The sequence below is a fragment of the Streptomyces sp. NPDC026301 genome (assembly GCF_055567935.1).
Window position 1 is genome coordinate 1 of the sequence record NZ_JBVHPN010000012.1, and the last position, 112,152, is coordinate 112,152.

Annotated in this window: 103 protein-coding genes (1 of these 103 only partly in view); 47 read left to right on the forward strand and 56 right to left on the reverse strand. The window is 73.2% G+C overall.

Going from position 1 to position 112,152, the window contains the following annotated elements; translation table 11 throughout:
- Positions 1-217: 217 nt before the first annotated feature.
- The 3 genes from ACZ4MH_RS21545 to ACZ4MH_RS21555 all read right to left on the reverse strand — a co-directional run bounded on the left by ACZ4MH_RS21545 (position 218) and on the right by ACZ4MH_RS21555 (position 2,979).
- Complete coding sequence (locus ACZ4MH_RS21545) at positions 218-1,084, reverse strand: AraC family transcriptional regulator (RefSeq protein WP_351592506.1); 867 nt, start codon at positions 1,082-1,084, stop codon at positions 218-220.
- A gap of 105 nt (positions 1,085-1,189) precedes the next feature.
- Positions 1,190-2,317 carry a sensor histidine kinase gene (locus tag ACZ4MH_RS21550; protein ID WP_351592492.1) on the reverse strand — a complete coding sequence of 376 codons (1,128 nt, stop codon included), beginning with the start codon at positions 2,315-2,317 and terminating at the stop codon, positions 1,190-1,192.
- The gene (locus ACZ4MH_RS21555; protein WP_351592503.1) at positions 2,314-2,979 is read right to left on the reverse strand and encodes a response regulator transcription factor; all 666 of its coding nucleotides are present in this window, start codon (positions 2,977-2,979) and stop codon (positions 2,314-2,316) included. Before ACZ4MH_RS21555 ends, ACZ4MH_RS21550 begins: the two co-directional genes overlap by 4 nt.
- A gap of 269 nt (positions 2,980-3,248) precedes the next feature.
- On the opposite strand from ACZ4MH_RS21555, the gene ACZ4MH_RS21560 reads away from it, so the two are divergent.
- On the forward strand, positions 3,249-5,762 hold the full coding sequence (locus ACZ4MH_RS21560; protein WP_351592489.1) for a Pls/PosA family non-ribosomal peptide synthetase: 2,514 nt from the start codon (positions 3,249-3,251) through the stop codon (positions 5,760-5,762).
- A 30-nt stretch (positions 5,763-5,792) separates the two neighbouring features.
- Here ACZ4MH_RS21560 and ACZ4MH_RS21565 read toward each other — a convergent pair whose 3' ends face one another.
- Complete coding sequence (locus ACZ4MH_RS21565) at positions 5,793-6,734, reverse strand: LysR family transcriptional regulator (RefSeq protein ID WP_351592486.1); 942 nt, start codon at positions 6,732-6,734, stop codon at positions 5,793-5,795.
- A gap of 67 nt (positions 6,735-6,801) precedes the next feature.
- Here ACZ4MH_RS21565 and ACZ4MH_RS21570 point away from each other — a divergent pair, with 67 nt between their 5' ends.
- Positions 6,802-8,079, forward strand: coding sequence for an MFS transporter (locus tag ACZ4MH_RS21570; RefSeq protein WP_351592483.1), 1,278 nt, complete (start codon positions 6,802-6,804; stop codon positions 8,077-8,079).
- Positions 8,080-8,082: 3 nt separating this feature from the next.
- Here ACZ4MH_RS21570 and ACZ4MH_RS21575 read toward each other — a convergent pair whose 3' ends face one another.
- The 4 genes from ACZ4MH_RS21575 to ACZ4MH_RS21590 all read right to left on the reverse strand — a co-directional run bounded on the left by ACZ4MH_RS21575 (position 8,083) and on the right by ACZ4MH_RS21590 (position 13,498).
- The gene (locus ACZ4MH_RS21575; protein ID WP_351592500.1) at positions 8,083-9,282 is read right to left on the reverse strand and encodes a serine hydrolase domain-containing protein; all 1,200 of its coding nucleotides are present in this window, start codon (positions 9,280-9,282) and stop codon (positions 8,083-8,085) included.
- 202 nt (positions 9,283-9,484) lie between these two features.
- Positions 9,485-11,893 (reverse strand): DHA2 family efflux MFS transporter permease subunit, encoded by a 2,409-nt coding sequence (locus ACZ4MH_RS21580; protein WP_351592480.1) that lies wholly within the window; start codon positions 11,891-11,893, stop codon positions 9,485-9,487.
- 116 nt (positions 11,894-12,009) lie between these two features.
- Positions 12,010-12,636 carry a TetR/AcrR family transcriptional regulator gene (locus ACZ4MH_RS21585; protein ID WP_351592477.1) on the reverse strand — a complete coding sequence of 209 codons (627 nt, stop codon included), beginning with the start codon at positions 12,634-12,636 and terminating at the stop codon, positions 12,010-12,012.
- 202 nt (positions 12,637-12,838) lie between these two features.
- Positions 12,839-13,498, reverse strand: coding sequence for a 4'-phosphopantetheinyl transferase family protein (locus ACZ4MH_RS21590; RefSeq protein WP_351592497.1), 660 nt, complete (start codon positions 13,496-13,498; stop codon positions 12,839-12,841).
- Positions 13,499-13,700: 202 nt separating this feature from the next.
- Between ACZ4MH_RS21590 and ACZ4MH_RS21595 the strand changes: the two genes are divergently transcribed.
- The gene (locus tag ACZ4MH_RS21595; protein ID WP_351592474.1) at positions 13,701-14,216 is read left to right on the forward strand and encodes a DoxX family protein; all 516 of its coding nucleotides are present in this window, start codon (positions 13,701-13,703) and stop codon (positions 14,214-14,216) included.
- Positions 14,217-14,276: 60 nt separating this feature from the next.
- On the opposite strand, the gene ACZ4MH_RS21600 is transcribed toward ACZ4MH_RS21595, so the two are convergent.
- Together ACZ4MH_RS21600 and ACZ4MH_RS21605 are read right to left on the reverse strand one after the other, a co-directional pair.
- Positions 14,277-15,488: a cytochrome P450 gene (locus ACZ4MH_RS21600; RefSeq protein ID WP_351592471.1), complete on the reverse strand. Its 1,212-nt coding sequence runs from the start codon at positions 15,486-15,488 to the stop codon at positions 14,277-14,279.
- A 102-nt stretch (positions 15,489-15,590) separates the two neighbouring features.
- Positions 15,591-15,782, reverse strand: coding sequence for a ferredoxin (locus ACZ4MH_RS21605; protein WP_351592468.1), 192 nt, complete (start codon positions 15,780-15,782; stop codon positions 15,591-15,593).
- A 255-nt stretch (positions 15,783-16,037) separates the two neighbouring features.
- On the opposite strand from ACZ4MH_RS21605, the gene ACZ4MH_RS21610 reads away from it, so the two are divergent.
- From ACZ4MH_RS21610 to ACZ4MH_RS21630, 5 genes are all read left to right on the forward strand, one after another.
- The gene (locus ACZ4MH_RS21610; protein WP_351592465.1) at positions 16,038-16,499 is read left to right on the forward strand and encodes a MarR family winged helix-turn-helix transcriptional regulator; all 462 of its coding nucleotides are present in this window, start codon (positions 16,038-16,040) and stop codon (positions 16,497-16,499) included.
- A 78-nt stretch (positions 16,500-16,577) separates the two neighbouring features.
- Positions 16,578-17,201 (forward strand): hypothetical protein, encoded by a 624-nt coding sequence (locus ACZ4MH_RS21615; protein WP_351592462.1) that lies wholly within the window; start codon positions 16,578-16,580, stop codon positions 17,199-17,201.
- On the forward strand, positions 17,198-17,704 hold the full coding sequence (locus ACZ4MH_RS21620; protein WP_351592459.1) for an RDD family protein: 507 nt from the start codon (positions 17,198-17,200) through the stop codon (positions 17,702-17,704). The genes ACZ4MH_RS21615 and ACZ4MH_RS21620 overlap by 4 nt, the downstream gene beginning before the upstream one ends.
- A gap of 107 nt (positions 17,705-17,811) precedes the next feature.
- Positions 17,812-18,297: a DUF1269 domain-containing protein gene (locus ACZ4MH_RS21625; protein WP_351592456.1), complete on the forward strand. Its 486-nt coding sequence runs from the start codon at positions 17,812-17,814 to the stop codon at positions 18,295-18,297.
- 171 nt (positions 18,298-18,468) lie between these two features.
- Entirely contained in the window at positions 18,469-20,598 is a 2,130-nt protein-coding gene (locus ACZ4MH_RS21630; protein ID WP_351592453.1) for a winged helix-turn-helix domain-containing protein, read from the forward strand.
- Positions 20,599-20,676: 78 nt separating this feature from the next.
- Here the strand turns inward: ACZ4MH_RS21630 and ACZ4MH_RS21635 are convergent, their stop codons facing one another.
- Entirely contained in the window at positions 20,677-20,946 is a 270-nt protein-coding gene (locus ACZ4MH_RS21635) for a hypothetical protein (protein WP_351592450.1), read from the reverse strand.
- A gap of 433 nt (positions 20,947-21,379) precedes the next feature.
- Here ACZ4MH_RS21635 and ACZ4MH_RS21640 point away from each other — a divergent pair, with 433 nt between their 5' ends.
- A complete protein-coding gene (locus ACZ4MH_RS21640) occupies positions 21,380-22,681 on the forward strand; it encodes an MFS transporter (RefSeq protein WP_351592447.1) in 1,302 nt (433 codons plus the stop codon).
- Here the strand turns inward: ACZ4MH_RS21640 and ACZ4MH_RS21645 are convergent.
- The gene (locus ACZ4MH_RS21645; protein WP_351592444.1) at positions 22,668-24,083 is read right to left on the reverse strand and encodes a sugar porter family MFS transporter; all 1,416 of its coding nucleotides are present in this window, start codon (positions 24,081-24,083) and stop codon (positions 22,668-22,670) included. The genes ACZ4MH_RS21640 and ACZ4MH_RS21645 overlap by 14 nt on opposite strands.
- A gap of 149 nt (positions 24,084-24,232) precedes the next feature.
- On the opposite strand from ACZ4MH_RS21645, the gene ACZ4MH_RS21650 reads away from it, so the two are divergent.
- Genes ACZ4MH_RS21650 through ACZ4MH_RS21660 form a run of 3 tightly spaced genes read left to right on the forward strand, consistent with a single transcriptional unit; the run spans position 24,233 to position 26,681 of the window.
- A complete protein-coding gene (locus tag ACZ4MH_RS21650; RefSeq protein ID WP_351592441.1) occupies positions 24,233-24,943 on the forward strand; it encodes a GntR family transcriptional regulator in 711 nt (236 codons plus the stop codon).
- A complete protein-coding gene (locus tag ACZ4MH_RS21655; RefSeq protein ID WP_351592438.1) occupies positions 24,940-25,956 on the forward strand; it encodes an ROK family protein in 1,017 nt (338 codons plus the stop codon). The genes ACZ4MH_RS21650 and ACZ4MH_RS21655 overlap by 4 nt, the downstream gene beginning before the upstream one ends.
- Entirely contained in the window at positions 25,953-26,681 is a 729-nt protein-coding gene (locus ACZ4MH_RS21660) for an N-acetylmannosamine-6-phosphate 2-epimerase (RefSeq protein ID WP_351592435.1), read from the forward strand. Before ACZ4MH_RS21655 ends, ACZ4MH_RS21660 begins: the two co-directional genes overlap by 4 nt.
- A gap of 38 nt (positions 26,682-26,719) precedes the next feature.
- Here ACZ4MH_RS21660 and ACZ4MH_RS21665 read toward each other — a convergent pair whose 3' ends face one another.
- From ACZ4MH_RS21665 to ACZ4MH_RS21695, 7 genes are all read right to left on the reverse strand, one after another.
- Entirely contained in the window at positions 26,720-28,816 is a 2,097-nt protein-coding gene (locus tag ACZ4MH_RS21665; RefSeq protein ID WP_351592432.1) for a xanthine dehydrogenase family protein molybdopterin-binding subunit, read from the reverse strand.
- Positions 28,813-29,814 carry an FAD binding domain-containing protein gene (locus ACZ4MH_RS21670; RefSeq protein ID WP_467754642.1) on the reverse strand — a complete coding sequence of 334 codons (1,002 nt, stop codon included), beginning with the start codon at positions 29,812-29,814 and terminating at the stop codon, positions 28,813-28,815. Before ACZ4MH_RS21670 ends, ACZ4MH_RS21665 begins: the two co-directional genes overlap by 4 nt.
- Positions 29,811-30,353, reverse strand: a complete 543-nt coding sequence (locus ACZ4MH_RS21675; RefSeq protein WP_351592430.1) for a 2Fe-2S iron-sulfur cluster-binding protein — start codon at positions 30,351-30,353, stop codon at positions 29,811-29,813. The genes ACZ4MH_RS21670 and ACZ4MH_RS21675 overlap by 4 nt, the downstream gene beginning before the upstream one ends.
- 80 nt (positions 30,354-30,433) lie before the next feature.
- Positions 30,434-31,900, reverse strand: a complete 1,467-nt coding sequence (locus ACZ4MH_RS21680; RefSeq protein WP_351592428.1) for a rhamnulokinase — start codon at positions 31,898-31,900, stop codon at positions 30,434-30,436.
- 12 nt (positions 31,901-31,912) lie between these two features.
- Positions 31,913-33,952, reverse strand: a complete 2,040-nt coding sequence (locus ACZ4MH_RS21685; RefSeq protein ID WP_351592426.1) for a bifunctional aldolase/short-chain dehydrogenase — start codon at positions 33,950-33,952, stop codon at positions 31,913-31,915.
- Positions 33,953-34,069: 117 nt separating this feature from the next.
- A complete protein-coding gene (gene rhaI / locus ACZ4MH_RS21690) occupies positions 34,070-35,242 on the reverse strand; it encodes an L-rhamnose isomerase (protein ID WP_351592423.1) in 1,173 nt (390 codons plus the stop codon).
- Positions 35,243-35,424: 182 nt separating this feature from the next.
- Positions 35,425-35,961, reverse strand: a complete 537-nt coding sequence (locus tag ACZ4MH_RS21695; protein WP_051831244.1) for a Dps family protein — start codon at positions 35,959-35,961, stop codon at positions 35,425-35,427.
- A gap of 255 nt (positions 35,962-36,216) precedes the next feature.
- On the opposite strand from ACZ4MH_RS21695, the gene ACZ4MH_RS21700 reads away from it, so the two are divergent.
- The 3 genes from ACZ4MH_RS21700 (at position 36,217) to rph (ending at position 42,716) form a co-directional block, all read left to right on the forward strand.
- The gene (locus ACZ4MH_RS21700) at positions 36,217-38,631 is read left to right on the forward strand and encodes a hypothetical protein (RefSeq protein WP_351592420.1); all 2,415 of its coding nucleotides are present in this window, start codon (positions 36,217-36,219) and stop codon (positions 38,629-38,631) included.
- Positions 38,632-38,643: 12 nt separating this feature from the next.
- Positions 38,644-39,918, forward strand: a complete 1,275-nt coding sequence (locus ACZ4MH_RS21705; protein ID WP_351592419.1) for a hypothetical protein — start codon at positions 38,644-38,646, stop codon at positions 39,916-39,918.
- 131 nt (positions 39,919-40,049) lie between these two features.
- A complete protein-coding gene (rph, locus tag ACZ4MH_RS21710; RefSeq protein ID WP_351592417.1) occupies positions 40,050-42,716 on the forward strand; it encodes a rifamycin-inactivating phosphotransferase in 2,667 nt (888 codons plus the stop codon).
- Positions 42,717-42,806: 90 nt separating this feature from the next.
- On the opposite strand, the gene ACZ4MH_RS21715 is transcribed toward rph, so the two are convergent.
- The 4 genes from ACZ4MH_RS21715 to ACZ4MH_RS21730 form a co-directional block, all read right to left on the reverse strand.
- Positions 42,807-43,082: a chaplin gene (locus ACZ4MH_RS21715; RefSeq protein ID WP_351592414.1), complete on the reverse strand. Its 276-nt coding sequence runs from the start codon at positions 43,080-43,082 to the stop codon at positions 42,807-42,809.
- Between the two features lie 129 nt (positions 43,083-43,211).
- Positions 43,212-44,723 carry an NAD-dependent succinate-semialdehyde dehydrogenase gene (locus ACZ4MH_RS21720; protein ID WP_351592411.1) on the reverse strand — a complete coding sequence of 504 codons (1,512 nt, stop codon included), beginning with the start codon at positions 44,721-44,723 and terminating at the stop codon, positions 43,212-43,214.
- Between the two features lie 88 nt (positions 44,724-44,811).
- On the reverse strand, positions 44,812-46,083 hold the full coding sequence (locus ACZ4MH_RS21725) for an aspartate aminotransferase family protein (RefSeq protein WP_351592408.1): 1,272 nt from the start codon (positions 46,081-46,083) through the stop codon (positions 44,812-44,814).
- 115 nt (positions 46,084-46,198) lie between these two features.
- Entirely contained in the window at positions 46,199-47,596 is a 1,398-nt protein-coding gene (locus ACZ4MH_RS21730) for a sugar porter family MFS transporter (protein WP_467754643.1), read from the reverse strand.
- Between the two features lie 346 nt (positions 47,597-47,942).
- Here ACZ4MH_RS21730 and ACZ4MH_RS21735 point away from each other — a divergent pair, with 346 nt between their 5' ends.
- The gene (locus ACZ4MH_RS21735) at positions 47,943-48,956 is read left to right on the forward strand and encodes a LacI family DNA-binding transcriptional regulator (protein WP_351592402.1); all 1,014 of its coding nucleotides are present in this window, start codon (positions 47,943-47,945) and stop codon (positions 48,954-48,956) included.
- 223 nt (positions 48,957-49,179) lie between these two features.
- Entirely contained in the window at positions 49,180-50,751 is a 1,572-nt protein-coding gene (locus ACZ4MH_RS21740; RefSeq protein WP_351592399.1) for a glycoside hydrolase family 32 protein, read from the forward strand.
- A gap of 26 nt (positions 50,752-50,777) precedes the next feature.
- On the opposite strand, the gene ACZ4MH_RS21745 is transcribed toward ACZ4MH_RS21740, so the two are convergent.
- Complete coding sequence (locus ACZ4MH_RS21745) at positions 50,778-51,053, reverse strand: hypothetical protein (protein ID WP_351598820.1); 276 nt, start codon at positions 51,051-51,053, stop codon at positions 50,778-50,780.
- Positions 51,054-51,252: 199 nt separating this feature from the next.
- Here ACZ4MH_RS21745 and ACZ4MH_RS21750 point away from each other — a divergent pair, with 199 nt between their 5' ends.
- Complete coding sequence (locus ACZ4MH_RS21750; protein WP_351598822.1) at positions 51,253-52,215, forward strand: threonine/serine dehydratase; 963 nt, start codon at positions 51,253-51,255, stop codon at positions 52,213-52,215.
- A gap of 36 nt (positions 52,216-52,251) precedes the next feature.
- Here ACZ4MH_RS21750 and ACZ4MH_RS21755 read toward each other — a convergent pair whose 3' ends face one another.
- The 14 genes from ACZ4MH_RS21755 to ACZ4MH_RS21820 all read right to left on the reverse strand — a co-directional run bounded on the left by ACZ4MH_RS21755 (position 52,252) and on the right by ACZ4MH_RS21820 (position 66,879).
- Complete coding sequence (locus ACZ4MH_RS21755; protein ID WP_351598824.1) at positions 52,252-53,436, reverse strand: zinc-dependent alcohol dehydrogenase; 1,185 nt, start codon at positions 53,434-53,436, stop codon at positions 52,252-52,254.
- Between the two features lie 45 nt (positions 53,437-53,481).
- Entirely contained in the window at positions 53,482-54,030 is a 549-nt protein-coding gene (locus ACZ4MH_RS21760; RefSeq protein ID WP_351598826.1) for a type 1 glutamine amidotransferase domain-containing protein, read from the reverse strand.
- A 136-nt stretch (positions 54,031-54,166) separates the two neighbouring features.
- A complete protein-coding gene (locus tag ACZ4MH_RS21765; RefSeq protein WP_351598828.1) occupies positions 54,167-55,126 on the reverse strand; it encodes a glycosyltransferase family 2 protein in 960 nt (319 codons plus the stop codon).
- Entirely contained in the window at positions 55,123-56,076 is a 954-nt protein-coding gene (locus tag ACZ4MH_RS21770) for a glycosyltransferase family 2 protein (protein ID WP_351598830.1), read from the reverse strand. Before ACZ4MH_RS21770 ends, ACZ4MH_RS21765 begins: the two co-directional genes overlap by 4 nt.
- Positions 56,073-57,200: a glycosyltransferase family 9 protein gene (locus ACZ4MH_RS21775; RefSeq protein WP_351598832.1), complete on the reverse strand. Its 1,128-nt coding sequence runs from the start codon at positions 57,198-57,200 to the stop codon at positions 56,073-56,075. Before ACZ4MH_RS21775 ends, ACZ4MH_RS21770 begins: the two co-directional genes overlap by 4 nt.
- Positions 57,200-58,690, reverse strand: coding sequence for a D-glycero-beta-D-manno-heptose 1-phosphate adenylyltransferase (gene rfaE2, locus ACZ4MH_RS21780; protein ID WP_351598834.1), 1,491 nt, complete (start codon positions 58,688-58,690; stop codon positions 57,200-57,202). The genes ACZ4MH_RS21775 and rfaE2 overlap by 1 nt, the downstream gene beginning before the upstream one ends.
- A complete protein-coding gene (locus ACZ4MH_RS21785) occupies positions 58,687-59,313 on the reverse strand; it encodes a D-sedoheptulose-7-phosphate isomerase (RefSeq protein ID WP_351598836.1) in 627 nt (208 codons plus the stop codon). Before ACZ4MH_RS21785 ends, rfaE2 begins: the two co-directional genes overlap by 4 nt.
- Positions 59,310-60,539: a glycosyltransferase gene (locus ACZ4MH_RS21790; RefSeq protein ID WP_351598838.1), complete on the reverse strand. Its 1,230-nt coding sequence runs from the start codon at positions 60,537-60,539 to the stop codon at positions 59,310-59,312. The genes ACZ4MH_RS21785 and ACZ4MH_RS21790 overlap by 4 nt, the downstream gene beginning before the upstream one ends.
- Positions 60,536-61,498 carry a glycosyltransferase gene (locus ACZ4MH_RS21795; protein ID WP_351598840.1) on the reverse strand — a complete coding sequence of 321 codons (963 nt, stop codon included), beginning with the start codon at positions 61,496-61,498 and terminating at the stop codon, positions 60,536-60,538. Before ACZ4MH_RS21795 ends, ACZ4MH_RS21790 begins: the two co-directional genes overlap by 4 nt.
- A complete protein-coding gene (locus ACZ4MH_RS21800) occupies positions 61,495-62,502 on the reverse strand; it encodes a glycosyltransferase family 9 protein (protein WP_351598842.1) in 1,008 nt (335 codons plus the stop codon). The genes ACZ4MH_RS21795 and ACZ4MH_RS21800 overlap by 4 nt, the downstream gene beginning before the upstream one ends.
- Positions 62,499-63,125: a D-glycero-alpha-D-manno-heptose-1,7-bisphosphate 7-phosphatase gene (locus ACZ4MH_RS21805; RefSeq protein WP_351598844.1), complete on the reverse strand. Its 627-nt coding sequence runs from the start codon at positions 63,123-63,125 to the stop codon at positions 62,499-62,501. Before ACZ4MH_RS21805 ends, ACZ4MH_RS21800 begins: the two co-directional genes overlap by 4 nt.
- Positions 63,122-64,180, reverse strand: coding sequence for a glycosyltransferase family 2 protein (locus tag ACZ4MH_RS21810; RefSeq protein WP_351598846.1), 1,059 nt, complete (start codon positions 64,178-64,180; stop codon positions 63,122-63,124). Before ACZ4MH_RS21810 ends, ACZ4MH_RS21805 begins: the two co-directional genes overlap by 4 nt.
- A complete protein-coding gene (locus ACZ4MH_RS21815; RefSeq protein ID WP_351598848.1) occupies positions 64,177-65,820 on the reverse strand; it encodes a carbamoyltransferase family protein in 1,644 nt (547 codons plus the stop codon). The genes ACZ4MH_RS21810 and ACZ4MH_RS21815 overlap by 4 nt, the downstream gene beginning before the upstream one ends.
- 12 nt (positions 65,821-65,832) lie before the next feature.
- Complete coding sequence (locus tag ACZ4MH_RS21820) at positions 65,833-66,879, reverse strand: NAD-dependent epimerase/dehydratase family protein (RefSeq protein WP_351598850.1); 1,047 nt, start codon at positions 66,877-66,879, stop codon at positions 65,833-65,835.
- 146 nt (positions 66,880-67,025) lie between these two features.
- Here ACZ4MH_RS21820 and ACZ4MH_RS21825 point away from each other — a divergent pair, with 146 nt between their 5' ends.
- The 3 genes from ACZ4MH_RS21825 to ACZ4MH_RS21835 all read left to right on the forward strand — a co-directional run bounded on the left by ACZ4MH_RS21825 (position 67,026) and on the right by ACZ4MH_RS21835 (position 68,817).
- Entirely contained in the window at positions 67,026-67,946 is a 921-nt protein-coding gene (locus ACZ4MH_RS21825) for a polysaccharide pyruvyl transferase family protein (protein WP_351598852.1), read from the forward strand.
- A gap of 63 nt (positions 67,947-68,009) precedes the next feature.
- Positions 68,010-68,129: an LPFR motif small protein gene (locus tag ACZ4MH_RS21830; protein WP_281179349.1), complete on the forward strand. Its 120-nt coding sequence runs from the start codon at positions 68,010-68,012 to the stop codon at positions 68,127-68,129.
- 37 nt (positions 68,130-68,166) lie between these two features.
- Positions 68,167-68,817: an HhH-GDP family DNA glycosylase gene (locus ACZ4MH_RS21835; protein ID WP_351598854.1), complete on the forward strand. Its 651-nt coding sequence runs from the start codon at positions 68,167-68,169 to the stop codon at positions 68,815-68,817.
- 93 nt (positions 68,818-68,910) lie between these two features.
- Here ACZ4MH_RS21835 and ACZ4MH_RS21840 read toward each other — a convergent pair whose 3' ends face one another.
- On the reverse strand, positions 68,911-70,275 hold the full coding sequence (locus ACZ4MH_RS21840; protein WP_467754655.1) for an MFS transporter: 1,365 nt from the start codon (positions 70,273-70,275) through the stop codon (positions 68,911-68,913).
- Between the two features lie 627 nt (positions 70,276-70,902).
- Here ACZ4MH_RS21840 and ACZ4MH_RS21845 point away from each other — a divergent pair.
- The gene (locus tag ACZ4MH_RS21845) at positions 70,903-71,397 is read left to right on the forward strand and encodes a DUF5709 domain-containing protein (protein WP_351598856.1); all 495 of its coding nucleotides are present in this window, start codon (positions 70,903-70,905) and stop codon (positions 71,395-71,397) included.
- Positions 71,398-71,414: 17 nt separating this feature from the next.
- Entirely contained in the window at positions 71,415-72,770 is a 1,356-nt protein-coding gene (guaD, locus tag ACZ4MH_RS21850; protein WP_351598858.1) for a guanine deaminase, read from the forward strand.
- Positions 72,771-72,795: 25 nt separating this feature from the next.
- On the opposite strand, the gene ACZ4MH_RS21855 is transcribed toward guaD, so the two are convergent.
- The 8 genes from ACZ4MH_RS21855 to ACZ4MH_RS21890 all read right to left on the reverse strand — a co-directional run bounded on the left by ACZ4MH_RS21855 (position 72,796) and on the right by ACZ4MH_RS21890 (position 83,067).
- The gene (locus tag ACZ4MH_RS21855) at positions 72,796-73,128 is read right to left on the reverse strand and encodes a plasmid stabilization protein (protein ID WP_351598860.1); all 333 of its coding nucleotides are present in this window, start codon (positions 73,126-73,128) and stop codon (positions 72,796-72,798) included.
- Positions 73,129-73,197: 69 nt separating this feature from the next.
- Positions 73,198-75,084, reverse strand: coding sequence for a glycoside hydrolase family 15 protein (locus ACZ4MH_RS21860; protein ID WP_351598862.1), 1,887 nt, complete (start codon positions 75,082-75,084; stop codon positions 73,198-73,200).
- A gap of 46 nt (positions 75,085-75,130) precedes the next feature.
- Entirely contained in the window at positions 75,131-76,258 is a 1,128-nt protein-coding gene (locus ACZ4MH_RS21865) for an enolase C-terminal domain-like protein (protein WP_467754644.1), read from the reverse strand.
- Positions 76,258-78,081: a thiamine pyrophosphate-requiring protein gene (locus ACZ4MH_RS21870; RefSeq protein WP_351600514.1), complete on the reverse strand. Its 1,824-nt coding sequence runs from the start codon at positions 78,079-78,081 to the stop codon at positions 76,258-76,260. Before ACZ4MH_RS21870 ends, ACZ4MH_RS21865 begins: the two co-directional genes overlap by 1 nt.
- Before the next feature lie 11 nt (positions 78,082-78,092).
- A complete protein-coding gene (locus tag ACZ4MH_RS21875) occupies positions 78,093-81,218 on the reverse strand; it encodes an FAD-binding and (Fe-S)-binding domain-containing protein (protein WP_351600499.1) in 3,126 nt (1,041 codons plus the stop codon).
- A gap of 126 nt (positions 81,219-81,344) precedes the next feature.
- Positions 81,345-81,761, reverse strand: coding sequence for a CBS domain-containing protein (locus tag ACZ4MH_RS21880; RefSeq protein ID WP_351600500.1), 417 nt, complete (start codon positions 81,759-81,761; stop codon positions 81,345-81,347).
- 60 nt (positions 81,762-81,821) lie between these two features.
- The gene (locus ACZ4MH_RS21885) at positions 81,822-82,382 is read right to left on the reverse strand and encodes a hemerythrin domain-containing protein (RefSeq protein WP_351600501.1); all 561 of its coding nucleotides are present in this window, start codon (positions 82,380-82,382) and stop codon (positions 81,822-81,824) included.
- Positions 82,383-82,671: 289 nt separating this feature from the next.
- Positions 82,672-83,067 (reverse strand): DUF2267 domain-containing protein, encoded by a 396-nt coding sequence (locus ACZ4MH_RS21890; protein WP_351600502.1) that lies wholly within the window; start codon positions 83,065-83,067, stop codon positions 82,672-82,674.
- 175 nt (positions 83,068-83,242) lie between these two features.
- On the opposite strand from ACZ4MH_RS21890, the gene ACZ4MH_RS21895 reads away from it, so the two are divergent.
- The 4 genes from ACZ4MH_RS21895 (at position 83,243) to ku (ending at position 87,630) form a co-directional block, all read left to right on the forward strand.
- Positions 83,243-84,787 (forward strand): FAD-dependent oxidoreductase, encoded by a 1,545-nt coding sequence (locus ACZ4MH_RS21895; protein ID WP_351600503.1) that lies wholly within the window; start codon positions 83,243-83,245, stop codon positions 84,785-84,787.
- Positions 84,788-84,867: 80 nt separating this feature from the next.
- Positions 84,868-85,908 (forward strand): NAD-dependent epimerase/dehydratase family protein, encoded by a 1,041-nt coding sequence (locus ACZ4MH_RS21900; RefSeq protein ID WP_351600505.1) that lies wholly within the window; start codon positions 84,868-84,870, stop codon positions 85,906-85,908.
- Positions 85,909-86,096: 188 nt separating this feature from the next.
- Positions 86,097-86,510, forward strand: coding sequence for a DUF2795 domain-containing protein (locus ACZ4MH_RS21905; protein WP_351600507.1), 414 nt, complete (start codon positions 86,097-86,099; stop codon positions 86,508-86,510).
- Between the two features lie 244 nt (positions 86,511-86,754).
- Positions 86,755-87,630: a non-homologous end joining protein Ku gene (gene ku, locus ACZ4MH_RS21910; RefSeq protein WP_351600509.1), complete on the forward strand. Its 876-nt coding sequence runs from the start codon at positions 86,755-86,757 to the stop codon at positions 87,628-87,630.
- A gap of 22 nt (positions 87,631-87,652) precedes the next feature.
- Here the strand turns inward: ku and ACZ4MH_RS21915 are convergent, their stop codons facing one another.
- Positions 87,653-88,810, reverse strand: coding sequence for an FUSC family protein (locus ACZ4MH_RS21915; protein ID WP_467754645.1), 1,158 nt, complete (start codon positions 88,808-88,810; stop codon positions 87,653-87,655).
- Positions 88,810-89,739, reverse strand: coding sequence for an SDR family oxidoreductase (locus ACZ4MH_RS21920; protein ID WP_351601746.1), 930 nt, complete (start codon positions 89,737-89,739; stop codon positions 88,810-88,812). Before ACZ4MH_RS21920 ends, ACZ4MH_RS21915 begins: the two co-directional genes overlap by 1 nt.
- Before the next feature lie 256 nt (positions 89,740-89,995).
- Between ACZ4MH_RS21920 and ACZ4MH_RS21925 the strand changes: the two genes are divergently transcribed.
- Genes ACZ4MH_RS21925 through ACZ4MH_RS21970 form a run of 10 tightly spaced genes read left to right on the forward strand, consistent with a single transcriptional unit; the run spans position 89,996 to position 95,219 of the window.
- Positions 89,996-90,304 carry a gas vesicle protein GvpO gene (locus ACZ4MH_RS21925; protein ID WP_351601749.1) on the forward strand — a complete coding sequence of 103 codons (309 nt, stop codon included), beginning with the start codon at positions 89,996-89,998 and terminating at the stop codon, positions 90,302-90,304.
- A 2-nt stretch (positions 90,305-90,306) separates the two neighbouring features.
- Complete coding sequence (locus ACZ4MH_RS21930; RefSeq protein WP_351601752.1) at positions 90,307-90,756, forward strand: gas vesicle structural protein GvpA; 450 nt, start codon at positions 90,307-90,309, stop codon at positions 90,754-90,756.
- Complete coding sequence (locus tag ACZ4MH_RS21935) at positions 90,756-91,508, forward strand: GvpL/GvpF family gas vesicle protein (protein WP_351601755.1); 753 nt, start codon at positions 90,756-90,758, stop codon at positions 91,506-91,508. Before ACZ4MH_RS21930 ends, ACZ4MH_RS21935 begins: the two co-directional genes overlap by 1 nt.
- A complete protein-coding gene (locus tag ACZ4MH_RS21940; RefSeq protein WP_351601758.1) occupies positions 91,508-91,756 on the forward strand; it encodes a gas vesicle protein GvpG in 249 nt (82 codons plus the stop codon). The genes ACZ4MH_RS21935 and ACZ4MH_RS21940 overlap by 1 nt, the downstream gene beginning before the upstream one ends.
- Positions 91,757-91,778: 22 nt before the next feature.
- Positions 91,779-92,411, forward strand: coding sequence for a DNA primase (locus ACZ4MH_RS21945; RefSeq protein ID WP_351601761.1), 633 nt, complete (start codon positions 91,779-91,781; stop codon positions 92,409-92,411).
- The gene (locus ACZ4MH_RS21950) at positions 92,404-93,393 is read left to right on the forward strand and encodes an SRPBCC family protein (protein WP_351601764.1); all 990 of its coding nucleotides are present in this window, start codon (positions 92,404-92,406) and stop codon (positions 93,391-93,393) included. The genes ACZ4MH_RS21945 and ACZ4MH_RS21950 overlap by 8 nt, the downstream gene beginning before the upstream one ends.
- Before the next feature lie 11 nt (positions 93,394-93,404).
- Positions 93,405-93,737, forward strand: a complete 333-nt coding sequence (locus tag ACZ4MH_RS21955) for a gas vesicle protein (RefSeq protein WP_351601766.1) — start codon at positions 93,405-93,407, stop codon at positions 93,735-93,737.
- Positions 93,734-94,660: a GvpL/GvpF family gas vesicle protein gene (locus tag ACZ4MH_RS21960; protein WP_467754646.1), complete on the forward strand. Its 927-nt coding sequence runs from the start codon at positions 93,734-93,736 to the stop codon at positions 94,658-94,660. The genes ACZ4MH_RS21955 and ACZ4MH_RS21960 overlap by 4 nt, the downstream gene beginning before the upstream one ends.
- Positions 94,657-94,938 (forward strand): gas vesicle protein, encoded by a 282-nt coding sequence (locus ACZ4MH_RS21965; RefSeq protein WP_351596758.1) that lies wholly within the window; start codon positions 94,657-94,659, stop codon positions 94,936-94,938. The genes ACZ4MH_RS21960 and ACZ4MH_RS21965 overlap by 4 nt, the downstream gene beginning before the upstream one ends.
- On the forward strand, positions 94,935-95,219 hold the full coding sequence (locus tag ACZ4MH_RS21970; RefSeq protein WP_351596761.1) for a gas vesicle protein K: 285 nt from the start codon (positions 94,935-94,937) through the stop codon (positions 95,217-95,219). Before ACZ4MH_RS21965 ends, ACZ4MH_RS21970 begins: the two co-directional genes overlap by 4 nt.
- A gap of 78 nt (positions 95,220-95,297) precedes the next feature.
- Here ACZ4MH_RS21970 and ACZ4MH_RS21975 read toward each other — a convergent pair whose 3' ends face one another.
- A complete protein-coding gene (locus ACZ4MH_RS21975) occupies positions 95,298-95,855 on the reverse strand; it encodes a hemerythrin domain-containing protein (RefSeq protein WP_351596764.1) in 558 nt (185 codons plus the stop codon).
- Between the two features lie 112 nt (positions 95,856-95,967).
- Positions 95,968-97,773, reverse strand: coding sequence for a glycoside hydrolase family 15 protein (locus tag ACZ4MH_RS21980; RefSeq protein ID WP_351596767.1), 1,806 nt, complete (start codon positions 97,771-97,773; stop codon positions 95,968-95,970).
- Between the two features lie 156 nt (positions 97,774-97,929).
- Between ACZ4MH_RS21980 and ACZ4MH_RS21985 the strand changes: the two genes are divergently transcribed.
- The 9 genes from ACZ4MH_RS21985 (at position 97,930) to ligD (ending at position 106,142) form a co-directional block, all read left to right on the forward strand.
- The gene (locus tag ACZ4MH_RS21985; RefSeq protein ID WP_351596770.1) at positions 97,930-98,751 is read left to right on the forward strand and encodes an SAM-dependent methyltransferase; all 822 of its coding nucleotides are present in this window, start codon (positions 97,930-97,932) and stop codon (positions 98,749-98,751) included.
- Positions 98,748-100,883 carry a putative bifunctional diguanylate cyclase/phosphodiesterase gene (locus ACZ4MH_RS21990; RefSeq protein ID WP_351596773.1) on the forward strand — a complete coding sequence of 712 codons (2,136 nt, stop codon included), beginning with the start codon at positions 98,748-98,750 and terminating at the stop codon, positions 100,881-100,883. The genes ACZ4MH_RS21985 and ACZ4MH_RS21990 overlap by 4 nt, the downstream gene beginning before the upstream one ends.
- Positions 100,884-101,238: 355 nt before the next feature.
- Entirely contained in the window at positions 101,239-102,039 is an 801-nt protein-coding gene (locus ACZ4MH_RS21995; RefSeq protein ID WP_351596776.1) for a glycosyltransferase family 2 protein, read from the forward strand.
- Positions 102,039-102,389 (forward strand): hypothetical protein, encoded by a 351-nt coding sequence (locus ACZ4MH_RS22000; RefSeq protein WP_351596779.1) that lies wholly within the window; start codon positions 102,039-102,041, stop codon positions 102,387-102,389. The genes ACZ4MH_RS21995 and ACZ4MH_RS22000 overlap by 1 nt, the downstream gene beginning before the upstream one ends.
- Positions 102,386-103,222 carry a polysaccharide deacetylase family protein gene (locus tag ACZ4MH_RS22005; protein WP_351596782.1) on the forward strand — a complete coding sequence of 279 codons (837 nt, stop codon included), beginning with the start codon at positions 102,386-102,388 and terminating at the stop codon, positions 103,220-103,222. The genes ACZ4MH_RS22000 and ACZ4MH_RS22005 overlap by 4 nt, the downstream gene beginning before the upstream one ends.
- A gap of 113 nt (positions 103,223-103,335) precedes the next feature.
- Positions 103,336-103,776 carry an SPW repeat protein gene (locus ACZ4MH_RS22010; RefSeq protein ID WP_351596785.1) on the forward strand — a complete coding sequence of 147 codons (441 nt, stop codon included), beginning with the start codon at positions 103,336-103,338 and terminating at the stop codon, positions 103,774-103,776.
- Between the two features lie 197 nt (positions 103,777-103,973).
- Positions 103,974-104,378: a VOC family protein gene (locus ACZ4MH_RS22015; RefSeq protein ID WP_351596788.1), complete on the forward strand. Its 405-nt coding sequence runs from the start codon at positions 103,974-103,976 to the stop codon at positions 104,376-104,378.
- Positions 104,379-104,478: 100 nt separating this feature from the next.
- Entirely contained in the window at positions 104,479-105,123 is a 645-nt protein-coding gene (locus ACZ4MH_RS22020) for a DNA polymerase ligase N-terminal domain-containing protein (RefSeq protein ID WP_351596791.1), read from the forward strand.
- A 2-nt stretch (positions 105,124-105,125) separates the two neighbouring features.
- The gene (ligD, locus tag ACZ4MH_RS22025) at positions 105,126-106,142 is read left to right on the forward strand and encodes a non-homologous end-joining DNA ligase (protein ID WP_351596794.1); all 1,017 of its coding nucleotides are present in this window, start codon (positions 105,126-105,128) and stop codon (positions 106,140-106,142) included.
- Positions 106,143-106,205: 63 nt separating this feature from the next.
- On the opposite strand, the gene ACZ4MH_RS22030 is transcribed toward ligD, so the two are convergent.
- The 5 genes from ACZ4MH_RS22030 to ACZ4MH_RS22050 all read right to left on the reverse strand — a co-directional run bounded on the left by ACZ4MH_RS22030 (position 106,206) and on the right by ACZ4MH_RS22050 (position 110,563).
- The gene (locus tag ACZ4MH_RS22030) at positions 106,206-106,868 is read right to left on the reverse strand and encodes a chemotaxis protein CheB (protein ID WP_351596797.1); all 663 of its coding nucleotides are present in this window, start codon (positions 106,866-106,868) and stop codon (positions 106,206-106,208) included.
- Between the two features lie 26 nt (positions 106,869-106,894).
- The gene (locus ACZ4MH_RS22035) at positions 106,895-108,127 is read right to left on the reverse strand and encodes a cytochrome P450 (protein ID WP_351596838.1); all 1,233 of its coding nucleotides are present in this window, start codon (positions 108,125-108,127) and stop codon (positions 106,895-106,897) included.
- A gap of 26 nt (positions 108,128-108,153) precedes the next feature.
- Positions 108,154-108,477 carry a hypothetical protein gene (locus ACZ4MH_RS22040; protein WP_351596799.1) on the reverse strand — a complete coding sequence of 108 codons (324 nt, stop codon included), beginning with the start codon at positions 108,475-108,477 and terminating at the stop codon, positions 108,154-108,156.
- 123 nt (positions 108,478-108,600) lie between these two features.
- Positions 108,601-109,275, reverse strand: a complete 675-nt coding sequence (locus tag ACZ4MH_RS22045; protein ID WP_351596802.1) for an HAD family hydrolase — start codon at positions 109,273-109,275, stop codon at positions 108,601-108,603.
- Positions 109,276-109,366: 91 nt separating this feature from the next.
- The gene (locus tag ACZ4MH_RS22050) at positions 109,367-110,563 is read right to left on the reverse strand and encodes a 4-hydroxybenzoate 3-monooxygenase (RefSeq protein WP_351596805.1); all 1,197 of its coding nucleotides are present in this window, start codon (positions 110,561-110,563) and stop codon (positions 109,367-109,369) included.
- Positions 110,564-110,748: 185 nt separating this feature from the next.
- On the opposite strand from ACZ4MH_RS22050, the gene ACZ4MH_RS22055 reads away from it, so the two are divergent.
- Positions 110,749-112,152: the 5' portion of an IclR family transcriptional regulator domain-containing protein gene (locus ACZ4MH_RS22055; protein ID WP_351596840.1), read on the forward strand. 288 nt of this gene lie beyond the right edge of the window; the window shows 1,404 of its 1,692 coding nt (coding positions 1-1,404); it begins with the start codon at positions 110,749-110,751; the stop codon falls past the right edge of the window.

Consider the following 112,152-nt stretch of genomic DNA (forward strand, 5'->3'; position numbering starts at 1 on the left):
CTTCTCCCCTCCGCACCCCCCACCCCCACATAAACTGTCTCGCCTCCGCCCTCCGTACCCCCCCCACCCTCCCCCCCCCCCCTCCCCCCCCTCCCCCCCCCCCCCCCCCCCCCCCCCCCCCCGCGCCCTGGTCGACCGCGCCCGCGCCATGCTGCGCTCCGGCGCCCGGCCGCCCGCCTCATAGCCGACGGCGGGTTCACCTCACGACGCCGCCCACTCAGACCTCCGTGCGCTCCACGGGGATCCACAGTTCCGCGTCCGCCTGCGCCCGGTCCGGCGACAGCCGGGTGCGCAGGATCTCCGGTCCCGGTCGGCTCCGGTACGGATTGGACGGGAACCACTGCGTGAACACGTCCCGCCACAGGTACTGGAGCGCCTGCGGGAACGGGCCGGAGTTCTCGAAGACGGCCCACGTCCCCGCCGGAACGGTGAGCGCGTCCAGGTCCTCGGGCACTTCGGATCGGGTCACCACGCCGTGGTAGTAGTCCAGTTCGGTGCCCTCGGCCCGGCTCGGGTCGAGGTCGTCGCTCACGGCGACGATCCCCTCCGGCTGCTGGTCGGACAGTGCGGTGATCCGCCGTATCGTCTCCTGGTCGATGCTCCGGATGAAGTCGGCGATCGACGGATTCATCCCTTCATGGACGAGCGGGACTCGGGCTTTCTTGCCGGCCACCCGGAACTGCTCCCTGTCCACGACCCGGTATCGCATGCTGCTGTTCCCTTCGATGATGAGGCGGAAGGACATCCGTGGCTGGGAGTGCAGCGCCGCACCGGTCCGTCTGGCCTCGCCGGGCCCCACGCCGTGCACGGCGCGGAACGCACGCGCGAACGCCTCGCCCGAGGTGTAGCCGTAGCGCACCGCGATCTCCAGCAGTGTCCGCTGCCCGGCGAGTACCTCGGCACCCGCGACGGTCAGCCGCCTGCGCCGGATGTACTCCGAGAGCGAGACCCCGGCCAGCGCGGAGAACATCCGACGGAAGTGATATTCGGACGTCATCGAGATCCGTGCCAGCTCGGACACCTCGATCCGCTGATCGAGATGCGCCTCGATGTGTTCCAGGGACTGGTTCAGCCGCTCCAGCACTCCTGCCTCCTTCCCTTCGACCACCACGTTAGGAAGGGACCACTGTGCCGGACCCGACATCCTGTGCCCGTTGCGGTCGGGTGCGGCGCCCCCGGCCGCGTACCCCTACGGCCCGACCGGGAGGGTCAGATGCAGCCGGAAGCCGCCGGCGGCCGTGGGGGCCGCGGTGACGGTGCCGCCGAGGAGTTCCGCGCGCTGGCGCAGGCCGATCAGGCCGTGGGAGGCGCTGGGCAGCGGCAGGGCCGGGCGGGTGGGCGCGGTGTTGGTGACGGTGGCGTGCAGGGTGCCGTCGTCGTGGTGGATGCGGACCGTCGCGGTGGCGCCCGGGGCGTGCTTGCGTACGTTGGTGAGGGCTTCCTGGACGGTGCGGTAGACGGCGCGCTGGACGGGCGGCGGGAGGCCGTCGGGCAGGTCGGTCCTCAGCTCGGCCTCGATGCCGCTGCAGCCCACCAGGCGTTGCAGATCGGCGAGGGAGGGCTGGGGAGTCAGCTCCGTGGGGCGGCTTCCGGAGGCACGCAGCACGCTGACCATGTGCCGCAACTCGTCCAGGGTCTGCACGCTGAGCCGCCGGATCGTGGCCGCCGCTTCCTTCACGGCGGGGTCGCGGGTGCCGACCTGGAGCGCCCCGGCCCGAACGGCGATCAGGCTGACCTGGTGGGAGACCACGTCGTGCATCTCCCGGGCGAGCTGGGCGCGTTCCTTCGCCAGCACGGTCTGCGCGATCAGCAGCCGCTCGTGGTCGCGCGCCTCGGAGATCTCGGCGAGCCGCAGCGACAGGTCGCGGCGGGCCTGGACGAGCTGGCCGAGGAAGACGGGCGCTGCGGCCATCGCCAGCTTGTAGCCGACGTGGATCAGGGTGGAGGTGTCCTGGTAGTCGTCGTACTCCGGGTACGGCCACGGCACGACGTGGCCCGCCACGACCGTCAGGGCGCAGGCGGCCAGGAGCAGGCGGCGGTGGGTGAGCGAGGCGAAGGTGTACAGCGCCGCCAGCGAGGCGTACTTCGCGTCGGCGATCACGAGGGCCGGCAGGGTGAGCACGAAGGTCGTGAGCGGCAGGCGGTGGCGCAGGGCGAGCGAGAAGGCGGCGAGCAGGGAGAACGCGGCGCCCCACGGCTCGTCCGGCTCGTAGTGGGCCCAGGCGTCCAGCAGGATGGCGGCGATGAGGGCGATGTCCAGCAACAGCACCGGCGGGCGGCGGGACTTCAGCGATGCCGGCAGGCGGCAGGCGTTCATGCGCCCTCCCCGCTCCGCGGCGGCCGCAGCAGCCCCGCGCGCTCGGCGAGCAGCGCCGCCTGGACGCGGCTGCTCACCCCCAGCTTGGTGAGGATGGCGCTCACGTGGTCCTTGACCGTGCCGGTGCTCAGGTGCATCTGCGTACCGATCTCGACATTGGAGAGCCCTTCGGCGATGAGGAGGAGTACGGCGCGCTCGCGGGCGGTCAGCCGGGCCACGCCGCGCACGGCGGGCGCGTCGGGGCCGCTGTCCAGGTAGCCGTTGACGACCGTCCGGGTGACCGTGGCGGACAGCACGACACCACCGGCGGCCAACGTGCGGACGAGGTGCGGGAGTTGTTCGGGGTCGGTGTCCTTCAGCAGGAAGCCGTCGGCTCCGGAGCGCAGCGCCGCCGCCACGTACTCGTCGGTGTCGAACGTGGTGAGCATGGCCACCACCGGCGGCTGCCGCAGCCGGCGCAGCTCGGTCAGGACGGTGAGCCCGTCCACGTCCGGCATGCGGATGTCGAGCAGTACGACGTCCGGCCGTAACTCCCGTACGGTCCGCACCGCTTGGCCGCCGGGGACCGCCGCCACGACCTCGATGTCGTCCGCCGCGCCCAGGATGTGCTGGAAGCCCGTACGGATCAGGGCCTCGTCGTCCACCACCAGTACCCGGATCACGCGTGCTCCGCTCACCCTCAGGCCACCGCCCGATGTGTACCACGCCGACTGCCTGCTTCCGGGTGCCCGCGGCCGGTTCCCGCCATGCGGCGGGGGCACTCCGGCCGGTCGGCGGGCTGCGCTCAGCCGGTCGGCGGGGCGGCACCGGCCGGTCGGCGGGGCGGCTCCGGAAACCTGGGGGATCGGTTCTGTCCCGTTTTCTCCGAAGACTGCGGAAGGCGCCACCTCGCCCTGCCCGCCCGCTCGATCGTCACTCTCAAGGAGTTCCAGTGGTGGGAAAGAATGTCCAGGTCTCGACAGCCGACCTGGACGCACCCGCAACCGTCCCACGCGTGTACGCCGCGCCGTCGGCCGGCACCGAGGGCCAGCTGGCCGAGGTGCTGGCGGGCGTCGTACACGTCGATCACGTGCCGCTCGACAGCCACTTCTTCGACGACCTCAGCGCCGACTCGCTGCTGATGGCCCAGTTCTGCGCCCGGGTCAGGAAGCGTCCCGACCTGCCGTCGGTGTCGATGAAGGACATCTACCGGTACCCGACGATCCGCAGCCTGGCGTCGGCGCTCGCGGAGCCCGCACCCGCGCCGGTGACCGGCGGGCCACCAGTGCCCTCACCGACGCCCCCGTCCGAGGCCGTGGCACCGGCCCGGGCCGGCACGCCGCAGTACGTCCTGTGCGGGGCGCTCCAGCTGCTGATCTTCCTCGGCTACACCTACCTCACCGCACTCGTCATCGCCCGCGGCTACGACTGGATCGCCGCCGGAGCGGGCCTGCTCGACGGGTACCTGCGGGCGGTCGCGTTCGGCGGCGCGGTCTTCGTCGCCGTGTGCGTCCTGCCGATCCTGGCCAAGTGGCTGCTCATCGGCCGGTGGACGGCACAGCGGATCCGCATCTGGAGCCCGGCGTACCTCCGGTTCTGGCTCGTCAGGACGCTGGTCCAGACGAACCCGCTGGTCCTGTTCGCCGGTTCGCCGCTCTACGTGCTCTACCTGAAGGCGCTGGGCGCGAAGATCGGGCGCGACGTCACGGTGCTCTCCAAGCACGTGCCCGTCTGCACCGACCTGCTCTCCGTCGGCGACGGCACGGTCATCCGCAAGGACGCGTACCTCAGCTGCTACCGGGCCGAGGCGGGCTGGATCCGGACCGGCCCCGTCACCCTCGGCAAGGACGTGTACATCAGCGAGGCCACGGTGCTCGACATCGAGACCTCGCTCGGCGACGGGGCGCAGCTCGGCCATGCCTCGTCGCTGCACGCCGGGCAGGCGGTGCCCGCCGGCGAGCGGTGGCACGGGACGCCCGGGCAGCCCACCGGGACGGACTTCCGCACCGTCGGCCCCGCCGACCTCCCCACGCGGCGCAAGGTGGTCTACAGCGTCACACAGCTGCTGACCGTGCTGATCGTGTACGTGCCGCTGGTGATCGGCGGCGTCGACCTGCTGCTCGCCGAGGCACCGCAGCTCACCGCGTTCCTGTCCGAACAGCCGCCGCCCGTCACGAGCTGGGCGTTCTACCGTGACGCGCTGGCCGCGTCGTTCGTGCTGTTCTTCGGCTCGCTGCTGCTCGGCCTGCTCCTCGTGTGCACCGTGCCCCGCCTGCTCCACCTTCTGGTGAAGCCGGACCGGGTCTATCCGCTGTACGGGTTCCACTACTCCGTCCACCGGGCGATCGCGCGGCTGAGCAACAACAAGTTCTTCCTGCGCCTCTTCGGGGACAGCTCGTACATCGTCCACTACCTGCGCGGCCTCTCGTACGACCTGTCCGAGGTCGAGCAGACGGGGTCGAACTTCGGCACGGACGTGAAGCACGAGAGCCCGTACCTGAGTTCCATCGGCACCGGCACCATGGTCGCCGACGGCCTCTCGCTCATGAACGCGGACTACTCCAGCACGTCCTTCCGCGTGACCCGGGTGACGATCGGTCCGCACAACTTCCTCGGCAATCAAGTCACTTACCCCTCGCGGGGGCGGACGGGGGACAACTGCCTGCTCGCCACGAAGGTGATGGTCCCCGTCGACGGGCCCGTCCGGGAGGGCGTCGGGCTGCTGGGCTCGCCCAGCTTCGAGATCCCGCGGACCGTCGAGCGCGACACGTCCTTCGACCACCTCAGGGACGGTGACGCGTTCCGCCGCCGGCTGCGGGCCAAGAACCGGCACAACCTCGTCACCCTCGGCTCGTTCCTGCTCGCGCGGTGGATCTACACCTTCGGCGTGCTCGCGGTCGGCTGGAGCGCCGTCGAGCTGTACTCCTCGTGGGGCGCGGCGGCGATCGCGCTGGCCACCCTGCTGACCCTGGTGTTCAGCGTCCTGTACACCGGGCTCCTGGAGCGCGCCAGTACCCGGTTCCGGCGGCAGGTCCCGCGCCTCTGCTCGATCTACCACCCGCACTTCTGGCAGCACGAACGCTTCTGGAAGCACCAGGCGATGGAGCTGCGGCTGCTCAACGGCACGCCGTTCAAGGGCCTGTTCTGGCGGCTGCTGGGCGTCCGCCTGGGGCGGCGGCTCTTCGATGACGGCGCCCGGATGCCGGAGCGGACGCTCGTCACGATCGGCGACGACTGCACGCTCAACGTGAGCAGCGTCATCCAGTGCCACTCCCAGGAGGACGGCACCTTCAAGTCCGACCACAGCACGCTCGGGAACGGCTGCACCCTGGGGACCGGCACCCTGGTCCATTACGGCGTGACGCTGGGCGACGGTGCGACGCTCGCCCCCGACTCCTTCCTCATGAAGGGCGAGGAGGTGCCCGCGCACGCACGCTGGGGCGGGAACCCGGCCCACGAGATGTGAGGGCGCCCGGCGGCGGACACCGCACTCGGCTCAGTCGTCGAACGTCGTGCCGAAGGCTTCCTGGGCGCGGCCGGTCACCAGGTCGGTGAAGGCCGTGACGAGCGGGGTGCGGGGGCGGTCGGTGATCCAGGTGAGGCCGACCGTCCGGTACGCGTCCGCGTCCGTGAGCGGCAGTTGGACCACGCCGGGGAGCACCGCGGGCGAGGACGGCAGGACGGAGACGCCGAGGCCGGCGGCCACCAGGCCGCGGATGGTCGCCACCTCGGCTCCCTCGAACGCCACCCGTGGGGTGAAACCGGCGGCGCCGCAGAGGTCGTTGACGAGCCGGCGCAGCCCGTACCCGTACGCCGCCATCACGAAGTCCTCCCCCGCCGCCTCCGCGATGTCCACCCGCCGCCGGGTCGCGAGGCGGTGGCCCGCCGGGACGACCAGCCGCAGCGGTTCGTGGGTGACGGCCCGGTGGCTGACGCCCGGCTCCTCGATCAGTGGTGAGGTCAGGCACAGGTCGACCTCGCCGGCCCGCAGCCGCTCCAGCAGGCCCTCGGGGTGGTCCTGGACCAGCCGGAAGCGGACGCCCGGATGGAGCGCGCGGAACCAGCGGACCAGCAGCGGCACCGGGGCCGTGCCGAGCGCGGGCAGGAAGCCGAGCGCCACCATGCCGGGCGCGTCCGTGTCGGCGCGCAGCTCTTCGTAGCCCGCGCCGATCTCCTCCAGGCCGCGCTCGACGCGGGCCAGGAAGGCGCGGCCCTGGCGGGTCAGCCGCATGCCGCGGCCCTCGCGGCCGAAGAGCCGGACGCCGACGGCCTCCTCGACCCGTACGACGCTGCGGCTGACGGTCGACTGCGGGGTGCGCAGCTCGTCGGCCGCCGCCGAGAGGTGTTCCAGCCGGCCGACGGCCGCGAAGCGCGTCAGGTCGGGGCAGAGCTGCGCGAGAGGGTCGCCCGGGGCACCGTGTTCCACGCTTCGTTCCATATGTGGATCGTATTCTCCACTCCGATGCATTTGATGCAACAGAACTCCGGTACCTACGGTCGAAGGCGTGATCGAACGCAGTACCGTCTCCGAAGCCTCCGCCACTCCCCCGCACGGTGATCCTCCGGCCGCCGCCCATTCCCGCGGCACCCCCGGTTTCCGGCGGGCCACCCTGGCGCTCTTCGCCGCCGGGCTGACCACCTTCATGACGCTGTACTGCGTCCAGGCGCTGCTGCCGGCGCTCTCCGCCGACCTGCACCTCTCCCCCGCCGCCTCGTCGCTGACCGTCTCGGTGTCCACCGCCGCGATGGCGATCGCGGTGGTCCCGCTGACCGCCCTGTCCGACGCCTGGAGCCGGACGGGCATGATGACGCTCTCGCTCACCGCGGCCGCCGTGCTCGGCATCGCCGCCGCGTTCGCGCCCGGCTTCGGCGTACTGCTGGCGATCCGCGTCCTGGAGGGGCTGGCGCTGGCCGGACTGCAGGCCACGGCGATGTCGTACCTCTCGGAGGAGGTGCACCCCGAGTCGCTGGGCCAGGCCATGGGCCTGTACGTGGCGGGCAACGGCATCGGCGGCATGATCGGCCGGCTGCTCGCCGACGGCGTGCTGGAGGTGACGGGCAGCTGGCGCTGGGCCATCGGCGCGGTGGGCGTCGCCGCCGCCCTGTGCACGCTCGTCTTCCGCCGGACGATCCCGGCCTCGGTCCGCTTCGTGCCCCGTGAGCCGCGCGTCCGCGCGCTGGCGTCGGGCATCGGCCGCGCGTTCCCGGACAGCGGCCTGCTGCGCCTCTACCTGATCGGCTTCCTGGCCATGGCCGGCTTCGTCACGGTCTACAACTACCTGGGCTTCCGGCTGGTCGCGCCGCCCTTCAGCCTGTCCCAGGGCACCGCGGGGCTGCTCTTCATCGCGTACATCGCGGGCTCGTTCTCCTCCGCCGCAGCCGGCCGTCTCGTGGACCGGCGCGGCCGGCCGGTGGTGCTGTGCGCCGCCCTCGTGGTGACGCTGGCCGGGCTGGCCCTGATGCTCGTGCCGAGCCTCGGCGCGATCTTCCCCGGCCTGGTGGTCTTCACCGCGGGATTCTTCGCCGCGCACGCGGTGGCCAGCGGCTGGGTGGGCAGCCGGTCCACCGTGCTGGGCGCCCAGGGCGCCGCGGTGTACCTGTTCTTCTACTACATCGGCAGCGCCATCGGCGGCTCGGCGGGCGGCCTCGCGTACTCCTCCGGGGCGTGGGGCGGCGTGACCGGGTACTGCGCCTGCCTGGTGGCGGTCGCCCTGATCGCCGGTGTCACGCTGCGCGGCCTGCGGGCGTCGCGCCGCGCCGCGCCGCAGACCCGTCGGCCGTAGGGGTCACTCCCCGCGCTCGCCGAGCGCCGGGGCCGCGTACACCGCTTCGACCAGCTTGAGGTTGCGGACATCGCCGCCGGTCGTGCTGCCGCCGAACTTGTTCATCGTGTACGCGTAGGACAGCCGGTTCTCGGGGTCGGCGAAGGCCAGCGAGCCGCCCGCGCCGCCGTGGCCGAACGTGCCGGGGTTGGGGCCGAGGAAGCCGAAGCCGTTGAGCATGTACCCGGCCGCCCAGGCGAACGGCAGCCGCTCCGGGGCCGCCGCGCTGAGCACCAGGTCGATCTCGTCGCCGCGGCTCTGCCGCGCGCGCATCGCCGCCAGCGTGCCGGCGCCGACCAGCTCGCCGTTGGCGAGGGCGCGGTAGACCGTGGCCAGGCCGCGCGCGGTGGCGTTGCCGTTGGCCGCGGGGATCTCGGCACTGCGGCACGGGGCGCTGTTCACGTCCCCGAGGGGCAGATGCCCCATGGCCACGGCCAGGCCCGCCAGAGGATGCGCGTCCAGCGACCGGATCGGCCCCTCGGGCATCCCGGGGAACATCGCACGCAGGGTGCCGCCCCCCTCGGGCCCGATCATCTCGGCGCAGCGGGCGTGCTCGGCTTCGGGAGTGCCGATGTACAGGTCGGCGCCGAGCGGTTCGGTGATCTCGGTGCGCAGGAAGGTGCCGAGCGAGGTGCCGGTGATACGGCGGACGAGCTCGCCGACCAGGAAACCGAAGCTGACGGCGTGATAGCCCTGGGCGGTGCCGGGCTCCCACCACGGTTCGGTGGCGGCCAGCACGGCGCAGGTCTTCTCCCAGTCGTAGACGTCCCCCGGGGCCAGACGCTCGCGCGGCGCGATGAGGCCGGCGCGGTGGGAGAGCAGCCAGCGCACCGGTATGTCGCCCTTGCCCTCCTGGGCGAACTCCGGCCAGTAACGGGAGACGGGCGCGTCGAGGTCCAACTCCCCGCGGTCGACGAGCAGATGGGCGCAGAGCGCGGTCATGCCCTTGCCGGTGGAGTAGACGTTGACCAGGCTGTCCCGCTCCCACGGGCGGCTGTGGGCGGCGTCGGCGTGCCCGCCCCACAGGTCCACGACGAACTCTCCGTCGACGGTCACCGCGAGCGCGGCGCCGACCTCGCCGCGCTCGGCGAAGTTGCGCGCGAACTCCTCGCGGACGTTCTCGAAACCGGGGGCACAGATGCCCTGCACGACTGCTGTCACGATTCCTCGCCTCTCACCGGACACGCCATGGAGTTAATAGTTGCCTACGGCAACCTAACCCGGTAGCCGGACCGCGTCCAGCGTCCAACGCCCAACGCCCGTACGGCGAAGGGGAGGACACCGGCAGCGCGCCGATGCCCTCCCCTGTGCCCGTCTGTGCCCGTCGAAGGCAGTTCCGAAGGACCCTGTGGTCAGTCCCTGGGGGTCAGTCCCCGTGGGAGAGGATGATGTCGAAGCCGTCCTCGCCCTGCTCGGTCACCGTCAGCGGGGTGGCCGCCGGCGGATAGCCGCTGGCCACGACCGTGTACTCGCCGCCCACCAGGTCCGTGAAGGCGTACGCGCCGTCCGGGCCCGTCGTGCGGACCGCCACCACGTTGCCCGCCGGGTCCAGCAGCGAGACGCGGGCCTCGCCCAGCGGCGTACCGGCGCCGTTGTGCACCGTGCCGCTGAGGGTGGCCGCGGGCTGCAGTACCGCGTCCTGACGGGTCGGCACGCCGCCGGAGACCTCGACGATGCTCGCGTACGGCTGGAAACCCGCCGCGCTCGCCGTCAGGGTGTACACGCCCGGCACGAGCGAGGCCAGGCGGTAGCCGCCGTCCTCGCCGGAGGAGGACGATTCGATCACGTCACCGCGCTCGTCGGTGGCCACGACCAGGGCGCTGGGCACCGGCGTCGAGCCGGTCCGCACCGTGCCCTCCAGGCCGCCGGTCCCGGCGAGCATCAGGTCGAAGGCGACCGGCTCGGCGCCGATGGCCAGGGTGGCCACGCGCGGCTGGTGCCCGGCGGCCGCACCGACGAGTACGTAGCTGCCGGCGGCCGGGGTGGCCATGGCGTACCGGCCGTCCGCCGCTGCCGTGGCGCGGCCGAGCTGGCTGCCGTGGGAGTCGATCAGCGTGACGGCGGCCGCCGGCACGGGCGCGCCGACCGCGTCCAGCACCCGGCCGTGCACGGAGGGACCGTCCGGCGTCGCGACCGCGGCGGTCACGGGGGTCGGCTCCGCCTCGGGCGTCGCCGTGGCCGCGTCGGCCACGGGAAGCTCGGCCGTGTCGTGCGCGGCGCCGTGCCGGCCGTGGCCATGACCGTGGTGTTCGTGGTGCTCCGGCTCCACCGGCACGGCGGGGCCGTGGTCGGCGACGGCCTTGCCCCTGCGGTACAGCAGCGCCGTGATGACCAGGCCGGCGGCGAAGAAGGCGGCGGCCCACCAGTACGCGACGTCATAGCTGTGCAGGGCGGCTTCGGCCTGGTTCAGCCTGGTCGGCTTGCGGTCCGCGAGGTAGTCGGTGACGGCGCTGGCGGCCATCGTGTTGAACAGCGCGGTGCCGATCGAGCCGCCGACCTGCTGCATCGTGTTGACCGTCGCCGAGGCGACGCCCTGGTCGCTGGGCGCGACGCCCAGCGTGGCCAGGCTCATCGCGGGCGGCATGACCATGCCGAGGCCGAAGCCCATCACCAGCAGCGGCGGCAGGACGTGCGCGGCATACGTGCTGTCCAGGTCCAGCCGGGTCAGCCAGACCATGCCGGCCCCGGCGAACAACATGCCCAGCGGCACGATCGGCTTGGGGCCGATCTTGGGCACGAGGATGTTCATCGACAGCTGTGCCATCACCATCAGCATGCCGACCATGGGCAGGAAGGCGAGGCCGGTCTTGACCGGCGTGTACTCCAGGGTCTGCTGCAGGTAGTACGTCAGGAAGAGGAAGACCCCGAACATGCCGGAGCCGGAGACGAACACGGATATGAAGGACGCAGCGCGGTTGCGGTCACGCAGCACGCGCAGCGGCAGCAGCGGGTGCCCGGCGCGCGTCTCCCACAGGAAGAAGGCGAGGAGCAGCACGCCCCCGGCCGCGAGGAAGGCCCAGCACATCCAGTGGCTCCAGGCGTGCGTCTCGGCGTTGGAGAAGCCGAAGACGATGCCGAAGAGCCCGGCCGCCACGAGCAGCGTGCCGAAGAGGTCGAGCCGGGGCCGTGCGCTGGGCGCGGGGCGGCGGACGAAGATCAGCGCGCCGATGACCGCCACGACGGCGATGGCGAGGTTGACGTACAGGGTCCAGCGCCAGTCCAGGTGCTCGGTCAGTACGCCGCCGAGCAGCAGTCCGATGGCGCCGCCGGAACCGGCGATCGCACCGAAGATGCCGAACGCCTTGGCGCGCTCCTTGGCGTCGGTGAACGTCGTCGTGAGCAGGGACAGCGCGGACGGCGCCAGCAGCGCGCCGAACAGGCCTTGCAGCGCCCGGCCGACGACCAGCATCGAGAAGCCGTTGGCCGCACCGGCCAGTGCCGAGGACCCGGCGAAGCCGACCAGACCGATCAGCAGCGTCGTCTTCCGTCCGAAGAGGTCGGCGAGCCGCCCGCCGAGCAGCAGCAGGGAGCCGAAGGCGAGGGAGTAGGCGGTGACGACCCACTGCCGGCCGTCGTTGTTGAAGCCCAGGTCGCGCTGGGCGGACGGGAGGGCGATGTTCACGATGGTGGCGTCCAGCACCACCATCAGCTGGGCGAGGCCGATGACGGCCAGCACCCACCAGCGGTGGGGGGTGTGCCCCGTCGCCCGGCCGCCGGACGGCGCCTCGGCCGGCTGCCCGGCGTCGGCGCCTGCATCGACACGGGTGGAGGTCATACGGAGTCCTTCGGATCTTCCGGGGCCCGGTGCTCCTCTTCCGGGGTCCTCGGGGATGGTTCTCGTGCGTGCCGCCCGGCGTCGCGCGCGGGCGGCAGAGCCTGTGTCACGGGCTCTCAGGTCCGCAGCAGGGCGGGAAGCAGCACGGCGTCCAGGTAGCGCGTGAGGTACGCGGCGTCCGCGGGGCGTTGCTCGATCATCGGGCGCGCGAAGACGGCGCCGGACAGTGCGTGCGGGAAGAAGGGGATCGCCGGGCAGCCGGGGTCGACCTCGCCGCGGGCGACCGCCCGGTCGAGCATCGCCTGCATCACCTCCAGTTCGGGTTCGATCAGGGCCGTGTGCATGGCCTCGGCCAGCTCCGGATCCCTGTGCACGGCGTGCGTGATGCCGCGCATCAGGTCGATGTCCTTCTTGGCGTCCCCGATCCGCCGGGCGAGCTCGTGCACGTCACCGCGGAGCGAACCGGTGTCCAGGTCCTCCAGCGAGAACGGCCGCAGATGGCGCAGCGCGGCGCACACCAGCCGGGGTTTCCCGTGCCAGCGGCGGTACAGCGTGGCCTTGCTGCACCGGGAGCGGGCGGCGACGGCGTCCAGGGTGAGGTTCTCGTACCCGACCTCGCGCACCAGGTCCAGGACCGCGGCGTACAACTCGCTCTCGCGCTCCGGCGAGAGCCGCGTCCGCCGCGCTGCCCCTTCGCCGTGACGCGGCGCGGGGGCGGCGGACGGCGGCGTGGTGACGGACATGCCCACCCCGAACAACGGATCGAAACTGTTTCGTACTCTTAGGCTCTTTCGAGCGTACGCCCCGCTCCGATCGAAACGCAAACGTACCGATAGTCACTCCTGTGACCTGCGGTTCCGTGACTTCGTGACCCGTATGCTCCCTTTTGGGTCCCCTACCAGGCTGCGCCCACGCACGCCGCCCCGCATCCGCTGCCGTACGGCGTCAGGCAGGCAGCACGACGGCCGTCGTCACCAGCCCCGATCCGATCAGCCACCGGCCGCTGAAGCCGGTGAGCTCCCGGCCCCGGACGACCGGCCCGGGGACGAGGAGGCGGGCGGTGAAGGTGGCGTCCGTCGGGTCGAGGGTGAGGTGCGCGTCCTCGAAACCGAGCCAGCGGCGGGCGAGCGGGTACCAGGCTTTGTAGACGCTCTCCTTCGCGCTGAAGATCAGCCGGTCCCAGCAGACCTCGGGCATCAGCTCGGCCAGCCCGGCCAGTTGGGCCCGCTCCTCGGGGAGGGTGACCAGCTCCAGTACGCCCGGATCGGCCACCGGCTCGTGCGGCTCCGCGTCCAGGCCCAGGGTCAGCACGTCCGTGGCGCGAGCGACCGCGGCAGCGCGGTAGCCGGTGCAGTGGGTGAGCGCCCCGACGACGCCGGCCGGCCAGCGCGGCGCGCGGTCGGGCCCCGGCAGCAGGGGCGCGGGGGCGAAGCCCAGGCGGGCGAGCGCGTCGCGGGCGCAGCCGCGCACCGTACCGAATTCCTGCTGCCGCTTCGGTACCGCGTCGGCCACCAGGGCCCGTTCCTCGGGGAACATCTCCGACACGGGGGCGTCGTGGAAGGCCTCGGCCGTGATCACGGGGGCGGGCAGCAGCTTGTCGATCAGGCGGGGGGCCCGGTCCTCCGGGGACGGTCCGGTGGGCGGGCCGGCGTCGTCGGCGGGGAGGGCGCGGATCTCGTAGGTCACGACTGAAGTAAAGACGGTGCCGGGCGGAGAGTGAAGGGCGGCCGGAGCGGTGGTTGCCCCATCCGAGGGGCGCGGGCGAAAGCGAGGGATGAGGTCCGGCCCGAAGGGGCACTCGTGGGCCATGCTTGTACTGCGACTTCTCGCCCGGCCCATGCTGGCCTCGACCTACGTCATCCAGGGCTTCCAGACCCTGCGTAACCCCGAGCCCCTGGTCCCGGCCGCCGAGCCGGTTGCCCAGCCGATCGCCCAGCGCATCCCCGGCCTGCCGGAACAGACCGAGCAGCTCGTCCGGATCAGCGGCGGCGTCCAGCTGGTGGCCGGCTCCCTGCTGGCGATCGGCCGCTTCCCACGGGCGTCCGCGCTGGCCATCGCGGCCACGCTGGTGCCCACGACCCTCGCCGGGCACCGGTTCTGGGAGGCGGAGGACGAACAGACGCGCACCCAGGAGCGCATCCAGTTCCTCAAGAACCTCTCCATGCTCGGCGGGCTGCTCATCGCCTCGGCGGACACCCACGGCAAGCCGTCCCTCGCCTGGCAGGGCCGGCACGCGGCACAACAGGCCCGCCGCGAGGCGGCGCTGCGCGCCCGCACGGCCCGCAAGACGCACAAGATCAGCAGCCGGCTGCCGGTCGGCTGAGCACGAGGCCGTATGGCGCGGGACCGGTCAGCCGTTCACCGGCTGACCGGCAGCGCCGTTTCACCAGCTGACGGGCAGCTCGTGCACGCCGTAGACGGCCATGTCCGTACGGAACGGCACCTCTTCCAGCGGCCGGTCCAGCCGGAGGCCCGGGAACCGCCGCAGCAGCGCCGGATAGGCGAGCTGCAGCTCGATACGGGCGAGGTTCTGGCCCAGGCACTGGTGCGGGCCCGAGCCGAACGCCAGGTGCGCGCGGGCCGACCGGTCCACGTCCAGGCGGTCGGGGTCGGCGAAGACCTCCGGGTCCCGGTTGGCCAGGTCGCCCGCGCAGATCAACGCCTCGCCCGCCCGGATGAGCTGCCCGCCGACCTCGATGTCCGCGACGGCGACGCGGCGCCGCCCCATGTGCGTGATCGTCAGGTACCGCAGCAGCTCCTCGACGGCGTTCGCCACGCGCCGCGGGTCGCCGTCCCGGACCGCGGCCAGCTGGTCGGGGTGCTGGAGCAGGGCACACGTACCGAGCGCGATCATGTTGGCGGTCGTCTCGTGCCCCGCGACCAACAGCAGCCGGGCCTGCTTGGCACACTCGTCGACCGTGCTCTCGCCGGTGTTCAGGTACTGGGTGGCCAGGCGGCTGAGGAGGTCGTCGCCGGGATTCGCGGCCTTGGACTCGACGAGCTTCCCGAGGTAGTCGGTCAGTTCCCGGGACGCGGCGAGGGCGGCCTCGGGGTCGCTGCGGGTGTCGATGAGTACGGCGCTGGCGCGCTGGAAGAAGCCGTGGTCCTCGTACGGCACGCCGAGCAGTTCGCAGATCACCAGCGACGGCAGCGGCAGCGCGAACGCGGTGACCAGGTCGGCCGGCGGGCCCGCCTGTTCCATGGCGTCGAGCAGGTCGGTGATGATGCGCTCGATGCGGGGGCGCAGTGCCTGCGTGCGCTTGATGGTGAAGTCGCCGGTGAACCGGCGCCGCTGGGCGTTGTGTTCGGGCTCGTCCATCGTGATGAACGTGCGGTTGTCGGCGCGGGTGGCCGCTGCGGCGGCGCTGAGGCTGGGGTAGCCGGGGCGCTCGTTGTCCGCGCTGATACGGGGGTCGCGCAACACCGCGACCTGGTCCTCGTGCCGGGTCACCAGCCATGCCGTCGACCCGTTCCACAGCGACACACGGGTCACCGGGGCCTGCGCGCGCAGCTCTTGGGACGCGGGCGGCGGGTCGAAGGGGCAGCCGGTGGCGCGTTGCGTGGTGAAGGCGGGCGCTTCGGGGGCCTGGGTCATCGTTGTCCTTCCACGGTGGGGCGGGGCAGGAGCGGATGGTGACGACGGGTCGGTTCAGGAGCCGATGGGGACGAGAGGTCGGCGGTCGCTGCTGACGGTGGATCAGGCGAGGGTGATGGCCGCCGCGGGGCAGATCTGCGCCGCCTCCGTGACGGCCGCGCGCTGCCGCTCCGGCGGCTCGGCGTCCAGCAGGACCACCACGCCGTCCTCGTCACGCTGGTCGAACACCTCGGGCGCGACCAGCACACACTGTCCGGCACCGCAGCACTTGTCCTCGTCGATGGTGATGCGCACGGCTTCTCCCTTGGGAAACGGCGGAACGGGGTTGGCGCTTGACGCTTTCCTGGGCAGGTACCGACCTCCTTCAGGCAGCCCTCGCCCGCGCCTTACTTAACAAAAGTAACTACGTGCTGCCGACGGTAACACCGAGATCACCGCGCGGGAATCCCGTACTTCCACCCGGTCCATGCAATGGGCACGTTTTCCGCCAACCCGCCCCCGGGCGTCCCGCCGGGTCCATCCATCCCGTCCGTACGACATGATCGGGGCGTGGACCACACCGAATCCCCCGACCGGGCCCCGATGAGCGACCTGTACGCGTCCCTCTCCGGACTCGCCTACGTAATGGCCGGAAACCGCACGCACAAGCGGCTCCGTTCGGAGTCGGGTGTGGCCGTCGACCGCGGATCCCTCGCCCTCCTGCGCGCGCTCGCGACGGCCCCCTCCCCCTTGCGCCTGGGCGAGCTGGCGGAGGCCCTGATGGTCAAGGCCCCTCACGTCACCCGGGAGGTCCGGCGCCTGGAGGACCAGGGCCTCGTCACGACCGCGCCCGAGCCCGGCGACCAGCGGGTGCGCCGGGCCGGGATCACCGAACAGGGCCGGGACGTCGTACTGCGCGCCGAGGCGACGGGGCGGCAGTGGCTCGCCGACGCGCTGGACGGCTTCTCGGAGGACGAACTGCGCACGACCGCCGCGGTGATCGACCGGATCGTGGACGTGTACCGGAACTGAGAGCGCGGTTTCCGGCCCCGGGTCCGTTCACCCGTTACGGAGGAGGCCGGGCCCTGCCGGGTGTGCTGCGATGCCGGTGTGAAGGAACACACCGGCGGCTGGGCCGTCACCTGGGGCCGGGCCGCGGCACGGTGGCTCGTACCGGCGGGTGTGGCACAAGTGGCGGAAAGTGTCCAGGAGTTGGCCCGTACGACGGTCCGGGTGACGCTCCGTACGACGGTCCGGGCAGTGGTCCGTACGGTGCTGAGCCCCGTGCTCGAGCAGCTGGACCTGGACGCGGTGGTAGCTCGGGTGGACCTCGACGCGGTGGTGGCCCGGGTGGATGTCGACGCCGTCGTGGCCCGGGTGGATCCCGATGCCGTGGCGGACCGGGTCGATGTCCGCAGGATCGCCGACCGGGTCGACATCGACGCGATAGTGGCGCGGATCGACCTGGTCGGACTCACCCAGCAGGTGCTCCGGGAGATCGACCTGGTAGCACTCACCGAGCAGGTGCTCCAGGAGATCGACGTGGGCCGGGTCGTGCGGGAGACCGGCGGCGGGATGGCCGAGGAGACCGTCGACGCGTTCCGCGTCCAGGCCATCCGTGCCGACCGCTTGGTGAACCGCGCCGCCGGCCGGCTGCTGCGCAGGGGCGGCGACGGCACCCCACCGGAGCTCCCAGGGCCGGGCCCGCCCGCGAAGGGCGACGCGCCGCCGTGACCGAGTCCGGGCGGCAGTACGACCCGTTCCGGATGCAGGGGCGGGCGGCGGGACTTGTGTCCCGTACCGCCGCCGCGCTCGTCGACACGTTCGCCGTACTCGGCATCGGGCTCGCCGCGCTGCTGGCCGCGGGGGCCGTGCGCTTCATGGTCACGGGACCGCCGTTCGCGATCCCCGACCTGCCGCCCCGGGCCAGTACCGCGTGCGGTGCCGCCCTCGCGGTCGGCTATCTCGCGGGAAGCTGGCTGACGGCCGGCCGTACGGCCGGGGCCCGGCTGATGGGGCTGCGGGTGGCCGCGCGGTCGGGACGGCCGCTCGGCGCCGGCCGCGCCCTGCTGCGGGCGGCGCTGTGCGTCGCCTTCCCGTGGGGCCTGCTCTGGATACCGGTCAGCCGGCACGGCAGGTCGCTCCAGGACCTCGTGGTGGCCAGCGTCGTCGTCCACGACTGGCACGGGCAGCGCGGACCGCCGGACCGGCACCTGCCGGACCAACACCTTCCGTGACGGCACCGGGCGGGCCGGCCCGGGCGTACTTCACCCGTTCCGGGTGACGCGGACCGGCGCGCGCGGCGGCTCAATGGGACGCCGGATCCGTTCCGTAGGAGGCTGCGATGACCGATCTCGTCGTACTCGGTTTTTCCGACAAGGAGAAGGCCGAGGCCGTCATGCGGCTCGGCAAGGAACTCTCCCGCCAGGAGCTGCTCGACCTGGAGGACGCCGCGCTGGCGTGGCGGACGCAGGACGGCAAGATCCATGTGGAGCAGACGTACCACACCACCGCCGCCGGGGCGGCCAGCGGCGCCCTGTGGGGAACGCTGTTCGGGATGCTGTTCCTGATGCCCGTCTTCGGCGCGGCCGTCGGCGCCGCCTCGGGCGCGGCCATCGGCAAGCTCACCGACGTCGGCGTGAACGACAAGTTCATCAAGGACGTGGCCGGGACGCTGGAACCCGGGCGCGCCGCGGTGTTCGCCCTCGTACGGCGGTCCACGCCGGACCGGGTGCGGGAGGCGCTGCGCCCGTTCAACCCCACCGTCATCCGTACCTCGCTCACCAAGGACCGTGAGGAGGAACTGATCTCCGCCCTCCAGGGGACCTGACCGACTCACCAAAGTGACCGGGCGGCACCCGGCCGGTTGAGGAAGGCGGTACGGCTCCCGGAGTGAGATGCGTCGGCGCGGGCTGCCACGCGCAGGAAAGGACGGCACACTCGTCGGCACTCGTCGGACGCATCCGCTCCGAGAGCGACACCGCGAAGCGAGGGGCCGGCGATGGGCGAGTCCCCGGACACCCGGCTCGTCCCCCGGCCCCGGCTGGTGGAACGGCTCTCCGCCGGTGTACTCGGACCACTGACCGTGCTGATCGGCCCGCCGGGAGCCGGCAAGTCGGCCCTTCTGACGCAGTGGGCGCACGCGGGCACCGCACCGGGCCCCGTGGCCCGCGTGACGTGTGATGACGCCCCGGAGCCGCCGGGCCTCTTCTGGGCGCGGGTGACAGGGGCGTTGGGGGCGGCGGGCGTTGCGGTACGGGACGGGGACGCGGTACCGGACGGAAGTCCGTGGCCTGGTTCGGCGTGGCGTCCGTCCGGCCCCGCACGGCCCGCTCCCGCACGGCCCGGTTCCGCGTGCGGCGGCCTCGCGACGGCCGCCCGGCTCGCCGAGGCGCTCAGGGCCCGGCGCGAGCCGGTGGTGCTGGTGCTGGACGGTTTCCGGCCGGGTGCCGGTTCGCCGTGCGCCGCCGGGGTGTCGTACCTGCTCACGCACTCCGGCCGGGCGCTGCGGCTGGTGGTGGCGGCGCGCGGGGACCCGCCGCTGCACCTCCACCGGCACCGCCTCGCCGGCGACCTCGCCGAACTCCGCACCGGCGCGCTGGCCTTCGACGACCGGGAGACGGCGGCGCTGCTCGCGCTCCACGGCGTCGCACTCCCCCGCCCCGCCGTGGCGTCGCTGCGCAAGCGCACGGAGGGCTGGGCGGCGGGGCTGCGGCTCGCCGCCCTGGCCCTGGCGCGGCAGCCCGATCCGGAGCGGTACGCGACAGGGTTCAGCGGCACGGACGACGCGGTCGTCGGCTACCTCGTCGAGGAGTTACTGGACGGGCAGCCGTCCGAAGTGCGCGGCCTGCTCCTGGCGACGAGCATTCTGGACCGGGTGAACGCGGCGCTGGCCGCCGCGGTGGCGGGCGACCGGGCGGGCCGGCACTTCGCCACCGTGGCCGGCGCGCACGCGTCCCTCGAAGCGTGTGGGCACGGCTGGTACCGGTACCACCGCATGACCGGCGAGGCGCTGCGCCGCCGGCTGCTCGAGGAACGCCCGGGGCAGGTCGCCGAACTGCACCGCCGGGCAGCGGCCTGGCTGAGCGACAACGGCCCGCTCTCCGAGGCGGTACGCCACGCACTCGCCGCGGACGACCGGCCGTACGCGCACCGGCTGATCGTCCACCAGCTGGCGATAGGCCAGGTACTGGGCCTGACGGCGACCCGGCTGCCGCACGCCGCAGCCGCACTCACCACCGCAGCCGCCGCCCCGGCCGACGGCAGCCCCGAAACGGCACTCGTCGCCGCGGCGAGCGCGCTGTCGCACGGTGACGCGACGGCCTGCGCCACGGCCCTGACGCAAGCGGAGCGCCTGCTCGCCGGACCGGCGACGTCCGCCGACCACGCCGTCCGGACCCGGCTCCGCCTCACGCACGCGGTGATCCGTACGCAATTGGAGCGCACCCGGGACCCGGCGGCGGCGCCGGACGCGGCGGCCGAGGCACAGCGCCTCTTCGCCCTCCTCCCCCGCGAGGCCCTGGCGGACCGCCCCGAACTGCGCGCGCTGATCCAGCTGGTCCGCGGCGGTGCCGAGCTGCGGCGCGGGCGGCTGTCGGCGGCGGAGAGCGCGCTGACGGCAGGGCTCAGGGCGGCCGGTGCCGCGGGAAACGGGGCGCTGCGCCGGGACTGCCTCGTCGAACTCGCCCTCCTGGAAGCGTTACGCGGGCGGTTCCGCGCCGCCGCCGAACTCGCCGCGATCGCGCAGCGGCCCCCGCTGCCCGCCTGCTCGCCCACGGAACCCTCGCACGCCGCGCTCCAGATGGTCCGCGCCTGGACCGGCCCGGCCCACAACGGTGCGCCCCCGTCCCCGGCCCACAACGGGGCGTCCCCGACGCGCAATGGTGCGTCCCCGGCAGGCGACGACGGCACCGCCCGGCAGCCGGCCGTGGCGCTCAGCAGGCGCGAACTCGACGTACTGGCCCAACTGGCGCGCACGATGGCCACGGACGAGATCGCCGCCGAACTCCAGCTGTCGGTCAACACCGTCAAAACGCACCTGAAGAGCGTCTACCGCAAGCTCTCTGTGAGCCGCCGCACCGCCGCGGTCCGCCGCGCCCGCGAACTGGGCCTTCTCCCCCACCCCAATTGACCCGCCCCCGATACGGCCCCCGATACGACGACGGGGCGGGCCGGAAGACCGGCCCGCCCCTCCGCATCGGCGGTCGCGTCAGCGGGTGTAACGCATCAGAGTGCGGACCATGTGGCAGGTGGTGTCGGACGGGCGGTGGATGCCGACGAGCGCGGCGGTGTCACGGATGAGTCGGTTAGGCGCCCGGTCCGGCGTGTGCACACCGGAGTCGAGCAGGGCGATGGCCAGACGCATGGCCTTGAGCCGGCGGTTGTGAGCGATGTACCACTCGCGCGGCCGGCCTGGCGGCAGCGGCCTCTTCGCGAGCGGGGCGTACGGCAGGTCGAACAGCGGGCGCGTCGAAGACATTACGGCAGCCGTCACAGGGTCCCTCCTGTCGTGGTCGAGAGCCCCGGACCCCCCGTGAGCTCCCTCGAACACTGCTTCTATTTTAGTCGATTCCGGCCGCCCCCAACACCCCTACGAGGACCTCTTTTTCGCAGGTCAGCGGCGCAATGCGCCCCTCGGGACGAGCAGTTCGCGAGGCCGCGCCCGATGGCGCCGCGTTCGACATGCCGGACACCTCCGAAGCGCACCTCGAAGCGCAACTCGAAGCACGCCCCGACGAGCACCCCGGAGGCGCACCGGGTCGCCCGCCCCGGGTGGTCGACCGGACGCGTCGATCGGACGCGGTGAATGAAAGGTTTCAAAGCAGAAAATCTGCACCACCTATTGACCCGTCGAGCTCTCACATTCATTGTTTGAGTCGTTTCAATGCACATGCGAGGGCGAAGGAGTCCAGGTGACATCCGTGCAGAGCACGCAGTCCGCCGCTGACGGGGCGGCCGAGGACGGCGCCGTCTCGCGGCAGCAGTGGAAGTGGACCGGGCTGGCCGGCATGGCGTCCTATCTCGACGCCGGGTCGATCGTCGCGCTCAGTTCCGGCCTCGCCCTCTTCCAGGACCGCTTCGGACTCTCCGAGAGCGGCCTCGGCGCGCTGACGGCCATCGGCCCCAACGCCATCGGCGCGGCGATCGGCGCCTTCATCGGCGGGCGGCTGGGCGACAAACTCGGCCGCAAGCGAATCTACCAGTACGACCTGCTCGTGTACGCGGCGGCCATTCTGCTCATCGCCTTCGCGGTCAACCCGCTGATGCTGTTCGCCGGCACGTTCTTCGTAGGCCTGGCCGTCGGCGCGGACGTGCCCACCTCGCTCGCGCTGGTCGGCGAGTTCTCCCCGGCCAAGGCGCGCGGCAAGCTGCTCGGGCTGACCCAGGTGACCTGGAGTCTCGGCCCGGTGGTCGTACTGCTGGTGGCCTGGGCCCTGTCTGACCTCGGTCTGCTCGGCATCCGCATCGTCTTCCTGCACCTGTTCGTGGTGTCGCTGGTGACGTACGCGCTGCGCCGCGGCATGGTCGAGTCGGCGGTCTGGCGGACCGCGGCGAAGGCCGGTGCCGCGGCCCGTCCCAAGGTCCGCGAACTGCTGCGCGGCGCCCATCTGCGGGCGCTGCTGTTCACCGGCGGCATCTACCTCTTCTGGAACCTGGCGGCCGGCACGAACGGCATCTTCACCCCGTACATGGTCCAGACCCTGGGCGCGGGCAGTCAGGCCACCAGCGTGGCACTCTCGTGCGCCAGCTTCGCGCTGGTGATCGTCGGTACGGTCGCGGTCTACATGCGCTACGCCGACCGCGGCCACCGGCACCGCAAGATCATGTGGGCCGTCGGATCGGTGATGCAGATCTGCGCGTACGGGGTGTTCCTGGTCCTGCCCTTCACGCTGCCCGTGATCGTCTTCAATGTGGTGCTCTTCGGCGTCGGCCAGGCCATGGCGGGCGAGAGCGTCTACAAGACCATCAGCCAGGAGGTCTTCCCGACGATGCTGCGCGGCACCGCGCAGGGCATCTCCTTCGGCATGGCGCGGGTCGTCCTCGGCGTCTGGTCCTTCTTCGTCCCCGCGCTCGCCAAGACCGGCATCACCCCGGTCGCCGCCTTCCTCACCGGAGCGCTCCTCATCTGCGGCGTCCTCGGGATGTTCATGCCGAACACGGCGGGCAAGCCGCTGGAGCAGGTGGAGGCCGAGCGAGCCGCTACGCGCGGGTGAGTTCGCGTTCGATCTGCTCCAGGGACTTGCCGCGGGTCTCGGGGATGCAGCGCACGGTGAACAGCGTCAGCAGCGCGCACACCACCGCGTACGCCGTGAACGTGGCGGCGCCGCCGAGGGCGTCGAGCATGGTGAGGAAGGTGAGCGAGACCAGGAAGTTCATGGTCCAGTTCGAGAACATGGTGGCGCTCATGGCCGTGCCGCGGATGCGCTGCGGGTAGAGCTCCGACGGGATGATGAAGACGACCACGTTGAGCGTGGTGGCCACCGCGGCGATGAAGAGGACCACGAACGCGACGGCGAGCCAGGCGAACGGGGAGCCCTGGCCGCCGGACGAGGAGCCCTGGCCGCCGGCCGCGAGCGTGACCGCCAGTCCGGCAAGGGCGACGGTCATGACGGAGGCGCCGGTCGCCAGCAGCTTCTTGCGGCCGATGCGGTCCACGGCGAACATCCCGACCGGCGTCATCAGCAGATTGACCAGGCCCACGCCGACGGTGGCGAGGATGGCCGAGGACGAGCCGAGGCCGCTGCTCTCGAAGATCTTCGGCGCGTAGTAGATGACGGTGTTGACGCCGGACGCCTGGCCGAGGATCTGCAGGCCGACGCCCGCGACGATGGCCGGGCGTACGGAGCGGCCGGCCAGCGCCCGCCACCGTCCCCTGCGGGGCGCCGCCTCCGTCCGGCCCTCCGGCCGCGCGGCCATCTCGGCGAGCTCCGCGTCCACCGCCGCCGGGTCGCCCGGACCGCGGAGCCGTACGAGGACGGCCCGGGCCCGCTCGGTACGGCCGCCCAGCGCCAGCCAGCGCGGGGATTCGGGCATCAGCAGCATCCCGGCGCCGAAGAGCAGCGCGGGCACGGCGGCGAGTCCGAACATCCAGCGCCAGCTGTGGGTGGCGTGCTCCAGGCCGTAGTTGGCCAGGTAGGCGAGGACGATGCCGAGGGTGATCATCAGCTGGTTCAGGCCGACCAGCCGGCCGCGGTACCGGGGCGGCGCGACCTCGGCGATGAAGACCGGGACGAGGTTGGAGGCCGTACCGATGCCCAGGCCGAGGACGAGGCGGGCGGCGGTCAGCAGCGCGGCGGACGGCGCGAGCGCTGCCATGGCGGCGCCGAGCGTGAAGACGCCCGCCGCGGCGACGAGGACCGGGCGGCGGCCGTACCGGTCGGCGAGGTTGCCCGCGGCCGCCGCACCGGCCATGGCGCCGACCAGGATCGCGCTCACCACGACGCCGGAGCCGAAGGCGGAGAGCTGGAAGTCCGACTCGATCGTGAGCAGGGCACCGGATATGACGCCGGTGTCGTAGCCGAACAGCAGGCCGCCGAGCGCGGCGACCAGGGCCACGCCGATCACCGGCCGCAGACCGGCGTCTCTCGGCACCACGGTGGTAGCGGCTGCCGCCATCACGTACCCCTTTTCCGTTTTTCCGTTGCGATTGGACGGTACCAATTTGACAGTGACAAGGGCGCAGCACAAGAGACGCCGTGTTATTTTCTCTATTGGTTGGTACCTATGATGGGTACCTATCGGACTCCGAGTGGGGATGGTGAAGCGTGGCCCGACAGGCCAAGCACGAGGAACTGCGGCTGGCGCTGCTGGCCGAGATGGCCGGGGCTCCCCCGCACACACCGCTGCCCACGGAGCGGGAGATCGCCACACGCCACGGCGTCTCGCGCAACACCGTCCGGCAGGCGCTGGACGCGCTGGAGGCGGCGGGCAGTGTCTACCGGGTGCAGGGCGCGGGCACGTTCGTCGCTCCCCCCGTCGTCTCCAAGTCGCTCACCCTCACCTCGTTCTCCGAGGACATGGCCGAGCGGAACCTCGAACCGGCCTCGCGGCTGCTGGCGGCCGGGACGGTACGGGCCGGCCGGCAGCTCGCCGAGCGGCTCGGCGTGGCGCCGGACTCCGACGTCGTCCGCGTCTCCCGGCTGCGGCTCGCCGACGGCTCTCCCATGTGCCTGGAGAACGTCCACTTTCCGGCGGACCGCGTCCCCGGGCTCGTCGAGGAGGACCTGACGGGTTCGCTCTACGCGCTGCTCAACGAGCGGTACGGGCTGGACATCCGCTCCGCCGACCAGATCATCCGGGCCGTCGACCTCGACGACACCGAGTCGGCCCTGCTCGGCGTCCCGCTGGGCAGCTCGGGGCTGCGGGTGCAGCGGGTCGGTCTGGACCGCCGTGACACCCCGGTCGAGGCGACGACCACGATCTACCGCGCCGACCGCTACGACATCCGCTTCACCGTCCGCAGGGCGCAGCCGTGACGGCCGCGCGGGAGGCACACGTACGGGCTCATGGGGCCCCGCCGCGTACGCTGCTCGGCGTCGACGTGGGCGGCACGAAGATCGCCGCCGGTGTCGTCTCCGCGGACGGCGCACTGCTGGCCTCGCTCGTCCGGCCCACGCCCGCGGCGCAGGGCCGCGCCGCGGTGCTCGACGCCATCGCGGCGGCCGTCCGCGAACTGCCCGGGTGGGAAGGCGCGGAGGGCCTGGGCATCGGTACGGGCGGGGTCATCGACCGCGACCGGGGCGTGGTGCTGTCGGCCAACGCACTGCTCCCCGGCTGGGCGGGCACCCGCCTGAGCGAGGAGCTGAGCGCCCGCCTCGGGCTGCCGGTGGCCGCCGACAACGACGCCAACGTCTTCGCGCTGGCCGAGCAGACCTACGGCGCCGGCGCGGGCCGCGCTTCCGTGCTGTACGTGAGCGTGGGCACCGGCATCGGCGGCGGGCTGGTCACCGGCGGGCGGCTGCTGCGCGGTGCGCACTGGACGGCGGGCGAGTTCGGCCATATCGCGGTGCCCGAAGCCGCGGGGCGGCCGTGCAACTGCGGCCGTGCGGGACATCTGGAGGCCGTCGCCTCCGGCCCCGCGATCACCGCGCGGTTCCGCGAGCTGACCGGGGACGCGGACGTGCACGACCTGCGGACGGTCGCGGCGCTGGCGGAGAGCCACACCCCGACTCGTACCGGTGCGGAGGCCGCCCGTACCGCCCTCGCCGAGGGCGCGGGTGCGCTGGGCCGCGCGCTGGCCGGGCTGGTCAACACCGTGGACCCGGAGCGGGTGGTGATCGGCGGTGGCGTCGCCTCCATCGGCGCCCCGTTCTGGCAGCCGCTGACCGAGGCGTTCGCCGCCGAGCTGCTGCCCGGCCCCGCCGGCGTACGGCCCGTGCCCGCCGCGCTCGGGCCCCGCGCCGCGGTGATCGGCGCGGCTGCCCTGCTGCTGGAGGGCCGACCGTCGGCAGACCACGACAACGATGCGAAGGACAAGGACACCGCATGACCGAGACCTCACCCGCCCCCAGCCGGACCACCATGCCCGCCGCCCGTGTCCGTGAGCTGCTCGACGGGCTGCGGGGCCGGCTGGTCGTGTCGTGCCAGGCCCCGCCCGGCGACCCGCTGCGCGCGCCGGAACACATGGCCGCGATGGCCGCTTCGGTGACCGCGGGGGCGCCGGTGGCGGGGGTGCGCGTGCAGGGCGTGGACGACATCCGGGCCATCCGGTCCGTCGTCGGCCTGCCGGTCATCGGGCTGTGGAAGGACGGTGCCCAGGGGGTCTACATCACGCCGACCGCGGCGCACGCGCGGGCCGTCGCCGAGGCCGGCGCGGAGATCGTCGCCGTCGACGCGACCTCACGGCCGCGCCCGGACGGCTGCCCGCTGCGCGAGACGGTCGAGGCGGTGCATGCCCTCGGCGGGCTGCTGATGGCCGATGTCTCCACGGTGGAGGAGGGTGTGGCGGCGGCCGCGCTCGGCGCCGACGTGGTCTCCACGACCCTGTCCGGCTACACCCCGTACAGCCGTCAGCAGCCGGGCCCCGACCTGGAGTTGGTCGCCGAGCTGGCCGGGCGCGTGGCCGTTCCCGTCTTCGCCGAGGGGCGGCTGCACACCCCCGAGCAGGCCCGGGCGGCCATCGACGCGGGCGCGTGGGGCGTCGTCGTGGGCGGCGCGATCACCGCGCCCGCGTCGATCGCGACGCGCTTCGCCGCCGCCCTGCCAACGACCTGACGCACCGTCACCTCCGCTGCCGTACCCGGCCCGTACGCTCAGGGCAGGTGCGGCAGCAGCGCGTCGGGGGTGACAGGGAGCGCACGGATGCGTACGCCCGTGGCGTGATGGACGGCGTTGGTGACGGCCGCAGCCGTGCCGACGATGCCGATCTCGCCGATGCCCTTGGAGCCCATCGGGTTCAGGTGCGGGTCCTCCTCCTCGATCCAGTGCACGTCGATGTCCGGCACGTCGGCGCAGACCGGCACGTGGTACATGGCCAGGTCGCGTTCCGCGTAGTCGCCGAACTCGCGGTCCATCGTGCTGTGTTCCGTCAGGGCCATGCCGAGGCCCATCGTCATGCCGCCGAGGAACTGCGAGCGGGCGGTGCGCGGATTGAGGATGCGGCCCGCGGCGAAGACGCCGAGCAGCCGCCGTACCCGGGTCTCGCCCGTCGCGGTGTCCACCTGTACCTCGGCGAACTGGGCGCCGTACGCGTGCCGCGCGTACTCCTTGCCGCCCTTGCTCTCCTCCGTGGTGTCGGCGCCGACCGTCAGGCCCGTCGCCGGTACTTCGCTGTGTTCCTCCAGCGCGCGCCGCAGCCCGTCGCACGCCTTGTGCACCGCCGCTCCCCACGAGGAGGTACCGGAGGAGCCGCCGGCCACCGGGGCCTCGGGCAGCTCGCTGCAGCCCACGTGGACACGGACCCGGTCCAGGGGCAGCCGCAGCGCGTCGGCGGCGATCTGCGCGAGGACAGTACGGGCGCCGGTGCCGATGTCGGTGGCGTTCACGCGGACGTCGATCAGCCCGTCGGCGCGGGCGTGCGCCTCGGCGTGGCACGGGGCGACCATCACCGGGTACGTCGAGGCGGCCACGCCGGTGCCGAGCAGCAGCCGGCCGTCGCGGCGCGCCGCGGGGCGCGGGTCGCGGTCCTGCCACCCGAAGCGGCGGGCGCCCTCGCGCAGGCACTCCACGAGGTGGCGGCTGCTGTAGGGGCGGCCGGAGTCCGGCTCGCGGTCGGGCTCGTTGCGTACCCGCAGTTCGATGGGGTCCAGGTCGCAGGCGAGGGCGAGTTCGTCCATGGCCGCTTCGAGCGCGTACATGCCGGGGCACTCGCCGGGCGCGCGCATCCAGGACGGGGTGGGCACGTCCAGCCGGGCCACCCGGTGGGTGGTGCGGCTGGCCGGCGAGACGTACATCGTCCGGCTGGGCGCCGCGGCCTGCTCGACGAACTCCTGGACCGTGGAGGACTGGGTGGTGATCTCGTGCGCGAGGGCCTGGATGCGGCCGTCGCGGTCGGCACCGATGCGGATGTGCTGGATGGTCGGGGCGCGGTGGCCGGTGACGGCGGGCATCTGCTGGCGCGCGAAGGCGAGGGTGACCGGGCGGCCGGTGACGCGGGCCGCCATGGCGGCGAGTACCGCGTGCGGGCGCGGGGTGCCCTTGGAGCCGAAGCCGCCGCCGACGTGCTCGCTGGTGACGAGCACCTGCTCGGGGCCCAGTGCGAAGAGCTGGGCCAGCATCTGCTGAACGGTCGACGAGCCCTGGCTGGAATCGTGCAGGCACAGCTTCCGCTCGCCCTCCCACCAGGCCGTGGCGGCGTGCGGCTCCATGGGGTGGTTGTGCAGCGGCGGGGTCTCGTAGACGGCGTCGTGCTGTACGGCGGCCTCGGCGTAGGCGGTGTCGAAGTCGCCGCGGATCCGGTCGGCGGGGTGGCCGCCGTTGGCGGTCTCGGGCGCGTAGATGCCCGGGTGGTCGGGGGTGAGGAGGACGTCGTGCGGCTCGGAGGTGTAGTCCAGGCGTACCGCGGTCGCGGCGGCGCGGGCCGCTTCGAGGGAGGTGGCGACCGCGAGCGCGACGATCTGGCCGCGGTGCGCGACGTGCCGGGACTGCAGGACGGCGAGGGTGGGGTCGTCGCCTTCGGCGAGCCGGGGCGCGTTCTCGTGGGTGAGCACGGTGAGGACGGCGGGGTCGGCGAGCGCGGCGTCGGTGTCGACGGCGGTGATCTCGCCGCGGGCGATCGTGGCGGGCACCGCCCAGGCGAAGAGGCCGTCGGGGTGTGCGTGATCGGCGGCGTACCGCGCCGTGCCGGTCACCTTCTCGCGGCTCTCCAGCCGTGCGGTGTCCGCGCCCAGGGTCCGGGGCAAGGTCGTCATCGCGCACCCTCCGCGTGCGTGCCCGCGAGGTCCGTCAGCAGGGCGACGGCCAGCCGGCGGGCCAGGGGGATCTTGTAGCCGTTGTCGCGCAGCGGCTCGGCGGCCGCCAGTTCCTCGTCCACGGCCCGGCCGAAGGACTCCTCGGTGGCGGGGCGGCCGAGCAGCGCCGCCTCGGCGGCACGGGCGCGCCACGGCTTGGCCGCGAGCGCGCCGAACGCGAGCCGTACGTGCTCGACCTTGCCGTCGCTCACCCGCAGGTCGGCGGCGGCCGAGGCGAGCGCGAAGGCGTACGAGGCGCGTTCGCGGGCCTTGCGGTACGCCGAGCGGGCGCCGGGCACCGGCGGGGGCAGCTCCACGGCGGTGATCAGCTCCCCGTGCCGCAGGACGGTGTCCTGGTCGGGGGTGTCGCCCGGCAGCCGGTGCAGGTCGGCCACCGGCAGGGTCCGCTCGCCGTCGGCGGAGACGCAGTGCACCTGCGCGTCGAGGGCCGTCAGGGCCACCGCCATGTCCGAGGGGTGGGTGGCCACGCAGTGCTGGGAGGCGCCGAGGACCGCGAGGTCGCGGTGGATGCCGCTGCGCGCGGGACAGCCGGAGCCGGGCCGCCGCTTGTTGCAGGGCTTGCCGATGTCCTGGAAGTACGTGCAGCGGGTGCGCTGCAGCAGGTTGCCGCCGATCGTGGCGAGATTGCGCAGCTGGGGCGAGGCGCCGGCCAGCAGGGCCTGGGAGAGCGCCGGATAGCGGGCGCGGACGGCGGTGTGCACGGCGAGGGTGCTGTTGCGCACGGTGGCGCCCACCCGTAGTCCCCCGCCGTCGGTCTCCTCGATCTCGTCGAACGGCAGCCGGCTCACGTCGACCAGCATCTCGGGGACCTCGACCCCGAGCTTCATCAGGTCGACCAGGTTGGTGCCGCCGCCGAGGAAGGCCGCGCGGGGTGCGCGGGAGAGCAGGTCGACGGCGGTCGCGGGGTCGGTGGCCGTCTCGTAGCGGAAGGGTTTCACCGGGCCGCCTCCTGGACCGCGTCGATGATGTTGACGTACGCGCCGCAGCGGCAGATGTTGCCGCTCATCCGCTCCCGTACCTCGCCGCCGGTCAGCTCCACAGGGCCGTCCGGGGCGCCGTCGGGCGTCACCGCGCTGGGCCAGCCGGCCTGTGCCTCGGCGATCGCGCCGACGCCGGAGCAGATCTGGCCGGGCGTGCAGAAGCCGCACTGGAAGCCGTCGTGCGCGATGAACGCCTCCTGGAGCGGGTGGAGCGCGTCCCCTTCGGCCAGGCCCTCGACGGTCGTCACCCGCGCGCCGTCGGCGGCCACCGCGAGCAGCAGGCAGGAGTTGACCCGGCGGCCGTCCAGCAGGACCGTGCAGGCCCCGCACTGGCCGTGGTCGCAGCCCTTCTTGGCGCCGGTCAGCCGTACTTCCTCGCGGAGCAGGTCGAGCAGCGTGGTGCGGTTGTCGACGACGTGTGCCCGGCGTTCGCCATTGATGTACAGGGTGAGCGCGGTGGTGGTGTCCGCGTCGCCCGTACCCTCCGTGCTTCTCATGGAGTCACGAGTGCCCCTGAAGGCGAGCGGTGAAAACGGACCGGGCCGCTCCGCACCTCACTCGGACCAATGCGCGCCGCTCAGGCCACCCCGATGCGGGCAGCGGCGGCGTCCCAGGCGGCGCGGTCGCCGTGCGGCGCGTAATGGCGCAGCGGCTGGGTCGCGGCGACCAGGCGGCGCATCGCGGCGCGGTCGGGGACGAGGCCGTGTGCGCGGGCCTGTACGAGGACGTTGCCGAGCGCCGTGGCCTCGGCGGGGCCCGCGACGACGGGCAGCCCGGTGGCGTCGGCGGTCAGCCGGCAGAGCAGCTCGTTGCGGCTGCCGCCGCCGACCAGGTGGACGACGCGGATCTCCCGCCCGGCAAGCTCGGCGGCCTGCCGCAGGGTGCGCCGGTGGGCCAGGGCCAGGCTCTCCAGGATGCAGCGGACGACGGCGCCCCGGCTCTCCGGGGCGCGCTGACCCGTACGGCGGCAGAAGCTCCGGATCCGCGCGGGCATGTCGCCCGGCGGCAGGAACTCGGGCGCGTCCGGGTCGACGAGCGCGCCGAACGGCTCCTCCCGCGCGGCCTCGGCGAGCAGGTCGGACAGGGCGGCGGGCGAGCCCTCCGCCTCCCACGTGCGGCGGCACTCCTCCAGCAGCCACATGCCCATGATGTTGCGCAGGTAGCGCACCGTGCCGTCGATGCCGCGTTCGTTGGTGAAGTTGGCGGCCCGGGACTCCTCGGTGAGGACGGGCGCGGCCAGCTCCAGCCCGGCCAGCGACCAGGTGCCGCAGGAGATGTACGCGAAATCGGGCCCGGTGGCCGGCACGGCGGCGACCGCGGAGGCGGTGTCGTGGGAGGCGACGGTGGTCACCGGGGTCGCCGCGGCCAGGCCGGTGTACTCGGCGACGTGCGGCAGCAGCGTGCCGGCCGGCTCCCCCGGGCGGCGCAGCGGCGGCAGCAGCGCCGGGTCGATGCCGAGCCGGTCGAGCAGCGCGGCGGACCAGGCGCCGGTACGGGCGTCGAACAGCCCGGTGGTGGAGGCGTTGGTCTCCTCCGCGCCGACCGTGCCGGTCAGCCAGTGGACGAGCAGGTCCGGGATCAGCAGCAGGGTGTGCGCGGCGGCCAGCGGCGCGCTGCCCCGGGCCGCTTCGAGCTGGTACACGGTATTGAACGGCAGGTGCTGCAGCCCGGTGACCGCGTGCAGCTCCTCGGGCCCCACCGCGGCCCACACCCGCTCGGCGGCGCCCTCCGTACGCCCGTCCCGGTAGTGGTACGGCTGGCCGAGCAGCGCGCCGTCGGCGTCCAGCAGCCCGTAGTCCACCGCCCAGGTGTCGACGCCGACGGACGCCGCGCCGCCTGCGCGCGCCGCCGCGCGCAGTCCGTCCAGTACGCCCTGGTAGAGCGCGAGCGTGTCCCAGTGCAGCCCGTCGGGCAGCCGCACCGGGGTGTTGGCGAACCGGTGCGCCTCGGTGAGATCGAGGCTGTCCGGGCCGACCCGGCCGAGGATCACGCGCCCGCTGGTGGCGCCGAGATCCACGGCGGCGAAGGAGAGTGTGCCGGTCACGTCGCCCCCGCGTCAGCGCAGGAACGCGGCGGCCACGCCGGCGTCGACGGGGATGTGCAGGCCGGTGGTGTGGGTGAGGTCGCCGCCGGTGAGCGCGAACACCGCGTTCGCGACGTGTTCCGGCAGCACCTCGCGCTTGAGCAGGGTCCGCTGGGCGTAGAACTCGCCGAGCTGCTCCTCCTCGATCCCGTACGTCGCCGCGCGCTGCGCGCCCCAGCCGCCCGCGAAGATCCCGGAGCCGCGCACCACCCCGTCGGGGTTGACGCCGTTGACGCGGATGCCGTGCCCGCCCAGCTCGGCGGCGAGCAGCCGGACCTGGTGCGCCTGGTCGGCCTTGGTGGCGGAGTACGCGATGTTGTTCGGGCCCGCGAAGACGGCGTTCTTGGAGGCGATGTAGACGATGTCGCCGCCCATGTCCTGCGCGGTCATCACGCGGGCCGCCTCGCGGGAGACGAGGAAGGAGCCGCGGGCCATGATGTCGTGCTGCAGGTCCCAGTCCTTCGCGGTGGTCTCCAGCAGCGGCTTGGAGATGGAGATGCCCGCGTTGTTGACGACCAGGTCGACGCCCCCGAAGGCGAGCGCGGCGGCCTTGAAGGCGGCGGCAATCTGATCCTCGTCCGTGACATCGACCGTCACCGCGACGGCCTTGTCGGCGCCGCCCAGCTCCTCGGCCACCGCGGCCGCGCTCTCCTCATTCAGGTCGGCGACCACGACGCACGCGCCCTCGGCGGCCAGCCGGTGCGCGATGGCCTTTCCGATGCCCGAACCGGCGCCGGTGACCAGCGCGACCCGAGTGGCCAGCGGCTTGGGCGCCGGCATCCGCCGGAGCTTGGCCTCCTCCAGTTCCCAGTACTCGATCCGGAACTTCTCCGCCTCCGCGATCGGCGCATACGTCGACACCGCCTCGGCGCCGCGCATCACATTGATCGCGTTGAGGTAGAACTCGCCCGCCACCCGCGCGGTCTGCTTGTCCTTGCCGTAGCTGAACATGCCGACGCCGGGGACCAGCACGATCGCCGGGTCGGCGCCGCGCAGCGGCGGGGAGTCGGGGGTGGCGTGCCGCTCGTAATAGGCGCGGTACTCCGCCCGGTACTCCTCGTGCAGCTCCTTCAGCCGCGCGATCGCCTCGTCCAGCGGGGCGGCGGGCGGCAGGTCCAGGACGAGCGGGCGGACCTTGGTACGCAGGAAGTGGTCGGGGCAGGAGGTGCCGAGGGCGGCGAGCCGGGGGTGTTCGGCGCGGGCGAGGAAGTCCAGTACCGGTTCGGTGTCGGTGAAGTGGCCGACCTGCGGCTTGTCGGCCGAAGCCAGGCCGCGGATCACCGGGGCAAGGGCGGCGGCCCGCTCCTTGCGCGCGTCCTCGGGCAGCGCCTGGTACCCCTCGACGACCGGCCCGAAGGGCTCCGCCTTGCCCTGCTCGGCGAGGAACGTCTCGGCCGTACGGATCATCCACAGGGCGTTGCGCTCGCACTCCTCGGAGGTGGCGCCCCAGGCGGTGATGCCGTGGCCGCCGAGGACGACGCCGACGGCCTGCGGGTTGGCCTCCTTGATCGCGGCGATGTCCAGGCCGAGCTGGAAGCCGGGGCGCCGCCACGGCACCCAGGCGACCTGCTCGCCGAAGCACGCGGCGGTCAGCTTCTCGCCGTCGGCGGCGCAGGCCAGCGCGATGCCGGAGTCGGGGTGCAGGTGGTCGACGTGCGCGGCGTCGACCAGACCGTGCATCGCGGTGTCGATCGACGGCGCCGCGCCGCCCTTGCCGTGCAGGCAGTAGTCGAACGCGGCGACCATCTCGTCCTCGCGCTCCACGCCCGGGTACACCTCGGTCAACGCGCGCAGCCGGTCCAGGCGGAGCACGGCCAGACCGGATTCCTTGAGCGTGCCGAGGTCGCCCCCGGAGCCCTTGACCCACATCAGCTCGGTGGGCCGACCGGTGACGGGGTCGGTGGCGACCCCCTTGGCGGAGGCGTTGCCGCCCGCGTAGTTGGTATTACGCGGATCGGCACCGAGGCGGTGAGCGCGCTCCAGCAGGGCGTCGACTTCGGGGTGGGATGCCATGAGTGTTTCAGTCCTTCACGATGGGAGTCTGAGGTGGCGCCCCGTCAGGGGCGCGGGGAACTGCGCGACCAGCCACAGCCGACCGGCAGTCGCCGTTGAACAGAGCGCGGCAGCCTCTCAGGCGCCCCACCCGGCCTGCGTGCCGCCCACCCGCTCCGCGGCAATCCGCTCCTGCCACCCGCAGGCGCGATACGCGGCGACCGGGTCCGGGCGCAGCCCCATCTCCTCCCGCACCTCCGCGAGCAACGGCCGCACATCCGTGTTGTACGCGTCCATCAGGACGCCATTCGCGGCGAGCACGTCGCCGGAACGCTGCGCTGCCTGCAGCGCCCCCGTGTCCACGAGCAGCGCCTTGGCGGTGGCCTCCTGCACGTTCATGACGGAGCGGATGACGGCCGGGATCTTCGCCTCGATGTTGTGGCACTGGTCGAGCATGAAGTTGACCTCGTTCGCGGCCTCCAGCCCGCCGTTCTTGATCACTTCGTGCATGATCCGGAAGAGCTGGAACGGGTCGGCCGCGCCCACCATGAGGTCGTCGTCCGCGTAGAAGCGGGAGTTGAAGTCAAAGGCGCCGAGCTTCTTCTCGCGCAGCAGGAAGGCGACGATGAACTCGATGTTGGTGCCCGGCGCGTGGTGCCCGGTGTCGACGACGACCTTCGCCTTCGGGCCGAGCTTCAGGCAGTGCGCGTACGAGGTGCCCCAGTCGGGCACGTCGGTGGTGTAGAAGGCCGGCTCGAAGAACTTGTACTCCAGCAGCATCCGCTGGTCGTCGCCGAGCCGCCCGTACACCTCGGCCAGCGCCTCGGCCAGCCGGTCCTGGCGGGCGGCGATGTCGTCCTGGCCCGGGTAGTTGGTGCCGTCGGCGAACCACAGCTTCAGGTCCCGGGACCCGGTCGCGTCCATGATGTCGACGCAGGCGAGGAGGTGGTCGGTGGCCTTGCGGCGGACGGCCGGGTCGGGGTGGGTGACGGACCCGAGCTTGTAGTCCTCGTCCTGGAAGGTGTTGGAGTTGACCGCGCCGAGCGTCAGGCCGCGCTCGGCCGCGTACTCGGCGAGCTTCCCGTAGTCCTCGACGGTGTCCCACGGGATGTGCAGCGAGACCACGGGGGCGACGCCGGTGAACTCGTGCACCCGCGCGGCGTCGTCCAGCTTCTCGTAGGGGTCGCGGGGGACGCCGGGCTGCGCGAACACCTTGAAGCGGGTGCCGGAGTTGCCGTAACCCCAGGACGGGGTCTCGATCACCTGGGCCTTCAGGGCGGCTTTCACGGCGGACGGGTCGGGCGTGCGCATGGATCACCTCGGCGGTGTACGGTGGCGAAACTTTTTGAATCGTTTCAGTGCGCCCAAGTTAGGCCGCCGAAGCAGAAAGCGTCAAGGGGGCGTCCACACAAAGCGCCGCGCCCGGCAACACTTCGCCGGGCGCGGCGCAAAAACGATTCAGACGGTCTCTCTCCCGTCCGGTTCGCGGAGCGTCAGGGCTGCTGGCGAGCCTGTCGGCCCGCCGCCCGCGCCGCGTCCGTCTCGCTGGTCTGCCGGGCCGTGCTCAGCTTGCCGCCGGAGTTCTCCAGGTGCGCCCGGATGAACCACTGGAACAGCTCCAGGCTGCGCAGCTGCTCGATGAGCATGTCCTGGGTGATCGGGTCGGGCTCGTCGGTGGCGCGCACCGCCTCGCGGTGGTCCTCGATGATGCCCGTGTACACCACGTCCAGCGCGCCCAGGTGCTCGATCGACTCGGCCCGCCCGATGGCGTAGTCCTCCCAGGTGCGCTCGGCGACCATGACGCCGGGCGTACCGGCGGGCTCGCCGCCCAGCGTCGAGATGCGCTCGGCGGTGGTGTCGATCATGTCGCGTACGGCGTCGACCTGCGGGTCGAGCATTTCGTGCACGGCGATGAAGTGCGGGCCGACCACGTTCCAGTGGACGTGCTTGAGCGTGAGGGCGAGGTCGTTGAGCGCGTGCAGCCGCATCCGCAGCAGCTGGATGACCTCCGAACCCTCGGAGGTACTCATGCCCGGGACCGTATAGGTGAGCTGCGAGTCGGCTTTCGAGGCCACGGCACTGTCTCCTTCGACGGTCTTCTGCCGGCCCGGCGGGGGCGCCGGGCGTCCGGGCCCGGCGGGCCGCCGGGCGTGCGCCACAGGGGTACCACCACCCGCCGTACGGCAAACGCCCGCATTTCCGCCGGTGTACGAGCTTCCGCCCGCCCTTTTCCGCACCCGGGGCGACTCCTTGACCCTTATTGACCGAGTCCAGACAATAACGGGGTGTCGACGCCTTTAGCGCTCCTCAGAATCCGTACCTTCACGCCGGCCACCGCGTTGAGCCTGATCGCTCTCGTGGCCCCGTCCACGCCGGCCGTCGCCGCTCCGGACATCCCGCTCCCGGGCGTGGAGTGGAATGCCGACACGTACGTGAGGGGCGTCTATCAGTACACGAACGCCGACGACCTCAAGGCGATCCCCGAGCCCAAAGAGGCGGACCTGCGCCCGATCGGGGGCAAGGACGACTACGACTGGGGCACCTGGCAGCACATGTTCGCCCGGTGGAAGATGTACAACAAGGGCGGCATGACGTGGCAGAAGTTCCGGAAGATCTTCGAGAAGGAGGTCTTCCGGGAGCCCGGCGTACTGAGCGACATCGATGAGCCGTCCGACCGGGTACTGAACAGCCTCGACGCCCCCGGCAAGTACGTCTGGGGCACCAAGAAGTTCATGTTCGCCCACTGGAAGGTGCAGAAAGAGGGCACCGCGGTTCCGGACTGGAAGCAGTGGCGCGCCGGCTACATCAATGCGTTCAACAGCAAGCACAAGGGCGATGGGTTCGAGCCGCTGGTCAAGCGGGAGTACCTCCAGAAGGAAGGGCTGGACCAGCGGGGCGCCTGGAAGTACGGCAAGAGGGTGCCCAGAAAGCTGCTGCCGAAGCTCAGGGGCCTGGGGCTGCACAAGGACGACCGCCCGCTCGACGCCGCGGATTTCGAGAAGCTCAAGGTCATCGTGGAGATGAAGTCCGGCGCGGATGTCTTCACCGACGAGGGCCGGAAGCAGTTCGAGGATCTGATGAAGATCGCCAAGGCGACCGGCTGCCGCCTGATCACCGTGTTCGGCGAGCGGCCCACCGCGGAGTCGGTCGAGATGATCAAGGAGCTGGCGGCGCGGTTCGGTGTTCGGTCGGACGTCCGGTACTTCCCCGCGCTCGGACAGCGGGTGACGCCTGGGTCCTCGGGTGGCACCCCGCAACCCACCCCCGGCGCCGGCGGCACGCCACCCCCCGCCCAGGGCGGAGGCGGCGTCCCGACCCCGCAAGGCCCGTCCGGCGGGCCACGCGGCGGGCCGGCCGGTGACGCGGCCGCGCCGGACGTGCTGGCCGCCCCCGGACAGCTGCCGGCCGACAGTTCGATGACCGAGGCGCTGGAGGGTTCGGCCGACTCGCTGGAGGACGCGATCCGGGCCGGGCTGACCGAGGACTGGCACGCCGAGGATCTCGCCGAGAACGGTGACGCCCCGGCGATGGGCCGACGCGATCTCGGCGGCGTCGACTTCTCCACACTGGAGCTGCGCTACGTGTCCGACACGTACCACAACGGCTCCGGCGTGCAGTACGGCTTCAAGGCCGACAAGCTGACCACCGACGAGCGGTCCTTCGGCGGCCGGCGCGCGGCCCGGCTCGCCTCCGACGCGTTCTTCGTCTGGCTGGCGCTGCCACCGTCCGCCTTCACCGTGAACCTCAATCCCGACGAACCCGACCGGATCATCGACGCCGAGTTCGGGAAGACGGACGCCGGACGGGTGCTGCTGGAGGCCGACCTCGCGATGAAGAAGTCGGTCGCGAAGTTCATCCATCCCGACACCGCCGGCGGCCGGAAGTTCTGGAACTCCCTGCGGGGTGACGCCAGTTGCCTGTCCATGCGGCAGTGGATCGTCCCCGGCAGGGCCACCGTCCGCGACAACGGCAACGAGCTGTACATCCTGGACGCGCCCCTGCGGGTGAAGATGGAGTCGGACGTCGTCAAGGCCCAGGGCGCCGCGACGTGCGTCCAGCGGGACGACGCGGCCACCCGGCACAACGAGGACCTGTACCGCACGACGATCCTGCCGCGGGTCCAGCACGCGGTGAACCACGCGCCCGAGTACGCCGACCTGCGCCGGGTCTACGCCAGCCGGGTCGCCGCGGAGTGGTTCCGCAAGCGCGGCGCCACCAAGCACACCGCGTACTCCGACGTGATCGGCAAGGGCGACATCAGCCGCTGGGCCTCCCGGAAGAACTGGACGCCCCGCGAGGTCTTCGACCGCTACGTCCGCTCGTACAAGAACGGCGAGTTCAAGGTCAAGCACACCACCACCAAAGGCAACACCGTCTACACCCGGACCTACGTCTACGGCGGCGTGGACTTCACCCGCATCGCGCAGAACAAGCTGAGCGCCGCCGCGTTCGCCAAGGACCACCCCCGGCTGGCGACTTCGGCGCGCGACGCGCTGTACGCACCGAGCGGGACGAAACGCGAGGTGTGGCTCGGCGGCCTGACCACCTCCAGACCCTTGCCCGAGGCCTACGCCGAACCCACACCGGCGACGTCGAAGCCGCTGTTCTACGCGCTCGCGGCCCTGCCCCTCGCGGCATGGCTCGTGGCGGGCGCCGTGCTGCTGCGCCGCCGTCGGGCGAGCGATCCGACGGGGGCCTGACCGGTGACCACAATGAGACAGGGACCGCGGCCGACGCCTCCGGGCACCGTGTTCGCGGCGAGCTATCTGTTCGCCGGGGTGGCGGCGCTGGCCCTGGTGTCCGCGATCGGCACGCTCTTCGCCGCTCCCGAGTTCAGCCACTACCGGAGCGAGCGGGCGGGCGACGAGTCGGCGGGCACGCTCGCCGCGGCGGGGCTGGTCACGTTCGCCCTGCTCACCATCGTGTTCGGGGCCGGCTGCGCGCTGCTGGCGTTCCTCGACGGGCGGGGCAGGCAACCGGCCCGGGTACTGACGTGGGTGGTCGGCGGACTGTCCGGCTGCTTCGACATCGCGCTCCTGGCGGTGAGCGCCACTGACTCCGTGCCGTGGTACGGCGGCATGACCCGCGTCGTGACCAGCGGGATGCTGGTGCTGACGGTCGCCTCGCTCACCCTGCTGGCGCTGCCCGCCTCCCACGGGTACTTCCGCGAATCCCGTCCGGCCCGGCAGCATCCGCAGCCCCTGCCCGTGCCCGCGCCCGTGCAGCCACCGCCTCCCCCGGCGGTCGGCCAGGTGCCGCCCCCGTCCGGTCACTTGCCCCAGCCGCCCAGCTACCCGCCTTCGCCGTACGGCTATCCGTCCTCGCCGTACGGTTATCAGCCCCAACAGCCCCAGCCTCAGTCACCGCTCCCGCGCGTCCGCCGGCCGGCCGCCGTCACGGCGGCCATGGCCGTACTGATGTGTCTGGCCGTCCTCGCGGTCGTGGGTGCCGTCGTGGAGGTCCTGACGTACCAGGCGATCCTGGGACACCTCGACGACTACATGCGGACCGTTCGGGAGCAGACCGCCAAGTACGGCGTCGGAGTGGCATTCCCCAGCCTTCCCAGGAGCGCCGTGGGGCCGACCGCCATCGTGGTCGTGGCGCTGGGGGCCATGGCCGCGACGCTGGCCGGCCTGGCGCTCGCGCTCCGGCTGCCCCGGCCGCGCGCCCGCGTCGTCACGCTCGTCGTCGTCGGGCTGCTCGCGCCGCTGGCCACTGCCCGGGCCTTCGTGACCATGACGACACAAGCCACGCTGGAACAGCTCGCAGCCAGCTCGGAACGGCTCAGGGAGAGCATGGGCGGCGGGGGACGGTACCGGGACATGTTCCCGGGGGTCGACGAGCTGTATCCCCAGTGGGCGTACACCGCCGTCTACCTGACGTCGGCTCTCGCCGTCGTCGGATGCGTCGCGGTCTTCGTCCTGCTGACCGTTCGGGGCTCGGCCGCATGGTTCGGTGTGGCGAGCCACCGCGTTCGAGGGCGGTAGAGCAAAAGGCAAGGAGAGCGCTCTCCTTGCCACTCTTAAGCTATAGCGCACTGGGGGGCTTGCGGCAAGACCCGGGGCGTGCCGCAGAATCGTCGGCCGAGGCCACAACCTGCGGAAACGGGGCATGAGCAGTGCTGGAGCAGTACGTACTGGATCTTCAGGACGTCGACGAGACGCAGGTCGCGGTCGTCGGCGGCAAGGGCGCGCACCTGGGCGGGCTGTCGCGGATCGACGGCATCCGCGTGCCGGACGGCTTCTGTGTGACGACGGACGCCTTCCGGCGGATCATGGCGGAGGCGCCGTCGATCGGCGATCGGCTCGATCAGCTGTCGCGCGTGACTCGCTTTGCCGGCGAGGGGGACGAGGGCGACCGGGAGGCGATCCGCACGCTCAGCGCGCAGATTCGCCGGACCATCGAGGAAATCGCCATCCCGGAGGATCTCGCGGCGGCGATCACCCGCGCGCTCGCCCGACACGGCGAGCAAGCCGCCTACGCCGTCCGGTCCAGCGCGACGGCGGAGGACCTGCCGACGGCCTCCTTCGCCGGCCAGCAGGACACGTACCTCAACGTCGTGGGGCCGGCGGCGATCCTCCAGCACGTCAGCCGGTGCTGGGCCTCGCTGTTCACCGAGCGGGCCGTGACCTACCGCGGGCGGAACGGCATCGACCACCGTACGGTCCACATGGCCGTGGTCGTGCAGCGGATGGTCCTCCCCCATGCGGCCGGCATTTTGTTCACGGCAGACCCCGTCACGGGCAACCGGAAGGTCGCCACCGTGGACGCCGGCTTCGGCCTCGGTGAGGCTCTGGTCTCCGGCCTGGTGAACCCGGACGTCTTCACGGTGCGCGACGGCCAGGTCGTCGCCAGGACGATCGCCGCCAAGCAGCGTGCCGTCCGCGCCCTGCCGGCCGGCGGTACGCAGGAAGTGGCGATCGACGCGCGGCGGCAGGAGCAGCCGGCGCTGACGGATGCGCAGGTCGTGCGGCTCGTGCGGCTCGGGCGGCGGATCGAAGCGCACTTCGGCCGCCCGCAGGACATCGAATGGTGCCTGGTCGACGACGACTTCCAGATCGTCCAGAGCCGGCCGATCACGACGCTGTTCCCCATTCCCGAGGCCGACGGCCAGGAGAATCACGTCTACGTCTCCGTCGGTCACCAGCAGATGATGACCGACCCCATGCGGCCTCTGGGGTTCTCCATGTGGCAGCTGACGGCCATGGTGCCGATGCACGAGGCCGGCGGGAGGCTGTTCGTCGACGTCACCCGGCGCCTGGCATCGCCCGCGAGCCGCACCGCCCTGCTGGACATCATGGGGAAAGGCGACCCGCTGGTCAGGGACGCGCTGGAAACTGTCCTCGCCCGCGACGATTTCGTCCCGTCGCTCCCGGACGCGGCTCCCGGCGGGCCTCCCCCGGGCCCGGGGGGCCGGGGAGGTGCCCCCACCGGCGGCGCGTCCGCCCCGGTCGAGACCGATCCGGCCCTCGTCACCGAGCTGATCGAGCGCAGCCGGGCCTCCCTCGCCGCCCTGGAGCGCGACATCCGGACGAAGACCGGGCCGGCGCTGTTCGACTTCCTGCTGGAGGCCTTCGAGGAGCACAAGCGGATCCTCAGTGATCCGCTGAGCATGCAGGCGATCATGGCGGGGATGGAGGCCACGTGGTGGCTCAACGACAAGCTGCGGGAGTGGCTGGGCGAGAAGAACGCGGCTGACACGCTCACGCTGTCCGCCCCCGGCAATGTCACCTCGGAGATGGGGCTGGCGCTGCTCGACGTCGCGGATGTGATCCGCCCGCATCCGGAGGTGGTGGCGTTCCTGCGGGGCGTCGAGGACGCCGAGTACGCCGAGGAGAACGCCTTCCTGGACGAGCTGGCGAAGCTCCCGGGCGGGACCGAAGCCCGCGACGCCATCGAGGGCTACCTCGACCGGTACGGCATGCGCTGTGCCGGCGAGATCGACATCACGAGGCCGCGGTGGCGCGAGCGCCCCACCACGCTCGTGCCCGTGATCCTCGACAATGTCAGGAACTCCGAGCCGGGCGCCGCCGAGCGGCGCTTCGAGCAGGGGCGGCAGAAGGCGCGGCAGAAGGAACAGGACGTGCTGGCACGCTTGCGGGCCCTGCCGGACGGGGACCGGAAGGCCGACGAGACCAAGCGGATGATCGACCGGGTCCGGACCTTCATCGGCTACCGGGAGTACCCGAAGTACAACATCGTCAGCCGCTACTTCGTCTACAAGCAGGCCCTGCTGGCGGAGGCCGAGCGCCTCGTGCAGACAGGCGTGCTTCCCGAGCAGGAGGACATCTTCTACCTCACGTTCCAGGAGTGCCACGACGCCGTGCGCGCGAACCAGGTGGACGGCCGGCTCATCCAGCAGCGCAAGGACGCCTTCCGGTCGTACCAGGCGCTCACCCCGCCCCGGGTGCTCACCTCGGACGGCGAGGCCGTCACCGGGGCGTACCGGCGCGACGACGCGCCGGCCGGCGCCCTGATCGGCCTGCCGGTCTCCGCCGGGACCGTCGAGGGAAGGGCCCGCGTCATTCTCGACATGGCGAAGGCCGATCTCGAGGCGGGCGACATCCTGGTCACGACCTTCACGGACCCCAGCTGGTCGCCGCTGTTCGTCGGGATCGCGGGCCTGGTGACGGAGGTGGGCGGTCTGATGACCCATGGCGCGGTGATCGCCCGGGAGTACGGCTTGCCGGCTGTCGTGGGCGTGGAGCAAGCGACCCGGCTGATCCGGGACGGGCAGCGGATCCGCGTGCACGGAACCGAGGGGTACGTCGAGATCCTGCCCTGACCGACACACCACCGAGACGCCTCGTTCACCACGGCACCCGCCGCCGGACCCAGGGGCCCGGCGGCGGGTGCGGCGCGGTTCGGCGACCGCTCAGTGGTTCCAGTGGTGGTTGTCGTGGTGGTGATGGCCGTGGCCGTCGTTCACGCAGGTGGCCGACGCGGGGTTCAGCAGTGCGATGACGTTGATGCTGTTCCCGCACACGTTGATCGGAACGTGCACCGGCACCTGGATGACGTTGCCCGAGAGGACGCCCGGGCTGCCGTAGGCCGAGCCTTCCGCTTCGGAGTCGGCCACGGCGGTGGCGGCGCCGCCGAGGACCGTCGCGGCGGCCAGGGCGGTCGCCACGAGGGCGGTACGGATGGACATGTTTTCTCCCATGAGGAGGTGGCTTGTTCTCTGGGAGAATCACCGGCCACGACCCGTTCGCCACCCTGCCGAAACCGGGACCGCCTGATTGCAGTAGCACATCAGACCGAACGGAGCAGCGGTGGCCGGTCAGCCCGGGCCGGCCGGAATGGCCAGGTATTTGATCTCCAGGAACTCCTCGATGCCGGCCCGGCCGCCCTCGCGGCCCAGCCCCGACTGCTTGATGCCGCCGAAGGGCGCGGCCGGGTTGGAGACCAGCCCGGTGTTGACGCCGACCATGCCGGTCTCCAGGCGTTCACCGACCCGCAGCGCGCGGTCCAGGTTCTCCGTGAAGAGATAGCCGACCAGTCCCCATTCTGTGTCGTTGGCGGCGCCGACCGCCTCGTCCTCGTCGTCGAAGGTGAGGATCGCGGCGACCGGGCCGAAGATCTCGGTGGACATCAGCGCCGAGTCGGGGTGCACGTCGGTGAGGACGGTGGGCGGGTAGAAATAGCCCGCGCCGTCCGGTGCCTCACCGCCGATCAGGGCCTTGGCGCCGCGCTGTACGGCGTCCTGGACGAGGTCGGCGGCCTTGTTCCGGCCGGCCGCGTCGATCAGCGGGCCGACATCGGTGCCGTCCTGCGTACCGGGGCCGACGGTGAGGGCGCCCATCCGCTCGGCCAGCCGGGTGGCGAAGGCGTCGGCCACCGAGCGGTGCACGAAGAAGCGGTTGGCCGCGGTGCACGCCTCGCCCATGTTGCGCATCTTGGCGACCATCGCGCCGTCCACCGCCTTGTCCAGGTCGGCGTCGGCGAAGACGAGGAACGGCGCGTTCCCGCCCAGCTCCATGGAGGTCCGCACGACGGTGTCCGCGCACTGGGCCAGGAGGATGCGGCCGACCTGGGTGGAGCCCGTGAAGGACAGCTTGCGGATGTCGCCGCTGCGCAGCAGGGGCTCGACGACACCAGCCGCGTCGGTGGTGGTGACGACGTTCAGGACGCCGGGCGGCAGGCCCGCCTCGGTGAGGATCGCGGCCAGCGCCAGGCTGGAGAGCGGGGTCTGCGGGGCCGGCTTGAGGATCATCGTGCAGCCGGCCGCGACCGCCGGGCCGATCTTGCGGGTGCCCATCGCCAGCGGGAAGTTCCAGGGGGTGATGAGCAGACACGGGCCGACCGGCTGGCGCATCACCAGGACGCGGTTGGCGCCGTCTGGCGTGCGCGACATGCCGCCGTCGATGCGGACGGCCTCCTCGGAGAACCAGCGGAAGAACTCCGCCGCGTAGCCGACCTCGCCGCGCGCCTCGGCCAGCGGCTTGCCCATCTCCAGGGTCATCAGGAGGGCGAGGTCCTCCTTGCGCTCGATGAGGAGCTCGTAGGCGCGGCGCAGGATCTCGCTGCGGGCGCGCGGGGCCGTGGCCGCCCAGTCCTTCTGCGCGGCGACCGCGGCGTCCAGGGCGCGCCGGCCGTCCCCGGCCGCGGCGTCGGCGACCTGGCACAGCTCGCGGCCGGTGGCGGGGTCGTCCACGGGGAGCGTGCGGCCGCCGGCCGCGTCCTGCCACCGGCCGTCGATGAAGAGCTGCTTGGGGACGGCGTCGACGACGCGGATGCCGGAGCGCGGTGCGTCCGGGGAGCCCGACGGCTGGGTGCTGGTGGTCGTGGTCATGAGCGGTGCCTCCCGGCGGATCGGTACGCGGAACGGGTACGGGCGGCCGGCCCCCTGCCGTGCGGGGCCGGCCGGTCCGGGCGGCGCCTCAGCGGTCGGCGCAGCCCGCCTGGACGGCGGCGGACCAGGCCCGCAGCCCCTCGTCGATCTGCTGCTCGGTCACGATCAGCGGCGGGATCAGCCGGACGACGTTGCCCCAGGGGCCGCACGTCAGGAGCAGCAGCCCCTCCTCGACGGCGGCCTGCTGGACGCGGGTCGCGGTCTTCGGGTCCGGTTCGCCGTCCTCGGTGGTGAACTCGTTCGCGAGCATCAGGCCGAGCCCCCGTACGTCGCCGATGGCGGGGTGCTTGGCGGCGACGTCCTCCAGGCCGCTGCGCAGCCGGGCGCCCATCGTGGCGGCGTTGCCGACCAGCCCCTCGTCCTCGACCACGTCGAGGGTGGCGAGGGCCGCGGCGCAGGCGACCGCGTTGCCGCCGTACGTGCCACCCTGCGAGCCGGGCCGGGCCTTGGCCATCACCGCCTCGGGGGCGGCGATGCCGGACAGCGGGAAGCCGCTGGCCAGGCCCTTGGCGGTGATGACGATGTCGGGCCGTACGCCGAAGTGGTCGTGGCCCCAGAAGCGGCCGGTGCGCCCGACGCCGGTCTGCACCTCGTCCAGGATCAGCAGGATGCCGTGCCGGTCGGCGCGCTCCCGCAGGCCCTGCAGGTAGGCGCTGTTGGCGGGGACGTAGCCGCCCTCGCCGAGCACCGGCTCCACCATGATCGCGGCGGTGTCGGAGGGGTCGGTGACGGTCTGCAGGAGGTGGTCGAACTCGCGCAGCGCGAAACGGGTGGTGGCCTCCTCGTCCCAGCCGTAGTGGCGGCCGTAGTAGTACGCGTTCGGGAAGGGCGCGACGTGCACGCCGCTCATCAGCGGGCCGAAGCCCGTGCGGACCTTCGTGCCGGAGGTGGTGAGGGAGGCGGCGGCGACCGTGCGGCCGTGGAAACCGCCCTGACAGACGACGATGTTGGGCCGCCCCGTGGCCTGCCGGGCGAGCCGCATCGCGGCTTCCACGGCCTCGCTCCCGGAGTTGGCGAAGAAGAGGCTGTCGAGCCCTTGGGGCAGTACGTCGCCGAGCCGTGCGACCAGCTTCTGGAGCGGCTGGTGCATGACGGTCGTGTACTGGCCGTGGATCAGGGTGGCCACCTGTTCCTGGGCGGCGGCGACCACGCGGGGGTGGCAGTGGCCGGTGCTGGTGACGCCGATGCCGGCGGTGAAGTCCAGATAGCGGCGGCCGTCCGTACCGAAAAGGTGGACGCCCTCGCCGCGCTCGGCGACGACGGGTGTGGCCTGGCGCAGATGCTCGGAAAGGTGGCTCATACGACAGCTCTCCCACGGAAGCGGTGCGGATGGACGGTGGGGCCACATGGCCCCGCCCCTGGCCGCGGATCGGCCACAGGCTCCTACTCACCTTGTGGGTAAGGAGTGGGAAGGGTCAACGACCAACGTGTTCGCCGCGCAGGGAGGCCGAGATGTCCTCCAGGCTGCGGCCCTTGGTCTCGGGCAGCTTCCGGTACAGGTAGCCGACGCCGAGGAGGCCGAAGACCGCGTAGAGCCAGAAGAGGCCGGTCGGGGTGAGGGCCTGGATGGTGGTGAGCACGGTGAGCGAGATGGCGAAGTCCAGGCCCCAGTGCGTGACGTTGCCGAAGGAGGACGCCTTGCCGCGGGCCGCGGTGGGGAAGATCTCGCTGTTGATGAGCCAGATCGCCAGGCCCAGGCTGGGCGCGAAGGCGCCGATGTAGAGACAGAGTCCGGCGACCAGCAGGCCGCTGTTCGCGGGCTGTCCGCCGCCGAAGAGGTAGAGCGCGCCGAGCAGCGCGAGGGCGAGGACGACGACGCCGGTGCCGCCGAGCAGCAGCGGGCGGCGGCCGACCCGGTCGACGAGGAGCAGCGCGATGCCGGTGAGGACCATGTTGACCAGGCCGATGCCGAGCGAGGAGAGGATCGCGGCGGAGCTGGCGAAACCGGCCTGCTTGAGCATGGTGGGCGCGTAGTAGATCACCGCGTTGACGCCGACGAGCTGGTTCGTGGCGGCGACGACGACGCCGAGCATGACGGCCGGGCGCATGGCGGGGCGCAGCAGGTCGCGGTAGCCGATCTTCGACTCCTGGGCGGCCAGCGCCTCGATCTCGCGGACCTCGCGCTCGGCCTCCTCGGCGGTACGGGTGCGGCACAGCACGGCGCGGGCCTCGTCGGGGCGTCCGTGGGTGAGCAGCCAGCGCGGGCTCTCGGAGAGCCGCAGTACGCCGGCGAACATCAGCAGGGACGGCACGGCGCCGAGGCCGAGCATCCAGCGCCAGCCGTGCGAGTCGTCGAAGGCGTAGCCGACGAGGTAGGAGACGAAGATGCCGACGGTGATCATCAGCTGGTTGAGCGAGACCAGCTTGCCGCGGCTCTCCTTGGGCGCGATCTCGGCGATGTAGGCGGGCACGGCGAGCGAGGCGGTGCCGATGGCGAGGCCGAGGACGAAGCGGGCGCCGATCAGTACGGCGTCGTTGGGTGCGGCGGCGCAGCCCAGGGCGCCGACGGTGAAGATGCCGGCGGCGCTGAGCAGCGTGCGGCGACGGCCGACGGCGTCGGTGACCGCGCCGCTGACCAGTACGCCGACGATCGCGCCGAGCAGCAGGGAGGCCACGGTGACCTGCTGCATGCCGGAGCTGAGGTGGAATTCCGGGGCGATGTACAGCAGGGCCGAGGAGATGATCCCGGTGTCGTAGCCGAAGAGGAAGCCGCCGAGCGCGGCGACGGCGGACGCGCCGATGACCGCGGCCCGTCCGCGCTTGCGCGGCGGTGCGCCCGGTTCGGGTGGGAGGACGGTGTCGGTGCGGGCCAAGGCAGCTCTCCTTCAGGTGGGCTGACGCGGGGTCAGCTGGTACCGGTTGCGCCCGCACGTCCCGGTCCGGTCGTCCGGCGGACCGGGGCGTGCGGTGCTCCCGCCGCCTGGCGTCCGTCGGCGGGACGGGCGGCGGGAGCCGGTGCCGCGTCGCACGGCAGCCGGAGGGGGCGGCCACGGAAACCTCGGCACGCGACGCTGGGTGCCGGGGCGTCCGGTCGGGATGCGACCGCCCGGTACGGCATCGTGACCGCTCGAACGATTTCGCGCAAGCGTTTGCGCAAGCGCTTTTCTCGGAGACCGCTTCACGTACGATCACGGGGACGGCAGACCGGAGGAGGCACGCATGGCGACCATGGCCGACGTGGCACGTCGGGCCGGGGTCTCGGTCTCGACCGTGTCCCACGTGATCAACGGGACCCGGTTCGTCAAGGAGGAGACCCGCGACCAGGTCCACGCCGCCATGCGCAGCACGGGCTACATCCCCAACACCATCGCCCGCTCGCTGGTGACCTCCAGCACCAAGACGCTCGGCCTCGCGGTGTCGGCGGTCACCAATTTCCACTTCGCGGACATGGTCTCGGCGATCGACGCCACCGCCCGCGCCGCGGGCTACACGCTGCTGATAGCCGACACCCACGACGACCCGGCTGAGGAGCTGCGGGTCGTGCAGAACCTCCACCAGCGCCGCGTCGACGGGCTGCTGCTGGCGACCGCGGCCGGCCCCCGCAGTGCCGCGCTGCGGTACCTCACCGACACCGGCCTGCCCACCGTCCTGATCGACCGCTGCGCCTCCGCCGCCTTCGACCAGATCGGCACGGCGAACGTGGAGTCCACCGCCCGCCTCGTCGACCACCTCGCCGACCTCGGCCACACCCGGATCGGCATGGTCGCCGGGCGGCGCGGCATCCGTACCAGCTCGGAGCGGGTGCGCGGCTGGCAGCGCGGCATGAAGCGGCAGGGCCTGGACCCGGCCAAGGAGCTGGTGGTGGCCGGGCACAGCCACGCGTACATGGCGCAGCAGGTCACCGAGCGGCTGCTGCGCGGCAAGGACGCGCCGACCGCGCTGGTGGTGGGCAACAACCACATGACGCTCGGCGTGCTGCGGGCGCTGTCCCGGCTGGGCCTGAAGGCGCCGCAGGACATCGCCCTGAGCGTCTTCGACGACTTCGAGTGGGCCGATCTGCTGCAGCCGCAGCTGACGGCCATCGCCCAGCCGGTCGAGGAGATCGGCGCCAAGTCCGTACGGATGCTCATCGACCGGATCGCGGACCCGGGCGGCGCGAAGCGGACCGTGCTGCTGGAGCCGACGCTGGTGCATCGCACGTCGTGCGGGTGCCCCGCCGACCCGCCCCGCTGATCGTCAGAGGCCCCCAAGCCCCTTAAGACCCCCCAAGCCCCCTGGACAACCGCGGGCGCGCCTTCTACAGTCTGCCGCGGTCGCCATGTCGGCGGCGGCCGCGTACGAACGTGTCACCCCAGCCGTCCGGTTCGTCGGGAGCCGTGGACGCGCGGGACTCACCCGCCATTCCCTGCCCCGCATGCAGGCCAGTTGGCCGCGCTGCCCTACCGGAGGCACTCCCATGCCCGACACCCCGCACCGCCACCCCGCCCGCCGCACCGTCCTCGCCGGTGCGCTCGCCCTCGCCGGCACCGGCGCGCTGAGCGCCTGGTCCACCGCCCCGGCGACGGCCGCCGCGCCGCGCGCGTACGACGAGACCTACCGCCCGCAGGTGCACTTCTCCCCCGCCGAGAACTGGATGAACGACCCCAACGGGCTGATCCACCACAACGGCAAGTACCACCTCTTCTTCCAGTACAACCCCTCGGGCGCGACCTGGGGCAACATGTCCTGGGGCCACGCCGTCAGCACCGACCTCCTGCACTGGGAGGAGCAGCCGGTCGCCATCCCGCAGACGGACGAGGAGATGGTGTTCTCCGGCAGCGCCGTCTTCGACCGCGACAACACCAGCGGCCTGGGCACCGCGGCGAATCCGCCGCTCGTCGCGATCTACACCAGCATGGTCAAGGCGACCGGCGGGCAGCGGCAGTCGCTCGCCTACAGCATCGACGACGGGGCAACCTGGAAGCGGTACGCGGGCAATCCCGTCCTCGACATCGGCTCGGACAACTTCCGTGATCCCAAGGTCTTCTGGCACGCGCCGACCGCCCGCTGGGTGATGGTCCTCGCGCTCTCCGCCGAGCACCGCATCAGCGTCTACACCTCACCCGACCTCAAGTCCTGGACGCACCGCAGCGACTTCGGGCCGAGCGCGGCGACCGGCGGCGTGTGGGAGTGCCCTGACCTCTTCGAGCTGCCCGTGGGCGACGACCCGGCACGCCGCAAGTGGGTGCTGATCGTCAACCTCAACCCCGGTGGCCCGGCGGGCGGTTCGGCCGGGCAGTACTTCACCGGCGACTTCGACGGCACCCGCTTCACCGCCGACCCGCACGACGCGCCGCGCTGGCTGGACCACGGCGCCGACGCGTACGCGGGCGTCACGTACAACGACGCACCGGGCGGCCGCCGCGTCCTGGTCGCCTGGATGAACAACTGGCTGTACGGCGAGAAGATCCCGACCAGCCCGTGGCGCAGCGCGATGGGCTTCCCCCGCGAACTGGGCCTGCGGGCCGCGCCGGACGGCGGCGCCGAACTCGTCCAGCAGCCGGTCGCCGAGCTGGCCACGCTGCGCCGCAGCCCGGCGCTGCGGATCGCCGGCCGCCGGGTGCGGGCGGGCGCCACCCGGCTGCTGCGGGACGCAGGCCAGACGTACGAGATCGAAGCGGTGCTGCGGCCGGACGGGGCGCGGCGGTGCGGCCTGGAGGTGCGGACCGGGGGCGGGCACCGGACGCGTATCGGCTACGACTCCGGAGACGGCGAGCTGTACGTGGACCGCACGGCGTCCGGCGATGTCGGCTTCGCGCCGGAGTTCCCCGCCGTGCACCGTGCCCCCTTCGCGCTCACCGACGGCGTGCTGCGGCTGCGGCTGATCGTGGACCGCTCGTCGGTGGAGGTGTACGCGGGCGACGGCGCGGTGTGTCTGACCGACCAGATCTTCCCCGACCCGGCCGACACGGGCCTGGGCACCTTCGCCGAGGAGGGCGGGATGCACGTCGAGCGGCTCACGGTGTGGCCGCTGCGCTCCGCCTGGTAGGGCGGCCGCGCCGAGCGCCGGCGGCGTCACCGCCGGGCGTGGCGGCGGCTCACCCAGGGCGCCGCCGCGATCAGCACGCCGCCGCCGGCCATGCCGATGCCGAGCCGCTCGTCCTGCCGGGCGAGCTCGGTGTCGGCGCCGGCCGACGCCTCGGTCTCGTCGGTGATCTCCTGTACGAGCAGGGGGCGTTGGCGGTCGTACACGGCGGGGTCGGACGCGGTCCCCGCCTGTCCGTAGATGACGAGGCCCCACAGGGCGAGGACGGCGCCGATGAGGCTGACGATCAGGCGCGTACCGGTCATGCGCGGCTCCCGGGTCGTGGTGCGTGCCTGAGAGACCGCCGAGCGGCGGGAAAGGTTGCGTACCGGCCGGTACGCGCCGGTGTCCGGACGTCGGCCACCGCCCGTCGAAGCCCACCCGCCAGTTGTAGGGTCGGTGCACTGGCCGCCTGCGTAACAGCAGGTGGCAGCGGAGTGGACGCCGACGGAGAGGGAGGGTGCCGTGATCGGCATCGCGGACATCGAGGCAGTGGCCGACCGGATCGCCGAGTACGGCGTGCGGACTCCGACGGTGTCCAGTCCCGGCCTGACCGCGCTGCTCGGCGCGCCCGTCACCGCCAAGCTGGAACTGCTGCAGCGGACCGGCTCCTTCAAGGCGCGCGGGGCGACGGCCAAGCTGCTGTCGCTGAGCGAGGCGGACCGCGCGGCCGGCGTGGTGGCGGTGAGCGGCGGCAACCACGGCATCGGGCTGGCCGTGATGGCCGGGGTGCTGGGGCTGAAGGCGACCGTGGTGATGCCGCGCTCCGCGCCCGCGCGTGCCGTCGACATCGCCACGGCGGCCGGCGCTTCGGTACAGCTCACCGACGACATGGAGGGCGCCTTCAAGCTGGTCACGGAGCTGGAGGCGGACGGCCTGACGCTGGTGCACCCCTTCGACGACCCGGTGGTGGTGGCCGCCCAGGGCACCGTGGGCCTGGAGCTGGCGGAGGACGCGGGCGAGCTGACGGACGTGCTGGTCAGTATCGGGGGCGGCGGGCTGATCGCGGGCGTCGCGGCGGCGCTGCGCGCGCGCCGCCCCGGGGTGCGGGTCTGGGGTGTGGAGACCGAGGGGGCGCAGGCGATGTCCGAGGCGCTCGCCGCGGGCGGCCCGGTGCCCGTCGAGCTGTCCTCGATCGTGTCCACGCTGAGCGCCCCGGCCGCCTCGCAGCTCACGTACGACCATGTCGCGGAGCTGGTGCACGAGGTGCTGGTGGTGCCGGACCGGGAGGCGGTGCAGGGCGTCCTGGACCTCGCGGAGCACGCGAAGGTCTGGGCCGAGCCGGCCGCCGGCTGTCTGCTGCCGGCGGCCCGTCAGGTGGTCGAGCGGGTCGGGGACGAGGCCCGCATCGGGCTGGTGCTGTGCGGCGGGAACGCCGCGACCGGCGACGTCATGCGCTGGGCCGAGAAATTCGGCCTGCCGCACTGACGCCCCGGGCGCGGCGTCACCTCACGGCTGCGGCCCTCACGGCTGCAGCAGTGTCTTGACCATGCCGTCCCGCTTGGCCTGGAAGGTGGCGTACGCCTCGGGGCCCTCCTCCAGGGGGAGCCGGTGGGTGGCGAAGTCCTCGACGCCGAGGACGTCCGCGTCGTCGAGGAGCGGGAGGATGTCGTCCACCCAGCGGCGGACGTTCGCCTGTCCCATCCGGATCTGGAGCTGCTTGTCGAACATGGTCAGCATCGGCAGCGGGTCGACGTTGCCGCCGTAGACGCCGGAGATGGAGAGGGTGCCGCCCCGGCGGACCGCGTCGATCGCGGTGTTCAGGGCCGCCATCGGGTCCACCCCGGCGCGTTCGGTGATCTTCTCGGCCACCGGGCTCGGCAGCAGCCCGACGGCCTGCTGGGCGAGCTTCGCGCCTGGCGTGCCGTGCGCCTCCATGCCGACCGCCTCGATGACGGCGTCGGTGCCCCGGCCGTCGGTGAGCCGGCGGATCTCGTCGGCGGTGTGCTTGCCGAACTCGTTGAGGTCCAGGGTGTGCACGCCGCGGTCCCGCGCCCGCGCGAGGCGGTCCGGTACCAGGTCCACGCCGATGACCTTCGAGGCGCCGCGGTGCAGCGCGATCCGGCAGGCCATGTCGCCGATCGGGCCGAGGCCGAGGACCGTGACGGTGCCGCCAGGCGGGACGTCCGCGTACTCCACCGCCTGCCACGCGGTGGGCAGCACGTCGGAGAGGTAGACGAAACGGTCGTCCGGTGGCCCGTGCGGGACCTTGATCGGCAGCTGATCGGCGAACGGCACCCGGAGGAACTCCGCCTGGCCGCCCGGCACTTGGCCGTACAGCTTGGTGTAGCCGAAGAGGGAGCCGCCCTTGCCGCGCTCCCGGACCTGGGTGGTCTCGCACTGCGAGTGCAGGCCCTGGGAGCACATCCAGCAGGTGCCGCAGGAGACGTTGAAGGGCACGACGACCCGGTCCCCCGGCTTGAGCCTGGTCACCTCGGAGCCGATCTCCTCGACGACGCCCATCGGCTCGTGGCCGAGGATGTCACCGGGCTCCAGGAAGGGGCCGAGTACTTCGTACAGATGCAGGTCCGAACCGCAGATGCCGGTGGAGGTGATCTTCACCAGCACGTCGGTCGGATCCTGGATCTTCGGGTCGGGGACGGTGTCGATCCGTACGTCCCGCTTCCCGTGCCAGGTGAGGGCGCGCATCGCTGCCTCCTGCTCGGAACGAGCTGTGTCAGGAGTGGGGGGCGCTCAGGACCGGTGGTCCTGGGCGGTGAATTCCTTGACCAGCGCGCCGTTGAAGGCGCTCAGGTCGTCCGGCTTGCGGCTGGTGATCAGCGTGTTGGGGCCGCCGGTGCAGACCTTGACCTGCTCGTCGACCCAGGTGCCGCCGGCGTTGCGGATGTCGGTCCGCAGGCTGGGCCAGGAGGTCAGGGTGCGGCCGCGCACCACGTCGGCCTCGACCAGCGTCCAGGGGGCGTGGCAGATGGCGGCGACGGGCTTGCCCGCGTCGAAGAAGCCCTTGGCGAAGGCGACGGCCTTCTCGTCCATGCGCAGGAAGTCGGGGTTGGCGACGCCGCCGGGCAGCACGAGGCCGCCGTAGTCCTCGACCCGCGCCTCGCCGACGGTGGAGTCGACGTCGAAGGTGTCGGCCTTGTCGAGGTGGTTGAACCCCTGGATCTGCCCGGCCTTGGTGGAGACCAGCCGCGGGGTGTGCCCGGCGTCCTTCACGGCCTGCCACGGCTCCGTCAGCTCGACCTGCTCGACGCCTTCGGGGGCCACCAGGAATGCGACCTGCATTGCGCTCACGTCCTCACGAAAATGCTCGGAATGATCGGAATAACGGGGTGGTATGGGTGCCTTGTCCAGGGTTCCACGGTGGTGCCGGACCATGCGTGTCGAGCTGGGCCGAACGCGCCGCGCCACCGCTTCCGGTTCACCCCACGTACCGCCGTGCCCCGGACCCCCGCCGCGCCTCCTCCAGTGCCGCGATCCGCGCCTCCGTACCGGCGGAGACGGCGGCCCGCTGCCGCAGTACCCAGGGCAGCCCGGCCAGTGCGTGCCCGAAGGCGCGCAGCGAGGCACGGTCGTGCGGGACGGTGCGTGCCAGGTGCGCCGTGCGCCGCACCGCGGGCAGCAGCGGCCTGCGCAGCCAGGTGAACCACAGTGTGTTCCGCAGCCCCAGTACCCGCCGCTCGGTACTGTCCCGGGCGGTGGACGCCGCGTGATGGATCGTCAGCCGTGCGTCGTACGCGAGCCACCAGCCGCGCTCGATGAGGTCCGTGGCCAGCAGCTCCTCCTCGCCCCCCAGCCACAGCCCCGGGTGGAATCCGCCGCCCTCGCGGAATGCTTCGGTGCGCAGCACGGTCGCGGCCGCGAGGAACGAGCCGAGCGCGGGGCCCGGCAGCCAGTCGGGGCCGGACAGCGGGGAGTCGCGCAGCTCGGCGACCACCGGGTCCTCGGTCCCGGCCGGTTCCACGACGATGCGGGCGGTGACGGCGGCGAGCCGGGGCCGGGCGTCGAGGACGTCCGCCGCGTGCCGCAGGGCGCCGGGGTCCCACCAGGTGTCGTCGTCGCAGAACGCCACGTAGGGCGTGCCGGCGAAGTGGACGGCGAGGTTGCGGCCGACGGCACCGAGGTTGCGGCCCGGACGCAGCAGCCGCACTTCGGGGAACTCCCGCGCCACCGCCTCCGCCGTGCCGTCGGTGGAGCCGTTGTCCGTGACGATGACCGGCGGCCGTTCCGGCAGCGCGCGCAACGAGCGGAGCGTGCGCAGGAGTTCGGCGCGGCGGTTGTGGGTGATGACCACGACGGTCGTGCGGCCGTCCGGCCCGGCCACCTGGTCGGCGGTGTCCGCGGTGTCGAGCGCGGTGTCGTTCCCCTCGTGGTGTGTCATGGCTGGTGTGTCCCTGGTCGTACGGAGGACGGTGTGCGGGCCGGGCGCTCCAGGAGGCCGATGGCGTGTTCCACGTCGGCGGGCAGCGGCCGGCGCCGGGTGAGTGCGGGCGGGATGCGGGCGAGCAGGCCCAACAGAGCGGCCGCGGCGCCCGGTTCGCCGCGGGCTGCCGCGCCGGCCAGCGTGGCGGTGCGGCGCAGGGCGACGCGCAGCGGGCGGCGCAGCCAGCCGGTGAGCGCTTCGTTGCGTTGCAGCAGCGGGGACCTGCCGGGCTTGGCGGCGGCGTCCGGGTGGTGGTGGGCGGTGAGCTCGGGGGTGTACGTCACGCCCCAGCCCGCCGCCGCCAGGTCGTAGGCGAGCAGCGTCTCCTCGGCACCGAAGAAGAGCAGCGGGTGGTAGCCGCCGACGTCGAGGTAGGCGCTGCGGCGGACGACGACGGCGCAGGCCAGGAAGCCGAGGACGGGCGTGCCCGGGAACCGGTCGGACGCCGGCAGCGGCGAGTCGGCGAGCACGGCGTTCAGCGGGTCCTCGGCGTTGTCGGGCCCGACGAGGGTGCGCGCCGCCACCAGTCCGAGGTCCGGATGGTCGTCCAGGAGCCGGGCCGCGGTGGTCAGGGCGCCGGGGGCCCACCAGGAGTCGTCGTCGCTGAACGCGACATAGGGGGTACGGGCGTGCCGCACCGCGAGGGTCCGGCCGAGCGCGCCGGTGTTGCGGCCGGGGCACAGCACTTCGGCGCCGGCCGGGTGGGCGCGTACGGCGTCGGCGGTGCCGTCGTCGGAGCCGTTGTCCACGACGATCACCGGGGGCCGCTCGGGGAGTTCGGCGAGCCGGTCGAGAGTATGCAGGACCCCGTTGCGGCGGTTGCGGGTGATGATCGCGACGGTGGTACGGGCCGGGCGCTGCGCGCTGTCCCCGGCGAGCCCGGAGACGGCGTGCTGGTCGGCGGTCATGGGCGGGCCTCCCCGGTGGTCCGGGGCCGGGCCGCGCCGGGTGCGCTGTGGTACGGGACCGCGCCGGGGGCCCGGAGCCTGCGCCGCAGCCGGGCGCGGCCGGACGGCGTGCCGCCGGCCTCGGTGGCGCGGGGCATGGGCGTGACCTCGCGGTCGTGCCAGAGCACGGCTTCCAGTACCTCGTCCACGCCGATCCGCAGCAGCAGCGGGTCGGGCTCGGTGCCGTGCGGGTCGCCGGGCGGGCCCGGGTGCCACAGGGCGGTGTGCCGGTCGCTGGGCGGCGGGCCCCACAGGCGCGGCGGTACCGGCCCGAAGAGGGTCACCGAGGGTGTGCCGTGCGCGACGGCCAGGTGCGCGGTGCCGGTGTCGCCGCTGACGAGCACGGCGGCGTGCGCGACCAGCGCGGACAGCTCGGCGAACGGCAGCCCGCCGGTGAGGACTTCGCCGGGCCCGAGCCCGGCGGCCTCCGCGACGGTGAGGGTCAGGTCCTCCTCCCCCGGGCCGCCGAGCACCACCACCCGCCGCCCGGCGGCGCGCAGCCGGGCGGCGACCGCGCCGAAGCGGCGGGCCGGCCAGCGGCGGGAACCGGCGTCGGCCCCGGGGTGGATGACCACGGCGCCCGGTGCGGCGGAGGGCTCCTCGGGGGCCGGGATGCGGTAGTCCTCGGGGTCGGCGGGGATGCCGTACGCGCCGAGGACGCTGCACCAGCGGGTGCGTTCGTGCTCGCCGCGCTCCCAGACGCCCAGCGCGGCGGCGGGCGAGTCCCGGGCCGCGTACGCGATGAGCCGTCCGGGGTGCAGCTCCGCGAGCACGTCGGCGCTGGCCGGGCCGTTGCCGTGCAGGTCGACGGCGACATCGGGGGGCGCGCCCGGCCAGTGCCGCAGCGAGGGCACGCCGCGGGACGGTGCCTGCGCGGCGAGCACGGCGTCCACGGCGCCGGTGGCCAGCGCCGCGTCGGTCAGGCCCGGCGGTGCGGCGAGCACGATCGCGTGGCCGGGGAAGTGCCGGCGTACGGCGCGCAGCGCGGGCACCCCGGCCAGCAGGTCGCCCAGGCCCAGCGCGCGCAGCACCAGCAGGCGGGGGCGGGGCGAGGCGGGCCCGGTCGGTACGGCGGCGGAGGTCATCACACCACCCTGTCGGCCGCGGCGCCGGGCAGCGGGTCGCCGTGCGGCTCGGCGAGCCGTCCTGCGGCGCGCTCGGCGAGCTTGGTGCTGGACCGCCCGTCCAGGTACGGCAGCAGCATGACCTGGCCGCCCCAGCCCTCCAGTACCTCCGTCTCCGGCATCCGGGTCAGGGCGTAGTCGCCGCCCTTGACCCAGATGTGCGGGCGCAGTTCCTGGAGTACCTGCTCGGGGGTGTCCTGTTCGAAGACGGTGACGGCGTCGACGCAGCCGAGCGCCTGGAGGACGCGTACCCGGTCGGCGGCGGGCACGATGGGCCGTTCGTCGCCCTTGCGGCGGCGTACGGAGGCGTCGGAGTTCAGGCACACGATGAGGCAGTCGCCGGCCCGGCGGGCGGCCTGCAGCAGCGCGACGTGCCCGGCGTGCAGCAGGTCGAAGCAGCCGCCGGCCGCGACGACGGTGCCGCCCGCCGCGCGTACCCGGGCCGCGAGTTCGGCGGCGCTCTCGCCGCCGCCCTGCGGTGCGGCGGCGGAGGTGAAGTGGGTGGTGAAGCCGTGTGCGCCGCCGTCCTCGACGAACTGCGTGGCCGCGTGGACGGCGCCCTGCACGGCGTCCTCGGGCAGCGCCTCGTCGGCCAGCAGCCCGGCGGCGCAGGCGGCGAAGCAGTCCCCGGCGCCGCAGGCGTCGCCCTGCGCGCTCCACGGTGCGGGCACCAGCATGGGCGCCTCGCCGTGCGTCAGCAGCGCGCCGCGCTCCCCCATCGTCACCGCCACCGAGGCGGCCTTCCAGGACCGCAGCAGCGTACGGGCGTCGGATGCGGCCTGGGCGAGCTGTACGCGCGCGCCGTCGGCGGCCGGCTCGTCGCCCGCGCCGCCCCGGCGAGTACGGGTCACGGCCGGCCGGGCCTCCTCGGCGAGCACCGTGGCGAAGGCGCGCGCCTCGGCCGCAGCCGGGGTGGCCAGCTTCACGCCCGGGACGGGCGGCTGCCCGTTGGGGTGCGGATCCCAGACCAGGGGTACGTGCCGGGCGGCGCGGGCGAGCGCTCCGCGTACCGCGTCGGCGGTGCCCCGGCCGTAGTCCGCGACGAGCACGGCGCCCGCGGCGGCGATGGCCCGCTCGGCCTCCTCCGTCGCGCCGCCCGCCCGGCCGTCGCCCTCGTCCAGGCGCAGCAGCGGGCGGTCCCGTGCCATCAGCCGCGTCTTGCTGGACAGCGCGCCCGACAGCGGGAGTTCGACCAGCTGGACCCGGTCGGAGAGCAGCCGGCGCAGGGTACGGCTGGTCTCGTCGTCGCCGAGCGCGGTGACGAAGGTGACCTCGCGGCCGTCCTCGGCGGCCAGGCAGGCGGCGAGCGCCGCGCCGCCCGGCCGGACGGTGCGGCGCAGGCCCTTCAGTACAGGCACCGGCGCGTCGGGCGCGAGGCGTTCGGCGCGCCCGGACAGATCGTGGTCGAGCAGGCTGTCGCCGACGACGAGCAGCGGCGCGGTACGGCTCATGCTTCCTCCACCCGTACGGTGTCCAGGACCGGTTCCTGGCGTACGGCGCCGTCCTGCCGGGCGACGGTCCGGTCGAACGCCTCGCAGATCATGTGGACGGCGACCAGGTGGAGTTCCTGGACGGTGGCGGGCACCGGCGCGTCCACGCACAGCGCCTCGTCCCCGGCCGCCTCCAGCGGGTTGGGGGCCGGCCCGGTCAGCGACCAGACGGTCATGCCGATGCGGCGGGCCTCGGTGGCGGCGGTCAGCAGGTTGGCGCTGGCGCCGCTGGTGGACATCAGCAGCAGGATGTCGCCGGGGCGGCCGTGGGCGCGGGTCTGCCGCGCGAACACCTCCTGCACGCCGTAGTCGTTGGCGATGGCGGTGGTGGAGGAGGTGTCGGCGTGCAGCGCGAGCGCCGAGTAGGCCGGGCGGTCCTCGCGGTACCGGCCGACGAGTTCGGCGGTGAGGTGCTGCGCCTGGGCCGCGCTGCCGCCGTTGCCGGCGACCAGCAGACGGGCGCCCCGGCCCAGCCGGTCGGCCAGGCGGCAGCCCCAGGATTCGATGCGGGAGGCGGAAGCGCGGAAGCGGGCCAGCGCGTCCTGCAGTTCGTCGCAGTGCCGGCCGTCGTCGAGTGCGGTCATCGGGCCACCCCCGAGAGTGCGGGTACGGAGAGCAGGCCGTCGTAGACGGCGGCGACGCCTTGGGCGACGCGGTCCCAGGTGTAGCGGTCCAGGGCGCGTTCGCGGCCCGCGGCGCCGAGGCGGGCGAGCAGTTCGGGGTCGTCCAGCAGGTTCCGGATGATCCGGTCCAGGCCGTGTTCCTCGACCGGCGGGACGAGGACGCCGGTGACCCCGTCGACGACCGTGTCGAGGTGTCCGCCGACGGCGGTGGCGACCACCGGGGTGCGGCAGGCCATCGCCTCGATGGGGACGATGCCGAACGGCTCGTAGCGCGGCAGCGAGAGCACCAGGTCGGCGCTGGACATCAGTGCCGGCATCTCGTCGTGCGAGACCCGGCCCAGCAGCCGTACCCGCTCGCTCACGCCGTGCTCCTCGGCCACCTTGCGCAGCCGGTTCGCCTCCGGGTCGTCGAAGAGCAGCGGCTCCTCGGGCCCGCCGGCGATGAGCAGTTCGGCGTCCGGGATGCCGGCCAGGGCGCGGATGGCCCGGTCGAAGCCCTTGCGGGGGACGAGCCGGCCGACGGCGAGCAGCCGTTTGGGCGCGTCGGGGCGCCGGGCGTCGGGTACGGGCGCGAAGTGGGTGGTGTCCACGCCGCACGGCACGACGCGTACGTGGTCGCGCGGGATGCCCATCGCGAGCAGCTCGCCGACCTCGTCGGAGCAGGTCGCGAGGACGCGGCGGCACGTTCTGCCGATGCGGGCCTCGGTCTCGATGCGCTCGGGCGGGCTGGTGTCGTCCGAGCCCTGGTAGCGCCGCTTGACGGTGCCGAGCGCGTGGTAGGTCTGGACGACGGGGATGCCCAGTTCGCGGGCGCCGGCCAGGGCCGCCGTGCCCGACATCCAGAAGTGCGCGTGCACGAGGCCGGGCGGCGCCGCGGCCCACGTACGCGCCAGGTAGCGGCCGAACTCCGGCATGTGCGCGGGCAGTTCGTCCTTCGGCACGGGGGCCGGGGGGCCTGCCGGCACGTGCACGACCTTGAAGCCGTCGCGGGTGGTGACCGTGTGCGCCAGTGCGGGATCGTCACGCCGGGTGTAGACCGTGACGTCGTGCCCGCGGCGGACGAGGTGCCGGGCGAGCTGTGCCACGTACACGTTCTGACCGCCCGCGTCCGGGCCGCCGAGTGCGGCCAGCGGGCTGGCGTGCTCGGAGACCATGGCGACGTGGGGCGCGGATGCTGCGTGCTTCATCGCGTGACCTCTTTCATGAGTTGATCCCAGTCGTCCAGGAAGCGCCCCACCCCGAAGCGGGCCTGTACGGCGGCCCTCGCTTCCCGGCCCGTCCGTTCGGCGAGGTCCCGGTCGGCGACGAAGCCGCGGACCGCGTCGGTCAGCGTCTCCAGCCGGTTCGAGACCACGCCGGCCCCCTCGGGGACGGCCTCGCGTACCTCGGTGGTGTCCAGTGCCACGACGGGCATCCCGAGAAACATGGCTTCCAGCAGCGAGAGCCCGAGCGAGGTCCACCGGATCGGGTGGACGTACACCCGGCAGCGGGCCAGCGCCGTGTGCAGCTCCTCCTGCGGCAGGTCACGGGTGCGGCACCGGTCCGGCGGCAGGCCCAGATGGCCGGCCAGCCCCTCGGTGCGCATGCCGAAGACGTCCAGCGGCGCCGCGGCGGCGAACCGCGGCAGCAGGTCGGTACCGGTGGTACGGCCGCGCCGCACCGGTTCGTTGACGACGACGGCGGCGCGCTGCTCCTCGCCGGTCCAGCGCGGGCCCGGGTCGATGATGCCGTGTTCCACGACGGTGGTCGGGGCGCGGCCGTTGTCCCACATCAGCCGGTTGAAGTGGGTGACGTGGACGAGCGGGATGTCATCGCGGTCGGCGAGCGGGTGGCGGGTGTCCACGGGCGTCTCGTGCGGGCTGTTGTGCTCGACGTAGACCGCGGGCACGTCGCGTCCCGGGCGCCGCCCGGTCCATTCGTACGCCAGCTCCGCCTCGTGCGGGCGTTGCAGGACCATCAGGTCGATGTCGGCCTCGCGCAGCTGCTCCGGGGAGAGTTCCTGGACGGAGGCCGGCCAGTCCCAGGTACGGGCGCGGCCCAGGCCGTCCGGGCCGCGGTCCGGCGTCACCGGGACCAGGTAGGTGTGCGCCCCCTGGACGAATGCGGTGATCCAGGAGCCGTGCACATGCCAGATGAGGATGTTCATGTGCTCTCCTTGAGCAGTTTCTGCACGGCGAGCACCACGTCGGTCGCGGTGACGTCGTCCAGGCAGGGGTGTCCTGGCTGCGGGCAGTGCCGCGCACGGGTCCCGGCGCACGGCGCCTGCTGGTCGCCGAGGAGGATCGTCGACACTCCGTACGGCGCCCACCGCTCGGCGGGTACCACGGGAGCGAACAGCGACACGACGGGCGTGCCGACGGCCGCCGCCAGGTGCGCGGGCCCGGTGTTCCCGCTGACCACGACGTCGGCGGAGCGCAGCACTCCGGCCAGCCCGCGGGGGTCGGTGCGGCCGCCGAGGTCGCGCGCCACGGTGCCGCTGACCTCACGGGTCAGCTCGGTCTCATCAGGCCCGCCGGTGACGATGACGCGGTGGCCCGCGTCGGCCAGCGCGGCGACCGCCTCGGCGCAGCGGTACGGGCTCCAGGCGCGGGCCGGCGCGCTGGCGCCGGGGTGCACCACGACGTAGGGGCCGTTGCCGGTGAGGCCCACGGTGTCCGGCGGCGGCAGCACGCGCAGCCGGCCGTCGTCGGTGGGCTCGGGGACGAAGCCGAGCGCGGCGGCGGTGTCGAGCGCGGCCTCGGCCTCGTGCCGGCCCGGCAGCCGCCGGTGGCGTACGTCCAGCAGCCGGCCGGGGTGGTCGCGGCTGTCGGCGCCGATACGGCCGACGTGCGCCATCCGCAGCAACAGGGCGGCGGGCAGCGGACTTTGATGGTGGGAGGTGAGGATGAGGGCCGTGTCGTACGCGCCGTCACGCACCCGGCGGATCAGGCCGTGCACGTCCGCGTCCTCGACGCTCGGCGGGCTGAAGCCCTCCCAGGGCGCCTCCCACACCAGTACCTCGTCGACCCCGGGCAGCATCCGCGCCGCGTCCTCGCCGCGCGGCCCGCACACCATCGTGACGTGCGAGGAGTGTGCGGCGACGGCCCGGACGGCCGGGCCGGCCAGCAGCACGTCGCCGAAGCTGTCGAGGCGTACCACGAGTGACCTCATCGGTCCCACCCCCAGGTCTCGGCGGCGGGGACGGGCGCGGTCTCCGGGCCGTGGCCGAGCAGCTGCCGTACGGCGCTGAGCACGTCGGGCGCGGTGTGCGGCGCGGCGGTCACCTCTTCGGCGCGGGTGACGGCGTTCGGTACGAGGACGGCGCGGGCACCGGCCGCCTGCGCGGCCAGCACGTCGGCGCCGATGTCCCCGATCACCACACACTTCTCGGCCGGTACGGCGAGCCGGCGGGCCGCCTCGATGACCAGGCCGGGCTTGGGCTTACGGCAGTGGCACCCGTCCTCCGGGTGGTGCGGGCAGTACACCCAGGTGCCGAAGCCGCCGAGGGCGTCGTCCACCCGGGCGTTCACCAGGCGGACCTGATTCTCGGTCAGCAGGCCGCGGCCCACGCCCGACTGGTTGCTGACGACGGCGGTCGGGATGGCGGCGGCGCGCAGCAGCCGGAGCGCTTCGGGCACGCCGGGCAGCACGCGGACCAGCCGCGGGTCGCTGTTGTAGGGCACGTCCTCGATGAGCGTGCCGTCCCGGTCGAAGAGGACGGCGGCGGGCCGCTCGTGCCGCCCGCCGGACGTATCCCCCGCCGGAAGCGTGTCGTCGTGGCGCGGATCGCTCATGCGGCACCTCGCCAGGCCGCCGCGCGCCGGTGCGCCAGCTCGCCGCGCAGCCGGTGGGCGACGGCGAGCGGCGGGATCACCGCGCTGGTGCAGAGCATGGTGGTGACCTCGTGCCGGGTGCGCGGGCCCGGGGCGATGCGGGCCCAGGCGAACTCGGCGGTGCCGAGCGCCCACAGGGACCCGGCGAGCGCGGCGGCACGCGGGCGGCGGGCCAGCGCCAGGGCTGCCGCCGCCGTCGCGGCGGCGGTGATGGCGGCGTGCCGGGCGAGCCGGCCGCGCGGCGCGTCGGCCCGGTGCCACCAGTCGCCGCCGTGCAGCCGCCGCATCAGGGCGTCGTCGGCGTTGCCGCGCTGGACACGTACGGAGACCCAGCGGTCGGCGGGGCGTACCGGGTGGTGGGTGACGCGCTCGCCGCGGCGCAGGACCCAGCCCGCGTCCAGTACGCGCAGCGCCAGGTCGGCGTCCTCGCGGAAGGCGCGCGGGAACCGCTCGTCGAAGCCGCCGACGTCGCGGAGCGCCGCGCTGCGGTAGGCCATGTCGGCGGTCGCCCAGGCGGCGCCTTCCAGCCCAGCGGTGCCGCGCTCCCAGTCGGTGTGGCGCCGGCCTGCGTCGAGCGGCACGTGGATGCGGCCCTGCACGCCGCCGGTGCGGACGTCCGCCGCCGCCAGGTCGGCGGTGAGCCGGCGGCTCCAGTCGGGCGTCACCCGCACGTCGTCGTCGAGGAAGACGACCCAGGGCGTGCCGACGGCGGCCAGGCCGGCGTTGCGGGCTGCGGCCGGGCCGCGCCCGCCGGTGGCCGTCGTACGGACGCGGTCGCGCAGCGGGCCCGCGGCCTCCAGCGGCAGCGGCTCCCCGGGCTCGGGCCGGTCGTCGACCAGTACCACCTGGTCGGGCCACGGCTCGCCGGCCTCGGCGAGGGCCCGCAGGCAGTCCGTCAGACAGGGCCTGCCGAGGGTCGGTATCACAACGGCGTAGGAGACCTCCGCTCCGGCGGCGCGGTGGACGGGGTCCGCGGTGCCGGTCGCGGTACTCGCGGGGGTGTCGGGTGGTGTCATGCGAACGCCCTCCCCCGGCGGACCGCGAACGGCCCGATGGCCAGCAGGTCGACCGGCGCGCTGCCGAAGCACTCCAGCGCCTCGCGCGGGCTGTCGACCATGGGGCGGCCCGCCGTGTTCAGGCTGGTGTTGACCACGACGGGGATGCCGGTGCGCCGGTCGAAGGCCGCCAGCATCCGGGCCACCAGCGGTTCGGTGCGCTCCTCGACGGTCTGCACGCGGGCCGTGCCGTCGACGTGCACCACGGCGGGGATCTTCGCGCGCCACGGCTCGCGGACGTCGTGCACGAAGAGCATGTACGGGCTGGGCAGCGGCCCGCCCTCGAACAGCTCGGCCGCCCGGTCCTCCAGGACCATCGGCGCGACGGGCCGGAACTCCTCGCGGCCCTTCACGGCGTTGAGCCGTTCCAGGTTGTCGGGGTGCCCGGGGTGCGCGAGCAGGGAGCGGTGGCCGAGCGCGCGCGGGCCGTACTCGCTGCGGCCCTGGTACCAGGCGACGATGCCGTTGTTCGCCAGCTCCTCGGCGACCGTCTCGGCGATGTCGTCGGGCTCCTCGTACGGTACGGCGGCCTCCTCCAGGACGGCCCGCAGCTCCTCGTCGGACCAGCCGCGGCCGAGCGCCGCGGTCGGCATCGGGGAGACGGGGGCCGCTTCCTGCTCCTGGGCGACGTGCAGCGCGGCGCCGAGCGCCGTGCCGGCGTCACCGGCGGCGGGCTGGACCCAGATGTCCTCGTACGGGCCGTCCCGGTACAGCCGGGAGTTGGCCACGCAGTTCAGCGCGACGCCGCCGGCCAGGGACAGGGTCCGCCGGCCGGTCTTCTCGTGCAGCCAGCGGCCGAGGTCGAGCGTCATGTCCTCCAGGCACGCCTGGGCGCTGGCGGCGAGGTCGGCGTGGTCACTGGTGATCCGGCGCCCCGCGAGCCGGCGCGGCACCATCCGCTCCCAGGGCACGTGTTCGGCGACGTAGCCGCCGGTGCCATCGGCGTAGACGTACTCGCGCAGCTGGTCGCGGAAGCGGGGCGTGCCGTAGGAGGCGAGCGCCATCACCTTGTACTCGTCGCTGCTGCGCAGGAAACCGAGGTGGTCGGTGAGCTCTTCGTAGAACAGGCCGAGGGAGTGCGGGAGTTCCTGGGCCGCGAGGACCTTCAGCTCGCCGTCGGAGTAGGCGCCCGCGAGGTGCGAGGCGCACTCGCCCCGGCCGTCGAGGACCAGGACGGCGCTGTCGTCGTACGGGGAGGCGAGCCCGGCGGAGGCCGCGTGGGCGACGTGGTGGGCCACGAAGCGGACGCGTTCGGGCTTCAGGCCGGGCAGCGCCTCGGCGAGGAACTCCGGTGCCCGGCGGGCGTACTCCTGGCGGAGGTGGTCCCAGGGGTCGTCCAGGCCCATCGCCTCGGCGGGACGGGAGAGTTCGGGGTCGTAGGAGTAGGCGACGGCGTCGAGGTCCGCGGGGGTCAGGCCGGCCTGTTCCAGGCACCAGCGGGCGGAGAGCTCGGGCAGTTCCCAGGCGGAGAAGGGGACCGGGCGCTTGCCGTGCTTACGACGGCTGAACCGTTCCTCCTCCGCGGCCGCGACGGTCGTGCCGTCGATGACGAGGGCTGCTGCGGGGTCGTGAAAGAGAGCGTTGACACCAAGGACGCGCATGGAGTGATCCGTTCACGGGTGCGGGGCTTCTTCGGGCGGGGCGGCATGGGCGGGAGGGGCCGCTGCCGGCTGCGCGGTGAGCCGTTCGCGGGGGTCGCGGCTCGCGAAGTAGCCGATGGTGCGCTTGATGCCTTCCTCCCACGCGACCTTCGGCTCCCAGCCGAACATCTCGCGGGCCAGCGTGGTGTCGGGCCGCCGCCGTTCGGGGTCGTCCTCGGGCCGTTCGATGTACCGCAGCTCCGACCGGGAGCCGGTCAGCGCGATGATGCGGTGCGCGATCTCGGCGATGGGTGTCTCCTCACCGCCGCCGATGTTGACAGGGCGTACCGCCCGGCTCGCGGCCACCAGCAGGATGCCGTCGACCGTGTCGTCGACGTAGCACAGCGAGCGGGTCTGCTCGCCGCTGCCGGCCACGGTCAGCGGCTCGCCGGCCAGCGCCTGGCAGATGAACGTCGGGACCGCCCGGCCGTCGTGGGCGCGCATCCGCGGGCCGTAGGTGTTGAACATCCGCACGATGCCGGCGTTGGTGCCCTTGGCTCCGACGTGCGCGGTCACCAGCGCCTCGGAGAACCGCTTGGACTCGTCGTACACGCTGCGCGGGCCGACCGGGTTGACGTTCCCCCAGTAGTCCTCGCGCTGCGGGTGCATGAGGGGGTCGCCGTACACCTCGGAGGTGGAGGCGAGGACGAGGCGTGCGCTGTCGCGGTGCGCGATGGCCAGGGCGTTCCGCGTCCCGAGGCTCCCGACGTCGAGCGTCTCCAGAGGCATCCGGAGGTAGTCGGCGGGTGAGGCGGGGCACGCGAAGTGCAGGACCAGGTCGTAGGGGCCGCGGAGTTCGTCCACGCACTGCGGGAGGCAGACGTCCCGGTCCAGGAAGCGGAAGCCGGGGCGGCCGAGCAGGTGCTCGATGTTCTCCATCGACCCCGAGCACAGGTTGTCCACGCAGTCGACCTCGACGTCGCTCTCCAGCAGGCGTTCGCAGAGGTGCGAACCGAGGAAGCCGGCACCTCCGGTCACGACGGCACGCCGCCACGTCGGTTGCAAGGGCAGGGCAGTCACGCGTCGTCCTCCTTTCCGTGCGGCATGGCACTGGGTGGCACGGACCTCGAGTGTCCCATTTCCATGCTTTTACACATCTGCGTCCGTTCTACCGGCGACGGCCGGGGTACGCCTCTTGAGTGCGCGACAACGCAAAGGAGCACGGCATGCGAGAGCCCCTCAACGCCCTGACCGACGACCTGCTCGCCCGTCCCGGAGGACCCGGACGGACGCTGCTGACCGGGTGGTTCAGCTTCGACGACGGCGAGGTCACGGTCGGCGACGCGCTGGCCCAGCGCCGGGTCTCCCAGGCGCTCACGGCGTGCGGCATCGCGCACGACACCGCCTGGAGCCGCGGCTTCGCACCGGAACGCATGCCGCTGGACGCCGCGGACCCCGCCGCGTACGGCCATGTCGTCTTCACCTGCGGACCGGCGCACGGGGAGCAACTGCGGCGACTGCACCGGCAGTTCAGCGCCTGTCGGCGGCTCGCCGTCGGCGTGAGCGTCATCGACCCCGAAGACCCCGCGGTGACCGGCTTCGACCGGGTCTTCGCCCGGGACGAGCCGGCCGCCGCGCCCTCTGTGGACCTGGCCGCCACGGCCCCGCTGCACCCCGTGCCACCCCTGGCCGGGGTGGTGCTGACGTACGGGCAGGGCGAGTACGCGGAGCGGCGGCGGCACGACACGGTCGGCGGACAGCTGATCGAGTGGCTCACCCGGCTGGACTGCACACGGGTGGCCGCCGACACCCGGCTCGCCATCGACGACTGGCGGCACTGCGCGACGCCGGAGCAGTTCATGGGGCTCGCCGCCCGGCTCGACGCCGTGGTCACCAACCGGCTGCACGGCATGGTGCTGGGGCTGCGCGCGGGCACGCCGGTACTGGCCGTCGATCCCGTACTGGGCGGCGCGAAGGTGAGCGCCCAGGCGCGGGCGCTGCGCTGGCCCGCCGTGGTCCCGGCGGACGAGGTGACGCCGAAGGCGCTGGACCGGTGGTGGGAGTGGTGCCTCTCCCCCGCGGGCCGCGCGGCGGCGGGGCGGCGGGCGCGGCTGATGGAGCGGGCCCGCGTGTCCCACCGGCCATGATTACGTTCCGCGATTCCGGTAACCCGAGGGACAGGAACAGTCCCCCTGATATGAGGAGGAATCGTGCTCAGCGCCATCGCCGACGTGCTGCGGGCCATCGGCAGCACCATTGCCGCCGTGGTCACCCTGCCTTTCCGTGCGCTCGCCCGGCTCTTCGGCGGCGCCTCGCGGGGCGCCCACTGAACCGGCGCGGACAGCTCTCACGGAGGAGTGCGAGGCCATGACGGCGGACCGGCGGAAGACCGTACAGGCCCTGCTGGAGACGCACGGGCAGACCTATGCCGCGGAGGCGGGCATCACGCTCCGCGACACCCCGCAGCCGCTGTACCAGCTGCTCGTACTGTCCTGCCTGCTCAGCGCGCGCATCCGGGCCTCGGTGGCGGTGGCAGCGGCCCGCGAGCTCTTCGAGGCGGGGATGCGGGACGCCCGGTCCATGCGGGACGCGACCTGGCAGCAGCGGGTCGACGCGCTGGGCCGGGGCAGCTACCGCCGGTACGACGAGCGCACGTCCACCCAGCTCGGGGACGGCGCGCAGCTGCTGCTGGACGAGTACCACGGTGATCTGCGGCGGCTGCGGGACGAGGCCGGCGGGGACGTGGACCGGCTGAAGGAGCTGCTGCAGAAGGTGCCCGGGCTCGGCCCGGCCGGCGCGGACATCTTCCTGCGCGAGGCCCAGGCCGTGTGGCCGGACCTCGCTCCGTACATCGACAGCAAGGCCCAGCAGGGCGCGGAGCGGCTGGGCCTGCCCAAGAAGCCGGAGGAGCTGGCGCGGCTGGTGTCCGCCGGCGACACCGCCACGCTGGCCGCTGCCCTGGTCCGGGCGGCGCTGGAGAAATCCGTGGTGGAGGACGTCCAGGAGGAGACCTCATAGCGAGACGAGCAGGAGACGTCACAGCGACGCGAAGGGGCCGGGACTCGGATGAGTCCCGGCCCCTTCGCGCGTGCGGGGTGCGTGCCCGTCCCGTCAGGCGGCGGTCCGGTAGGCCGCCGCGGTGACCGGCGCGGTCCGGATCGTGCCCTTGCGGGCGTGCAGCAGTGCACCCAGGCCGGTCACGGCCGCGATGATCAGGCCACCGGCCACCAGGGCGCCGCGCGCGCCGACCTGCTCCATCAGGAGGCCGAGCAGCGGCGGGGCCACCAGGCCCCAGCCCGTGCTCAGGCTCCGCCAGACGCCGAGCACGCGGCCGCGCATGTTCGCCGGCGGGTCGGTCTGCAGCACCGTCGTGCCCGCGGTGTCGGAGACCGACTCCACCACCGACATCGGCAGCACGAGGACCAGCAGGAAGATCAGCGAGGGCGAGAGCCCCGCGACGACCTGGAGCAGCGCACCGGCGGCGGCGAGCGCGCCGACGAGCTTGACCGAGGGCTTGCGCAGCCGTGCGGCGAGGATCGCGCCGACGATGCCGCCGGCGGCCAGGACGGAGGAGACCGTGCCGAACGCGCCGGCGCCCGCGCTGAGCGGACCGGTGACCAGGACGGCCAGGGTGAGCTGGTAGTTCCGGCCGAAGACGGCGCTCAGGCCGGTGATCACGGCCAGCGCCACCAGCCGCGGGCGGCGCATGAAGAAGGCCATGCCCTCGCGGGCGGTCATGGCGGGCTCGGGGTCGACGGCGACCGGCTCGGCGACCGGCTTGGGGGCCTTCTCCAGGCTCACCGGTGCGTTCGTCCCGCCCTTGTCGGCGCCGGACCCACGAAGCGCCTGGCTGACCGGCCGCAGGAAGGGGATCACCGCGGCGACGAAGAGGAAGGAGAAGCCGTTCGCGGCGTACGCGGCGCCCGTGCCGAGGACACCGACGGCCACACCGGCCAGCGCCGTACCGCCGAGCCGGCCCACGCTGTGCACCAGCGAGCCGACCGCGATGGCGGAGGGCACGTCCTCCCGGCGCACGAGGTCGTTGCCGAGCAGCGCGGTGGCGGGGCCGTCGACCGTGGCGATCAGGCCGGTGACCGCGGACAGCGCCATGAGCACGCCGTAGTTGAGCTGGTCGGTCGCCACCAGGAAGGCGGTGGAGAAGGCGACCAGCCCCAGGACGGCCTGGCTCACCGCGGCGGTGAGCTTCCGGGGCCAGCGGTCGACGGCGGCGCCGCCGAACAGGCCCATCAGGAGGCCGGGCCCGGCCTGTACGGAGAGCGACAGCCCCGTGGCGGCGGCGGACCCGGTGAGCTGCAGCACCAGCAGGTTCTGGACGGTCAGCTGCATCCAGGTACCGGCGTTGGAGACCAGGTTGGCCACCGACCACCAGCGCATGCTGCGGTAGCGCAGCGAGCGCCACGGTGCGTGGTCGCCGCCGGCGCCGCCCGTACGGCCGCGCCCGAAGAGGTACTTCAGGTTCGCGGTGTACCGGCGTACGACGGAGGGGGCTTTGTCGCCCCGTGGATCACCGGCGGGATCGGCCGGCTCGGCGACGGGGTCGGCGGGGACCGCGGAATCGGCGGCGGTCGCACTGTCGGGTGCGGTCGCCTGCGCGGGGACGCGGCCAGGAGCAAGGACGGGAGAAGGCACTAGCGGAACACTTCGTGATGAGCCCGTCAGGCTCGGAAAGCGGCTCGGCGGGCGCGCGGGCACGGCTGTGTGCGGTGGCGGGCCTGGGGTGCCGAGAATCGGTCGATGCCGGGCCGGAAGGAGTACGCAGTGCGCACGCCTCGGGCACGACAAGATTCGACTTTCACATACCGGTGCGGCCGATCAAACGGGTACGGGGTGCGATGGCCGTCACCCTGCCGCGGATCCCTTGTGCCCCAAGGGTTCCACCGAGTGGGTGCGCATTCTCACAAGGAGCGGTGAGCCGGTGACACACGGGTACTCGCTGACCGCCCGACGTTGCGTTTGCACGATGTGTGACGGTTCCGCAAGGTGGGTGCAGTGGGGCAGAAACGGGCACCCGTTGTTCTGCACCGGCCGGAGAAGACACCGGCGAGGTCCCGCGGAACGGCAGTCCAGGAGAGGAGAGCGGCCATGTCCGACGAGGCGATGGGTGACGAGGTGTACCAGCCGCCCGCCTACGACGTGTCGGCCAAGCCCGACGACCTCGACATGGAGGACGCCCTCGACGAGCCCGACGCCGACCAGCAGCTGGACGAGGGGTACTCGCCGCCGGAGAAGCCGTTCGCGGTGAACCAGACGGGCACGACGGCGAACGAGCAGCGCGAAGGCGAGAGCCTGGACGAGCGGCTGGACAAGGAGCTGCCGGACGTGACGCCGCCCGCCGGCGACGGCATCGGTGACGAGCCGGACAGCGACGGCGAGCCGGTGGACGAGCAGGCGGGCGAGGACCGCGCCGGGCGCATCGTCGGCGGCGACCAAGGCTTCCCGAACCGCGGCCGGAACGCCAACGACGTCGTCGCCCGGGACGTGGGCATCGACGGCGGCGCCGCGGGTGCCGAGGAGGCGGCGGTGCACATCGTGGACGACGAGAACGTCAACGACGACGAGTCCCCGCCGCTGCCCTGACACGGTGGAAAGAGGGCATGACCGAGGACGCTCCGGCCGTCACCGCCGTACGCGGACCGCTCGTCCGCTTCCCGGCCGATCCGTTCCGCACCGGCCGCGACGAGGCGTTCGCGTACGCGCCGGACGGGCTGCTGATCTGCGCCGACGGCCGGGTCACCGCGGCCGGTGAGTACGCCGCGCTGCGCCACCGGCTCCCCGCGGGCGTCAGCCCCGCCCACTACCCGGACCACGTCATCGTCCCCGGGTTCGTCGACACCCACGTGCACGGCGTGCAGACGGACGTCATGGCGGCGTTCGGCGCCGACCTGATGGGGTGGCTGGAGCGGCGCGCGTTCCCCGAGGAGGAGCGGTTCGCCGACGGCCGGTACGCCCGCGAGGCCGCCGCCGTCTTCTGCGACGCGCTGCTGCGCAACGGCACCACCACCGCGCTGGTCTTCGGCTCCGTCCATCCGGAGTCCGCCGACGCGCTGTTCGAGGAAGCGGCCCGGCGGAACCTGCGGATCGCCTGCGGCAAGGTCCTGATGGACCGCAACGCGCCCGCCCCACTGCTCGACACGGCACAGCGGGGTTACGAGGAGTCCAAGGCGCTGCTCGCCCGCTGGCACGGCAAGGGGCGCGCCCAGTACGCGATCACGCCCCGCTTCGCGCCCAGCAGTACGCCGGAACAGCTGGAGGCGGCCGCCGCGCTGTGGCGGGAACACCCCGGCACGCTCCTGCACACCCATGTCTCGGAGACGCCCGACGAGGTCGAGTGGGCCCGCTCGCTCTTCCCCGGGCGCGCCGGCTACCTGGACGTGTACGACCACTACGGGCTGCTCGGGCCGGGCGCGGTCCTCGCCCACGGCGTCCACCTCTCCCCCGCCGAGCGCGACCGCTGCGCCGCCACCGGCACCGCGCTGGCCCACTGCCCCGGCTCCAACCTGGCGCTGGGCAGCGGGCTGTTCCCGGTGCGGGAGACCGCGGGCGGCCCGCACCCGGTGACCGTCGGGCTCGGCACGGACGTCGGCGCGGGCCCGACCTTCTCGATGCTGTCGACGGCGTACGAGGCGTACAGGGCCGCCGCGCTCTGCGGTGCCCCGATCGACGCCGTGCAGGCGTACTACCTGGCCACGCGGGGCGGTGCCGCCGCGCTGGGCCTCGCGGAGACCGTCGGCTCCCTCGCGCCCGGCCAGGAAGCGGACTTCGTGGTGCTCGATCCCCGGGCCACTCCGCTGCTCGCCCGGCGCGCGGCGCGCGCCGAGGACATCGAGGAGCTGCTGTTCGTCCTGGCGGCGATGGGCGACGACCGCGCGGTGCGCGCCACGTACGTCGCGGGGCGGCGCGCCCACGACCGGGACGCCGCACCGGCCGGGGGCAGCCGGGGCGGTCGGTGACCGGCCGGGGTTCAGACACAGGCTCTCAGCGGCCGAGGGCCTTGGCCAGCTCGTCCTTGGACATCGAGGAGCGGCCGTCGATGTTCTTCTTCTTGGCCTCGTTGTAGAGCTGGTCCTTCGTCGGTCCCTTGGAGCCCGTGCGGTTGCCGGAGCGCTGGCCGCCCCGCTGCGACGCCGACTTGGTGTCCTGCGTGGAGCTCCTGCTCGCCGACTTGGACTCACCGGAGCGCGCCCGCTCCTTGTTCACCGTCCGCGCGGCGATCTCCTTCGCCCGCCCGGACGAGGTGCCCCGCTTCTCGGCGCCTTCCTTGATGTGCTCGTACTGACGCTCGCGCTTGTTGCTGGAACCTCGCGGCATGTCACGTCTCCTTGTGGTCGGCCCCGTCCCGCCGGGAGTGCGGACCGGTGGCACGTTCCACTCCACTCCTCACGTCCGCGCGCCGCGAGAGGAGGTGGGCCGTTCGGGCACGCCGTCCGCGCCGGCCAGCCGGACCGCGCACTCCAGCATCATCGCGTGCACGAAGGACTGCGGGAGATTGCCCCGCAACTGACGCTGTGTGATGTCGTACTCCTCGGCGTACAGCCCGGCCGTGCCGCACGCGGCACGGTTGCGCTCGAACCAGCGGTACGCCTCGATCTCCCTCCCCTGCTGGTGTTCCGCCAGCGCCATCACGAAGCCGCAGAGCACGAAGGCGCCTTCCGCCTCCTCCAGCGGCCGGTCGTCGTGCCGGAAGCGGTACGCGTAGTGGTGGTCCGTCAGGCGCTCGGTGTAGGCCCGCAGCGTGGCGCGGGTGCGTGGGTCGTCGGCGGGCAGCGCGCCGCGCAGGGACGGAATGAGCAGGGCCGCGTCCAGTGCCGGGTCGTCGGCGGCGCGCTGCCAGTGGCCGTCGGGGTGCAGCGCGGTGGCGGTGGTGGCGTCGAGGAGGGTGTCGGCGAGCGCGCGCCACTTGCGGGCCTGCGGTCCCGGCGGCCCGGCCGCGGCCATCGCGCGCAGCCCGCCGGAGCAGATGAGGCGGCTGTGCGTCCAGGCGCGCGCGTCCAGTTCCCAGATGCCGGCGTCCGGCTCCCGCCAGCGGTGCGCGACGGCGTCCGCGGCGATCTCCGCGGCCTTCCAGCCGTCGCCGTCGAGCCGGCCGGCCCGGGCCGCGGCGGCGAACAGCAGCAGCGCCTCGCCGAAGGCGTCGAGCTGGAACTGCCGGTTGACCTTGTTGCCGATCCGGTCGTAGCCGCCGGGGTAGCCGGCCAGGTCCAGTTCCCGCTGGTCGGGTACGGGTCCGCCGTCGGCCGTGTACGCGGGGGTGATCCCGGGCCCGTCCTCGTGCAGCCGCGCGCCGATGAAGCCGACGGCGGCGTCGAGCAGCGGGTAGTGCCCCACCGCCGCCATGGCCTGGCCCGCGTAGCACTGGTCGCGGATCCAGACGTACCGGTAGTCGTAGTTGCGGCCCTCTTCGGCGCGTTCGGGCAGGCTGGTGGTGGCCGCCGCGATCATGCCGCCGCGCGCGCCGGTCATGCCGCGCAGCACGGCGTAGGACTGGCGGGCGTCCGCGGCGGCGACGGTGTGGTCCAGCGCGGGGACCGCCTCCTGCCAGGCCCGTTCGGTGCGGGCCCAGGCGGCGTCGGGCTCCGGTGGCGGGCCGTCCGGCGCGCTGCGGCCGATCTCCAGCACGAAGTCGTGCTGGCGGCCGGGGTCCAGGCACAGGTCGAGGACGAGGCGGGTGGCGCGGCGGCGGTCGAAGTGTCGGCCGGTACCGGAGCCGGTACCGGTGCCGGGGTCCGCTTCGGGGCCGGGGTCCGCCGGTTCGTCCGTGAGGCGGGCTTCCGCGCCGCCCGTCCAGCGCAGGTGCAGGCCGCCGGCCCGGGCGGTCCACACGCCGTGCTCGTCGCGGTGCGGCTCGCGCAGCGGCTCGGCGCCGTAATCGGCCAGCGGGTGCAGCACGACCCGCAGCCGGGCGGGGCCTTCGCAGGCCAGCACCCGGCGCAGCAGGACGACGCGGTCGGGGTCGCCCGGGTACGCCAGTGCCTCCCGGCACTCGACGATGCCGCTCTGGGTGATCCAGCGGCTGCGCCAGATCAGCGTGCCCCCTTCGTAGTGGCCGCCGGGCACGTACCGCTCCCGCGGCGTCACCGCGTAGACCCCGCCCCCGCCGATGAGGGTGGCGAAGACCGCCTCGTCGTGCCAGCGCGGGGCGCACAGCCAGCAGATCTCGCCGCGCGGGCCGACCAGCGCCGCCCGCTCGCCGTCGGCCAGCACGGCGTAGTCGCGCAGTACCTGGGGCGGATAGGCGTGGCTTTCGGGCAGTTCGATGGCGGTCATCGGTCTCCGTGGGGTGCGGGAGTGCTCCGTACCGGGCGGGCGCGGGTCAGCCGGTGCGGTACTGCTCGGCCAGGTCGGCGCGGAGCGTCAGCCCGTGGCCCGGCGCGCCGTCGGCGCCGGGCGTGATGCTGCCGCCGGCCGGGTCGAGGGCGCCGTCGAAGAGCAGGTTCTCGATGCGCACGTGGTCGTGGAACCACTCCAGGTGGCGCAGGTTGGGCACGGCGGCGGCCGCGTGGGCGTGGACGTGCGGCGCGCAGTGGCCCGAGAGGTCCAGCCCGGCGGCCTCGGCGAGCGCGGCGGCGCGCAGCCAGACGGTGAGGCCGCCGCAGCGGGTGGCGTCGGCCTGCAGGCAGTCCACCGCGTCGGCGCGCAGCATGTGCCCGAAGTACGGCAGGGCGTAGCCGTATTCGCCGGCGGTGACGTCGGGGGTGACGGCGGCGCGAATGTGTGCGAGCCCGGTGAGGTCGTCGGAGGAGACCGGTTCCTCGAACCAGGTGACGCCCTGGCTCGCGAGGTGAGCCGCGACGCGGACGGCCTGTTTGCGGGAGTAGCCGCCGTTGGCGTCGACGTAGAGGTCGGTGGTGTCGCCGATGGCGCGGCGGGCCGCGGTGACGCGCTCGGCGTCCCGCCACGGCGCGGTGCCCCACGACTCACCGATCTTGATCTTGACGCGCGGGATGCCCTGCTCCTCGACCCAGTGCCGCAGCTGGCGCTCCTGCTGCCCCGCGTCGTACGTGGTGAAGCCGCCGCTCCCGTACACGGGGACCTCCGCCCGGCACGCCCCGAGCAGCCGTACCAGGGGCAGGTCCAGCAGCCGGGCCTTGAGGTCCCACAGCGCGAGGTCGACGGCCGAGATGGCGCCGGCGATGAGGCCGGGCCGCCCCGCGTTGCGGACGGCCCGGCTCATCGCCTCGTTGGCGCCCGGCACATCGAAGGCGCAGCGCCCGGTCACCACGTCCGCCAGCTGGCCGCTGACGACCTGTGCGGTGGCGGGCGCGCCATAGGTGTACCCGAAGCCGGTGGCGCCGCCGGAGCGCACGGTGACCAGCACCAGCGTCGTGGAGTTCCAGGTGAGGGTGCCGTCGCCCTCCGGGGCGTCGGTCGGGACGGTGTACACCGCCGTCCCGACCGACTCCACCGGGGGCCCGTCACGCCCTTCGTGCGCGTCCGTCATCAGGCGTTCTTGCCGTCCTCGGTGCCGGGCCGGTCCTCGCGGTGGCGGTGACCGGGCAGCATCTCCTGCACCTTGGCCTTGAAGCCCTGCTTGATCACGTCGGCGCGGTCGCTGTCGCCCTTGAGGATCGCGGTGGCCGCGGCCTCGATCTGGTCCAGGCTGGCGTGCGGCGGGATGGGCGGCACGGCCGGGTCGGTGCGGAAGTCGATGACGAACGGGCGGTCGGCGGAGAGCGCCTGGCGCCACGCCGACTCCACGTCGCCGGGCTTCTCCACGCGGACGCCGCCGAGACCGATGGAGCGCGCGAAGTCCGCGTACGGCACGTCGGGGATGTGCTGCGAGGGCTCGAACTGCGGCGCCCCGGACATCGCCCGCATCTCCCAGGTCACCTGGTTGAGGTCCTGGTTGTTGAGGACGGCGATGATGAGCCGCGGGTCGGACCACTGCTGCCAGTACTTGCGCGCGGTGATCAGCTCGGCCATGCCGTTCATCTGCATCGCGCCGTCGCCGACGATGGCCAGCGCGGGCCGCTCCGGATGCGCGAACTTAGCGCCGATGACGTACGGCACGCCGGGGCCCATGGTGGCCAGGGTGCCGGACAGCGAGCCGCGCATGGCGCCGCGCATCCGCAGGTGGCGCGCGTACCAGTTGGCGGCGGAGCCGGAGTCGGCGGCGAGGATCACGTCGTTGGGCAGCAGCTGGTCCAGGGCGTGCACGACGTACTCGGGGTTGATCGGGTCGGCGTCCACGGCGGCGCGCCGCTGCATGACCTCCCACCAGCGCCCGGTGTCCTTCTCGATCTTCTTGCGCCAGGCGCCGTGCTTCTTCCGCTTGAGCTGCGGCAGCAGCGCCCGCAGCGTGTCCTTGGCGTCGCCGACGAGGTTGACCTCGAAGGGGTAGCGCATGCCGACCATGTGCGGGTCGATGTCGATCTGGACGGCGCGCGCCTGGTCCAGCTCGGGCATGAACTGGGTGTACGGGAAGCTGGAGCCGATCACCACGAGGGTGTCGCAGTCCATCATCAGGTCGTACGAGGGCCGGGTGCCGAGCAGGCCGATGGCGCCGGTGACGTACGGCAGGTCGTCCGGCAGCGCGTCCTTGCCGAGCAGCGCCTTGGCGACGCCGGCGCCGGTCACGTCGGCCAGCTCCTCGACCTCGGCGCGGGCGCCGCGGGCGCCCTGCCCGATGAGGATCGCGACCTTCTCGCCCTCGTTGATGACCTTCGCGGCGCGGGCCACCTCGGGATTCGCGGGGACCGGCGCGTACTGGGCCATGCCCAGGCTGGAGGGCACCATCTTGAACGCGTGCTGCGGCGGGGAGTAGTCCAGCTCCTGCACGTCGGCGGGGATGATGATCGCGGTGACGGTCCGCCGCGCGATCGCGGTGCGCATGGCCCGGTCGATGCAGTTGGGCAGCTGCTCGGGGACGGTCACCGTCTCGCAGAAGTCGGAGGCGACGTCCTTGTACAGGCTCGCCAGGTCGACCTCCTGCTGGTAGGAGCCGCCCATGGCGCTGCGGTTGGTCTGGCCGACGATGGCGACGACGGGCACGTGGTCGAGCTTGGCGTCGTAGAGGCCGTTGAGCAGGTGGATGGCGCCGGGCCCGGAGGTCGCGGCGCAGACGCCGACCCGGCCGGAGAACTTGGCGTAGCCGACCGCCTCGAACGCGGCCATCTCCTCGTGCCGCGCCTGGACGAACTCCGGCTTGTTGTCGGCCCGCCCCCAGGCGGCCAGCAGGCCGTTGATGCCGTCACCCGCGTAGCTGAACACGTGGTCGACGTCCCACTCGCGCAGCCGCTGGAGAACGTAGTCGGACACCTTGATCGACACTGGTATTACCTCTCATTTCGCATGGGTGACGTGCGGTGCGGGCGGCGGGCCGCCGACCGGGCGACGGCGGCGGCGACGCCGAGCGCGGCCAGCGCGCCCGCGGTGAGCAGCCGGGCGTCCCCGGCCCGGGCGGCGGGCCGCAGGGCGAGCGCCTCGGGCCCGGTGGCCGGCAGCGGCCCGTCGAGGCCGAGCGCGAGGACCTCGGCGAGGTGCAGCGCGCGGCGCCCCGTGCCGCCCTGCTCGATCTGGGTACGGCAGCTGAACCCGTCCGCGATGACCAGGGCGCTGGGCGCGGCGTCCCGTACGGCGGGCAGCACGCCGAGCTCGCCGACCTTCATCGACAGGTCGTGGTGGCCGCGCTCGAAGCCGAAGTTGCCGGCCAGCCCGCAGCAGCCCTCGTCCAGCACGTCGGCCTCGATGCCGGCCCGGCGCATCAGCTCCCGGTCGGCGTCGTCCTTCAGTACGGCGTGCTGGTGGCAGTGGGTCTGCACGGTGGCGGTACGGGCCAGCCGGGGCGGCCGCCAGTCGTCGGGCGCGTGGTTGAGCAGCTGCTCGGCGAAGGTGCGGAACTGTCCGGCCAGCCGCTGGACGTCCTCGTTCTCCGGCAGCAGTTCGGGCGCGTCGGCGCGGAAGACGGCGGCGCAGGACGGCTCCAGGCCGATGACCGGGGTACCGGCTTCCAGCCAGGGCCGCAGCGCCTCCAGGGTGCGCCCGAGGACGCGCTTGGCGGTGCGCAGCTGGCCGGTGGAGATCCAGGTCAGGCCGCAGCACACGGCCTGGGTGGGCACGGCGACGCGGAAGCCCGCGTCCTCCAGTACCCGCACCGCCGACTTGGCGATGGCGGGGTGGAAGTACGTACTGAAGGTGTCCGGCCACAGGACCACGGTGCGCGGGTCGGCGGGGTCGGGCTCCGGGGTGCCGCGCGCCCGCCACCACTGGACGAACGACTCCTCGGCGAAGACCGGTGCCGCACGCTCCCCGGCCACCCCGGCCGCGAGCTTCCCGAGGCGTCCGAGGCCGGGCGCGGTCAGCGCCGCGTTGACCAGCCGCGGGGCGAGCCGGGAGAGCCGGGCCCACAGCGGCAGCCAGCCCATCGAGTAGTGCGCGGCGGGCCGCAGCCGCCCTTCGTAGTGGTGGGCGAGGAATTCGGCCTTGTAGGTGGCCATGTCGACGCCGACCGGGCAGTCGGACTTGCAGCCCTTGCAGGCCAGGCAGAGGTCCAGGGCGTCCTTGACCTCGGTGGAGCGCCAGCCGTCGGTGACGGGCGAGTCACCGTGCCCGCCGAGCATTTCGAAGAGCAGCCGGGCGCGCCCCCGGGTGGAGTGCTCCTCCTCGTTGGTCGCCCGGTAGGAGGGGCACATCACGCCGCCGGAGTGGGTACGGCAGTTGCCGATGCCGACGCAGCGCATCACGGCCCGGGTGAAGGAGTGGTCGTCCTCGGGATAGCCGAAGTGGGTGGCGTGGCTCTCGGGGCGCCAGTGCGGGCCGAGCCGGAGGTTCTCGTCGACGCGGTGGGGCGCGACGACCTTGCCGGGATTCATCCGGTCGTCCGGGTCGAACAGCGCCTTGAGCTCGCCGAACGCGGTGACCAGCCGCTCGCCGAACATCTTCGGCAGCAGCTCGCCGCGGGCCTGCCCGTCCCCGTGCTCGCCGGAGAGCGACCCGCCGTAGGAGGCGACGAGGTCGGCGGCGCGGTGCACGAACGCCCGGAAGTCGGCGACGCCCTGGGCGGTCTTGAGGTCGAAGGGGATGCGGGTGTGCACACAGCCCTGCCCGAAGTGCCCGTAGAGGGACGGGTGGTCGTAGTCGAACTCCGCGAAGAGCTTCTTCAGGTCGCGCAGGTAGTCGCCGAGCTTGTCGGGCGGTACGGCGGAGTCCTCCCAGCCCTCCCAGGTCTCCCGGTCGTCCGGCGGGCGGGCGGTCACGCCGAGCCCGGCCTCGCGCGCCTTGAGCATCTTCTGCTCGCGCTCGGGGTCGTCGGAGAACGCCACGCTCGGGTCGTCCTCGCGGCGGCCGATGGCCCGCAGCAGGTCGCACGCCTGCCCGTCGACGTCCTCCTGGCTGTCGCCGCTGAACTGCAGCAGCAGCCAGCTCTCGCCTTCGGGGAAGCGTTCGATGGAGTCCAGGAACGCGCCCTCCTCGCGCATGAGCTGGGCCATCCGCCCGTCCAGCGCCTCCAGCTGGCTGGGCCGGCAGTGCTTCAGCAGCCGCGGCACGTCGTCGGCCGCGGTGCAGATGTCGTCGTAGCCGAGGACCACGATGGCCTCGAAGGGCGGTACCGGTACCAGGTCCAGCTCCGCGTGCAACACGGTGACCAGGGTGCCTTCGCTGCCGATGAGGGCGCGGGCGAGGTGGAACTCGTTCTCCGGGAGCAGCGCGTCGAGGTTGTAGCCGGAGACACGGCGCGGGATGCGCGGGTAGCCCCGCCGGATGTCGCCCATGTAGCGGTCGGCGATGCGCCGCAGGCCCTGGTACAGCTCGCCCTTGCGCCCGCCGCCGGCCACGGCCTCCTCGTACTCGGTGTCCGAGGTGGCACCGACCCACATCCGGGTGCCGTCGTAGGTGAGCACCTCCATGCGGCGTACGTTGTCCGCGGTCTTGCCGTACGCCTGCGCCGAGGCGCCGCAGGAGTTGTTGCCGATCATGCCGCCGAGCGCGCAGTGGCTGTGCGTGGACGGCTTGGGCCCGAACTTCAGCCGGTACTCCGCCAGCTGCCGGTTGAGGTCGTCCAGCACGATGCCGGGCTCGACGACGCAGGTGCGGCGCTCCGGGTCGACCGAGACGAGGTGATGGCAGTACTTCGTCCAGTCGATGACCACCGCGGTGTTGGTGCACTGGCCGCCCAGGCTCGTGCCGCCGCCCCGGGAGAGCACCGGCGCCCCGAATTCCGCGCACACGGCGACCGCGTCGGCGCCCGCCCGTACGTTCCGGGGCGCGACCACGCCGATGGGCACCTGGCGGTAGTTCGAGCCGTCCGTGGCGTACGCGCCGCGGCTGCCCGCGTCGAAGCGCACCTCCCCGTCGACCCGCTCGCGCAGCGCCCGTTCCAGCGCGCCCGCGTCCAGGTCCGCGACCCCGCCCGCCACCGCACGCTTGCGATCGGTGAGCGCCGCTTCCTCGTTCGGTGCCATGGTCACCTTCCTCGTCCGTCCCGCCGCCTCGGTGTCCCGGTCCGTACGTGCGTACGCCCGCCGGTGACACCGGTACGCCCGCCGGCCGTACGGGCGGGCGTACCGGGGAACCGGCGGGCCGGCGCCTCAGTCCGTCGAAAGCGCTTCGAGAAGGTCTCCGACCTGCGGGTCGGGCAGCGCGCGGGCGACGTCCGCCAGCGCGACCATGCCGACGAGGCTGTGGCCGTCGATGACGGGCAGCCTGCGGACCTTGTGGTGCGCCATGGTCGCGAAGATCTCCTCGGCGTCGTCGTCGGCGCCGATGGTGACCGCTTCGCCCTGCGCGAGCTCACCTGCCGTGGTCTTCTCCGGGTCCTTGCCTGTCCCGAGCACCTTCACAGCGATGTCGCGGTCGGTCAGCATGCCCTTGAGCTTGTTGTCCGTGCCGCAGATCGGCAGTGCCCCGACACCGAGCGAGGTGATCCGCCGGGCGGCCTCGATGACGCTGTCCTCGGCACCGATGCACTCCGTGCCCGGGGACATGATGTCGCGTGCGGTAGGCATGTCTGCTGGTCTCTCCTCGTTGACGTAGGTGACCCAGGTGGCGTGACTGCTGGGCCGTGCTTACTTCTTGCCGCGTCCGGTGACGAAGTCGCGGGCCCGGTCGACCAGCCCCGCGCCGGGTGCCAGCAGCTTGTTCGCGGGCGGAGTGGTCGGGGACTTGGGGTGCGGGCGGGTGGGCGCCGACTTCTTGGCGCTGCGGATCTTCTCGCCGAGCGCCGCCAGCTCCTCCGGCGGGCAGGCGTCGCGCAGCTGCGGAAAGAGCCGGCCCTCCTCGTCCCTGACGTGCTCGGTGACCTCGGTGCGCAGCTTGACGACGAGGTGGTTGAAGTCGGGGTGCTCGGCGCCGGTCTTCTCCAGGTTCTTCAGCAGCTCCTCCACCCGGCTGTGGTCGGCGATCTCCTTGTCGGCGAGCGCGTTGCCCTCGGGCAGGTGCTTGCGCACCGCCGGGTACAGGTGCTGCTCCTCGGCCACCGAGTGCCGGACCAGCTCGATCGTCAGGTGGTCGGCGAGGCGCTTGCGCTCGTCCGAGCCCGGGGTGCTGCTCTCGATCTGCTGGAAGAGCTCGGTCACCTCGCGGTGGTCGGTGGTCAGTTCTTCGATGACGTCGCCGCCGTGCCCCATGAGTGCTGCCACCTTTCGCGGAAGCGGCGCGTCCGGACCCTCCGGGCGCCATCGGACGAGTTCCCGTTACCTCAAGTCCGTAACGCCGCAACTCGACCGATCGGGCAGGATTGGGCCGAATGGCTCTGTCGTTTCCTTATGGGGGTGTCGTTTCCATACAGGGGTGCGCGCCGGGCCGGTACGACGGTCCCGGCCCGGCGCTTTTCCCATCCCCATGGAGCCCATGGCCCGGCGCACGGGTGCCATGCGACGGCACGGCCAAACGTCCCAGCGCCGGAAAAGGAACAGATCAGGCGGTGGGCGTGAGGTCGGCGCGGCCGAACAGCAGGGCGTAGCCCCGGGGCAGCTGCGCCAGGACCCGCTCCAGCAGCTCTTCGCCCAGGTGGGCGCCGATGGCGGTGAGGACGGTGCTGGCGTCCCAGCGCGCGGTGGCGTGCGTGGCGCCCTCCGTGCGGGCCGCCACGCTGTCCACGAACTCGCACGCGGTGCGGGGCCGCTCGTCCCTTATCCCGCCGGCGATGATCCGCCCGGCCTCGGGCGGCACCGACCTGAGGAACGCGAGCCGCTCCTCGCCGGTGAGCTGGCCCGCGAAGGCCGCCAGTACGTGCTGGACCGCCCGCTCGGCCTCCGCGACGGTCCGGTAGCGCCCCGAGGTCCGCACCGCCGCGAGCAGGTCGCCGCCCATGATGCCGCCTCCTCACCCGGGTCGCCCCCTTCCATGGTCCGGATCCCGGCGGAACCCGCAACACCGGGCGGGCCCCGGTCACCCCACCGCTTCCCGGCGGCCGCGGCCCCTCCGTACGGGCGCATCACCGGACCGGCAGGCTTCGGCCCGGCCCGGCAGGGGCACCCGTCCCCGCATGTCCCACACTTCAGACCTTCCCGGCATCGACGAGTCGTACTGGATGGCCAGCGCGCACACCACGTCGTACGCCCCGCTGACCGAGGACACCGACGCGGACGTCACGGTCATCGGGGGCGGCATGGCGGGGATCAGCACGGCGTGGGAGCTGTCCCGGACGGGGCGCCGCGTCGTCGTCCTCGAAGCGGACCGGATCGCCGCCGGCGTCACCGGCTACACCACCGCCAAACTCACCGCGCTGCACACGCTGGTCTACGACAAGCTGCGCCGCACCCGCGGCGGCGGCGCGGCCCTGCACTACGCGGTCTCCCAGCAGGGCGCCGTCGAGCGCGTCGCCGAGGTCGCGCGGGAGCTGGGCATCGACTGCGAGCTGGAGCGCTTCCCCGCGTACACCTATGTCCGCGACCGGGCCGGCACCGACCAGCTGCGCGCCGAGGCCGACGCGGCGCAGGAGGCGGGGCTGCCGGCCTCCTACGTCACCGAGACCGGGCTGCCGTTCGACGTGGCCGGCGCGGTGCGCGTCGAGGACCAGCTGCTCTTCCACCCCCGCAAGTACCTCCTGGCGCTCGCCGAGGACCTGCGGGAGCACGGCGGCGAGGTGTACGAACGCACCCGCGCCACCGGGCTGCACGAGGGCGCGCCGTGCCGGGTGACGACCGAGACCGGCGCGACGGTCACCTCCCGCGAGGTGGTCGTCGCCACGCACTACCCGGTGTTCGACCGGGCGCTGCTCTTCACCCGGCTCTCGCCCCGCCGGGAGCTGGTGGTCGCGGCCCCGATCGAGGCGGACCGCGACGTGCGGGGCATGTACATCACCGAGGAGGAGGGCAAGCGCTCGGTGCGCACCGCGCCGTACGGCACCGACCGGCGGCTGCTGGTCGTCACCGGGGAGCAGTTCCCGCCGGGCACGGGCGACGCCGTCGCGCGCTTCCGGCGGCTGGCCGAATGGACCGAGCGGCACTTCCCCGGTACGGACGTCGCGTACCGCTGGGCGGCCCAGGACAATGACTCCACCGACACGGTGCCGCTGATCGGGCCGTTCCACCCCGGCGCCCGGCACACCTACGTCGCCACCGGCTTCGGCGGCTGGGGGCTCAGCGGCGGCGCGCTGGCCGGGCGCCTGATCGCCGGGCTGATCAGCGGCGACCCGCCGCCGTGGGCCGGTCTGTACGACCCGCGGCGGCTGTGGGGCCCGGTCCGCGAGGCGCCCGCGTTCCTCAGCCACCAGGCGAAGGTCGCCCAGCACTTCATCGGCGACCGGCTGCGCACCACGCACGTCGACTCCGTCGCCGACATCCCGCCGGGGACCGGCGCGGTGGTACGGATCGGCGCCCGGCGGTGCGCGGTGTACCGCGACGAGGACGGCACGGTACAGGCGGTCTCGGCGCGCTGCACGCATCTGGGCTGCCTGGTCGCCTTCAACACGGCGGAGACGGCGTGGGAGTGCCCCTGTCACGGGTCGCGCTTCTCCACCGAGGGCATGGTGCTGAACGGCCCCGCGCTGCACCCGCTGGAGCAGCTGGACATCGGCTCCGACGTGTAACGACGGCCGCGCGGGGCACCCAACACGGGCACTGTCCACCCGTCGGCGCACCGCGCCTGCGGCAGGAGAGGAAGCAGCTCATGAGCAGTGTCCCCGAGCGGCGGGTCGTGGTGACCGGCGCCACCGGCAACGTCGGCACCAGCGTGGTCCGTGTGCTGAGCGAGGACCCGCAGATCGACGTGGTCCACTGCATCGCGCGCCGCACGCCGCGCGACACGCCGCCGAAGACCACCTGGACAGCGGCCGACATCGCGGACGAGGAGTGCGACCTCGCGGCGGACTTCGCGGGCGCGGCGGCCGTCGTGCACCTGGCCTGGGCCTTCCAGCCCACCCACCACCCACCGCAGACCTGGCGTACCAACGTCCTCGGCTCCCTGCGGGTCTTCGAGGCGACGGCCCGGGCGGGGGTGCCCGCGCTCGTCCACGCCTCCTCGGTCGGGGCCTACTCCCCCGGCCCGAAGGACCACAAGGTGGACGAGTCCTGGCCGACGCACGGCTGGCCGGACGCCGCGTACTGCCGCGAGAAGGCGTACCTGGAACGGGTACTGGACGGATACGAGCGCGAGCACCCCGGTATGCGCGTGGTGCGGATGCGCCCGGCGTTCCTCTTCAAGGAGGAGGCGGCGTCCGAGCAGCGCCGGATCTTCGGCGGGCCCGCGGTGCCCGCGCCGGTCGGCCGGCTGGCCCGGCCCGGGCTGCTGCCGTTCCTGCCGGACGTCCCGGGCCTGCGCTTCCAGGTACTGCACACCGACGACGCGGCCCGGGCGTACCGGCTGGCCGTCCTCGGCGACGCGCGCGGCGCCTTCAACCTCGCGGCCGAGCCGCCGGTGGACATGCCGTTCCTGGCGCGGCTGCTGAAGGCCCGTACGGTACGGATGCCCGCCGCGGCCGCCCGCGCCGCGCTCGGTACCGGCTGGCGGCTGCGGCTGGTACGCGCCTCGCCGCACCTGTTCGACGCGGTGCTGGGGCTGCCGCTGATGGACTGCGGCCGGGCGCGCGAGGAGCTGGGCTGGCGGCCGGAGAGCACCGCGGCCGAGGCGGTGGGCGCGCTGCTCAGCGGCCTGCGGAACGCGAGCGGCGCGCCCACCCCGCCGCTGTCGAGCCACCCGAAGACCGCCTGAACCGATCGCCGGGCCGGGCCGCTTCCGGGCCGCTGCGCCGTTGGACCGAAGCTGATCATTTCGGGTTTCCGGTGCCGCGCCGACGGGCACTCCGGAGGCGCCGCGGCAGGTCACCGCGACCACCGTACGCGCGGCGACGGACGGCCCGGCGGCACGCAGCCCAACAGCACCGACCTCTGGAGGAAGACATGGCCGAGAAGGGGAGCGGGCCGGACAGCCCGCTGCAGGACGACGAGGTGAAGAAGCGCCTGGAGGGCGAGCTGCGGGCCAATCGTGGCATCCGGGTGGAGGAGGAGCACGAGCCCGAGCCCGCGGGCGAAGACCAGCCGGCGGTGCAGCGCTCGCCCGACGGGACCCTCGAAGGCGGCACGCCCCCGGGGATGTCCGCCGAGGACGTGGAGATCCGGTCGGACCTGGCCCGCCACCTCGACCCCAGCATCTACCCCGCCGACCGGGCCGCCGTGCTGGACTCCCTGCGGGACAACAACGCGCCGGACCGCGTCCTGGCGCGGGCCGAGAACCTCCCGGGCGGGGAGCGGTTCGCCAATGTGCAGGACATCGCCCGGGCGCTCGGCCTCGGTGTCGAGGAGCGCCGTACCTGACCGCACACGGGGCGGCCCGGCGCGGCCGCCCTTCCCCCCGGCATGGTCGCCCCGGGCCGGATTCACCCTTCCGGCCCGGCGCTTTCCCATCTCTCCCATGGCCGGCCGCTCGGCCGGGAAGCCGAGTGCCACGCTCACGGGAGCCCAAACCTCCGCCCTCCCCCGGTGTGCTCCGTACGGCGCACACCGGGATGCGGACCCCGCCGGTACGGGGTGCGATGGGAGGACGAGGAGGTGGCGGCAGGTGGCACACGCAGTCTGGGCCGGTGCGCTGTCGTTCGGGCTGGTCTCCCTGCCCGTACAGCTGGTGACCGCGACGGAGAGCCACACGGTCCACTTCCACCAGCTCCAGCGCGGCACCTCCGACCGGGTGCGCAACAAGCGGGTCAACGAACGCACCGGCAAGGAAGTCGCGTACGACGACATCGTCAAGGGCTACGACGCCGGGGACGAGTACGTGCTCGTCGAGCCGGAGGAGCTGGACGAGATCGCGCCGGGCCGGTCCAAGTCCCTGGAGATCACCGGCTTCGTCGACCTGGCAGCGGTCGCGCCGATCTTCTTCGACAAGACGTACTACCTCGCGCCCAAGAGCAAGGAGTACGCCAAGGTCTACGGCCTGCTGCGGGAGGCGCTGGCGCACGCGAACAAGGCGGGCATCGCCACGTTCGTGATGCGCAACCGCGAGTACCTCGTCGCCGTCAAGGCCGAGGACGACATCCTGACCCTGCACACCCTGCACTGGGCCGACGAGGTCCGCGACCCGCACAAGGAACTGCCGACCCTGCCGGAGCGCGCCAAGCCGGACAAGAAGGAGCTGCAGACGGCGGTGCAGCTGATCGACGCGCTGTCCGTGGACTGGGAACCGGACGAGTACCACGACACGTACCAGGAGAAGGTGCAGCGGCTCGTGGAGGCCAAGCGCACCGGCGAGACGGTGGAGAAGGCCGAGCCGGCGCCGAAGGCGACCAACGTCATCGACCTGCGCGAGGCCCTGCAGGCCAGCGTGGACCGGGCGAAGGGCGGCAGCGGGAAGTCCGGCGGCGACACGAAGAAGCGCACCCAGAAGAGCCGGAAAACCCAGCAGGACCAGAAGAGTCAGAAGAAAAAGAAGGCGTCCTGAGGCCGCCGCGGTCGACGCGCCCTCACGCCGCCCTGGACCGCAGCGGGAGTTGCGGTCCGAGCGCGTACAGCAGCCGCTGCATCTCCGCGACCAGGCCGCCGAGCGAGACGGAGGAGTCCCCGTCCAGCTCCGGCAGCCAGTCCTTGAGCCGGCGGTGCGCCTCCCACGCGCGGTCCAGGTCCTCGGCCCGCCGGCCCTCGCGCTCCTCCTCCGGCCCCTCGTCGAGCAGGTACAGGTCGTCCTCGCAGACGTCCCCCGCCGCGTCCAGCACATCGGCGGCCAGGCCGAGCGCGCCGGGCGGCGGCGGGGCCAGGTCGTGCCGGTCGGGGGCCGCCTCACGCAGCGTCCGGGTGAGCGTCTTCAGGTGCTCGCTGATCCCGTCCCAGGTCTCGTCCCAGTCCGCCGACGGCGCCGGGCGGCCGCGGCGGCGCAGCCGGTAACCGGGGTTGAGGCGGTAGCTCTCCTGGTCCCAGCTGCGCGCGGTGTGCAGGTCGGTGACGGCGTTGGCGAGCCGCCGCGCCCGGTCCTGCCAGCCCTCGGCGTCCTCCGGGCCGTACCCCTCGTCGCCCGCCTCCCGCAGCCCGTCGGCGATGGTGTGCAGCAGGTCGGCGCTGTCCCGCGGCAGCGTGTAGAGCATGTGCCGCACGCTGCGGGCGTGCACCGGCGGGAAGACCAGGGCGTTCACCGCGATCCCGATGGCGGCGCCGATGACCGACTCCAGCAGCCGGTGCCCGATGTCGTACAGCGAGTACGAGCCGTACGCGAGCACGAACAGCGCCGTCGTGGACGCGTACATGCCCTGCCGCCCGAAGCGCGCGTAATTGCCGAGCAGGACGGTGAGCGGGAGGGCGAGCAGCATCGCGCCCATCTTGTTGCCGGTCAGTGTCGCCGCGCCCGCCGCGATGACCGTGCCGGCCGCGATCACCGCCAGCTGCTGCAGCCCGGACCGCACCGACCGGTAGACGGTGTGCTCCACCAGCACGACCGCCGTCCACGGGGCCATCAGCGCCATCGGCGCGCCCCACCACCAGCCCGTCACGGCCCAGGCGAGCGCGGCGGCGGCCGCCGCCTTGAGCGACTGCACCGCCGCGTCCCGCTCCGGCCCGGGGCCGGTCACCGCGCCGCGCGCGGCGCGCAGGACGGCGGCGGCCTCCCACCTGAGCCAGCGCCACCAGCCCATCAAGGCAGCGGGGTGCCGCCGGTGGCGTTCACGATCTCGGCGGTGATGAACGCGGCGTGCTCGGACGCGAGGAACACATAGGCGGGCGCCATCTCGGCGGGCTGCGCGGGGCGGCCCAGCGGCGCCTGCTTCCCGAACTCCACGGTGTCCGGCATCGTCGCCGGGATCAGCGGCGTCCACACCGGCCCCGGCGCGACGGCGTTCACGCGGATGCCGTCGGGCGCGAGCATCTGGGCGAGCCCCTGCGTGAAGGTGACGATGCCGCCCTTGGTCGTCGCGTAGTCCAGCAGGTGCGGGCTGGGCTTGTAGCCCTGTACGGACGTGGTGTTGATGATCGAGCCGCCCTTGGGCATGTGCGGCAGCGACATCTTGCACAGCCAGAACATCCCGTAGAGGTTGGTGCGCAGCACCCGGTCGAACTGCTCCGTGCTGATGGCCTGGATGCCGTCCGGCTGGGCCATCTGGTACGCCGCGTTGTTCACCAGGATGTCGATGCGGCCGAACTCCGCGACCGTCCGCTCCACGAGCTGCCGGCACGCGGACTCCTCGCGGATGTCGCAGGGGACCGCGACGGCCTTCCGGCCCGCCTCCTCGACCAGCCGGGAGGTCTCGCGGGCCTCGTCGGCCTCCTCGGGCAGATGGGTGAAGAGCACGTCGGCGCCCTCGCGCGCGAAGGCCAGCGCCACCGCGCGGCCGATGCCGGAGTCGCCGCCGGTCAGCAGCGCCTTGCGGTCCGTCAGCAGGCCGCTGCCGCGATAGGAGTCCTCACCGTGGTCCGGTGGCGGGTCCATCGGCCCGGTCCAGCCGGGATGCTCCTGTTCCTGCGCGGGGAAGTCGGGCTGCGGGTGCTTCTCCCTGGGGTTCTGCGGCTGCCCGCTCGGGGCGCCGCTCCCCGCGTCGTCGTGGTGGTCGTGGGGTTGCGCGGCCACTGATTCCTCCTGCTCCGCATTGACCATTGACCGGATGGGGTGACAGCCGTCCCCTTCGGCTGATCACCGGGTCCCCCGCCCGACGGGCCTCAATCCATCATCGGGTCGCCCGCGAAGATCGGCGACCCGGCACCCGGGCGGGCCGCGCGAACCGGCCGGGGCACATGGGTTTCCCCTCGCCCCTCGGCGGTACTCGGTGCGGCATGGACTTCCCGGCGGAGACGCCCGGACGGAGAAGCCCGACAGAGATGACTTCATGACGGACAAAGCGAAGACACCGGATGAAGGCGACCGCCGGGGCCCCGCGAAGGGCCTGGCACTGCCCGAGCTGATGCGCGCGGCGCGCGCCCAGCTCGCCGAGCTCACCGGACTGCAGCCCGAAACCGTGACCCGCTGCGAGCGGACCGGGGACGGCTGGCTCCTGGAAGCGGAAGTACTGGAGCTCGCCAGGGTGCCCGACACGATGAGTTTGATGGCGCTGTACGAGCTGACCCTCGATCAGGAGGGCGTGCTCACCGGGTACCGGCGTGTCGGCCGCTACGAACGCGCGAAAGGAAACCCGTAGAGATGACTGTGGTTCCCGCTCAACAAGAAGGAGGCGGCCGAGGAGGCGGCGGCACCAGCGGCCTGTACGACGTACTGGAGCTGGTGCTGGACCGCGGACTGGTGATCGACGCCTTCGTGCGTGTCTCCCTGGTCGGCATCGAGATCCTCAAGATCGACGTACGTGTCGTGGTGGCGAGCGTGGACACCTATCTGCGGTTCGCCGAGGCGTGCAACCGGCTGGACCTGGAGTCCGGCCCCAAGAAGGAGCCCGGACTGCCCGACCTGGTCGGCGAGATGACCGAGTCCGGCGCGCGCGGCAAGAGCAAGGGCGCGCTCTCGGGCGCGGCCGAGACCTTCGCCGACGCCATCGGGCAGGGCCGCGAAGCGGCCTCCGGCAGGTCCGGCGACGAAGAGCCGCAACGCCGGCCGCGGCGCACCGCCACCAGCTCCCGCAAGAAGGAGGAGAGCTGATGACCACCTACGTCTACGGCATCGCGCACGCCGACCACCCCACCCCCGAGCAGCAGGTACTGGGCGTCGGCGACCCGCCGCGCCCGGTGCGGATCATACGGGCCGGCGAACTGTCCGCCGTCGTCAGCGACTGCCCCGACGGGCTGCGCCCCAAGCGCCGCGACCTGCTGGCCCACCAGCACGTTCTCACCGAGACGGGCAGCGCGGGCGCGGTACTGCCACTGCGCTTCGGCTCGCTCTCGACGGACGACGACGCGGTGCGCGGTGCGCTCGGCGAACACACCGAGCACTACAAGGCACAGCTGGCCGAGCTGACCGGCCGGGTGGAGTACAACGTCAAGGCCGCGCACCGCGAGGAGGTCGTGCTGCGGCTCGTCGTCGACGACGAGTCGGAGGTGCGCCGCCTCACGGAGGCTTTGCAGGCGTCCGGCGGGGGCGGTTACCCCGAGCGGGTGCGGCTGGGCGAGCTGGTGGCCAACGCCGTACGGGCCCGCGAGGTGCGCGACGCGCACACGGTCGAGCGGGCCCTGGCACCGCTGGCGGAGCAGTCGGCGCCGGGCCCCGAGGGGACGGGCTGGCTGGTGAACCTCTCGTTCCTGCTGCCGCGGACGGACACCGCGCCCTTCACCGAGGCGGCGACGCGGCTCGCCGAGGAGCAGCCGCAGCTGGAGCTGCTGGTGAACGGCCCGCTGCCGCCGTACAGCTTCGTGCGCCCGGCCCAGCCGGCCGCCGAGCACGCGGGCCGGGACTGATGGGCCTGCTCAAGGAAGTACTGCTGCTGCCCGCCGCGCCGGTGCGCGGCACCGGGTGGGTACTGCGCCAGCTCGTCGCCGAGGCGGAGCGGCAGTACCACGACCCCGGGGTGATCCAGCACGAACTACGGGAATTGGCGCGGGAGTTGGACGACGGCCTGATCGACGAGGCGGAGTTCGACCGACGCGAGGACGCGCTGCTGGACCGGCTGGAAGCGACGCGGGAACAGTGGCTCCACGGACAGTGAGAAGGACGAGGAGACGGTTGGGATGAACAACCGGGCGGCACTGGCACTGGCCGTCGCCGGCGGATACGCACTGGGTCGCACGAAGAAGGCGAAGCTCGCCCTGAGCGTCGGCGGCATCGTACTGGGACGGCGGCTGCAGCTCGACCCGCAGCGGCTGCTGGGCCTGGTGGACGAGCGGCTGAAGGCCGACCCGCAGCTCGCGGAGTTGCGCGACCAGCTGCGCGACGACCTGGGCGGAGTGGGCCGCGCGGCGGCGGACGCGTTCGTCAGCCGCCGCATCGACGCGCTGGCGGACAGCCTGCACGCACGCACCGCGGGCGTCCAGGAACAGCTCACCGGCGGTACGGAGGAGACGCGGGCCGAGGACGAGGAGCCCGCCGAGGCGGAAGGGGCCGAAGAGGCGGACGAGGCTCCGGACGACGAGCGCGGCGCGGCCCCGAAGGGCCGGACGCAGCGAAAGAAGGCCACCGGCAAGTCGGCACCCGCGGCCCAGCGGGCCCGGCGCACTACGAAGACCGGGACGGCCAGGACAGGTACGGCCAAGGCGGGCACGGCCAAGAGCGGGCCCAGGAGCGCCGCCAAGCAGTCCGCCAAACCGTCCCCCAAGTCGTCCGGCAAGCAGTCCGGCCGGAGCCGGGAGCGTACCGATGGCTGACCCCAAGCAGCGCCTCAAGGAGAGCATCGCTCGCAGTCCGGCCACCGACCGGCTCAAGGAGGAGGCCGCCGCGTTCGCCGCGGCCCAGGCCCAGCGGCTGCTGATCGCCGGCGGCCGGAAGCTGGGCGCCGCGACCACCCGGCTGCAGGACATGGCCGAGGGCAACGGCCCCGGCCTCGCCCTCGGCCCCGGTCTCGGCCGGCTGGTCCGCGGCGGCAGGAGCGGCGGCACACGGAAGGGCACCGGGACCGGACGGTTCGTCACCGTCGTCGAGGACACGGACGTCGGGGTGCCGCTGCGTACCGCGTACGACCAGTGGACGCAGTTCCAGGAGTTCAGCTCCTTCGCCAAGGGCGTGCAGGACGTGGAGCGCACGGACGACACCACCTCCACCTGGCGCGCCAAGGTACTCTGGTCCAGCCGCAGTTGGGAGGCGACCGTCACCGAGCAGCTGCCGGACCGGCGCATCGCCTGGTCGGCACAGGGCGCGAAGGCGACCGTCAACGGCGTCGTCACCTTCCACGAGCTGACGCCGGACCTGACCCGCGTCCTGCTGGTCATCGAGTACTACCCGAAGGGCCTCTTCGAGCGGACCGGCAACCTGTGGCGCGCCCAGGGACGGCGGGCCCGGCTCGACCTGAAGCACTTCCGCCGCTTCGTGATGCTCCGCGGCGAGGCGACCGACGGCTGGCGCGGCGAGATCCGCGACGGCGAGGTCGTCGAGTCCCACGAGGACGCGGTCGCCCGCGAGGAGGACGAGGGCGCCGCCGACACGTACGAGGACGAGAGCGAAGACGAAGGCGAGGGTGACACCGGCGCGTACGAGGAGGAGGACGGGAACGAGGACGAGGCCGAGGGTGACGCCGAGGCGTACGAGGACGACGAGGACGACGAGGAAGCGGCCTACGAGGGCGAGGACGAGGAAGAGGAAGAACCCGCCGACGCATCCGAGCTCGAGCCCGAGCCGGAACAGGTGAGGTGAGCGCTTACCCCATGTCCTATCCCTCCCCCGGCGCCGGCGGCGGCGCCAACCTCGCCGACATCCTCGAACGCGTCCTGGACAGAGGCGTGGTGATCGTCGGTGACATCCGGATCAATCTGCTCGACATCGAACTGCTGACCATCAAACTGCGGCTGATCGTGGCTTCCGTGGAGCGCGCCGAGGAGATGGGCATCGACTGGTGGCGCGACGACCCGTCGCTGTCGTCCGGCGCCCGCCGCGAGGAACTGGCCCGGGAGAACGCCGAGTTGCGTGACCGGCTGGCCGCTCTGGAGAGCCGCCAGGACGGGGACGCCCTGGAGGAACGGAAGGAGGAGTCACCGTGAGCACGCGTCAGGACGGCCTGCTGACGTACGCCTACGCCGTCCTCCGCCGCGGCGCCCGGCCGCCCGCCGGCCTGCTCGGCATCGGGGACGCGCCCGTGCGCACCGTGGCCGAGGGGCCGCTGGCCGCGCTGGTGTCCGAGGTGCCCGCCGCGGAATTCGACCAGCCGGCGGTGCGCGACCGCCTGGAGGACCTGACGTGGCTGGAGGCGACCGCGCGGGCACACCGGCAGGTCGTGGACGAGACCGCGGCGGCGGTCGGCGTGCTGCCGCTGCGGCTGGTCACGGTGTACCGCGACGAGGACGCGGTCCGGGCCGCGCTGGCCGCGCACACCGAGCGGTTCGAGCGGCTGCTGACCCGGCTGGAAGGGCGGCTGGAGTGGGGCGTGAAGGCGTACGCCCAGCAGCCCCCGGACGACCGGAAGCCGGCCGCCGCCCCGCCGCCATCGCAGCGGCCGTCCGATGCTCCCCCGGCCGCTCCCCCGGCGCGGCAACGGCCCGCGGCCGAGGCGGAGTCCGGGCGGGAGTTCCTGCGGCGGCGGCTGCGGGACCGCAAGGCCGAGGACACCGCGCTGCAGGAGGCCGACAGCCTGGCCCGGGCGGTGCACGACGCCCTCGCGCGCACCGCCGAGCACAGCCGGCTGCACCGCCCGCAGGACGGCCGGCTCGCCGAGGCCGTCGCCGCGTCCGGCGCGCCCGACGCCGCCGGCCGGGCCCCGGCCGACGCCCGCCCCGCCGTCCAGCGCGGCCCGAACCTCCTCAACGGCGCGTACCTGGTACGCCGCGAGGCGGCCGGCGCGTTCGCCGAGCGGGTCGGCGAGCTGGCGGCCCGCTCCCCCGCCCTGCGGATCGAACTGACCGGCCCCTGGGCCCCGTACTCCTTCACCGACCTGCCGGACGACGATGCCGGAGGGAGCACCCGATGAGTACTCCCGCCGCCGGCCCGCAGGCCCCCGTCGCCCTGATCGACCTGCTCGACCGGCTGCTCGCCGGCGGCGTGGTGATCGCCGGCGACCTCACCCTGCGCATCGCGGACGTGGATCTCGTACGGGTCGACCTGCGCGCCCTGATCAGCTCGGTGAACGAGAACGTCCCGTCGCCGTTCGTCGAACTCGGCCCGGAAGAAGGGGTGGAGGCGGATCCGGTACGGGCGGAACCGGTAGGGGCGGAACCCGTACGTGTGGAGGAGGCGAGGCGGCCGTGAGCAGGCGCGTGGAACTGGACGAGGAGAGCGTCGAGCGGGACCTCGTACGGCTGGTGCTGACCGTCGTGGAGCTGCTGCACCAGCTCATGGAGCGGCAGGCGCTGCGCCGCGTCGACCAGGGCAATCTGTCCGAGGACCAGGAGGAGCGCATCGGTACGACGCTGATGCTGCTGGAACGCCGGATGGACGAGCTGTGCGCCCGCTACGACGTGGGCCGCAACGAACTCAACCTCGATCTGGGCCCCCTCGGCTCCCTCCTCCCGCGGGAGGAGGACCGGTAGACGCGGAACCGCAGTACGGCGGCCCCGCCGTGAGGGCGGGGCCGCCTATGGGTGTGGCGGTGGACGTTCCGGTGAAGGTCAGTGCTTGCCCATCGCCGCCCGCACCGCGTCCTTCGTGCGGTCGATCAGCGAGGCCACCGGGGTGACGAGGAGGTTCGCGGCCGCGGACTCGGCGCCCGGGTGCGGGTGGGTCGGCGCCACCGCCTCGGCGGCCTTGACCGCCTTGGCCAGCCCCTCCAGGCCGCGCTGGTCGGAGACCGCGCGCAGGTGGGTGAACTCGGACTTCTCCTCCGCCTCGGCGTGCGCCAGTATGTCCTGACGGACCGCCGTGAACCGGTCGTGGAACTCCGGCGAGTCGACGTCCATGTCCTCCAGCCGGCTCAGCGCCTCCTTGGCGCTCTTCTCTTCCGCCGTCCGGTCCTTGACCACCTGTTCGCCGCCCTCGACGTGGTCGCGGACGTAGGGGTGGACGACCTCTTCCTCGGCCGTCTCGTGCACGGCGAGCAGGCGCACCACGCGCTGGAACGCGTGCTTGCGCTCCTCACCCTTGTTGTTCACGACGTCTTCCAGGAGGCGGCGGATCTGCTGGTGCTGCTGTTCGAGCAGCTCCACGACGTCCTGCTGCTTCTCGGCCATGAGCGGGCCCCTCTCGTCTCGTCGTGCGGGACCCTCGCCGGGTACCCCGCCGACGGCCTCCCGAGACGGCGGGAACCGGCCTCGCGCGGCCCGGGGGCCGGTGTCCGAGCCCTCACACGGGGCCGCGGTCCGCGCCTGCCGCCGCCAGGTCGAAAGCGGAGTTGACCAGGGCGACATGGGTGAACGCCTGGGGCATGTTGCCCAGTTGGCGGCCGGCCGCGCCGTCCCACTCCTCGGCGAACAGGCCGAGGTCGTTGCCGAGCGCCAGGGTGCGCGCGAAGAGGGCGCGGGCCTCGGTGTGCCGGCCGGTGGCGAGCAGGGCGTCGGCGAGCCAGAACGAGCAGGCCAGGAAGGCGCCTTCGGTCCCGGGCAGCCCGTCGGCCGACACCCCGTCGGCGGGCCCGCCACCGGAGTAACGGCGCAGGAAACCGTCCTGGTCCAGTTCGGCGCGTACGGCGTCCACCGTACGGATCACGCGCGGGTCGTCCGGAGGCAGGAAGCCGGTCTTGACGATGAACAGCGTGGCGGCGTCCAGCTCCCGGCTGCCGTAGTGCTGTACGAAGACGCCGCGGTCCGCGTCGTATCCGCGCGCGCAGACGTCGGCGTGCACGGCGTCGCGCAGCGCCCGCCAGCGCGCGAGGGGCGCGGGCAGGCCGGTCTTCTCGGCGAGGCGTACCGCGCGGTCGGCGGCCACCCACGCCATGACCTTGGAGTGCACGAACTGACGGCGGCCGCAGCGCACTTCCCACAGGCCCTCGTCCGGCTCCCGCCAGCGCTGCTCCAGCGCGTCCATGAGGGTACGGAAGAGGGACCAGACGCGGCGTTCCATGGGGATGCCGGCCGCCTGCGCGAGGTACAGGGTGTCGGCCACCTCGCCGTAGACGTCCAACTGGAACTGGTCGACCGCGGCGTTGCCCAGCCGGACCGGGCCCGAGCCCTCGTAGCCGGGGAGCCAGGGCGCCGTGGATTCCGGCAGCCGGCGCTCGCCCGCCACGCCGTAGAGGATCTGCAGGTCCGCGGGGTCGCCCGCGATCGCGCGCACCAGCCAGCGCCGCCAGGCGGCCGCCTCCTCGTGGAAGCCGCCGCGCAGCAGTGCGGAGAGCGTCATGCTGGAGTCCCGCAGCCAGCAGAAGCGGTAGTCCCAGTTGCGCGGCGCGCCGATGGCCTCGGGCAGCGAGGTGGTGGGCGCGGCGACGATGCCGCCGGTCGGGCGGTAGGCGAGGGCCTTGAGGGTGATCAGCGAGCGGAGTACGTCGGGGCGCCACTCCCCCGCGTACCGGCAGGTCGCCGCCCAGCGCTGCCAGCCCTCCGTGGTCTCGCGCAGGGCGCGCTCGGGGTCGATGCCCTGGACGGTGCGCAGGTGCGAGGGCTGCCAGGTGAGGACGAAGGGGACCCGGTCGCCGGCCTTGACGGTGAACTCCGAGCAGGTGGCGCCGTCGGAGCCGAAGGTGTGCACGCCGGGCGGCACGCGCAGCCAGCCCGCGTCCGGGCCCGCGGTCGCGATGCGGTGGTGGCCGGTGCGGCGCACCCACGGCAGGACCCGGCCGTAGTTGAAGCGCAGCCGCAGCGCGCTGTACATCGGGACCTCGCCGGTCAGCCCCTCGACGATGCGGATCAGCCGGGGCGCCCGGTCGCGCGGGGGCATGAAGTCCAGGACGCGGACCGTGCCCTCGGGGGTCTCCCAGAGCGATTCCAGGACGAGGGTGTCGCCGGTGTAGCCGCGGCGGGTGCAGGGCGGGTCCGTGCCGGCCGGGGCGATCCGCCAGTGGCCGTGCCCGTCGGTGCCGAGGAGGCCGGCGAAGGCGGCGGGCGAGTCGAAGCGGGGCAGGCAGAGCCAGTCGACGGAGCCGTCCCTGCCGACCAGGGCGGCCGTCTCCAGGTCGCCGATGATCCCGTAGTCCTCGATGCGTGCGGGCATGGTTTGTCCATTCTCGGGCGGGCCCCGCCGACCTCGCGAGCCGCGGACGCCTGTACGCGGCGGACGGCGCACCCGCTTGCACGCCCATGGCCCCGAGATGAGAATTGTGGAGAGCCCTGAGGCTGGATTCCCCGCCGGGTGCGGAAGGGGTCGGTGATGCAGCGGTCTTCGTCGAGGTCTGCGTCGTGGGTGCCGCCGGGAACGGATCTGGACCGCCCGAACGCCGCCCGGATGTACGACTTCTTCCTGGGCGGCTCGCACAACTTCCCCGCCGACCGCGAAATGGCCCGGCAGGCCATCTCCCTCTGGCCCGACCTGCCGATGATCATGCGGAGCAACCGGGCGTTCCTGCGCCGCGCGGTGCAGTATCTGGCCGGTGAGGGCATCACCCGCTTCCTCGACCTGGGCTCGGGCATCCCCACCTTCGGCGCGGTGCACGAGGTCGCGCAGGGGGTACGCCCGGAGGCCCGGGTGGTGTACGTGGACGTGGACCCGGTCGCCGTCGCGCACAGCAGGCTGCTGGTGCGGGAGGACCCGCACGTCGAGGTCGTCGAGGCGGACGTGCGGGACCCGCACGGCCTGCTCGCCCGGCCTTCCGTCGCGGAGTTGCTGCGTCCGGGTGAGCCGGTGGCGGTACTGCTGGTCGCGGTGCTGCACTTCGTACCGGACGAGGCGGACCCGCCCGGCATCGTCGCCGCGCTGCGGGACGCGCTGCCGCCGGGCAGTGCGCTGGCCCTCTCCCACGCGTCGCTGGAGGGCCGCCCCGACCAGGCGGGCCCGCACCAGGCGCTGTACGCCCGCACCCGCATGCCGCTCACCATGCGCTCCCGGGCGCAGATCACCGCGTACTTCAAGGGCTTCGAGCTCGTCGAGCCGGGCGTGGTGTACCTGCCCGAGTGGCGGCCCGAGACGCCGGAAACGGTGGGGCCGCATCCGGAGCGGATGACCGGCCTGGCCGGCGTGGGGCGTCGTCCGTGAGTGCTGCGGAGCCGGACCGCGGGGCGTCCGGGCGTTTCGAGGAGTCCTGGTCCGCGCTGCTGCGGGAAGGGCTGGGGCTCACCGTGCAACCCGGTGCGCGGCAGCAGCTCACCGCCCGCACCGTCGAACTGCTGCGCCGGTCCTGGCAGGGCGGCCCGGTGTCCACGGGCGCGGCCGAGGAGGCCGGGGCGCTGCTGGTCGACGCGCACTACACCGACCCCTCGGTGCTGGCCCGCGCGGTCGAGCTGCTGCACGCGCACGCGGTACCGCAGGACCGCGGGCCCGTCGTGGCCGGCGCCTTCGCCGCCGGGTGGGCGGCGGCGCTGCGCGAGCGGACGCTGCGGGACCAGGAAGAGATCCGGGCCGCCGCCGACACCGCGCGGCAGGCGGCCGAGCGGTCCCTGCGGGAGACCGAGGCCCGCTTCCGCGCGCTGTTCGAGAACGCCCCGATCGGCATCGGCATCGGCGATCTGCAGGGCAACATCCTGGAGGTCAACCGGGCGATGCTGGACATCTTCGGCGGCCGCGTGGAGGAGCTGCGCGGCCGCCGGATCACCGATCTGGTGCACCCGGAGGACGAGCCGGGCACCTGGCAGGCGTACGACGCGCTGATCCGGGGCGAGCGGGAGCGCTTCGAGTGCACCAAGCCGTACTACCGGCGGGACGGCGAGGTGGTCTGGACCCATCTGACGTGCTCGCTGATCCGCGACGAGGAGCTGGTGCCGCACTACCAGGTGGCGCTGCTGGAGGACATCACCGACCGGTACCGGCTGGAGGAGCGGCTGCGCCACCAGGCCACCCACGACGCGCTGACCGGGCTGCCCAACCGGGCGGCCTTCATCGAGCGCCTCGAACGGCTCTTCCGGGCGCCCCGCGCCAACGCCCGGTTCGGGATCTGCTACCTCGACCTGGACGGCTTCAAGTTCGTCAACGACAGCCTGGGGCACGCGGCCGGTGACGAGCTGCTCGTCGCGGTCGCGCGGCGCCTGGAGACCGCGATGACGCCGCTGGGGCATCTCGTGGCGCGGCTGGGCGGCGACGAGTTCGTGGTGCTGCTGGAGCGCTCCCGGGGGCAGCAGGACGCCGTGACGGTGGCGAAGGCCGCGCTGGCGGCGCTGTCCACGCCGATACCGGTCGCCGACCGCCGGCTGTCGGTGCGGGCCAGCGTGGGCGTGCTGGAGCGGTCGGTGGCCACGACCACGCCGGAGGCCGCGGTGCGCGCCGCCGACCTGACGCTGTACCGGGCCAAGGAGGCGGGCCGCGGCCGGTGGACGCTCTTCGACCCGGGGCACCACGCGCGCGAGGTGACCCGCTACGCGGTGTCGGTGCGGATGCCGGTGGCGCTGGAGCGGGGCGAGTTCTTCCTGGACTACCAGCCGCTGTGCACGCTGTCGGACGGCTCGCTGACCGCCGTGGAGGCGCTCGTACGGTGGCGGCACCCGGACTTCGGCGTGCTGAGCCCGGACGATTTCATCGCCACCGCCGAGCAGACCGGGATGATCATGCGGCTGGGCCGCTGGGTCCTGGAGGAGGCGTGCGGGCAGGCGGCGGAGTGGGTCCGCCGGTTCGGGCCCGCGGCCCCGCAGATGAATGTCAACGTCTCCGTCCACCAGGCCAGGGACGCCCGGCTCGCGGCCGACATCGGCCGGGTGCTGCGCTCCACCGGGCTGGACCCGACGCGGCTCCAGCTGGAGATCACCGAGAGCGCCGTGATGCGGTCCGACGACGACTCGATGCCGACGCTGCGCAGCCTCGCGGACACCGGTATCACGCTCGCGGTGGACGACTTCGGCACCGGCTGGTCACCGCTGGGGTACCTCGGCGAACTCCCGGTCTCGGGGCTGAAGATCGCCGGGTCGTTCGTCGCGGACACCCACCGGTCGGGGGCCGCCGCGCAGCGGAGCTGGCGGGTCATCGGGGGGCTGGTCTCGCTGGCGCGGGCGCTCGGCCTGAAGGTGACGGCGGAGGGCGTGGAGGCGGCGGCCGAAGCCGAGCGGCTGCGGGCCATGGGGTGCGACTGGGGCCAGGGCTGGCACTTCGGCCGGCCGGCGCGGCCCGGCGAGATCACCCGCCGGATCACCGAGGAACTGCAGCGCGCGGCCCCGCAGGAAGACGACGAATATTACGGTTAGTGACCACCGAGGGTCTCTTCCACGATAATTCAGGCGATTCGCCCGCTTTGCCTTGACTCTCGGTAAGGGTGCTGCGAGTCTGAAGTCCTGGCTCCGCTTCTCGGGGCGGAGCGGACCGCTCTCCAGCGGACCGCACAGGCCAGTCCCGGCGCCGTCTTCCGGCGCCCCGGAGGCACCGGCGGCAGGGATGTCCCGCCGCACCCAGCGCCCTCCCCTCCCCCGAGGCCGTGCCCGGGCCGGCACCGCCGGCCCCGCCACCGCCTCTTCACCCGGGCCACGCCCGACGGCAGCGCAAGCCTGCCACCGCCCGCTCCGGGCCCGGCCCCCGCGCCTCATCAGGAGAGGCCGTCACCTCATGAGCACACCTCTGCACCCCGCCCTGTCCTCAAGCAGCCGTACGCACACCACGCCCGGCGCGCGGCCGATGCGCCGCTCGACCGACGTCCGCCCCGTACGGGCCACCGTCAGCCTCGTCGTCCCGGCCCGCAACGAAGCCCGCAACATCTCCTGGGTACTGGAGCGCATCCCGCGCTGCGTGGACGAAGTGATCCTGGTCGACGGCGCCTCCAGCGACGCGACCCTGCGGATGGCCGAGCAGTCCCTGCCCACCGTGCGCAGCGTGCAGCAGCGCGGCAGCGGCAAGGGGAACGCGCTGCGCACCGGCTTCGAGGCCGCCACCGGCGCGTACATCGTGACGCTGGACGCGGACGGCAGCATGTCGCCCGACGAGATCCCGCACTTCGTCCATTTCCTCGACAACGGCTACGACTTCGTCAAGGGTTCCCGCTATGTCGCCGGCGGCGGCTCGCTGGGCCTCACCTATGTGCGGTCCGCCGGGAACCTGGCGCTCCTGGCCGTCGTCAACCGCCTGTACCACGCCCGGCTCACCGACCTCTGCTACGGATTCTGTGCCTTCCGGCGCGACTTCCTGGACGAACTCGACCTGCACGCCGCCGGTTTCGAGATCGAGGCGGAGATGATCGCCCACGCGCTCCGCTCCGGCCTGCGCATCGCCGAGGTCCCCAGCCTGGAGCTGCCCCGCCGCAGCGGGCGCTCGCACCTGCGCGCCGTGTCCGACGGCCGCCGGATGCTGCGCACCCTGATCTCCGAGCGCCCCGGCGCCCGGTACGCTTCCCCGCCGGCCGAGGGGGAATGATGCACGGCTTCGGCCGGCGCGCCGCGACGGCCTGCCCCTGGATCGCCGCCCGCTACTCGCTGGACACCCGCGTGCACGTCGTCGAATGTGACCTGACCTCGCCCGGTGAGCCGCGCTCGCCGGACAGCTCGGGGGCCGACGATGTGGACGGGCGCGTGTTGGCGTTGGTGCGGCTGCACGGGCACCCGCTCGGTCTGGTGCACGCCACCGGCACCCCCGGCAACCGGGCCGGGCACCGCCGGGCGTCGGCCGCTGCCGCCTTCTACGAACCGTCCGCCCCGAGGGGCCACCGAATCCCTGAGGAATTGGGTCCGGCGCCGCCTCCCGCCCCGGAAGGGGGCCCGCCATGACCACGTGCCCTGACCCGGTGCCGGTCTTCCTGTACCACTCGGTGTCCGACGATCCGCCCCCCTGGATCGCCCCCTTCACCGTCACCCCCCGCGTCTTCGCCGAACAGCTGGACCGGATCGTCGACAGCGGCCGTACCGTGATCCCGCTGGAGCGGCTGGTCGCGGCGGTGCGCGGCGGCCCGCCGCTGCCGCCCCGGTGCGCCGTCCTCACCTTCGACGACGGGTTCGCCGACTTCTACTGGACGGTCCTCCCGCAGCTCACCGAGCGGGAGCTGCCCGCCACCCTGTACATCACCACGGGCGCCGTGCACGCGCCGGGCGGCTCCCCCGGCGGCAGCCTGCTGCCGCCGGCCCCGATGCTGAACTGGCGCCAGGTCATCACGCTCGACGCCTGCGGCATCGGCATCGGCGGGCACAGCCGCACCCACGCGCAGCTGGACACGCTGCCGCGGCGGCGGCTGTGCGCCGAGATCTCGGGCTGCAAACGCCGCATCGAGGACGTCCTGGGGCACCCGGTTTCCGCGTTCGCCTACCCGCACGGCTACTCCAGCCCGCTGGTTCGCCGCGCGGTCGGCGCGGCCGGCTGGACCTCGGCCGCGGCGGCGCTGGGAGCCTTCAGCTCACCCGCCGACGACCCGTTCCGCATCGCCCGGCTGATGGTCATGGCCGATACCCCGCCGGACCTCTTCCGCCGGTGGGCCGAGGGCCGCGGCGCCCGCGTCGCCCCCTTCCGCGAACCCCTCCGCGCCAGGGCCTGGCACCTCTACCGCCGCACCCGCGCCACCCTCGCCCACCCCACCGGCCTGCCCTTCCCACCCCAGCGCTTCCCCTAGGAGCGCCGCCGTGGCTCCCAACTACACATAAGGAGGAAATAAGCGCAAGATGGCCCTAGCGGCGCTTGCCGCATCAGCGGGCAGGGCCGCAGAGAACGAAGGAGACGAGTCTGATGGCAGACGTCTCACACACCAGAGGCGATATCGCCAGTCACCCTGATGTTCCCGAGATGCGGGACAGGTACGCCCGCATGCTCGGCGGTCGCGATGTGGCGCTCGTGGACGGACCGGTCTTCCTCGTCGGTCTGTACTGCGCCGTCTCGCCCTGGATCCTCCACTTCACCGCGAACCAGCCCGCCCTGGTGACCCACAACCTCATCCTGGGCATCGCCATCGGCCTGATGGCGCTCGGCTTCACCACTACACCGGAGCGGATGTACGGCCTGAGCTGGGCCATGTCCGCCATCGGCGTGTGGCTGATCGTTTCGCCGTGGATCGTCGGCAGCAGCCCCGACGCCGGAGTGGTCGTCAACAACATCATCGTCGGCGCCCTGACCGCCCTGCTCGGGCTCGTCTGTGTGGGCGCGGCCGCGAGGAGCGGCAAGCGGGCGTAGCCGCCGACGGGAGACCGGAGAAAGGAAGGCCCCACAGCGCAACACCGGACAGGCCGGCCGGCCCCAGCGGGCCGGCCGGGAGCCGTCCGCAGGCCCCACCGCCCCCGCCCCACGCATGATTCGGCCGCCCCCGGCTACTCGCCTCCGCACCACCCGGCGGCAGGCGCCGGGTGGACGATTTCGGGGAGGGGCGTGCGATGACACTGAATCCGGATCCGGATTCCACCGTTTTCGTGGAGGCCGGGGTAGTGGTGCTGGACTGCGCGGAGCCGGAGCCGGTCGCGGAGTTCTACGCGAAGCTGATCGGCGCCGAACTGCCGGCGGAGCTGGGCGTCGAACTCATCGAGATCGCCGGCAACCAGGGAACGCGGATGGCGTTCCGGCGGGACCACGGCGCGGCGCCGCCCGCCTGGCCCCGGCCCCACGACTCCCAGCAGGCCCATCTGCACCTGCTGGTGCCCAAGGACCGCATGGACGACGTGGAACGCCAGGTGATCGACTACGGCGGACACCCGATGGAGTCCGAGCGGAAGGAAGGCATCGAGAAGGTACGCATCTTCGGGGACCCCGGAGGCCATTCCTTCGCGCTGCGCTCCGTCTGACCGCCCGCCGCGCCGCTCCCGCGTGCGCCACCCGTGCCGGTGCGCGACAGTGACACCAGCGGCAGTTGACACCAGCGGCCATCAGCAGGAAGGGGTTGCCGTGCAGGGCGAGCGAGGACTGTCGACGTACGAGAGCAAGCGCGACTTCGAGCGGACCCGTGAGCCGCGGGGCAAGGAGGCCGGCGGGCCGCCGCCCGCCGACGGCGGCGACCCGGTCTTCGTGGTGCAGATCCACGACGCCTCGACCATGCACTTCGACTTCCGGCTGGAGGTCGACGGCGTACTGAAGTCCTGGTCCGTCCCGAAGGGCCCCTCCACCGACCCGCACGACAAACGGCTGGCGATGCCGACCGAGGACCACCCCATGGAGTACCGCGAGTTCGAAGGCGTGATCCCGAAGGGCGAGTACGGCGGCGGCACGGTGATCGTGTGGGACCAGGGCACGTACCGCCCGCTCCCGCCCAAGAAGCGCAAGGACCGCGACGCCACCTTCGCCGAGCGGCTGGAGCACGGGCACGCCACGTTCTGGATGGACGGCGAGAAGCTGCGCGGCGGCTACGCGCTCACCCGCTTCCGCACGGCGGAGTCCGAGGGCCGGGAGTCCTGGCTGCTGGTGAAGGAGAACGACGAGCGGGCCGGGCAGCGCGGCACACCGGACCCGCGCCGGGCCAAGTCCGCGCGCAGCGGGCGGACGCTCGGCCAGGTCGCGGCCGACGAGAGCGCCGACGAGGGCAAGGAGCGCTGAGCGTGGCGGGGCTGCTGGAGTCGCTGCCCGGCGAAGAACGACGGCTGCTGGCCGACGCGCCCTCGGGCGAACAGCTGGCAGCCCACCCCATGCTCGCCGTGCTCTCCGACCGCCGGGACTTCGACGAGGGCTGGATCTTCGAACGCAAGCTGGACGGCGTCCGGGCGCTGGCCGTACGCGACGGAACCCGCACCCGGCTGCTGTCCCGTACCGGCCGGACCGTGAACGACACCTACCCCGAGATCGCCGACGCGCTGGCCGCCCAGAGCGCCCGCGACTTCGCCGTGGACGGCGAGATCGTCGCGTTCTCGCAGGGCCGCACCGAATTCTCCCGGCTCCAGCAGCGAATGGGCATCACCGACCCCGCGCAGGCCCGCGCCAGCTCGGTGGCGGTGACGTACTACGTCTTCGACCTGCTGCGGCTGGACGGCAAGGACCTCACCCGGCTGCCGCTGCGCACCCGCAAGTCCCTGCTCCGCCGCAGCCTGCGCTTCGTCTCCCCGCTGCGCTTCACCCCGCACCGCAACGAGGGCGGGCCGCAGCGGCTGGCCGACGCCTGCGAGCGGGGCTGGGAGGGACTGATCGCCAAGCGCGCCGACGGTCCCTACGTGCCACGCCGCTCCTCCGACTGGCTGAAGCTGAAGTGCGCGCGCGGCCAGGAGTTCGTCATCGGCGGCTTCACCGAGCCGGCCGGCAGCCGCGTCGGTTTCGGCGCGCTGCTGCTGGGTTACTACGCGGACGGCACGCTGCGGTACGCGGGCAAGGTCGGCACCGGCTACGACCGAGCCGCGCTGCACCGCATCCGCGGGCTGCTGGACGAACTGGGGACGGACCGCTCGCCGTTCGCGGCCCCGGTACGGGAGCGCGCCGCGCACTGGGTGCGCCCCGAGCTGGTCGCCGAGGTCGGCTTCACGGAGTGGACCCGGGACGGGATGCTGCGCCACCCGCGGTTCCTGGGCCTGCGGGACGACAAGGAGCCGTCGGAGGTGGTGCGGGAGGAGCCGCGCGAGGCCGCCTGACGCCGGGCCCCACGGCTTACGAGCCGTACGCGTACGCCTCGGACCGTGTCGTACGCGTACACCTCAGCACGCCTCACTGCCGCCGCTGTCCGGTCCCTCCTCCACCACCGTGGTCACATGGGCGTGGATCTCCTTGGTGATCTCCGTCAGCGGCAGCACCTTGTCCACCTCGCCGGTGCGGATCGCCGCGCCCGGCATCCCGAAGTGCGCCGACGTCGCCTCGTCCTGGGCGAGGGCCCGGCCGCCGCAGCAGGCGACCGCGCGGATGCCGGACTGGGCGTCCGTGCCGACGCCGGTGAGGACCACCGCCAGCGCCCGCGGCCCGCAGGTCACGGCCAGGGTCGCCAGCATCATGTCCGCCGTCGGCCGCGGCGGCACCGCGCGCTCGCCGACGGCGATCAGCCCGATGCGGTTGTCGCTGACCACCAGCAGATGGTGGCCGGGCGGGGTGACCAGCACCGTGCCTTGCTCCATGGTGTCCCCGTCGCGGGCGGAGCGGACCGTCAGCCGACAGCGGGCGTCGAGCAGCTGCGGCAGCCTGTTGGGACGGTCGGGCTGCTGGTGCTGGGCCACCAGGACCGCCGCCGGCAGATCGGCGGGCAGCGGCCCGAGCACCTGGAACAGCGCGTTGAGCCCGCCGGCCGAGGACGCGAGCGCGACGACCGGGAACCTGGCCTCGGGTCCGAGGCCGGGCTCCCCGTCGAATTTCGAGACGTACGACGTCATGGCTGCCGCCTGCTCGCGTCGCCCGGTCAGCGGACGCCGGTGACGACGAAACCGCCGCGTACCGTCGAGGGAACGCGGTGCAGCGGCACCGTCAGGTCCTGCTCCGGCACCCGGTACTCCAGCCGTGCCAGCAGGGGTACGAGGGTCTGGAGCAGCGCGAGCACGATGTCCTCGCCCGGGCAGCGGTGGCCGCTGGAGACCTCGCCGCCGCCCTGCGGGATGAGGTCGTCGCGGCCCGGCTCGGCGTCCGTGAAGCGCGTGGGGTCGAAGGTGTACGGGCGTGGCCACAGGTCGGGGTCGTGGTTCTGGCCGTAGACGTCGAGCAGGACCATCGTGCCGGCCCCGATGCGCTCGCCCTGCCACTCCAGGTCGCGTGCGGCCAGCCCGCCGAGGAACGGCACGAAGGGGTAGAAGCGGCGTACCTCGTGGGCGAAGCCGCGGGCGTACCCGGCGTCGCCCTTGGCGAGCGGCGCGCGGTGCTCGGGCCAGCGGTGCAGGGCGTGCGCGGCGAACGTGAGGAACCAGGCGACCGCGACGGTCGGCCGGATGACGTTGAGCACCTCGACGGCGGCCGTGTGCGCGTCGAGCGGGGAGCCGTCCACCTCGAGGTGCCGGGCCACCTCCGTCAGCGCCGAACCGGTCGGCCGGCCCGACGCCTCGTGCTCCGGCCCGGCCCGCCGGATGTCCTCGATGCGGCGCGCCAGCCGCTCCTCCTGGCGGCCGCGCGCACGGCGGGCCCGCCAGTGGCGCGGCCCCGGCGTCGCGAAGCCGTCCACCATCGCCACCAGGTCGTCGGCCATCTCCTGCGCGCCGTCGTCGTCGAGCGCGATGCCCGCCCAGTCGCAAACCGCGCGGGTGAGCAGCAGCGCGAACGCGTCGAAGAGGACGACGCGCGGGCGGCCGGCCCAGTCGGCGCGGGCCCGCTCCCATTCGGCGGCCGCGCGCTCGGTCAGGTCGGCGATGCCCTCCTCGTCCTTGAGCAGGTGCACGAAGAGGGCCTTGCGCACCCGGTGCCGGTCGCCGTCGAGGGTGTGCACCGCGCCGCGGCCGAAGAGCGTGTCGAGCACCGGGCCCGGCAGCGCGTCACGGCGGTGGATGTGGCTCTCGTCGTAGAAGAACCGCACGGCATCCGGGCCGTGCAGCGCGATCGCCGGCTTTCCCAGCAGCCGGGTGCGGACCGGTGCGCCGCCGTTGCGGCGCCTGCGGTCGGGCAGCCACGCGTACCCCTCCAGGAGCAGCGGCACGGTGCTGTCGGACAGGGACGACAAAGACACCCCCACAGCGCTCAGTCCTCCTCGGGCCGCGCGGACCCCTGCCGCTTCGCGCGCGGCGGCCGGGTGCGGGCGGGCTCGTCCGGGTCGGGCCGGGTACCGGCCTTCGCGCGCTCGCCCTCGTCGACGGACTCCTGGGCGTCCAGGCTGGTGGTCAGGGGGTCCCCGCTCTCGCCGGCCACGTGCCGCCGCTGTTCGGGGCCGGCGACGCGCGTCTCGGCGTCCTCGAACTCGGCCAGCACCTCCTTCGCCGCCGTGTCCCGGCTCCGGGGGTCGCCCCGGCCCGCGCCCTTGGCGGCGCTGCGCCCGTTCTCGCCCTGCTCGTTCTTCCGGGTCATAACGCTCCGTTCCGTCCTTCCGGGACTCTCTTCCGGGGACTGCACGAGATTCCACGGGTGCCCCGCCGAACGGGCCTCAACTCATGATGGTGCGCCAACTCATATCCGGCATCACGGACAAGGTCATTCCTCCTCCTCCACCCGGGCGAAGAGGCTGTCGTCGAGCCGGGCCAGCAGGTCGGCCGGGTCCGCGTACACCTCCGAGGCGCCGGCCTTCTCCAAATCGGCCCGCGGGATGCCGCCGCACAGCAGGGCGACCGCGCCGACCCCGGCCCGGCTCGCGGCCTGCATGTCCCACACCGAGTCCCCCACGAACACCGCCTGCTCCGCCGCCACCCCGGCCAGCTTCCTGGCGTGTTCCACCGGCTCGGGCGCGGGCTTGCCCTCGCTGACGTCGTCCGCGCTCGCGGTGTCCACGATGGCGTCGTCGGCGTCGATGGCCCGGCGCAGCGCGCCCAGCTCGTGCCCGCCGGCCGAGGTGACCAGCACGTTCCGCCAGCCGCGTGCCGCCAGGGCGCGCAGCAGCTCGCCCGCGGCGTCCATCGCGGGCAGCCGCTCGAAGTACGTGGCGTACAGCGTCTTGTGCCCGGCGCTGATGTCCGCGTCCTGCCCGGTGTCCCGGTCCTCCCCCAGTACATGGGCGATCAGATCGCTCGACGGGCGTCCGAGCGCGTGGTGGATGGCGGTCATCGGCACGTGATGCCCGCGCTGCCGGAACGCCTCCCACCACGCCGTGACGTGGAGGTGGTTGGTGTCGGCGAGCGTGCCGTCGACGTCGAACAGTGCCGCGCGTGCCATGACTGTGCCTTTCCGTCCGGGACGTACGGCGTACGGAGTACCCGTCACAGCGGCACCGACTACCCCGGCCCCCGGCCGAACGGGTGAACGCTCAGGCCACCGGCTGCGTGCGGAGCGGCAGACCCGTGTAGTTCTCGGCCAGTTCGGCGGCGGCGTGCGGGGACGTCGCGATGCGGTCGAGCTGGGAGAGCTGGAGGCGGGTCTCGAAGGGGGACTGGTCGGGTGCGGTGTGGAGGGTGGTGGTCATGAAGTACGAGAAGTGCTCGGCGCGCCAGACGCGGCGCAGGCAGGTGTCGGAGTAGGAGTCCAGGAGGTCCGTGGCGCCGGTGGCGTGCCAGTGGGTCAGCGCGCGGGCCAGGACGATGACGTCGGCGGCGGCGAGGTTGAGGCCCTTGGCGCCGGTGGGCGGCACGATGTGCGCGGCGTCGCCGGCCAGCAGGACCCGGCCGTACGCCATCGGTTCGGTGACGTGGCTGCGCATCGGGAGGACCGACTTGCTCGTGATCCGGCCGCGCTTGAGGCGCCAGCTGGGGTCGGCGTCGAGGGCGAAGCGGGCGTCGAGCTCGTCCCAGATGCGGTCGTCGGACCAGTCGGCGGGGTCGGTGCCGTTGGGGACCTGGAGGTAGTGCCGGCTGACCGCCGGGGACCGCATGCTGGCCAGCGCGAAGCCGCGGTCGGAGTGGGCGTAGATCAGCTCGTCGGCGGCGGGCGGCGCGTCGGCGAGGATGCCGAGCCAGGAGTACGGGTACACGCGCTCGTACGTGGTGCGCAGGTGCTCCGGTACGGCGTTGCGGGCGACGCCGTGGAAGCCGTCGCAGCCGACGACGTAGTCGCAGGTGAGGGTCTGTTCCTTGCCCTCGTGGGTGTAGCGGATCAGCGGGCGGTCGGTGTCGGCGCCCTCCACGGAGTGCACGTCCGCTTCGAAGAGCAGCGGGCCGCCCTCGGCGAGCTGGAGCGCGATGAGGTCCTTGACGACCTCGGTCTGCGCGTACACCGTCACCCGGCGCCCGTCGGCGAGGGAGGGGAAGTCGACGCGGTGGGCGCGCCGGTCGAAGCGCAGCTCGATGCCGTCGTGGACCATGCCCTCCGCGTCCAGCCGCGCCCCGGCCCCGCACGCACGCAGCGCGTCCACGGTGGCCTGTTCGAGGATTCCGGCGCGCTGGCGCTGCTCCACGTAGGCGCGGTCGCGGCGCTCCAGCAGGACGCTGTCGATGCCGGCGGTGTGCAGCAGGCGGGCGAGCAGCAGGCCGGAGGGGCCGCCGCCGATGATCCCGACGGTGGTGTGCATGTGGTGTCTCCTCGTCGTCGAGGACGGTGCGGTATCGGTTCGAGTACCGCTCCTTGTGGCGGATGTTCGCGTAGTGAAATAATGTTCACGACCGCATGGCCATGAGTCTGCGCCCGCCCCGTACGCCTGTCAACGGTTTGATCATGGGCGATTACGGTGTACTGGAGATCCACGACGGAGAGCCGATGCCACCGACCGAGACCACGATGCCGCCCGCCGCCGGCGAGGTACCGGCCGAGGCCGTGACGCCGCTGCTGCGCGGCATCGCCGTGCTGCGCCGGCTCACCGACGCCGACGGCACGCTGAGCCTGAGCGAGCTGGAGCGCGCCACCGGCCTCGCCCGCTCCACCGTCGACCGGGTGACCGCGACCCTCGCCCGCATGGGCTTCGTGCGCCTGGACGGCCGGGACGCCACGCTCACCCCGCGCGTCATGGCGCTGGGCAACGCCTACCTCGCCGCGCTGCGGCTGCCCGGGCTGCTCGGCGGGCACGCCGACGCGCTCGCCGACGCGCTGGACGAGTCGGTGTCCCTCGCGGTCCCCGACCGGGACGGCATCCGCTTCCTGCACCAGGCGACCCGGCGCCGCGCGATGTCCCTCAGCTTCCGCATCGGCGACCTGCTGCCGGCCGAGCGCACGGCGCCGGGCGCGCTGTTCGCCGCGGAGTGGACCGAGGCGGAGTGGGCGCGCTGGCGGGAGCGCCGGGCCGCCGACCCGGAGGACCGCGGCTTTCCTGCGGTACCGCCGCGTGACGCCGCACGGGCCGCGGCGGAAGGCGACCTCTTCGAGGAGCTTGCACGGCAGGCGCGCGAACAGGGGTGGGCGCTGGACGACCAGCTGATCGAGCCGGGGCTGGTCGCGCTGGCTGTGCCGGTACGCGCCCCGGAGGGGTCGGTCAGGTGCGCGGTGAGCGTGGTGAGCCACACCAGCCGGCACAGCGCCGCCTCGCTGCGGGACACGCTGCTGCCCCGGCTGCGGGAGACCGTGGACGGCATGGAGCGGGAGCTGCGGCGGGCGCGGGAGACGCCGGCGGAGGCGGCCGTCCCGCCGCCCGCACCGCTCGCCGCCTGGACGGCCGCCTCCAAGCAGGAACTGGGCCGGGAGTTCATCGAGTCGCTGGCCCGCGGCCTGACCGTGCTGACGGCGTTCGGCGCCGGGCGCGCCGAGCTGACGCTGTCAGCGGCCGCCGAGGCCACCGGGCTGGCGCGGGCCACGGCCCGCCGGGCCCTGATCACCCTGGAACACCTGGGGTACGTCACCTCCGAAGGGCGCGCCTTCCGGCTCACCCCGCGGGTGCTGGCACTCGGCTATCCCCCGCTCTCCCGTACGTCGCTCCCCCGGATCGCCGCGCCGCACCTCGCCACGCTCGCGGCGCGCGTGCACGATTCGGCGTCCCTGGCCGTGCTCGCGGGCGACGACATCCAGTACACGGCGCGGGTCGCCACCACCCGCGTGATGAGCGTCAACATCACCACCGGCACCCGGCTGCCCGCGTATGCCACCGCGCTCGGCCGGGTGATGCTGGCCGGCCTGCCGCCCGCCGAGCGGTCCGCACGGCTCGCGCGCACCGAAGCGCAGCCGCTGACCCCG

Excerpts from the sequence above, each read along its gene's own strand:
- ACZ4MH_RS21550 (WP_351592492.1), bottom strand. The coding sequence starts at position 2,317 with ATGAACGCCTGCCGCCTGCCGGCATCGCTGAAGTCCCGCCGCCCGCCG.
- ACZ4MH_RS21565 (WP_351592486.1), bottom strand. The coding sequence starts at position 6,734 with ATGGAACGAAGCGTGGAACACGGTGCCCCGGGCGACCCTCTCGCGCAG.
- ACZ4MH_RS21580 (WP_351592480.1), bottom strand. The coding sequence starts at position 11,893 with ATGACCTCCACCCGTGTCGATGCAGGCGCCGACGCCGGGCAGCCGGCC.
- ACZ4MH_RS21585 (WP_351592477.1), bottom strand. The coding sequence starts at position 12,636 with ATGTCCGTCACCACGCCGCCGTCCGCCGCCCCCGCGCCGCGTCACGGC.
- ACZ4MH_RS21595 (WP_351592474.1), top strand. The coding sequence starts at position 13,701 with ATGCTTGTACTGCGACTTCTCGCCCGGCCCATGCTGGCCTCGACCTAC.
- ACZ4MH_RS21600 (WP_351592471.1), bottom strand. The coding sequence starts at position 15,488 with ATGACCCAGGCCCCCGAAGCGCCCGCCTTCACCACGCAACGCGCCACC.
- ACZ4MH_RS21625 (WP_351592456.1), top strand. The coding sequence starts at position 17,812 with ATGACCGATCTCGTCGTACTCGGTTTTTCCGACAAGGAGAAGGCCGAG.
- ACZ4MH_RS21630 (WP_351592453.1), top strand. The coding sequence starts at position 18,469 with ATGGGCGAGTCCCCGGACACCCGGCTCGTCCCCCGGCCCCGGCTGGTG.
- ACZ4MH_RS21635 (WP_351592450.1), bottom strand. The coding sequence starts at position 20,946 with ATGTCTTCGACGCGCCCGCTGTTCGACCTGCCGTACGCCCCGCTCGCG.
- ACZ4MH_RS21645 (WP_351592444.1), bottom strand. The coding sequence starts at position 24,083 with ATGGCGGCAGCCGCTACCACCGTGGTGCCGAGAGACGCCGGTCTGCGG.
- ACZ4MH_RS21660 (WP_351592435.1), top strand. The coding sequence starts at position 25,953 with ATGACCGAGACCTCACCCGCCCCCAGCCGGACCACCATGCCCGCCGCC.
- ACZ4MH_RS21665 (WP_351592432.1), bottom strand. The coding sequence starts at position 28,816 with ATGACGACCTTGCCCCGGACCCTGGGCGCGGACACCGCACGGCTGGAG.
- ACZ4MH_RS21675 (WP_351592430.1), bottom strand. The coding sequence starts at position 30,353 with ATGAGAAGCACGGAGGGTACGGGCGACGCGGACACCACCACCGCGCTC.
- ACZ4MH_RS21685 (WP_351592426.1), bottom strand. The coding sequence starts at position 33,952 with ATGGCATCCCACCCCGAAGTCGACGCCCTGCTGGAGCGCGCTCACCGC.
- rhaI (WP_351592423.1), bottom strand. The coding sequence starts at position 35,242 with ATGCGCACGCCCGACCCGTCCGCCGTGAAAGCCGCCCTGAAGGCCCAG.
- ACZ4MH_RS21695 (WP_051831244.1), bottom strand. The coding sequence starts at position 35,961 with ATGAGTACCTCCGAGGGTTCGGAGGTCATCCAGCTGCTGCGGATGCGG.
- ACZ4MH_RS21705 (WP_351592419.1), top strand. The coding sequence starts at position 38,644 with ATGAGACAGGGACCGCGGCCGACGCCTCCGGGCACCGTGTTCGCGGCG.
- ACZ4MH_RS21715 (WP_351592414.1), bottom strand. The coding sequence starts at position 43,082 with ATGTCCATCCGTACCGCCCTCGTGGCGACCGCCCTGGCCGCCGCGACG.
- ACZ4MH_RS21720 (WP_351592411.1), bottom strand. The coding sequence starts at position 44,723 with ATGACCACGACCACCAGCACCCAGCCGTCGGGCTCCCCGGACGCACCG.
- ACZ4MH_RS21725 (WP_351592408.1), bottom strand. The coding sequence starts at position 46,083 with ATGAGCCACCTTTCCGAGCATCTGCGCCAGGCCACACCCGTCGTCGCC.
- ACZ4MH_RS21735 (WP_351592402.1), top strand. The coding sequence starts at position 47,943 with ATGGCGACCATGGCCGACGTGGCACGTCGGGCCGGGGTCTCGGTCTCG.
- ACZ4MH_RS21740 (WP_351592399.1), top strand. The coding sequence starts at position 49,180 with ATGCCCGACACCCCGCACCGCCACCCCGCCCGCCGCACCGTCCTCGCC.
- ACZ4MH_RS21745 (WP_351598820.1), bottom strand. The coding sequence starts at position 51,053 with ATGACCGGTACGCGCCTGATCGTCAGCCTCATCGGCGCCGTCCTCGCC.
- ACZ4MH_RS21755 (WP_351598824.1), bottom strand. The coding sequence starts at position 53,436 with ATGCGCGCCCTCACCTGGCACGGGAAGCGGGACGTACGGATCGACACC.
- ACZ4MH_RS21760 (WP_351598826.1), bottom strand. The coding sequence starts at position 54,030 with ATGCAGGTCGCATTCCTGGTGGCCCCCGAAGGCGTCGAGCAGGTCGAG.
- ACZ4MH_RS21765 (WP_351598828.1), bottom strand. The coding sequence starts at position 55,126 with ATGACACACCACGAGGGGAACGACACCGCGCTCGACACCGCGGACACC.
- ACZ4MH_RS21770 (WP_351598830.1), bottom strand. The coding sequence starts at position 56,076 with ATGACCGCCGACCAGCACGCCGTCTCCGGGCTCGCCGGGGACAGCGCG.
- ACZ4MH_RS21775 (WP_351598832.1), bottom strand. The coding sequence starts at position 57,200 with ATGACCTCCGCCGCCGTACCGACCGGGCCCGCCTCGCCCCGCCCCCGC.
- rfaE2 (WP_351598834.1), bottom strand. The coding sequence starts at position 58,690 with ATGAGCCGTACCGCGCCGCTGCTCGTCGTCGGCGACAGCCTGCTCGAC.
- ACZ4MH_RS21785 (WP_351598836.1), bottom strand. The coding sequence starts at position 59,313 with ATGACCGCACTCGACGACGGCCGGCACTGCGACGAACTGCAGGACGCG.
- ACZ4MH_RS21790 (WP_351598838.1), bottom strand. The coding sequence starts at position 60,539 with ATGAAGCACGCAGCATCCGCGCCCCACGTCGCCATGGTCTCCGAGCAC.
- ACZ4MH_RS21795 (WP_351598840.1), bottom strand. The coding sequence starts at position 61,498 with ATGAACATCCTCATCTGGCATGTGCACGGCTCCTGGATCACCGCATTC.
- ACZ4MH_RS21800 (WP_351598842.1), bottom strand. The coding sequence starts at position 62,502 with ATGAGGTCACTCGTGGTACGCCTCGACAGCTTCGGCGACGTGCTGCTG.
- ACZ4MH_RS21805 (WP_351598844.1), bottom strand. The coding sequence starts at position 63,125 with ATGAGCGATCCGCGCCACGACGACACGCTTCCGGCGGGGGATACGTCC.
- ACZ4MH_RS21810 (WP_351598846.1), bottom strand. The coding sequence starts at position 64,180 with ATGACACCACCCGACACCCCCGCGAGTACCGCGACCGGCACCGCGGAC.
- ACZ4MH_RS21815 (WP_351598848.1), bottom strand. The coding sequence starts at position 65,820 with ATGCGCGTCCTTGGTGTCAACGCTCTCTTTCACGACCCCGCAGCAGCC.
- ACZ4MH_RS21825 (WP_351598852.1), top strand. The coding sequence starts at position 67,026 with ATGCGAGAGCCCCTCAACGCCCTGACCGACGACCTGCTCGCCCGTCCC.
- ACZ4MH_RS21835 (WP_351598854.1), top strand. The coding sequence starts at position 68,167 with ATGACGGCGGACCGGCGGAAGACCGTACAGGCCCTGCTGGAGACGCAC.
- ACZ4MH_RS21845 (WP_351598856.1), top strand. The coding sequence starts at position 70,903 with ATGTCCGACGAGGCGATGGGTGACGAGGTGTACCAGCCGCCCGCCTAC.
- guaD (WP_351598858.1), top strand. The coding sequence starts at position 71,415 with ATGACCGAGGACGCTCCGGCCGTCACCGCCGTACGCGGACCGCTCGTC.
- ACZ4MH_RS21855 (WP_351598860.1), bottom strand. The coding sequence starts at position 73,128 with ATGCCGCGAGGTTCCAGCAACAAGCGCGAGCGTCAGTACGAGCACATC.
- ACZ4MH_RS21860 (WP_351598862.1), bottom strand. The coding sequence starts at position 75,084 with ATGACCGCCATCGAACTGCCCGAAAGCCACGCCTATCCGCCCCAGGTA.
- ACZ4MH_RS21865 (WP_467754644.1), bottom strand. The coding sequence starts at position 76,258 with ATGACGGACGCGCACGAAGGGCGTGACGGGCCCCCGGTGGAGTCGGTC.
- ACZ4MH_RS21875 (WP_351600499.1), bottom strand. The coding sequence starts at position 81,218 with ATGGCACCGAACGAGGAAGCGGCGCTCACCGATCGCAAGCGTGCGGTG.
- ACZ4MH_RS21880 (WP_351600500.1), bottom strand. The coding sequence starts at position 81,761 with ATGCCTACCGCACGCGACATCATGTCCCCGGGCACGGAGTGCATCGGT.
- ACZ4MH_RS21885 (WP_351600501.1), bottom strand. The coding sequence starts at position 82,382 with ATGGGGCACGGCGGCGACGTCATCGAAGAACTGACCACCGACCACCGC.
- ACZ4MH_RS21890 (WP_351600502.1), bottom strand. The coding sequence starts at position 83,067 with ATGGGCGGCGACCTGCTCGCGGCGGTGCGGACCTCGGGGCGCTACCGG.
- ACZ4MH_RS21895 (WP_351600503.1), top strand. The coding sequence starts at position 83,243 with ATGTCCCACACTTCAGACCTTCCCGGCATCGACGAGTCGTACTGGATG.
- ACZ4MH_RS21900 (WP_351600505.1), top strand. The coding sequence starts at position 84,868 with ATGAGCAGTGTCCCCGAGCGGCGGGTCGTGGTGACCGGCGCCACCGGC.
- ACZ4MH_RS21905 (WP_351600507.1), top strand. The coding sequence starts at position 86,097 with ATGGCCGAGAAGGGGAGCGGGCCGGACAGCCCGCTGCAGGACGACGAG.
- ACZ4MH_RS21915 (WP_467754645.1), bottom strand. The coding sequence starts at position 88,810 with ATGGGCTGGTGGCGCTGGCTCAGGTGGGAGGCCGCCGCCGTCCTGCGC.
- ACZ4MH_RS21925 (WP_351601749.1), top strand. The coding sequence starts at position 89,996 with ATGACGGACAAAGCGAAGACACCGGATGAAGGCGACCGCCGGGGCCCC.
- ACZ4MH_RS21930 (WP_351601752.1), top strand. The coding sequence starts at position 90,307 with ATGACTGTGGTTCCCGCTCAACAAGAAGGAGGCGGCCGAGGAGGCGGC.
- ACZ4MH_RS21935 (WP_351601755.1), top strand. The coding sequence starts at position 90,756 with ATGACCACCTACGTCTACGGCATCGCGCACGCCGACCACCCCACCCCC.
- ACZ4MH_RS21940 (WP_351601758.1), top strand. The coding sequence starts at position 91,508 with ATGGGCCTGCTCAAGGAAGTACTGCTGCTGCCCGCCGCGCCGGTGCGC.
- ACZ4MH_RS21945 (WP_351601761.1), top strand. The coding sequence starts at position 91,779 with ATGAACAACCGGGCGGCACTGGCACTGGCCGTCGCCGGCGGATACGCA.
- ACZ4MH_RS21950 (WP_351601764.1), top strand. The coding sequence starts at position 92,404 with ATGGCTGACCCCAAGCAGCGCCTCAAGGAGAGCATCGCTCGCAGTCCG.
- ACZ4MH_RS21955 (WP_351601766.1), top strand. The coding sequence starts at position 93,405 with ATGTCCTATCCCTCCCCCGGCGCCGGCGGCGGCGCCAACCTCGCCGAC.
- ACZ4MH_RS21965 (WP_351596758.1), top strand. The coding sequence starts at position 94,657 with ATGAGTACTCCCGCCGCCGGCCCGCAGGCCCCCGTCGCCCTGATCGAC.
- ACZ4MH_RS21975 (WP_351596764.1), bottom strand. The coding sequence starts at position 95,855 with ATGGCCGAGAAGCAGCAGGACGTCGTGGAGCTGCTCGAACAGCAGCAC.
- ACZ4MH_RS21980 (WP_351596767.1), bottom strand. The coding sequence starts at position 97,773 with ATGCCCGCACGCATCGAGGACTACGGGATCATCGGCGACCTGGAGACG.
- ACZ4MH_RS21985 (WP_351596770.1), top strand. The coding sequence starts at position 97,930 with ATGCAGCGGTCTTCGTCGAGGTCTGCGTCGTGGGTGCCGCCGGGAACG.
- ACZ4MH_RS21995 (WP_351596776.1), top strand. The coding sequence starts at position 101,239 with ATGAGCACACCTCTGCACCCCGCCCTGTCCTCAAGCAGCCGTACGCAC.
- ACZ4MH_RS22000 (WP_351596779.1), top strand. The coding sequence starts at position 102,039 with ATGCACGGCTTCGGCCGGCGCGCCGCGACGGCCTGCCCCTGGATCGCC.
- ACZ4MH_RS22005 (WP_351596782.1), top strand. The coding sequence starts at position 102,386 with ATGACCACGTGCCCTGACCCGGTGCCGGTCTTCCTGTACCACTCGGTG.
- ACZ4MH_RS22010 (WP_351596785.1), top strand. The coding sequence starts at position 103,336 with ATGGCAGACGTCTCACACACCAGAGGCGATATCGCCAGTCACCCTGAT.
- ACZ4MH_RS22015 (WP_351596788.1), top strand. The coding sequence starts at position 103,974 with ATGACACTGAATCCGGATCCGGATTCCACCGTTTTCGTGGAGGCCGGG.
- ACZ4MH_RS22030 (WP_351596797.1), bottom strand. The coding sequence starts at position 106,868 with ATGACGTCGTACGTCTCGAAATTCGACGGGGAGCCCGGCCTCGGACCC.
- ACZ4MH_RS22040 (WP_351596799.1), bottom strand. The coding sequence starts at position 108,477 with ATGACCCGGAAGAACGAGCAGGGCGAGAACGGGCGCAGCGCCGCCAAG.
- ACZ4MH_RS22045 (WP_351596802.1), bottom strand. The coding sequence starts at position 109,275 with ATGGCACGCGCGGCACTGTTCGACGTCGACGGCACGCTCGCCGACACC.
- ACZ4MH_RS22050 (WP_351596805.1), bottom strand. The coding sequence starts at position 110,563 with ATGCACACCACCGTCGGGATCATCGGCGGCGGCCCCTCCGGCCTGCTG.